The following is a 115,343-nucleotide window of genomic DNA, read 5'->3' as shown; positions in this document are numbered from 1 at the left end:
CACCATTATAGCAGTATTGAAAATCTATAACATTGATATTATCATTTTCGGTGATTGTATTTTGGAAAAGAATACTACTGTGCGAAGATGGTACAAGAGTGAATAGAGTATCTTTTGGCAATCGTTTTTTGCAACCAAAAAATAACAGAATTAATATGATATGGATTACATTTTTTTTCAAAAAGATAGTATTAGATTTTCAAGACCAAGCAAACCCAAAGTAAGGGTTTGCTTGGTTGACTAAAACAATAAACAACAATTAATCAGATAGGTTTAGTAACCATCATTTTGTTTCAAGTTAGGGTTGGCTTGTAATTCTGGTAATGGAATCCATAAACGTTCATCTTGTCCAGTAGTAAATACAGCTGCTGGCCCTGCAAGAGATTTAGGATGACGACCTGCAGATATAGTTGAACCAGGACCTAATATATCATCCGCTAGTTCCCAGCGTACTAAATCGAAAAAACGATGGCCTTCTCCTGTTAATTCCATAATTCGTTCATCTATAATGGCTTGTTCTACTTGTTCTTTAGATAAAGTATTAGGTAATAAAGAAATCTGTGCACGTTCTCTTACTTGATTAATAAACGGTATAGCATCTGATGCACCTCCATTTTCATTGAGAGCCTCTGCTAACATTAATAATACGTCAGCATAGCGTATGATTCTCCAGTTAGTTCCTAGTGTGTGTCCAAAACCAGGGATTTCTGCACTAGACATACCTTCATCCAAACCTGCATATTTCCTAGAAAATAATGCTGGAACTCCTAGATTCTCTGCAATTTCAATACTTGAAGCAAAATCATCTGTAAATGGTGCCCCTCCATATCCTGTGGCACCGGGATAATCAAAAGCAATTGTTTTGTTTCTTCTTACGGTGTCTCCATTATCGTCGAAAACTTGAAGAATATGTGGATTTATGACATGACCTTGATCTAAACTTACATGAGGGGGAGAATAATCAATATACCAATTGGATTGCGAGCCAGTAAGTGGCGAATCTGCTCCCCAAACAAAGTTGTCTTGTCCAACATACTGAAGTTCGTAGACAGATTCTGAATTATTTTCTACTGAAGAATTAGATGAAAAGTTATCACCGTAATTATTTGAAGGTAGTAAAGAATATCCTAGACTAGTTACTTCTGTAAAATCTGTAACAGCATTTGCCCAATTTTCCATATATAAATATGTTTTTCCTCTTAAGGCGAGTGCTGCTCCTCTTGTGGGACGGCCTAAATCATCTGCTCCCCAGGATTGGGGAAGTCTGTTTACCGCTTCAGTAAGGTCTGCGATAATAGCTTCATTAAACATTGAAGGTGTAGCATTAGCTGGGAAAAATTCTTCCGGATTTTGTGTGTCTGGTGTTTGCATAACAAGTGGAGGGGTTCCAAAGAGATTTAATAAATACCAATTACAGAATGCGCGCTGAAAATGTGCTTGTCCCAAAATTTCATTTTGAACGTCTCCAGATAACACATTATTTTCTGCATCTTCTTCAATAATTCTATTGGCCCTAGCAATAGATTGATACAATTGAGGATACAAGTCTACTGCCCATCTAGAAATACCTGGTTGCCCTTCTAATGTAGACATCGTTGTATTTTGTTGGAATGGGATTACATTATAAGCATCCGATCGTAGCATAGCACCTGTATGAATAACTCGTCCCCAAAATAATACAGCAGTTATTGGGTGATACATGCCGTTTACAGCAAGTCTGAAGTCATTTTCGGTCTGAAAAAACTCAGGTTCTGCTACATTATTCGGATTAGAAATATTAAGATCTTCTTCGTTACAACTATAATATATTACTACAAAAAGTAATAACATTATGAAAGGGAATAGTTTTTTAATGGTTTTCATATCGTATTCTTTTTTTTGTTTTTAAAATGACATTTGCACCCCAATGGTAAACGTACGAGGTCTTGGTTGTGCTCTTACATCTAATCCTCTATCGAAAACAGAATCGGCACTTGTAAGTGGTGTAAAACCAAAGAAACCACGATTGGTTCCTAAACCACTGTTGTTAGATCCAATTTCTGGGTCATATCCAGAATAATTTGTAATCGTGAAAACATTCTGAACGTTTGCAAATAATCTAGCATTAGAGATCCATTCTTTTCCAATAAAGTTGCTAAAATTGTATCCTATTTCTAACGTTTTAAGTCGGAAAAAAGAACCATCTTCTACGAAGAAATCGGATGGGAGCTGGTTTCCTGCGGTATCCTGTGTAGTTACTCGAGGAAGATTTGTATTTGGGTTAGCTGGAGTATAAGCATCTCTTACAATTCCCAGTTTATTGTCATCTAAGAAAAAATATCCAAAGAACTTGGTAACATTATAAATCTCGTTTCCTTGAACTCCATTAAAAAAGGCTCCAATATCCCAGTTTTTATAATTTACAGATAAGTTAATTCCATATGTAAAATCTGGAGTTGGATCACCTAAATATGTTTGATCCTCATCATTGATAATACCATCATTATTTATATCTACACGTCTAAAATCTCCAGGTCGTAACAATGCTCTGCGATCAGGATCATTAGCTAAAAAAGGATCGTTATCAATTTCTGCTTGGTCATTATAGATTCCGTCTGTTTCAAATCCAAAGAAGAATCCTAATGGTTGTCCAACTTCAAAACGATTTGCTCTTAATCCTTCTTCGTTATATGAAGGACCTACAATTGGATTTGGAGAATCCGTAAGTTCGTTTTGGATTGCGGATAAATTAACCCCTATGTTAAAGGTTAAGTCTCCACCCTTATCGTGGGTGTAGGCTGCTTCGAACTCAAAACCTTTGTTGTTAATAGATGAAGCATTTTGAAATACAGGGTTTACTGATCCATTAGAATCTGGTATAGCAACCGCCTGAATTACATCCTCATTATCTCGATTAAAATAATCTAAACTTAGTTTTAAACTATTGTTTAACAGGGAAGTGTCTAAACCAAAATTAATGGTTTTAGATGTTTCGAAACTTAATGTAGGATCTACTAAACTGGTAATTGCGAATCCGGGAATCTGTCCAGAAGAACCACCAACAGTAATTGGAGAATTGGGTTCTACTACGGATTGATTCGAAAAAGGGTCTACATTTTGAGAACCTAATTCGCCATATCCAGCTCTAAATTTGAGGGAATTGAAAAGACCATCTTGATTAAAGAAATTTTCATCACTAATAACCCATCCAACTGAGAAAGAAGGAAATGTACCTGTGTTAAATCCATCAGCAAAAAGAGAAGTTTTATCTCTACGAACAATAGCAGTGAACAAATATTTTTGATTATAATTATAATTTACACGCCCAAAATAGGAGAAAAGTTTATTATCAAAACGTCCTCCACCAGAGTTTATAATATTGTCAGTAAACTGTGCTATATTAGTAATGTTGTTGCTAGGCAAGCCTTCTGCGTAAATAGCAAGTGTGTTTCTGGTGATATCCTGACGAGCGCTTCCGACAAGAATATCTAGGTTATGTTCTCCAATGCTTTTTTTATAGTTAAGCGTGGGTTCTACGTTTGTAGCATAGCGTTCTCCTCTTACTTCAGTTAAATCATTAAGGGGGTTTGCATTAGTTTCACTATCTATATTACTTTGAAAAAATGTAGGTTGAAATGTGTTTCTATAAAAACTAGTATATTCGGTTCCTACATTAAGCTTAGCAGTAAGTCCTTCTATAATTTCATATGAAAAATTCATATTTCCTAGAAAATTACGCTCTGTATTTTGATCATTTACTAGTTGTGCATTGGCAAATTTATTGGTTCCTCCAATTCCAAAAATAGGATCACTAATAGCTTCAAATCCACCTTCGTTTTCTGGAGCAAAAGGACGAATTATTGGAACTGTTCCTCCTTGATTTCCAAAAGCGTTATTACGAGTAAATCTATTTTCAGAAAATCCAAAAGATTCCTGAATTTTAAGTTTACCTATTTTAAATTCACTATTAAGGCGGATATTTTTGCGATTAAATTCTTCACTAATTAATAATCCCTCCTCATCGTAATAATTAGCGCTAAAAAAGTATTTTGAATTTTCGCCACCACCAGATATATTAAATCCAAAATCTTGGATGGTACCAGAGTTTATGCTTAAATCTTGAAAATCTGTATTGATTCCTGGATCAGGAATATTACCATCAAGACCATCATTAATTCTACGTTGGTTAAGAAATGCTATATACTCAGGACCATTAAGTAAATCAAGTTTTCTAGATTGAGTATTAACTCCACTTCGGACATCAATATTTACTACGGGAGAAGAGTTTTGTTTACCCCTATTGGTGGTAACTATAATTACACCATTTGCGGCACGGGAACCATATATTGCAGCGGATGTCGCGTCTTTTAATACTTGAAGATTTACAATGTCTTTTGCGTTTAAAAAATTTATATTGTCAGAAATAGCACCATCAACAACATATAATGGAAAAGAGTTAGTTAAAGAACTTACACCACGTACAAAAACATTTGCAGGGCTACCAGGTGCACCACCAGCTGTTTCTACCTGAACTCCAGCAAGCTTACCTTGTAAAGCTGAGGTTGGGTTTGCTGTAACAACTTGGACAATATCTTCGGATTTAATTTGAGATATTGCTCCTGTAACATCTCTCTTGGATTGGGATCCATATCCTACAATAACTATCTCATCAAGAGCAGCAGAATCCTCTTCGAGCGTAATGTTAATAATAGTTTGTCCATTTACTGGTATTTCGGTAGTTAAAAAACCAACATAACTAAATATTAGAGTAGCATCGTTGGCAACGTTGCTTAGGGTATACTTACCATCAAAATCTGTAGTGGTACCATTATCAGTCCCTTTTACTAAGATGTTTACTCCTGGTAAAGGACCGTTAGGTTCATTGACTGTTCCGGAAACAGTTTGCTGGGCGCTAACAAAGGTGGTTGTTAGGCCGATGAGTAGTATCATAATACGATTAAATACTTTTCGCTCCATATGATTTGTGTTTGTTAATAGAATTTTTCTGAATTGAGTGATAGATGAGTATATCTCATTATGCTATGATACACTATGCTACTATGCAAATGTAAAATATTTATTTTTATATCAAAATATAAAATCATAATTTTTTGAATTATTTGTACTTAAATAGCTTAAAAAATACGAATATGTCACATTGGTTCTTTGGGTGGTATTAAAGAATCCATTATGAGGTAGGAACCAGAATGTATCAATTACAACGAATCGGGTTCATTGTAAGTTCCAGAAGAGTAGGAGTTCTATAGAGAGTTGCGTTGTCTCAGATATGTAGGAACAATTTCTTGAATGGTTTTTCCTTCTTTTACGAAGAGTGCTGCTTTTTTGGCAATTTCTGCAAAATCAGTAGAAATTGTTGTAATTCCTCCAAATGCAATTTCTTTTACAATATTATCATCGTGAGCAAGAATACCTATATCAGCTCCAATTCGATATTCCATTTTTCGCGCATCTTTTAATACCTTCCATAATTGAGTGTCACTTATAGAAAAATACGCAGTACTTTTTTTAAGAGTATTAGGTTCATAACCAGTTAAAACTTCCCCATTTATCTTAAAATCTTTTACATAACGGTTAAACGCAAATAGGATTTCTGGAGGGAAATCTGAATTTTTCTTAAAGAACAATACGAATTTATTGTACTTTTTAATTTGAGGAGTAAGCTCTACTAGTTTTTGATAGGTTACTTCTTCAAACTCTTGAGAAACATAAGAATAGTCTTTAGGCATTTTTAAATAACGATCCACAATTAATAGGCGATCAGAAGGTATTTGTTTCATCATCGATGGAACTTCTTTTTCTTGTATTGGAGCAATAACATACATACCATATTTACGAGAAATATTATCTAATATCGTCTTAAGTAGCGTTAGATTATTGTGGTGAAAGAAAATATCAATGTGATATTTTTTACCAAGCTCTTTTCTAAAGGTGTTATAAAAATCTTCTTGGAAACTATGAAACGCAAATAAAATTAGAGCTACTTTTAATTTTACATTCGTTTCTTCACTAATAATATAGTATCCTTTAAGGTTTTTAGATTCTACTAATCCTCGTTCTTTTAGTTCGGTATATGCTTTTACAAAGGTTTTTCTTGCATATCCAATTTCGGCTACCATTTCATTAATAGAGGGCAGTTTATCTCCTACTTTTAGTATTCCAGAATCAATGGCATCGGTTATTCCATTAACGATTTGTTCGTGCTTGGATAAGGTATTTATATCCTGAAGGTCGTGTATTTTTTGAAGTAACGATGACATATCAATTGAAAATTATAGCATCCCTAAATTTAAACTTAAATACTAGATTTCAAAATTATATCTTGATCGTTATGATCTCTTATCAAATATTTCGTAAAATTTAGACAAGGGAATGTAACCAAAGAAACTTGATTCTGTTGCGTAAAATTATTTTTTACAATACTCCTACTAAAGTATTTTAGCTACTTCTTGGTTTACAAATTCTAGAAATCTTTCATCCTCTTCTGTAAAAGGATCTGGAGTTTCCGAATCAATATCTATTTGTCCAATATTTTCTCCGTCTTTAAATAAAGGGATAACAATTTCGGATTTTACACTGAAACTACAAGCAATATAATTATCTTGAGCTTGCACATCGGGAACAATAAAGTTTTCATTAGATACAGCTACCTGACCACAAATCCCTTTTCCAAAAGGTATGATTTCGTGATCGGTCTCTTCACCAACATAAGTTCGAAGTTTTAATTCTTCTTTATCACCATTTTTAAAATAAAAACCTACCCAATCATAGTATTCAATAGTATCACTTAATAATTGACATATTTCGTGTAATCTATCTGTAACCGAGTTATCATTATTCTTGAGTATGTCAACAACCTTTGGTTTTAATTCTTTAAATAGCATTCCTTACAATTTTTCGGCAAAAGTATTTAAAATATTTAAAATTGTCTGATTTTTAGTGTGGTATTGTTTTGTTAAAAGTTTCTAAGGAAAATGCAAAAAAACGACTATTCTTTAAATATTATGTATTTTTGATGTTAGAATGAAAAAGAGTTTTCAGAAAATAGTATCAATTTCTTTAGCATGTTTAGTGTTACTGTCTACGTTGTCATTTACTGTAGAAAAGCACTATTGCGGTCGATTTTTAGTAGATGTTGCTGTGTTTTCGAAAGCTAAAGATTGCGGGATGGAAATGATGAGTCATTCCTTAGATCACAATATAGAAATAAAGAAAAAGTCTTGTTGTAAAAATGAAGTAATCGTTGTAGAAGGTCAAGACGAGCTTAAGATTTCCTTTGATCAGATTGATTTTCCTCAAAAAATGATTTTCATCTCATTTTTCAATTCTTATCAACACCTCTTAGTTCCAAAAAAAGAGAACAACCTGATTTTTAAAGAATATTCTCCACCCGAAAGGATTACAGATTTTTTTATTCTTTACGAGACATATCTCATTTGATTTAGAGTATTGTTATTGTTTGCTAGTCGTAATCATATGGAATTATTGTTAGCAAAAAAGTTGTTGAGTTCACTGTAGTGAAATCAATTGACGTTATTAATAATTACTAAATCTTATTAAGTATGCTGAATAAAAGCATCAAGTTTTTAATAGAAAACAAATTAATAGCAGTTTTATTACTATTGATTTTAATAGGTTGGGGTCTTATTCATTCGCCATTCCAATCGGATTTAGGTTTTTTACCTAATGATCCTGTAGCTGTGGATGCAATACCTGATATTGGAGAGAATCAACAGATTGTTTTTACTAAATGGGATGGAAAATCCCCTCAGGATATAGAAGATCAAATTACTTATCCATTAACGACTTCTTTACTCGGTCTGCCTGGGGTTAAAACAATTCGTAGCTCTTCTATGTTTGGTTTTTCTAGTATCTATATCATTTTTGAAGAAGATGTAGAATTTTATTGGAGTCGCAGTCGAATTCTAGAAAAGCTAAATTCTTTGCCGAATGATTTATTGCCTAACGAAGTGAATCCGTTATTAGGACCTGATGCTACCGGCCTTGGGCAAATTTTTTGGTATACCCTAGAAGGGCGAGATGAAAAAGGAAAGGTAACAGGAGGTTGGGATCTTCAAGAATTAAGAAGTATCCAAGATTACTATGTAAAGTATGCGTTATCATCGGCGGGTGGAGTTTCTGAAGTAGCATCGGTAGGAGGATATGTTCAGGAATATCAGGTGGATGTAGATCCAGAATTGATGAAGCAATATAATATTGGATTACATCAGGTGGTTAAAGCTGTAAAAGAAAGTAATCGAGATATTGGAGCACAAACATTAGAGATTAATCAAGCCGAATATCTGGTAAGAGGTTTGGGGTATGTTAAGTCTATCGCTGATATAGAAAATGCAGTGGTCGCTTCAGAAAGTTATACAGCGATCCGGATAAAAGATATAGCTAAAGTTTCTCTCGGACCATCTACCCGACGAGGAATTTTGGATAAAGAAGGAGCAGAAGTAGTGGGAGGAGTTGTAGTTGCAAGGTATGGCTCAAACCCTATGGAAGTTATTACTAATGTAAAAGATAAAATAAAAGAATTAAGTTCAGGATTACCGTCTAAAGTACTTAGTGATGGTCGTACTTCTAAATTAACTATTGTTCCTTTTTATGATAGGACTGAGTTGATTAAGGAAACTCTAGGCACGCTAAATGAAGCGCTAACATTAGAAATATTAATTACAGTCTTGGTAATCATTCTTATGGTCTTTAATATCAGAGCTTCTGTTTTAATTTCAGGATTATTACCCGTAGCAGTTTTAATGGTTTTTATTACGATGAAAATCTTTGATGTAGAGGCTAATATTGTTGCATTATCCGGCATAGCGATTGCTATTGGTACTATGGTTGATGTTGGAGTAATTCTTTCAGAAAATATCATAAGACATCTTGATGATAATAAAAATAACTTATCAATTAATACTGTAGTATATAATGCAACTAGTGAAGTTTCTGGAGCTATATTAACAGCTGTTTTAACTACTATTATAAGTTTTATTCCTGTTTTTACCATGGTAGGAGCAGAAGGAAAACTTTTTCGTCCATTAGCCTTTACAAAGACGATGGCACTTGTATCATCAATCATTATAGCACTTTTTTTGATACCACCTTTTGCCGCATTTTTATTTAAACAACGATCTACTAAAAAAGTTATAGGGTATGTTTTTAATGTGATATTAATTATCACAGGTATTGTAGCACTTTATTATGGAGTTTTATTAGGTCTTGTTCTTATGGCATTTGGTGTAACTAAATTGTTACAGTTTGTATTACAACTTTCTGTAGATAGAATAAATACAATTCAGATTATTATTTCTGGAATCACTATTGTTTTTCTTTTAGCGGTGTATTGGAGACCATTGGGAGTAGAAAAAAGTGTTGTTTGGAATGTAATCTTTGTTGGTTTTATCTGTTTTGGATTACTAGGTTTATTTGGTATGTTCAGAAAGTACTATGTAAAAATTTTAAATTGGGCATTGTGTAATAAGCTAGTATTTATGTTGTTGCCAATGACTTTAGTAGTAGTGGGTATTTTTATAATGAAAAATACCGGTAAAGAGTTTATGCCTTCTTTAAATGAAGGTTCATTTCTTTTAATGCCTACATCATTACCACACGCTGGAGTAGAAGAAAATAAAAGAGTATTACAACAGCTAGATATGGCGGTAGCCACAATTCCAGAGATAAAAACTGTTGTTGGTAAGGCAGGAAGAACAGAATCAGCATTAGATCCTGCTCCTTTATCCATGTATGAAAATATAATTCTGTATAAATCAGAATATGTATTAAATGATAATGGAGAACGACAGCGATTTAAAGTCAATGAAGATGGTTTATTCGAGCTTAGAGATGGTCGATTTGTAGGAAACGCCAAAGCTAAAAAACATCAATTAATTTCCGATGAGAACGGAGAATATTATAGAAACTGGAGACCACACATTAAATCTCCAGATGATATATGGAAAGAAGTTGTTAGTGTTACGAATCTTCCTGGAGTAACTTCAGCTCCAAAATTACAGCCTATAGAAACCAGATTGATAATGCTACAAACTGGAATGAGAGCCCCAATGGGAATTAAAGTGAAAGGGCAAAATCTCAAAGACATTGAAAATTTTGGTATTCAGTTAGAAGAAATTTTAAAACAAGTAGAAGGTGTTAAAAATGAAGCAGTTTTTGCTGATAGAATTATAGGAAAACCTTATTTGTTAATCGATATAGATCGTGATCGAATTGCTCGATATGGGGTTTCTATTGAAGGGGTTCAAAGAGTATTGCAAGTCGCTTTAGGTGGAATGATGCTTACCCAAACAGTGGATGGAAGAGAACGTTATGGGATTAGAGTCCGATATCCAAGAGATTTGCGATCCAATCCAGAAGATCTTAAAAAGATATATATACCAGTTTCAAAAGGTAATCCGATTCCATTAAGTGAGTTGGTAACTATTAGATATGAACAAGGACCACAAGTAATAAAAAGCGAGGATACGTTTCTTATTGGATACGTGTTATTTGATAGGTTGAAAGCGTATGCGGAAGTAGATGTAATACAAAATGCACAAGAATTAATTCAGAAAAAAATTAATAAGGGAGAACTTGTGGTTCCAAAAGGAATCAATTATCAATTTACTGGTACCTACGAAAATCAAATACGAGCTGAGAGAACATTATCTTTTGTTATTCCATTGGCGTTGGTAATTATTTTCTTGATTCTATACTTTCAGTTTAAATCTGTGACTACATCTCTTATGGTGTTTACAGGAATAGCAGTTGCTTTTGCTGGCGGTTTTTTAATGATTTGGTTATATGGGCAAGATTGGTTTTTTAATATTAATTTCTTTGGAGATAATTTAAGAGATTTGTTCCAGATGCAAACAATTCATTTAAGTGTAGCAGTTTGGATTGGGTTTATCGCTTTATTTGGTATTGCTACGGATGATGGAGTTATTATGGCAACTTATTTGACACAAACTTTTAAAAGAAATAAACCAAAGACATTACATGATATTAGATCTTCTGTAATAGAAGCAGGTGAGAAAAGGATACGGCCTTGCTTGATGACAACGGCCACTACCATCTTAGCATTATTGCCAATATTAACATCAACAGGAAGAGGAAGCGATATTATGATTCCGATGGCGATACCTAGTTTTGGAGGCATGTTGATAGCGTTAATCACATTATTTGTAGTGCCAGTTTTATTTAGTTGGAGAGCAGAGTTTTTATTAAAAAAAGAAAAAATAGAATAAAGGAAATGAATACAATAAATATTTTAAATAAAAGAAATAGCCATTTTTACTTTTTTACCTCGCTCTTTGAGGTGAAAAAGGGAGCAATATTGAGTTTTTTTATTTTCTTTTTAAATATTACCAGTGCTCAGACGTTGCAAGAATATATAAGAGAAGCAAAAGAAAATAATCCTGAACTTAAGGCAGCTCAGAATGTATTAGATGTAAGTTTAGAAAAGGTACATGAAGTTGGAGGGTTGCCGAATACAACAATTGGAACAGGATATTTCGTAAGTGAACCAGAAACACGAACTGGAGCCCAAAAAGCTAGATTCAATGTGCAGCAGAATATCCCTTGGTTTGGAACAATAAAAGCAAGAAAAGAAACTGCTTCTACTGAAAGTGAGGTAAATAAAAATGAATTAGAAATTGCAAAAAGGAAAATTACCTTGCTGGTAGAGCAAACTTATTATAGGCTATATGAATTAAAGGCAAGACAAAAAATATTAGTAGAACAAAATAAGCTATTAGATACTTATATTGAGATTGCACTTAAAGAAGTTGAGAATAATAGAGCATCTACCGTAGATGTCTTAAAATTTAATATCGCAAAAAATAATCTTCAGAACGAAGAAGAGATTTTAAAAGGAAAAATTCTTACGGCTGAAACAGCAATGAATCAATTGTTACATAGAGATGGTTTTGATCCATTAGTAGTTCCAGATAATTTATTTATTCCCGAAGAAGAACCTACAATGATATTAGATGATATCACGTACCATCCCGAATTGATGACTTATGATCATTTAGGTGATTTATTAGATAAAAAAGAGAGTGTTAATGCCAAAGAATCTTTGCCTTCAATAGGTATAGGTTTAGATTACGTAATTGTTGAAGAACGACCAAATATTAGTTTTTCTGATAATGGAAAAGACATTGTTATGCCAAAGATTTCACTTTCTGTTCCTCTTTTTTCTAAAAAACACAAGTCGCGTTCTAAACAGTATGAGTTACAAAAGGAGGAAGTATATCAAAAAAGAGAAGCTTCTCAGAATAACCTAGAAAATATGATGGAAGAAGCAATAAATAATAGGATTACCGCTCGAATTAATTACGACACACAACAAAAAAATATAATGCAGGCTAAACAAGCAGAAGAGATAATATTATCAGCATACCAAACAACTCAGCTTAATTTTGAAGATGTGTTAGATGTACAACAGATGTTGTTAGATTTCGAAAACAAGAAAATTGAAGCTATAGCAATGTATTTTATGCAAACGGCAGTGCTGAATTATTTAAGGTAGTATAATAGAAAAAAGTAGTAATAACAAAAAGATAAAATAATGAATAAAATATTTTTAAAAACCATTCTTGCAGGTATAATAGTTGTATCAATTTATTCCTGTGGGAAGGATCAGAAGGAATCAAAAAAAGAGATTCCAGTAAAAGAAGAAGTAGCTGTAGAAAGCAATGTGGATCTTAATCTTACAGATTCTAGAAGTGAAATTGTTTTTGATGATGATAATGTTACCAAAATTTATGATCAATATTTATTGATAAAAAGAGGGCTGGTAAATTCTAATTTTAAGGTTGTACAGCAAGAAGCGAAAAAGATGGATAATTTTATAAAGGATACAGATCAAACAAAACAATTAAAATCTACAACAAAATTAATCGCTCTTACTAAAGATATTAAAAAGCAAAGAGATTTTTTTGTAACACTTACGGTAGAAACCGAAAAATTAATTAATACTTCTGCCATTACTTCTGGAGAGGTATATAAGCAATTTTGTCCAATGGCTTTTGATGGAAATGGAGGATATTGGTTATCCGACTCTAAAGAAGTACGTAATCCTTACTATGGCAATAAAATGCTAAAATGTGGGAGCGTTAATGAAACAATAAAATGAAAATAAAATATCATATAGATGGGATGACCTGCGAAGGTTGCAGATCAGGATTAGAACAAGTTTTGACTAGTATTCCAGAAGTATCTGACGCTAACGTAAGTCTAGAGCGTAAAGAAGCTATTATTGTTTTTAATCAGAAGTTGACTATTGATGACTTAATGAAAACAATTCCAACTAAGTATACAATTACAGAAAAAGGAAATCAAAATTATAATGCAGTAGAAGATATTCTCGTATCAGATAAGAGTGAATTAAAACAATTATTGCCACTTTTTTTGATTTTTGGATATATCACTAGTGCATCTGTAATGATCAATTATCAATCGTGGAATACGGATGATTTTATGATGGATTTTATGGGGTTGTTTTATGTCGTTTTTAGTTTTTTTAAAATACTAGATTTAAAAGGTTTTTTCGGGTCGTTTGCAATGTATGACCCTTTGGCTAAAAAAATATCCTTTTATAGTTGGGTATATCCTTTTATAGAAGTTGGATTAGGGTTGATGTTTTTAATGCGATTTAAAATTGATATAGCATTAATAATTACCATATTAATTTTGGGTATCACAACCATTGGTGTTACTAAAGTATTAATAGACAAAAGAAGTATCCAGTGTGCTTGTTTAGGAACAGCTCTAAAATTGCCGATGACTAAAGCTACTTTTATTGAGAATTCGATTATGCTAGGAATGGCTTTTTGGATGCTCATAAAAATATATTCATAGAAGAAATATTGATAGAATGGTTAAAAGAAAAACAGCAATATTTATAAGAAAAGCACATCGTTATCTGGGCGTGTTTTTAGGAATACAATTTTTAATGTGGACAATTAGTGGATTATATTTCAGTTGGACGGATATTGATGAGATTCATGGTGATCAATTTAAAAATGAAATAACTCCAGTAGTACATTCTAATTTGTTAAAGTTAGATTCGACTTTTTTACTACCTGCAGTTTCTTCTTTAGAATTAAGAACAATAGCAGGTCACCCATTTTATTGGGTAAATGATAGTGTTTTAATAGATGCTAAGTCTGGAAAATTAAAATCAAGAATATCAAAAGAAGAAGCGTTAAAGATAGCTTCAGTACATATGCGATCTGATTTAGAGGTTACTTCAATTGATTTTATTGACGAAGTTGGAAAACATCACGAGTATAGAGGAAGATCATTACCTGCATTTGTAATTAATTATAATCATCCAGATAATGTAAAAGCATATATCTCTGCCTTAGATGGTTCTTTTCAGAGAGTAAGACATCGATCTTGGAGATGGTTCGATTTTTTGTGGATGACACATACGATGGATTATGAAGGAAGAGATGATTTTAATACTAAGGTGTTAAGAGTTTTTTCTCTATTAGGGTTGATAACGGTACTTAGCGGTTTTTTACTTTGGTATGTTTCCTCTCCAACACTTAGGAAATTTTTTAAAAGATAATTATGATGAAGAAAAATGTTGTTTATATAATCATTTCAATATTGATTGGGTTGCTTTTAGGGTATCTTATTTTTGATGGTAATTCGACTAGCGAATTTATTGAAGAACACAATCATTCGGCAGAAGTTTTAGATCAAATGTGGACATGTTCGATGCATCCGAAAATTATGAAATCCGAACCTGGAGATTGTCCAATATGTGGGATGGATTTGGTGCGTTCTGAAATCAAAGAAAATGGACTTTCGATGGATCAGTTTAGTATGACTGAAAATGCAATGGCTTTAGCTAATATTCGGACCTCTGTGGTAGGTATGACGACTTCAGAATCGCAAGAGGTGAAATTATCAGGTAAGATTAAAGAAAATGAAGAAACCAATACGGTTCAGGTAACCCATTTTTCGGGTAGAGTAGAAAAATTGTTGATTAATTCGGTAGGAGATAAAGTTTATAAAGGACAAACAATTGCAATTTTATATTCTCCGGAATTAGTGGCTGCTCAGCAAGAGTTGTTAACCGCTGTTAAATTAAAAAAAGAACAACCAGCTCTATATAAGGCGGTAAGGAATAAGTTGAAGCTAAGGAAAATTTCAGAAGATCAAATTGATTTAATCGAATCTTCTGGAAAAATCAAAGAAACATTTCCTATCCATGCGCATATGTCTGGTGTAGTTTCTGAAAAAATAATAGAAGAAGGAAATCATGTGGATAGAGGGCAAATATTATATAAAATATCAAATTTAAATTCGTTGTGGGCATCTTTTGATGCTTATGAGAATCAAATTTCTTTATTAAAAATTGGACAACATATTAAAATTAAAACGAAAGCATATCCCGAGATGAATTTTGATGCTAAAATTTCATTTATAGATCCAGTTTTAGATACAAATACAAGAACGATAACTGTGAGAGCTGTACTTGTAAATAAAGATAATGTTTTTAAACCTGGAATGTTTATAGAAGGAGTTATTGCGGTAGCAAACCAGGAATCTAATAAAACAATTGCAATACCTAGAAGTGCGGTCTTATGGACCGGAAAACGTTCAATTGTATATGTAAAGGTTAAATCTGATCAACCTGTTTTTGAGATGAGAGAAGTAACACTTGGCACTTCTTATGAGCACGAATATCAAATTTTAGAAGGCATAAAAGAAGGAGAGACAATTGTGACAAACGGAACTTTTACGGTAGACGCTGCGGCTCAATTGCAAGGCAAACGATCTATGATGAATCAGACAGAAACAACTGGTTCATCGGATAAAGAAGAAAGTGAGAAAATAAACCTAACAGGTGATTTTCAAAAAAGGTTTCTTCGGACATTGTCAGTGTATTTTAAGTTAAAAGATGCTTTGGTAAAGAGTGATGCTAAAGAAGCTTCCGTGTTTTCTGAAAAAATGATAGAAGGGCTAGAAGATATAGATACTAAGGAGTTACAAAACGATGTTGGCAAATATTTGAAGGAAGTTTTACTTGTTTTAGAATTAATCAAAGAAAAAGAAAGTCTAGAAGAACAAAGAGATTACTTTATTAGTCTAAATGAAAATTTAGAGAGTATGATTAAAAGAATAGATAGTTTTTCTGAACACATATATATTCAAAAGTGTCCAATGGCAGGCAACAATAAAGGGGCTATTTGGTTAAGTAAGGAAAAAGAAATTAGGAACCCTTATTTTGGAGAAGCAATGCTTACTTGTGGTAGTATAATTGATACCCTAGGAAGAAAATAACTTACTTAGAATAAATATTTTTAAACTCCTAAATGTTAAAATATTAACGTTTTTCTTTCATTGTAGGTGAAAACAACGTATCTTTAATTTAGGGAAATATTGGATTACGTTTTTTATTAGATTACAATCGTTAGTATTGTGGGGTGTTTTTTTAAAAACTCACCTACGATATGTTTTGCTATTGTTGTAAAATTAGATACTAATAAATATTGTGGTCAAAAACGAAAGGGATATGGTAAAAAAACTACTATTTATTACATTTTTAGCCTTACTTTTTTCTTGTAAGGAAACCTCTGTCACTACTATGACCAGTGCTAGTACATTAGCATTGTTAGAAAAATCAAAAGCCATTCAGTTAAGAGCGGAAAGGGTAGAAAAGAATATGCAGAAATGGCAAGATTCTTTAGATAGATTCGATAACAAGACAGTAGAGCAAAGTCCAATTGAGGATGGAGAGTTTGTAAATATTGAGGAATTATCTAATTATTTTGTGTTAGACATGAAATACGCCACCAGCGATAATTTTTTGAAAAAAGCAGTTTATTCTTGTGCTAAGTGTTATGTAAGAGGAGTTGTTGCCAAAGCACTAATTGCAGCTAATAAAGATTTTATGGCAAAAGGATATCGAATTAAGTTGTTTGATTGCTATAGACCGCATAGTGTACAGAAAAAGATGTGGAAAATATTTCCTAATCCTGGGTATGTTGCTGATCCTAAAGGAGGATCAATTCATAATAAGGGAGCTGCCGTAGATATAACCCTTACTGATTTGAAAGGGAATCAACTTGATATGGGTACTAAATTCGATCATTTTGGTAAAGAAGCACATCATTCTTATAAGTCGCTATCTGATGAGGTACTTGCTAATCGTAAACTACTTAAAGAAATTATGGAAAAACATGGTTTCTCTATTATTAGAACAGAATGGTGGCACTATAACTTTAAAAATAAAAAGTTTAAGATTTCTGATTTTAGATGGAAATGTGGTTAAAAATAGGAGTACTTTCTTATTTATAAAAACAATTAAAACCAAGTTTAAAATTATCGATTAAATGGATTTTCATTGATCCAATGAAACCCTCTATTAATCAATAAGAATTCTTCTCGTTCTTTCTTTTTAGCAATAATTTTAAGATTATCACATTTGTAAGTTCCTTCAAAAGTATAGATGCTATCCTTTTTCGTATAAGAAAAACTTCTTATATCTGTGCTATCACTATATGAAATTAGATTTAATGTTTGTGATGTCGAATCTGTTTTTTCTTTAAGTCGAATAAACATTTCATCCATAGTCTGAATATTACTATATCGTTTATCTACTATTAAGCGTTTCCAGCGGATAGTGTCTGTTGTTAATGGAGGTAAAGTGTCATCGTTTTTAATGAATTCTTTTACTTCGTAAATACCAAATAAAGCTGGTTTTGGCGCTTTTTTACCCCACTGTTTTTCTCCTTCAATAGAACCTTCGATATTGGTGTAAAATAGATATCCTATAACTATAATTTTTATTGAAATAGCAGCAATTTGTAGTTTCTTTTTACTAAAATATTGCGGAATATCTTTTTGATTCACCGTTTTGTTTAGAACAAAGAAATTTAGAATGTCTTTAATATCTGGTGCTAATAAAAATAATCCCATTATTGTTAGTAAAGCACTATACAACTTTACAGGAATATCATAACTCATGTTCATCATGAAAACATTGAACATTACACCTATGATCATAAATGAACCTAAAAGTGTAGTTTTTCTAAAAATCAATAATATCCCAGCAATGATTTCTGCATAACCTGAAAATTTCGTATAAGTATCACTATACTCCATAAAATTCCACATTAACCCCATAGGAGATTGATTACCAAAAGGTTTGATGAGGTCTATATTTCGTAACTCCGAAAATTGAAGGGTGAAAGCTTTAGAAAACCCATAAGAAAACATAGTAGCAATTAGGTAATACCTAACAAGGGTTCTTGTGTAAAGTAATAACTTGTTGTAGTTAGATCTTTTTAAATCAATAATGCTCCAGATGATAGTAGCGATAACTGCAATGTATAAGTATACGAATTGAAATACATAATCAGCCGTAGTATCTCCACTTCCCGAAGGTTGCATAGATATTTCATACGTGATATTTAGGATGTTTTTTCCACTCCAAAGACATAACTGCTCAAATCCGTCGTAATAGAAAGAGAAAATATTCCCTAGTCCTGGAATTAAACCTATATAATAGAATGGAAACGGAAAGATGTTTAGAAAGAGATAAACAAAAAAGAATCTAAAAATAATTTTTGTTGATAACTTCCAGTTATCTTGAGTATTGATATCTTGTGTGACTGGCATTTGATTGATGGTTTGTTATATTACTTTTATAAGACTACAAGTGTAGTTAGATGTTACAAAAAAACAGCATTCGTTTAAAACGAATGCTGTAAGAGCACAATTATAAAATCGGAAAAAATTAGAATTGTTTAATTTTAGTGTGGTAGCTTTAATAGCTTTTTAACTATATGATTTTAATCTATTATAAGTATTTATAAGCTTGTGTTGTTAAAAATTCTTCAAATCTATCAGTGGTAACTAAGTTGTGAAATATCTGGATTGCATTTTGATAATTTTCACTATCAAAAAGATCTTTTCCTGCTTGATCTTCTATGGTTTTCAATTCATCTTCAAAAAGAATATGAAACATATTAGAATTCAGTCTCAACCCATTATCAAGTTTTACTTCGTTTTTGAGCCATTGCCAGATTTGGGTTCTGCTAATTTCTGCGGTAGCGGCATCTTCCATAAGATCGTATAGAGCTACAGCACCATTTCCTCCTAACCAAGTTGCGATATAGTGTATGCCAACATTAATGTTTTCTCGGATTCCCTTTTCTGTTATAGTTCCTTGAGGGATTTCTAAAAGATCTTCTTCTGTTACAACTACATCTTCTCTTTTTACATCTAATTGATTTGCTTCTTGCATATGCATATCGAAAACACCCATAGCTAATGGTACCAGACCTGGATGTGCTACCCAAGTTCCATCATGACCATTCTTTACTTCACGTTCTTTATCAGCTTTTACTTTGGCAAATGCTTGCTTGTTTCTTTCTTCATCATTTTTGATCGGAATTTGAGCTGCCATACCTCCTATGGCTAATATATTCCTTTTATGACATCGTTGTATTACTCTTTTGCTATAAGCATCCATAAATGGACTTGTCATAGTTACTTGAGCACGATCGGGAACTACAAAACCTTTATGATTTCTTAGTTTTTTGATGTAACTAAATATATAATCCCACCTTCCACAGTTTAATCCAACAATATGTTCTTTTAATGCATAAATGATTTCATCTAATTGAAAACTAGCTGTAATAGTTTCTACTAGCACAGTAACTTTTATAGTTGCATGTTCTAAACCAAGATATTCTTCAGAAAAATCGATCACGTCATTCCACCAGATTGCCTCTGTAAAATGTTCTAGTTTAGGGATGTAATAATAAGGAGCGGTGCCATTTTCTTTTAGTTGTTCGTTGTTATGAAATACATACAATGCAAAATCAAAAAGAGAAGCACTAATTTCTTTGTTTTCTATTAAAAGATGTTTCTCATTAAGGTGTAATCCTCTGGGACGTACAATTAATGTAGCTACTTCTTCATTTAGCTGATACGTTTTATCTTTCTTAGGATTGTAGAACGAAATAGTTTTGTTGACGGCATCCATGAGATTTTTTTGTCCTTGTAAACAGTTTTCCCATAAAGGAGCATTACTGTCTTCAAAATCTGCCATGAATGTTTTTGCACCCGAGTTTAAGGCATTGATGACCATTTTTCTGTCAACAGGACCTGTGATCTCTACTCTTCTATCCAGAAGATCTGCAGGTATTGGAGCTGCGGACCATTCACTATTGCGAATTTCTTTAGTGTTTTCCGGAAATGCTGGAAAAGTTTCTAGATCAAACAGTTGTTGCTGTTGTTCTCTGTTGTTTAAAAGTGCTAATCGTCTTCCGTCAAAACGATTATGCAAAGCTTCAAGAAAAGCTAAAGCACCATCCGTAAGAATCTCTGGATGATAATTTTTCACCTCTTTTGTAAAGCTAATTTTCTGACTTAGGTTTGTTTGAGTTTCCATAACTATATCGTTTGAGTGAACAATATTAAAAAAAAGTTTTTTATAAAACAAGCGAACGTTCGCTAAATGTGAATTTTTTGTTTTTGAAAATATTCGCGAAAATCCCTACTTTTGGCTTTATGGCAATAGCAGAAGAATATATTAGATTGATTTTTGGTCTGAAAATCAAGCAAATACGGACAGATAAAGACTTGTCGCTTTTTGGTTTATCCAAGTTAAGTGGGTTGTCTAAGTCGTACCTTAATGAGATAGAAAAAGGAAAAAAATATCCAAAAACAGATAAGATAATTAAGCTTGCAGAAACCTTAGAGGTGCCTTATGATAGTTTAGTTTCCTTAAAATTAGATAAAAACCTTGCTCCAATTGGAGAAATTTTACAGTCAGGAATTCTTGATGAAATTCCACTAGAGTTATTTGGAATCCAGCAAAGTGACCTTATTGATATTATCGCGAATGCCCCTTCTAAGGTAAATGCATTTATAAGTACTATCATAGAAATTGCTCAGCATTATAATATGAGTAGAGAAGGTTTTTATTTAGCTTCTTTACGATCTTATCAAGAAGCGCATAACAATTTTTTCAAGGATTTAGAAGATACTGCCGTACGATTTGCCAATTCTTATCAATTAGACTTGTCGGGTAATATTGCTGCGTCAGAATTAGAAGAGATTTTGATCGAGGAGTATGGTTATACTATTAATACTGCAGGAATACCGCATCACGAAGAGTTGGATAATCTGAGATCTGTATTTGTACCATCAACAAAAACACTCCTTTTATCAGATAGAGTAGATGAGCCGCAGAAAACATTTATCTATGCAAAGGAGTTGGGGTATCAATATATGGAGATTAAACAGCGACCTTATACTTTTTCTTGGATACGTTATGATAATTTCGAAGAGGTATTGCATAATTTTTATGCTTCTTATTTTGCAGGGGCATTAATTATACCTAGGAATCATTTAAAAGGTCATCTAAAAGATCTTTTTACTGGAAAACGTTTTTCCGAAAAATCTTTTCATAAAATAATGAAGCTGTATAATGCTTCTCCAGAATCCTTTTACCAACGTCTAACTAATATTTTGCCTAAGGATTTTGGAATGCAGAATGTTTTCTTTTTAAGGTTTACTCATAGAAAAGGAATGGAGCGATTTAATTTAGTGAAGGAATTGCATATCACGCATCAACAACAACCTCATGCAAATGAGATTAATGAGCATTACTGTAGGAGATGGATGGCTATTAAAACATTACAACGTACTGCAAGTGATGATCTATCTTATTCTTTCGATATTCAGATTTCTGATTATGCAGATACGGATCAACAATATCTTGTGTTTACGTCTGCTACCAAAGATCCATTTAGAAAAGATTATTATCGTAGTATTGGTATTGGATTTTTAATATCATCTTCTTTGGAGAAAAAAATTGCATTTGTTAATGATTCTAAAATTCCAAAGGTGAAGGTTGGAGTTACTTGCGAATCTTGTTCTATTATGGATTGCGAGGTTAGAAAAGCACCACCAAAGCGATTATTAGCAAAAGAAAAATATAAAAGAACTTCAAGATTGGTAGCCGATATTGTTAAGGAGTATTCGTAATTACAATTAGTTCAATTATTAACGAAAAACGTTATTTAATTTATTTAAATATTGTGATGTAGTCTCTTTTAAATACATTCCCATTGCGATAGCTGTTTTATCTAATAAATTCATTTTGAAAAATGAATAATCAAAATGATATGATTTTCCGCTGGTTAAATCTATACGCTTTTGTGTTAAAATTTCGCATTCAGAACGAGAGATGTTATTTACTCCTCCAGCGTTGATATAATTGCGTAATCGATCTTCGGTATTTGCTAAAGCTTCTTCTAGAATTGATAAACTTGCTGCTGCATCTGCAAGAATTTTTCTTTGCATATTGATATGATCAATTGCTATTTCTTTATCTGATTGTACTTGCTTATCGGTCTTTTGGATGGAATAATAATCCTTATCAATATCACGATTAAATTGTTTAATTGTTTCTAGGTGTATGCTTCCTAGATCTCGCATTGAGGTAATGACAGCTTCAAATTTGTTTTGAAGTAAATTATAGTAATCACGTTCTTTTGCTAAAGTACCTTGATCGTATTTATCTTTTGCAACTAAGAAAAAATCAATGATTCCTTTTTCGATTTCATGATCGATTGCTCTGGTATTGGTAAGTAGCTTAGAAAATGGCTCTGCCTTTGTATTAAATTGTTTTGATAGTATTAATATCTCATCTAATGACTCTTTTCCTGTTTCTTGAAAACGATCATTGTCCAGGTCTATAGGCTGGGATTTAGAATCATTGGCTTTGCTCTTCTTTCCATCTTCTTCAAATAAGTCATCATATAGACTAGGCATACTACTAGTGAAGGTTAAAGTTGGTTTATTTTTTTATGAATCCAAAGATACTATTTTTAGAAAAAGGTTTTAATCATTGGGAATTCAATATTGATATTAAAAACAAACCCCGTTTCAAATTTTTGAAACGGGGTTAAGTATTTTAGCATAAACTAGCTAATTTTATATCTATAGCAATTTGCTATTACATCATTCCTGGCATTCCTCCACCCATTGGTGGCATTCCACCTCCAGCAGGAGCATCTTCTTTGATATCAATTAATGCACATTCCGTAGTAAGGATCATTCCTGAGACAGAAGCTGCATTTTCTAAAGCAATACGAGTCACTTTTTTAGGGTCAATGATACCAGCTTTTAGCATATCTACATATGCTTCGGATTTTGCATCATATCCAAAATCGTCTTTGCCTTCTAATACTTTAGAGATTACAACAGATCCTTCTCCACCTGCATTTTCTACAATCGTTCTTAATGGAGCTTCTATAGCACGGTTTACAATTTGTATTCCTGTAGCTTCATCAGCGTTTTCAGTTTTTACTTTTTCTAGAACAGATTTAGCTCTAACTAAAGCAACACCTCCACCAGCAACAATACCTTCTTCTACTGCAGCACGAGTAGCATGAAGTGCATCATCCACACGATCCTTCTTCTCTTTCATTTCTACTTCAGAAGCAGCACCAACATATAAAACAGCAACACCACCAGCTAATTTAGCTAAACGCTCTTGTAGCTTTTCTCTATCGTAATCAGAAGTAGTTGTTTCGATCTGAGATTTGATTTGATTTACTCTGTTTTTGATTAAATCTTCAGCACCAGCTCCGTTTACAACAGTTGTATTGTCTTTATCAATAGCTACTTTTTCTGCAGTACCTAAATGTTCAATAGTTGTGTTTTCTAAAGTAAATCCTCTTTCTTCAGAAATTACAGTACCTCCTGTTAGAATAGCAATATCTTCTAACATAGCTTTACGTCTGTCACCAAAACCGGGAGCTTTTACAGCTGCGATTTTTAATGCGCCACGAAGTTTATTTACAACTAGTGTTGCTAATGCTTCTCCGTCTACATCTTCTGCAATAATTAAAAGAGGCTTCCCTGTTTGAGCAACTGGCTCAAGAACAGGTAATAAATCTTTCATTGCTGATATTTTTTTGTCAAATAAAAGAATATAAGGATTTTCTAAATCTGCAGTCATTTTCTCGCTGTTAGTAACGAAATATGGAGAAAGGTATCCTCTGTCGAACTGCATTCCTTCTACAACATCTACGTGAGTATCTGTTCCTTTAGCTTCTTCTACTGTAATAACTCCTTCTTTTCCTACTTTTCCGAAAGCTTTGGCAATAAGATCTCCAATAGTTTCATCATTGTTAGCAGAAATAGCTGCTACTTGCTTGATTTTGTCCGAAGAGCTTCCCACTTCTTTAGTCTGCTTTTCTAAATCTGCTGTAATTGCTAAAACGGCTTTGTCTATTCCACGTTTTAGATCCATTGGATTAGCTCCAGCAGCTACGTTTTTAAGACCTTCTTTTACGATAGCTTGTGCTAAAACGGTAGCAGTAGTTGTACCGTCTCCAGCAAGATCATTTGTTTTAGAAGCTACTTCTTTTACCATTTGCGCTCCCATATTCTCTAGAGCATCTTCTAATTCTACTTCTTTAGCTACAGAAACACCATCTTTAGTTACCTGAGGAGCACCAAATGATTTACTAATGATTACATTACGACCTTTAGGCCCTAAGGTTACTTTTACTGCATTTGCTAATGCATCTACACCACGTTTGATTCCGTCACGTGCTTCTATATCAAATTTTATGTCTTTAGCCATAATATTTTTAATTTTTTAATCTTGAATTCCTGATTTACTTCAGGGTATCAAAAATTTAGATTTGTGTTTTGATTGAATGTTAAACGATTGCTAGGATATCATCCTCGCGCATTATTAAATAATCGTTACCGTCTAATTTTAATTCAGTACCAGAATATTTTCCATAAAGTACAGTATCACCAACTTTTACGGTCATTTCGTGATCTTTTTTACCGCTACCTACAGCAGCTACTTTACCTTTTTGTTGCTTTTCCTGTGCTGAATCAGGGATGTATAATCCTGATGCCGTTTGCGTTTCCGCTGGAAGTGGCTCAATAACCACACGATCCGAAAGAGGTTTAATATTTACTCCCATTATTATTGGTTTTATATTTTTAAATTAAAATGAATTATTTGATGCTATGCATTTCAGAAATTATGCCAGTGGCTTGATACTGACAAATTGAAACAAAAAATGCCGACTGTATGACAAGTCGGCATTGTATCTTGGTTTCATAAACTGAATTATTCTTCAGGTGTGTCATCCGTTGCAGGAGCAACAGGTGCATCCTGAATCAATTCTATATCATTCGTGTCTACTGTTGGATCTTGATTTGTAGCTCCATCCATTAAGTCTACATTAGATAAAAGAATAAGAACTAATAGCAGTGTTGCTAATGCCCAAGTACTTTTATCTAAGAAATCTGTGGTTTTTTTTACACCGCCTAATTGTTGTGTTCCTCCTCCACCGAAAGAAGACGATAAACCTCCTCCTTTAGGGTTCTGAACCATAATTACTACTACCAGTAAAAATGACACAACTACGATTAATATTAAAAAGATTGAAAACGTTGTCATTATATATTGTTATTTATTTTCTTGTAATTTTTTTACCGCTCGAATTTGGTCTGCAAAGAAACCACTTTTTTCGGGATTTTTCAAAATTAATATTTTATATGCCTGAATTGCCTTTTTGTATTTTTTTTGAGCTAAATAAACTCTAGCCAAAGTCTCTGTCATTAGCTCGTCTGGAGCTACCATATGTTCATTAGCTAAATTTCGAGATGGGGCATTTTTTTCTGCTGGTTTGATCTTTGGGTTGTTGGCAATAAATTCATCGATAAGGTTAAACTTGTGTTCTTGGTCAGAAGGTTTTTCAATTTCACCTTTTTTGTCTTCGGTTTGATTTTTTACTTCAGTTTCTCTGTCAATTGGTTGTATGGACGAAAGTTTTAACCATTCTGCAAAAGAATGCGCTTCTTTTTTATCAAAATCAAATGGTTTATCTATATCCAATTCTTTTTCGGCATCTTTTGCAATTATAGTGTTTTCAGGTTTATTATTTTTTTCTGATTGTTCTATGATTGTTTCTGCAATTGTAATATTATTAGGGGTATCTTCATCTTTATGAGAGAACAAAGATGGGTCAAGTACATCTTCAGCTTCTTCCATATTCATGGATACAGCATCGTCTATGGAGATTCTTTCGAGTACTTTAACTTCTTGCGCGTCTACAACATCGATATCACTATTGATCTTCTTTTCTGTATCAAGTGTTTTGATACTGTTATTAAAGAGCTCAGATGTTATAAAATCAAACAAAACTCCTCTGTCAGTAGTATAAGCTGCTGTAGTTTTTAATTCTTGATTGTATCTGAAGTTTTCATCTTCTTTAAGCCCTTTTAAGAGTAAAGATCTTACAGACTGAAAATAAGGAAACTCTTGAATGATTTTCACTAGATTTTCTGTTTGTTCCTTTTTTATAGATAAAGGGTTTTGAAATAGATATGTAAGTTCTTTGGTATTCAAAAAATAATAATTTAAGGTTTTACCACTTTGCTAATGTAGCATTTAGTATATCCTGAGTAATTCTGTCATAGATTATTTGGACAGCTTCATCTCTAACAGCTGTCTCAGCTTGTGTAGCTGGGTAGTCGAAAAAGAATGAAAAACGTTGTTCTAAATCTTCCTTAGGGTTCTTTATGTCATAAAAACGAACATTTACAGCAATGGTAAGTCTGTTTTGTGCAGCTGTATTTGCTGATGTTGCATTGGTTGGGGCTACATAATATTGAACAATTTCGCCTTCATAGGCAATATCTCCGTTAGAAGTTACCAGGTCTAGATTAGTTTGATTTAATATCAAATCTTGTAACTGATTGGTAAACGTTTGATCAATTCCAGGGATAATGATTGATGCTTGATTTTGGAAAAAACCTACTTGAAATGTAGTTGCTGTAGTGTTTATTCCACTAAAAGAGTATGCCCCACATCCTTGGATTATAATAATTCCGATGATTGCTACAATGGTATATTTAATTTTGTGTACCAATTTTATATGTTTTTAATGAGTGTTTATTTTTTGTGTTAAAGATCGTATTGTTTAATCTTTCTATATAAGGTGCGCTCACTTATTCCTAATTCTTCTGCCGCCGCTTTCCTTTTTCCGCGATGACGTTCCAGAGATTTTTTAATTAACTCTAATTCTTTATCATGTAAGGAAAGAGTTTCTTCTTCTTCAATTTCCTCTGCAAAATGATATTTGTCTTCGTCTTTTTTAATTGTGTCAGAAGGGGTTATTTGTAAAACTTCTGTTGTTTGCGTTACAGGTTCTTCAAAAGGTGTTTCTTCTTCTTTTTCTTCCCGATAAATCTTTCTAATTAACCCTTCATTTTCTTTCTGTACCTGTTGAGAATTTCCACTTTGCATTAATTCCATCGTCAGCTTTTTGAGATCATTAAGATCGTTTTTCATGTCAAAAAGCACTTTGTATAGTATCTCTCGTTCATTGCTAAAATCACTATCTTTTTTGTCCGAAGATATTATAGCGGGTAAATTACTTCCAATATCAGGTAAATATCCTCGTAATGTGCTAGCGGATATCGTTCTGTTTTGTTCAAGGACTGATATTTGTTCTGCAATGTTGCGTAATTGCCTGATATTACCGCTCCAATGATATTTCTCTAGTAATTGAGCAGCAGCATCTTCTAGTCGAATAGTTGGCATCTTATATTTTGTAGCAAAATCAGAAGCAAATTTTCTGAATAAGAGGTGTATGTCTTGCTCACGATCTCGCAAAGGAGGTAATAGGATCTCTACTGTACTTAGGCGATAATATAGATCTTCCCTAAACTTTTCTTTTTTGATAGCTTCGAACATATTTACATTTGTTGCTGCCACAATTCGTACATCAGTTTTTTGGACTTTAGACGATCCTACTTTAATAAACTCACCATTTTCTAGTACTCTTAATAGTCTTACTTGTGTTGTTAGTGGTAACTCTCCAACTTCATCAAGAAATATAGTTCCACCATCTGCTACTTCAAAATATCCACTTCTGGTTGAGGTAGCTCCGGTAAAGGCTCCTTTTTCATGGCCAAATAGTTCACTATCGATTGTTCCTTCTGGAATAGCACCGCAATTGACAGCGATATATTTACCGTGTTTTCGATGTGATAACGAATGAACAATTTTTGGGATACTTTCCTTACCAACACCGCTTTCTCCAGTAACCAGAACCGATATATCCGTAGGAGCTACCTGAATAGCTTTTTCTATGGATCGGTTTAGTTTAGGATTGTTTCCTATAATACCGAATCGCTGTTTTGTGGCTTGAACTGATTCCATGTGATAAACTATATTGGTTGTTTAAATTGTTTTTTTAATTATTGTCAGAGTATTCAACAGCCTCTCCAAGTAGTGTTGCACTGGTACACTCATCAATACGAACCATTACAAAATCTCCAATTTTGTAATCTCCTTTAGGGAAAACGGCGACTATATTCTGAGTATTTCTTCCACTCCAGTGTGCATCGGATTTTTTTGATTCTTTTTCGATTAATATTTCCATAGTTTTACCTAAGAATGCTTCATGTCTTTCAGTACTATGGCGGCGTTGAGCTGTAATAATTTCGTTAAGTCTTCTCTTTTTAGTAGCTTCAGGAACATCATCTTCTAATTTACGACCAGCTAAAGTTCCTGGGCGTTCAGAATAAGCAAACATAAACCCGTATTCGTATTTTACATATTCCATTAAGGATAATGTATCTTGGTGATCTTCCTCGGTTTCCGTAGGAAACCCTGTGATAATATCCTGAGAAATAGCACAATCAGGAATCAACCTTTTAATATTGTCGATTAATTCAAAATATTCTTGACGAGTATGTAAACGATTCATTTCTTTAAGAATGCGATCACTACCACTCTGTATAGGTAAGTGGATATATTTACAAATGTTTTTATGGTTTGCCATTACTTTTATAACATCTAATGTCATATCCTGAGGATTAGATGTAGTAAAACGTAATCTTATTTTAGGATGTTTTTCTGCAACCATATCCAATAACTTAGCAAAATTTACCGCAGTAGCTTTTTGAAAATCACTTGCTTTTTCAAAGTCTTTTTTCAATCCTCCACCGTACCATAGATAGCTATCTACATTTTGACCTAATAGGGTAATTTCTTTGAATTTTTTTGCAGCTAAGTCATCGATTTCTTCCATGATACTTTGTGGATCACGGCTACGTTCTCTACCCCTTGTGAAAGGAACTACACAAAATGTACACATATTATCACAGCCTCTGGTGATAGATACAAATGCAGAAACACCGTTGCTTTGTAAGCGAACAGGAGAAATATCTCCGTATGTTTCTTCTTTAGAGAGTATTACATTCACTGCGTTACGCCCTGCGTCTACTTCTTCAATGAGATTAGGAAGGTCTTTATATGCATCCGGACCAACTACAAGGTCTACAATTTTTTCTTCCTCTAGGAATTTACTTTTAAGACGTTCTGCCATGCATCCGAGAACACCTACTTTCATTTTTGGGTTAATTCTTTTTACAGCATTATATTTTTCCAGACGTTTTCTTACCGTAAGTTCTGCTTTTTCGCGAATAGAGCAAGTGTTTACAAGGACCAAATCAGCATCTTCAAGCTTTTGGGTAGTATTAAATCCTTCTTTTGCTAAAATTGAAGCAACAATTTCACTATCACTAAAATTCATTTGACACCCATAGCTTTCAATAAAAAGCTTCCTAGTGTTTCCTTCTTTATTATCTAAAGACAATGCCTGTCCTTGAATGTTCTCGTCAATAATCTTCTCCATGTATAATAATGTCCTTGCTGATTTAACTCAAATAGTGTGCAAAGATACTCTTTAAAACGATATATGACAAAGTGGCAGTGTTATATTTGTTTAAATATTTATATTTGAGATAACTAATTAACTAAATCCATACGCATTATGAATTCCAACCAGCTCTTTGAAAAAATAGAAAACAGTAATTCTGTCGATTTTGGAAATATTTTTAATAATAGTATAGAGCTTTTTAAGAAAGTCTGGTTGCAGGGCTTTGTTCATTTGTTAATTTCTTTGGTTATAATGATCCCTTTACTTATTGTGATTTATATACCTCTTTTTGCAATAATTGGAGTGGCTGGATTAGAAAATAGTTATGGAGATTATGGGTATGTTCAAGAAGACTTGTCTATAGGTATGGGAATTTTATTTGTAATATTAGTTATTATAGTATCTATGGTAGCCTCTGCGTTTCAATTAGCTATAACGGCTCATTTTTATAGGGTTTGTAAACAGGTGGATATGGGGCTTCCCCAGACCACCAGTTATTTTATGTTTTTTAAAGGTAAATATTTAGGTAAAATATTCACGTTAGCGATAGCAACTTTTGGGATTGCGTTATTAGCAGCATCTCTATGCTATCTTCCTCTTTTTTATGTTATAGTTCCTTTGCAATTGTTAGGGGTTATTTTTGCTTTTAATCCAGATGTCAGTGCTTCTGATTTAATCAAGGCAAGTTTTAAATTCGGGAATAAAATTTGGTTAATCGCTTTCGGATTGATTTTTATTTCATCAATGTTAGCACAAATAGTAGGAATGATATTGTGTTTTATAGGAATTTTCTTTACGGCTTCTTTTGTCTACTTGCCTATATATTATTTATATAAAGATGGTATAGGTTTTGAAAATGAAAATGAATCTGAAAGCTGGAACGTAATTGTAGAATAATAAATAAAACAAAACCTGCTAATCTGCAGGTTTTTTTATGATAATTTCTGAGAAAAAATTTTGATCTCGAAAAATTGATATACTTTTGTTCTCAGAAAAAAGCCCTCGTGGCTGGGTAACTACCAACTAAAAATGTTTATTAGAGATTCCATCTGTAAACTAATAGACATTAATTATCAACAGATGAAAAAAAAGGATTATGGCTAAGAATTTAGTGATTGTGGAGTCACCGGCTAAGGCAAAGACAATAGAAAAGTTTCTAGGAAAAGACTATAAAGTAGCTTCTAGTTTCGGACATATTGCTGATTTGCCGGCAAAAGAACTTGGAGTAGATGTAGAAGAAGGTTTTAAACCTAAGTATATTGTCTCCAAGGATAAGAAAGATGTGGTTAAGAAATTAAAAGATCTTTCTAAGAAGGCCGAGATGGTTTGGTTGGCGAGTGATGAAGATCGAGAAGGAGAAGCTATTGCTTGGCACTTAGCAGAGGAGTTGAAGTTGGATAAAGAGAGAACCCGTCGTATTGTTTTTCATGAGATTACTAAAAAAGCTATACTTAAAGCAATAGAGAATCCAAGGAGTATAGATTATAATCTGGTAAATGCACAGCAAGCCAGAAGAGTACTGGATAGGTTAGTAGGATATGAGTTATCTCCCGTATTATGGAGAAAAGTAAAGGGAGGGTTATCTGCTGGTAGAGTACAATCGGTATCAGTTCGTTTAATCGTAGAGAGAGAACGTGATATACTTGGTTTTACACCTATAGCTTCATATCGTATTGATGCTGAGTTTTCTAATGAAAAAGGAAAGTCTTTTAAAGCAAAATTACCTAAGAACTTTAAAACAAAAGCTGAAGCTGAAGCATTTTTACAAAAAAATCTTGGAGCAGGATTTCAAGTCGCAGATCTTACTACAAAACCGGCAAAAAAATCTCCAGCTCCCCCATTTACAACATCTACACTACAACAGGAGGCTTCGAGAAAACTATATTTTTCTGTTAGTAAGACAATGACCATGGCGCAACGTCTGTACGAAGCAGGATTGATTACATATATGAGAACGGATAGTGTTAACCTGTCTACCGAAGCCCAGAATAGTGCAAAAGCAGAAATAATTTCTGCATATGGAGATGAGTATAGTAATCCTAAGCAATATAAAGGTAAATCAAAAGGTGCTCAAGAAGCTCACGAAGCGATAAGACCTACAGATTTTGCCAGGCATACAGTTCCTGTTGATCATGATCAACAACGCTTGTATGAATTAATTTGGAAAAGAGCGATCGCTTCACAGATGAGTGATGCTAAATTAGAAAGAACCAATGTTAAAATTGGATCGACTTCACATAATGAGCAATTCGTTGCAAATGGAGAGGTGATAAAATTTGAAGGTTTTCTAAAAGTTTATTTAGAGGGCAATGATGATGAAGATGAAGAACAAAGTGGAATTCTTCCTGCAATGAAGGTGGGAGAGAGTTTGTTTAATAATTATGTAACCGCTACCGAAAGGTTTACAAGACCGCCAAGCAGGTATTCAGAAGCAGCTTTGGTTAAGAAGTTAGAAGAATTAGGTATTGGTCGTCCATCTACATATGCGCCAACAATTTCTACTATTCAAAATAGAAACTATATAGAGAAAGGTTCTAAAGAAGGAGAAGAACGAGGATATGTACAGATTACGCTTTCTGGAGATGCCATTAAAGAAAAAAATCTAAAGGAAAAAGTTGGTAGTGATAAAGGAAAATTAATTCCAACTGATGTAGGTATGGTAGTTAATGACTTTTTAGTAAATCATTTTTCCTCTATTTTAGATTATAATTTTACTGCAAAAGTAGAACAGGACTTTGATGAAATTGCTGAAGGTCAAGAGGACTGGACACATGTGATGAAGGAGTTTTATGATGAGTTTCATCCTAGAGTGGAGGATGTTGCTCAGAATGCGGAACGTGAAGTAGGAGAAAGAATTTTGGGAGAAGATCCAGAATCAGGAAAACCAGTAAGTGTTCGTTTAGGTAAATTTGGCCCTATGGTGCAGATTGGTACGGCAGAAGATGAGGATAAGCCTAGGTTTGCTAGTTTGGCTCCGGGACAAACATTAAGTAGTGTTACTTTTGAAGAGGCAATGGATTTGTTTCAATTACCAAAGGAACTTGGAGATTATAAGGGAGAAACAGTTACTGTTAATAATGGACGTTTTGGACCTTATGTGAAATTTGGAGCTAAATTTGTTTCTTTAGATAAAGGAGAAGATCCATTAAGTACTTCTCTAGAGAGAGCAATAGAGCTTATTGATGCAAAGGAGAAAGCAGATGCTCCTATATATACCTATGAAGATTTACCAGTACAGAAAGGTACAGGTAGATTTGGTCCATTTATTAAATGGAAAGGTATGTTTATTAATGTGAATAAAAAATATGACTTTGATAATCTTTCTGATGAAGATATAATTCAGCTTATTGAAGAAAAGAAACAAAAAGAGATAGATAAAGTAATTCACAATTGGGAAGAAGAAGGTATCAGGGTTGAGAAAGCAAGATGGGGCCGAAGTAATATAATAAAAGGTAAAACTAAAATTGAATTACCTAAAACCGTGGATGCTACTAAGCTTACTTTAGAGAAAGTGAAAGATCTTATTGAAAAGAATGCTCCAAAGAAAAAGACAGCAAAGAAAAAAACTACAAAAAAGACTACTAAAAAGAAATAAGCTTAAAATATGTCGTTAGAATTCCTTTCGCCGGTTAGCGAAATAGTAGCTGCGCATGTTGCTTTGCTTCCAGATCAAGCACTTGGAAAAGAAATTAAGATCCATACCTCCGAGTATGGAGTGCCAGAGTTAGATAAGGTGAACATTGCAATAATTGGTGTTAGAGAAAATAGGAATGATATTAATTTTTTAGGAGAGGATCTTTATTTTGATACCATTCGTAAATCTTTATATGATCTTTTCCCAGGCAACTGGGATACTTCGATTGTAGATCTTGGAGATATTATTCCTGGAGAAGAGGTTAGTGATACCTATTTTTTAATGAAAGATGTTCTTTCAATGCTACTTCAAAAAAATGTTACACCTCTAATTATTGGAGGAAGTCAAGATCTGGTGTATGGTCAATATCGTGCTTTCGATATTTTAGAAAGGATGGTTAACTTAGTAAATGTAGATAGTAGATTTGATTTAGGAAATACTTCTCAACCGATAAAAAATAATTCTTTCGTTGGTAAAATTATTGTAGAGCAACCATATAATCTTTTTAATTATAGTAACATTGGGTATCAAACTTATTTTAATTCTCAAGAAGAGATAGATCTTATTGAAAAGCTATATTTCGATGCCTATAGGCTAGGAGAGGTTACTCATGATGTTACTATTGTTGAGCCAATTATGAGAGATGCTGATATTGTAGCTATTGATCTTGGCGCGATGAGTTCTACCTGTCTTGACTATAAATACGCTTCTCCAAATGGATTTAATGGAAGAGAGATTTGTGCTATAGCAAGATATGCAGGTATTAGCGATAAAGTAAAAAGTTTTGGAGTGTATGAATTTAAAAATTTTAAACATGAAGAAACCACAGCTTTATTAATTGCTCAAATATTATGGTATTTTATTGAAGGAGTTAATTATAGGTCTAACGAACTGGATATTAAGAATCAAGCAGGAACGCTTCATTATAATGTACCAATAGAAGACGAGGTTCTTTCATTTTATAAGAGTCCTAAAACAGAAAGATGGTGGATAGAAATACCATTTATTTCATCTGGAAATAATAAATTGAAAAGACACACGTTATTACCTTGCACATACAACGATTATGAGCGTGCTTGTAATCAAGAAATACCTGAAAGATGGTATAAGGCAAAACGAAAAAACGAAGTTTAACATTTTTATTAGGGAGATTTAAGGTTTTTTTTAGAAAAAAATTGTTTTTCTGGAAATAAATAAATAGGTTTACGACCTTAAATCTCAAAGATCTTAACCTAAAACACGTTATGAAGAAATTTGTATCACTCTTTGCTATTGTAGCAATGCTCTATAGTTGTGGTGGAGGAAACCGCGGAGAACTAGTCGGAGTAAAGGGTAAAAAATGGCATCCAGAGAAACCTTATGGAATGGCCCTCATCCCCGGAGGATCGTTTATCATGGGTAAATCTGATGATGACAAAGCTGCATTGGCTAATGCACCTACGAAAACAGTTACTGTTCGTTCTTTCTACATGGACGAAACTGAAGTTACTAACAGTGAATATAGACAATTTGTTCGCTGGGTTCGTGATTCTACAATCAGAATGAAGTTAGCTATCATGGCTGATGATTTGGGTAAAACCCCAGGTGATGATGGTATCGGAGAATATGCTTTCCTTGATGCGAACACAGAAGATATGTCTGTTTATGAAAAATATGTATACGACAATTATAGTGGAACAGGTGAAACTGGTTACGAAGGTCGTAAACTTAATAAAGATATAGACATCGAATGGGATACGGAAGATTATCCTGATGAGTTTTATACAGAAGTTATGGATTCTTTATACATTCCTTTAGAAGAATCTTATAACGGTAGACGAACATTTGATGTGCAGAATTTTAAATTCAGGTTTACTTGGATGGATATTCAAGCTGCTGCTCGTGCTAAGAAGGGAAGAAGAAAAGATTTTGTTAAGGAAACAGTAATCGAAGTATACCCTGATACGACAGTATGGATTAAAGATTTTAATTATTCTTATAATGAACCAATGCATAATGATTATTTCTGGCATAGTTCGTATGATGATTATCCAGTAGTTGGAGTTTCTTGGGAACAAGCAAAAGCTTTTTGTACTTGGAGAACTATCGAAAAAAATTCTTATCAGAAAAAACGTAACAAGGAATTCGTAAATTATTTTAGATTACCTACAGAGGCTGAGTGGGAATACGCAGCTAGAGGTGGTCTAGAATCAGGAACATATCCTTGGGGAGGTCCATATGCGCTAAATGATAGAGGTTGTTTCTTAGCGAACTTTAAACCTTTACGTGGTAATTATGCTGCGGATAACTTCCTTTATACGGTAGAAGCTAAAACATTTGAGCCTAATGATTATAACCTATATAATATGGCTGGAAATGTTTCAGAATGGGTGCAGTCTTCTTATGATCCTGCAGCCTATGAATATGTATCATCAATGAACCCGAATGTTAATGATGATCAGAACAAACGAAAAGTTGTACGTGGTGGATCTTGGAAAGATGTTGCTTATTTCCTACAGGTAAGTACGAGAGATTACGAATACGCGGATTCAGCTAGAAGTTATATTGGATTCAGAACGGTACAGGATTATATGGGTACTGACGTTACTGGAGAAGATAATACCCAAAATCAGAATTAGAATAAGTCCCAAAATTTATCTATCAACCTTAATTACTAACCCTTTTTTAATTTAATATTTAAAAAATTTAAAAAACTAAACACATTTATTATGGCAAATTCAAAATCAAGCAAGAAGTTAATGAACATGGTATACGGTCTCGGAGCGGCTGTAGTAATCCTTGGAGCTTTATTTAAAATTATGCACTGGCCTTTTGGAAACGAGATGCTTATCATTGGTCTAATTACAGAAGCACTTGTATTTACAGTTTCTGCATTCGAACCAGTAGATGATGAGTTAGATTGGTCTCTAGTATATCCAGAGTTAGCTGGTGGAAGTAAAAGAGATAAGAAAGAAGCTCAAACTCCTGAAGGTTTATTATCTAAAAAATTAGATGATATGCTTAAAGAGGCTAGATTAGATACAAATTTAATGAATAGTCTTGGAGAAAGTATCCGTAACTTCGAAGGTGCTGCTAAAGGTATTGCACCTAGTGTGGATGCTATCCAAGGAACTAAAAAATATAGTGAAGAAATGGCCGCTGCTGCCACTCACTTAGAATCTTTGAACAGCTTGTACAAAGTACAATTAGAATCTTCTGCAAAACAAGCTGAAGCTAATGCTGCAATTGCTGATAACGCTAAAGCGCTTGAAGAGCAAATGAAGAGCTTGTCTAGTAACCTGTCTTCTCTTAATGGAGTATATGGTGGTATGTTAAGTGCTATGAACAGAAACTAGTATTTAACTTAATTTAAAAAATAACTACCAAAATATAGAAATATGGCAGGAGGAAAATTATCACCAAGGCAGAAGATGATCAATCTTATGTACTTGGTATTTATAGCGATGATGGCATTAAATATGTCAAAAGAAGTATTATCTGCATTCGGTTTAATGAATGAAAAACTTACAGCAGCTAATACTATTGCTACTGAACGTAATTCAGCATTTATGACTGGATTAGCGGACAAAGTTTCGGAACAACCGGAAAAATATACACCACTTAAGCAGAAGGCTGATGAAATCAGTACTTATTCTAACGAATTTAATGCATATGTGGAACAATTAAAGTCTGAGTTATTAGAAACAGCTGATGATCCAACAGATTACGAGACAATGGATAAGCCTGATGCTTTAGATACTAAATTCTTTGAAGGAGGTAAAACTTCAGCAGCGGCGTCGGAGTTCCTTGAAAAAATCAAGACATATAGAGAAGGAGTTGTTACAGCTATACGTTCTGTAAAAGAAGTTGATGGTCAAGTAGCAACTGATGTTGAGAAAGCTTTCTCTACAGAAGATGTAGAAAACAGAGATAAGGTAAAAGTAGACTGGTTGAAATATAACTTCGAAGGTTTTCCTTTAGTAGCTTCTCTTACTAAATTAACTCAAATGCAAGCTGATGTTAAAACTACAGAAAGTAAAGTGTTATCTGCTTTATTAGCTGGACAGCAAGCTTCTGAATTATCGTTTAGTAATTATGAAGCGATAGTTGTTCCGGATAAAACTGCTTTCTTTAGTGGAGAGAAATTTAAAGGACGTATTGTTCTTGGTCGTTTTGACGCTACATTAAAGCCAACGAAAGTAATGGTTAATGGTAAGGAGCAAACTGAAGTTCAGAACGGTCAGATTATGTTAGATTTCCCAGCTGGAAATGTTGGAGAAAGAAAAATAGACGGTGTACTTGAGTTTAAAGAAGGTGATTCTATCATACCAATTAAGATTCAAAGTACTTATGCTGTTATCCCAAAACCAAATTCTGCTGTAATTTCAGCTGATAAAATGAATGTGGTATATAGAGGAGTTCAGAATCCTATGACGATTTCTATTCCTGGAGTTCCTGCAGTTAGTGCAAGTGCACCTGGTCTAAAGAAAAGCGGTGGAGCTGGTAAATATGTAATGAATGTTACTACAGTTAAAGCAAGAGAAGTTGCTATCAAAGTAAGTGGTAAACTTCCAAATGGAACTACTGTTAGTGATAGTAAGAAATTTAGAATTAAAGATATCCCAAGACCTGTAGGTACTGCAAGAGGTGAAGATGGAAGTATTAAAATGTCCAAAAGTGGTTTAGAGAAAGCTTCTATTGGAGCAATACTACCGGATTTCGATTTTGATATTAAGTTAGACGTAACTAGCTTTAAGTTTAAAGTAAGTGGTCAGCCTACTATTAATGTAAGAGGACGTAGATTGGATTCAAGAGCAAAATCTGCACTTAAGAAAGCAAAGAGAGGATCTACAGTTCAGGTAATGGATATCAAAGCTCAGTTAAAAACGAATAAGGGATATAAATTGAAAAAAATATCTCCAGTTGTCATTGAGTTAACGAACTAAAATAAACTAATGATTATGAATTTGAAAAATTTGTTATTAACCGTTTTTGGCCTATTCGTGACGTTGTTTTCGTTTGGTCAAGCCAATATTTTGAATGCTGATAGTCCAGAAGATATTGGGAAAAAAACAATCGAACAGATTCAAGCGGATAATGACCTTCCGTTGGAATATGGTTATGTTGACAAACGTGATGTACTTTGGGCAAAAACTACTTGGGAGACAATCGATCTTGATGAGCGTATAAATTTCCCATTATATTATCCTATAGATACGGTTAATATTGGTGCTGATAGACGTGCATTATATGATGTACTGTTGTCAAATGTTAAGAATGGTAAAATCCAAAAAATTTACGCAGATTCATATTTTACAGAGACACGTACATTAAGTGATCTTGATGGTACTTTGTCTAAAATAGATACGTTAGATTTAGGGTATGAGCAGTTTAATGCTGGTGAGCCTGTAGATCCTCAATATATTGAGGTAACTACAATTAGTGCTGCTGACATTTCGGAATATAAGATCAGAGGATACTGGTATTTTGATAAGCGTCAGGGAGAATTAAGATATAGGCTACTTGGTATTGCTCCAGTTGCACCGGATGTAAACTTTATTAATGATGATGAGCCTGATATGGTTCCGTTATTTTGGGTTTGGTATCCTGATGTAAGAGAGATACTTCATAATGCGAAGGCTTTTAATAGGAAGAATACCTCAATGCCTTTTACTTATGATCACGTACTTAATGCAAGACGATTTAATTCGGTAATTTACAAGGAAGATAACATTCAAGGTGACCGAGAGGTAAATGATTATATCATTGACAATGCTTTGATGCAGTTATTGGAAAGTGAAAGAATTAAAGAAAGTATCAGAAATTTTGAAATGGATATGTGGAGTTACTAAACTCTATAGTTTCTAATATAATATATAAACGCCCAACTTTTGTTGGGCGTTTTGTTATTTTTATTCTATGGTAGATTATATAGTTGTTGGATTCGGACTAGCTGGGTTATCATTTGTTAATAAGTTAGAAGATAATAATAAGTCATATTTGGTTTATGAGAATAGCTCAGAACAATCTTCTAGGGTTGCTGGGGGATTGTTTAACCCAGTAATTCTTAAGCGATTTACTCCAGCTTGGTTGGCTTCGGAACAACTACAGTTGGCAATGAATGTTTATAAAAATATAGAGAGTAAATTAGATGTGCCTCTAATTTCTATGTTTCCAATTTTGAGACGATTTAATGATATTGAAGAACAAAATTTATGGTTTGAAGCTTGCGATAAACCATCATTAACAAGGTTTCTTTCTTCTGATTTAATTAAAAACCAAAATAAGGCTTTAGATATACCATTTCATTTTGGGGAAGTAAAACATGCTGGAAAAATTGATGTTAGTACGATGTTACGGTTGTATTTATCTTATATAGAAAGCAAGAATTCTTTGGTTACGGAGTCTTTTGAGTATGATAAACTAGTAGTCAAAGAGGATTTCATAGAGTATAAAGGAGTAAAGGCTAAAAACATTCTATTTTCTGAAGGGTATGGTCTTAGAAATAATCCGTTCTTTAATTATTTACCGTTACAAGGAAATAAAGGGGAGTATATTATAATTAAATCAGAAGAACTAAAACTTAATGAAGCAGTAAAATCATCTATATTTATTATTCCGTTAGGAGATAATTTGTATAAGGTTGGAGCTACCTATAACAATCAAGATAAGACTCCTGATATTACAGTTTCTGCTAAGAAAAGTTTAGAAAAAAAGTTAAGTCGTTTCTTAAAAGTAGCGTATAAAGTTGTTGATCAAGTAGCCGGTATAAGACCAACAACTAGAGATAGAAGGCCTTTTATAGGTACGCATCCAGTATATAAAAACCTTCACATAATAAATGGTTTAGGGAGTCGTGGTATATTGATTGGACCTTATGTGACAGAAAAGTTATATGCCAGTATAGAAAAAGGAGTTACTTTAGAGAAAGAAATTGATATTAATCGCTATTTTGAATTAAGATAAGTTTTTCTTTTTGCCATAATGCATAAAAAGATTAATCCAAATGTTTCTTGATAACCTAAGAATTATAGGAAAGAAGAATATTAGTGTTCCTACGATTACAAAGAAGCTATTTAACAAATTAAGTTCTAGAAATAAGTTGCCAATCACAAACGCCGCAACTGCAAATGCGATGCCAACACCATAGCTTACATACATAGCGCCATAAAAGAAAGATGGTTCTATCTTGTATTTTGTGTTACAGTGACTACAACGTTCGTGCATTTGAAAGATTTTTCCAAGTTTGTATGGATTATTATCCTTATACATACTTTCTTTTTGACATACTGGACATGTCCCTGTAAAAATGCTGTAGATTTTAGTTCCTTTTAAGAAGCTCATAGTACTTTTATTCTATTACAAAATTAATCATCTTTGCACAAAAGATTCAAAAGCTGATGTTAAACATACATAACCTTTCAATTTCGTTTGGAGGAGAATATCTTTTCGAAGAAATCGCCTTTAGATTAAATGCCGGAGATAGAGTTGGATTAGTAGGAAAAAATGGTGCAGGGAAATCCACAATGCTTAAAATTTTATCCAAAGAACAAGAACCAGATTCTGGTCAGATAGCGATGGATAAAGAAATAAAAATTGGTTTTCTAAAGCAGGATATTGATTTTGTTTTAGGGAGAACAGTACTGGAAGAGTCGTATGAAGCCTTCACAGAAATCAAGAAGATTGAAAGAGAAATAGATAAGATTAATACTCAACTAGCAGAACGTACGGATTATGAAAGTGAGAGTTATAATCAATTGATAACAGATCTAAGTGATTATACGCATCAATATGAAATTCTAGGTGGATATAATTATCAAGGAGAAACCGAACGCGTATTGCAAGGTTTAGGGTTTGTAAGGGAGGATTTTGGTAAACTAACAGATACTTTTTCTGGAGGTTGGCGTATGAGAATTGAACTGGCAAAGTTGTTATTGCAAAATAATGATGTACTCCTGTTGGATGAGCCTACTAACCATTTAGATATTGAGTCTATTATATGGTTAGAAGGTTTTCTGAAAAACTATGTAGGAGTAGTAGTTATAGTTTCTCATGATAAAATGTTTTTGGATAATGTTACTAATAGAACTATAGAAATATCATTAGGTCGAATTTATGACTATAATAAACCGTATTCTAAGTATTTAGTGCTTCGTAAGGAAATAAGAGATCAGCAATTAGCAACACAAAAAAATCAATCTAAACAGATTGAACAGACCGAAAAGCTTATCGAAAAATTTAGAGCGAAAGCCTCAAAAGCCTCTATGGCACAATCGCTTATTAAGAAATTGGATAAAGTAGAACGTATTGAAGTAGACGAAGATGATAATGCAGTAATGAACATCAGTTTTCCTATAAGTGTGCAGCCAGGTAAAGTAGTTATAGAGGCTGAGAAAGTTGGTAAAAACTATGGAGAAAAGGAGATTCTAAAAGATATTGATTTGTTAGTAGAACGCGGTTCTAAAACAGCTTTTGTGGGCCAGAATGGGCAAGGAAAATCTACATTAGCTAAAATTATAATAGATGAGATATCACATATAGGTAATCTGAAACTAGGTCATAATGTACAGATAGGATATTTTGCACAGAATCAATCAGAATATCTCGATGGTGAATTAACAATTCATGATACTATGATTAATGCTGCAAATGAGAAAACCCGAAGTAAAGTGAGGGATATGCTAGGAGCATTTTTATTTAGAGGAGATGAAGTGGAGAAAAAGGTAAAGGTGCTTTCTGGTGGTGAGCGTAATCGATTGGCTTTGTGTAAGATGCTTTTAGAACCTTTTAATGTATTGGTTATGGATGAGCCTACTAACCATTTAGATATTAAATCCAAAAACATATTAAAAGAAGCTTTAAAAAGTTTCGAAGGGACTTTGATTTTAGTGTCTCACGATAGAGATTTTCTTCAGGGATTAACCAATACCGTGTATGAATTTAGGAATAAGCAGATAAAAGAATATCTAGGAGATATTGATTATTATTTAGAACAAAGAAGGGTAGATGATCTACGCGATATAGAAAAGAAAGATAAACAAGCTAAATCTATTTCAGATACAAAAGAAACTGCTAAGCAATCTTATGAGAGTCAGAAAAAGTTAAAATCATTAAATAATAAGCTTAGTAATATAGAATCTAAGATCAACAAACTAGAAAAAGAAATAAAAGAAATAGACGTAGAGTTAGCGATTAATTATGATCAAACTATTGCACAACCAGATTTCTTTGACAAATATCAAGCAAAAAAAGAAAATTTAGCTTCATTGATGGAAAATTGGGAAACATTACAGGAAGAAATTGATAAATTATCTTAGCTCCTGTTTGGGGTGTTTAATTTACAGAATGTGTAAAAATAAAACCCTAAAATTATAATTCTGATAGTACAAGGTCACTTTTTTTAAACATACTTAAATTAACGTATGTTACCTAAATGTTAAGATAGAATGAACCTTATAATTGATGATAATTTTTGTCGTTTGTATCAGGTACAACTGAATATTTATAGATATTTTTGTACTCGTAAACTAAAGTATACAATGTATGAATGATACAAAAGCCATTGATTTAAATGCACATGCGTTATCTTGGGTAGGGAAAATCCATTATGATTTTGGGTTTCTGGTTCAGAAAGCGTTTGGTGAAAATGGATTGGATTTATCAAAAGAACAATGGAGTGTTTTGAAGCGTCTAAGAGTTAATGATGGGCAATCTCAAAATGATTTAGCATTTATTACGCATCGTGATAAGACCTCTATGACAAGATTGGTAAATACAATGGAGAGTAAGAATCTTGTGGTAAGAAAGAGCGATGAGAATGATAGAAGAGTAAATAGAATTTTCCTCACAGATTATGGAAAAGAAGTTATCGAAAAGGTAACTCCAATTATGTACGATTTGATACCAGCTGTTCAAGAAAGTTTGAGTAATGAAGAAATCGAAAATTTGATTGGCACACTTAAGAAAATAAAAGCTAAAATCGCTGAAATAGCAGATTAACATAAATAAATCTTAAATAAGATTAAAAAGACATTTAAAATTTTTAGATGTCTTTTTTGGTTTTTACAAGGTGGTTGTTTTTTATGAGTTCTTTAACTGCAACACACGTTTGTTGTTGATAGTTTTGTGCAGCTTTTCATGTTAGAAGTCTAAACAAATTATTGTGTATGAGAAACGTAATACTTTCTATCCTTGGATTATTACTAATTGCCGGAGCTTTATTTGGTGCTAAAAAACTTATTGATAGTAAGAAGAGAGTAAAGCCCAAATCTGCTAAGGTTATTAAAACTGTTTTTGTAGATACTATTAAGAATGGTACTGTTCCAATTAAGATTACTGCCAATGGTAATCTTATTGCTAAGAGACGATTAGAATTGTTTTCTGAAGTGCAAGGAGTTTTTAAAGGAGGCACCAAACTCTTTAAAACAGGTCAACAATATCAAAAAGGACAAACATTAATAAGTATAGATGCCTCAGAGTATTACGCATCTGTACAATCGGCTAAGAGTAATTTATATAACTTAATTACTTCAATAATGCCTGATTTACGTCTGGATTACCCTGATATATTTGATAAATGGCAAAATTACCTTACTAACTTTGATATAAATAAAGTAACTCCAGAGCTACCAGAAACTACTTCCGAAAAAGAAAAATATTTTATTACTGGTAGAAATATTTATACCACATATTATAATGTAAAAAATCTGGAACAGCGATTGTCTAAATATAGAATTTCGGCTCCGTTTTCTGGAGTACTTACAGAAGCTTTGGTTACAGAAGGAACTTTAATTCGTCAAGGCCAAAAACTGGGAGAGTTCATAGATACTAGCGCTTATGAAATTGAAGTAGCCATAGGGAAAGAATATTCAGATTTATTAAAAATAGGAGAATCAGTAGAACTTTCCGATCTTAATAAATCTAAATTCTATACAGGTATAGTCAGTAGGATAAACGGAAGTGTAGATCAGGCTACTCAAACGATAACCACTTTTATAGAGGTTAAAGATCCGTCTTTAAAAGAAGGAATGTATTTAGAAGCAAATCTTAATGCCAGAAAAGCAGAGAATGCAATAGAAATTGATCGAAATTTACTTCAACAAGGAGATAAGATTTTTGTGGTTAGAGATAGTATTTTAGATATTATCGATGTAAGACCAGTTTATTTTTCTGACAAAAAAGTGATCTTAACTGGAGTTCCTAATGGAGATGTAATCCTTAATAAACCTGTTCCTGGAGCGTATGCAGGAATGCTAGTGAAAATATATCAAGGCAAATCTAGAAATTCTTCAGCTGCGGATAATAACGTGATTAGTACCAATTCAAAATAGTAGTTATGCGTAAAATAATCTCTTATTTTATTAGGTACCACGTTGCCGTAGATGTAATTGTAATTGCTTTTATTGCATTCGGAATTTTTGGAGCAATATCGCTTAAGTCATCATTTTTTCCACTTACAGATTCTAAAAACATTAATATAAGTGTTGTTTATCCTGGTGCTTCTCCACTAGAGATAGAAGAAGGTATTATACTTAAAGTAGAAGATAATCTTAAGGGTTTGGAAGGGGTAGAACGAGTAACTTCGACTTCTAGAGAAAATAGCGGAAACATTAATGTTGAAATCGAAAAAGGAAAAGATATCGATTTTATGTTGCTCGAAGTTAAAAATGCGGTAGATAGAGTGCCTTCATTTCCAACAGGAATGGAGCCTATTGTAACCTCTAAACAAGAAGCAATTAGGCCTACTATAGATTTTGCAATAAGTGGTACAGATATACCTTTGGTTACTTTAAAACAGATTGCAAGACAAATCGAAAATGATCTTAGAGCAATAGATGGTATTTCGCAAATAAGTATAAGCGGTTATCCTGATGAAGAAATTGAAATTGCGGTAAATGAAAATAACCTACTAGCTTTTAGACTTAGTTTTAATGAAGTAGCACAGGCAGTAAGTCAGGCTAATATATTAACTACCGGAGGTACTATTAAGACGAATGCAGAAGAATATCTTATCCGTGCAAATAATCGATCCTATTATGCCAATGAACTCTCTAACTTAATTATACGTGCAGATGCATCGGGACGAACAATAAGGCTTAAGGATGTTGCAGAGATTAGGGATCGTTTTTCAGAATCACCAAATGCATCATATTTTAATGGAAATCTCTCTGTTAATGTACAGATAACAAGTACCAATACAGAAGATTTGATCTCATCGGCAGAGAAGACAAAAGCGTATATAGAAGAATTTAATCAGAAATATAACAACGTAACGCTTAATGTAATTAGTGATCGTTCTATTACGTTGGTACAGCGTACCAAATTGCTTACAGAAAATGCGATTATAGGAATGATCCTGGTACTTATATTTTTATCATTATTTCTTAATACTCGTTTAGCATTTTGGGTGGCATTTGGACTACCAATTGCTTTTTTAGGAATGTTCGTGTTAGCAGGATATTTTGATGTTACCATTAATGTTTTATCTCTTTTTGGGATGATCATTGTTATTGGTATTCTAGTAGATGATGGTATTGTAATTGCCGAAAATATTTATCAACATTACGAAAAAGGAAAAAGCCCTGTTCAGGCTGCGATTGATGGAACAATGGAGGTAATTCCTCCGATAGTATCTGCAATTTTAACTACGATAATAGCTTTTGGGATCTTTTTATTTTTAGATGGTCGTATTGGTGATTTCTTTGGAGAAGTATCAGTTATAGTTATTCTAACTCTAGGTGTTTCATTAATAGAGGCCTTAATTATTCTTCCGGCCCATTTGGCTCATTCGAAAGCTTTAAAAGCAGAAGACAAAAGACCTAAAAGTGGTATTGCTAATTTATTTTCAAAATTGAGATATATAAATACTTTTGGAGATAAAATTATGAGATGGCTGCGTGATAACATTTATAGCCCAGCTCTAAGTTTTACATTAAAAAATAAGTTTTTTACGTTTTCCATTTTTGTGGTAATACTCATATTTACAATTGGAAGCGTTGGAGGAGGAATTGTAAGAACAGCGTTTTTTCCTCGTATTGCTAGTGATGTAATATCTGTTGATTTAGGTATGCCAAATGGTACTAATGAAAAGATAACAGATTCTATTATTTCTATGATAGAAGAAAAAGCGTGGCTCGTAAATAAAGAACTGAGTGAAGAGTTTTTGGTAGGAGAAGATTATGGAGGGAAACAGTTATTCGAAAATATAATTAGAAGTGTAAATTCGTCTTCCAATGCATCTCTCCGTATCAATATGTTACCAGGAGAAGAACGACCTAACGCGGTTAATTCTGGTTTAGTGGCTAACAAAATTCGAGAAAAAGTAGGTCCCGTTTTCGGTACGGAACGCTTGATTTTTGGTTCAGGAGGAAATTTTGGAGGAAGTCCAGTTTCCGTTTCGTTATTAGGAAGCAACATAGGAGAATTAAAAGCAGCAAAAGAAGAATTTAAAACCATATTAGAAAATGATTCCAGACTTAAAGATGTTGCAGATAACGACCCTGCCGGAATCAAAGAGATTAAATTAGAGCTTAAAGAAAGTGCATATGCTTTAGGCCTTAATCTTAGAGATGTTATGGCGCAGGTAAGAGGAGGTTTTTTTGGAATACAAGCACAACGTTTTCAAAGAGGTCAAGATGAAATAAGAGTTTGGGTGCGCTATGATAGAGAAAATAGATCTTCGATTTTAGATCTTGATAATATGAGAATTTCTACGGCTGCAGGGGAGAGAATACCCTTAAATGAAATAGTTGATTACTCTATAGAGCGAGGAGACGTAGCGGTTAATCATCTAGATGGAAGGAGAGAGGTTCAGATTTCTGCGGATTTAAAAAATCCAGAAACTACGAGTTCTACAGATATTTTAGAAGAGATTCGTAACTCGATTATGCCAGAGATTATAGCAAAATACCCAACAGTAACACCTTCGTATGAAGGACAAAATAGAGAAGCTGGAAAATTTCTTGGTTCTTTAGGACCAGTTGGTCTTACTGCATTAGCATTAATATACATTACTATTGCGTTCACGTTTAGAAGTTATAGTCAACCATTGTTATTATTATTACTTATTCCATTGAGTCTTCCGGCTGTAGCTTTCGGTCATTGGATACATGGATTTCCTATTAATATATTATCGCTCTTAGGGATTATAGCTTTGATAGGTATTATGGTTAATGATGGATTAGTTCTTATAGGGAAATTTAATAGTAATCTTAGAGCAGGAATGACTTTTGATAGTGCAATTTATGAAGCCGGAAAATCTCGTTTTCGAGCGATTTTTTTAACTTCATTAACTACAATTGCAGGATTAGCACCATTAATTTTTGAAGAAAGTCGTCAGGCAAAATTTCTTATTCCTATGGCAATTTCAATCGCTTATGGAATCGGTTTTGCCACAGTACTTACGTTGTTAGTATTACCATTGTTTTTGTCATTTAGTAATACGTTAAAAGTAGGAACCAAGTGGTTAGTTACAGGGAATAAAATAACAAAAGAAGAAGTAGAACGTGCTATAAAAGAGCAAAAAGAGGAACATGAGGAGCAACATGAATTACAAGTATAAATATATAGTAAAATTAATCTTGTTTTTGTTTTTGGTTAGTGGTAGTGTTTTTGCCCAAAAATTAACAAAACAAGAAGCTATTAGATTAACATTAGAGAATAATTATGGTATTCTAATAGCAACTAATAATATAGATGTAGCAAAAAATAATAAAGGGCTACTAAATTCTGGTTATTTACCCACGTTAGCAGCCAATGCAGGAGCAAATTACCAAGAAACAACTTCTAAAACATCATTTCCTGGAGCTATTAATCCAGATACAGGATTACCCAGAGAAGATATTGAAATCGATGGGGCCGAAACTCAACGATACAACGCTTCACTTAATTTTAATTATACATTGTTTGATGGTTTAGGCAGGTATTATAATTATAAAAGGTTAAAGGAGCAGTATAATCTAACAGAATTACAGGCCAGAGAAACTATAGAGAATACTATGTTGCAATTGTTTTCTGTATATTATGAAATAGCACGACTTACAGAAAATGAACAAGTTCTAGAAGAAACCCTCAGAATTTCTAAAGAACGAGTAACTAGATCTACTTATCAGTTTGAGTATGGTCAAAATAATAAGTTAAATGTACTAAATGCAGAAGTTGATGTGGCAAATGATAGTATCAATTTACTAAATACAAAGCAACAACTAGCGAATACCAAACGAGACCTGAACGTGATTGTAGATAATGAATTGGAGAAACAATTTACGGTAGACACTATAGTAAAATTTATTTCAAGATTAGAAATTGATAGTTATTTAGAAAAATCAGTTGATAATAATGTAACCTTGTTACAGAATGAAAGTAATATTAGAATTAGTGATTATGATATAAAGGTTAGTAAATCTGGGTATTTACCAACGATTGGTCTCACTGGTTCTTATGGATGGAATGAAAACAGGAACCCTCCATCTGCTTTTTTTCCAGGTAATGTCGCCGATACGTATACTTTAGCAGGAGGACTTAGTTTGAGCTGGAATCTTTTTGACGGTGGTGGTACTATAACCAGAGTTAAAAACGCTAAAATTGCATTAGACTCACAGGAATTGGCAAAAATTCAAGTGGAGCAACAAGTCAAAAGAGATATTGCAAATGCCTTAGGGAATTATGATAATCGTCTTAAAGTATATGAAATACAACAGCAAAATGTAGTTACCAATCAAAACAATTTTGAACGTTCCAAAGAAAGGTTCAATTTGGGACAAATTACTTCTATAGAATTTAGACAAGCTCAAATTAACCTAATACAAGCTCAGACCAATAAGACATTGGCTAAGTATGATGCTAAATTAGCAGAATTACAGTTATTACAGCTTACAGGACAGCTGTTAAATATTGATTTTTAGAATAACTTTAATCTAGTTTGGTTTTTGAATGAACAAAAAATATGAGGTTTCAAAATTGAAATAAATAATCTTATGTTCGAACACTTTTTTCAATGCCCATATTGTTGGGAACAGGTATCAATGTTGCTAGACCCCTCTGTTTCTTATCAGGCGTATGTGGAAGATTGTGAGGTGTGCTGCAACCCAATAGAACTACACCCAAGATTTGAGGGTCAGAATTTGATTTCTTTTGAAGCTCTTGACATAGAGCAGTAATAATTCTATTTTCCATTCATCTACAGTAAACAACCACTCGTCGATAGTTTAAATGATTCCAACGAGGATCAAACGATTACCTCCCTAAAATTATTGATTTTTACGGTATAAGCAGTAAATCCTTATGTTTTAAATCAATATCTAAATGAAAAATTTAAAAATTTTATTAATTGAAGACGACGAGATAGAAAGAATGAAGTTTACCAGAGTTTTGCAAAAAAACAATTATGATTGTAAACTTCAAGAAGCGACAAACGGTGAGGAAGCCGTGGAAATTTTGAATGATGATACTAGAACTCCCGATCTTGTATTGCTAGATCTTAATATGCCAAAAATGAATGGTATTGAGTTTCTAAAAAGTTTAAAGTCTAATCAGAAATTAAAATATATTCCTGTTATAATTTTAAGTACTTCTAATAATCACCAAGATCTAAAAAGGTGCTATGAAGAAGGAATTGCGGGATATTTAGTAAAACCATTGAAGTATGAAGATTACGTAGAAAAAATAATATCTTTAATAGAATATTGGGGAAAAAATGAGTTAATTTCTGTCTGAACTACCAGAAAACTCGTAACTTAACTTACCAATTTAATATTATATTATGAAAGGAATTGTTTTTACAGAGTTTTTACAACTTGTAGAGGATAAATTTGGTCTAGAAATGGTAGATCGAATTATCGAAGAGTCCAATTTACCATCTAATGGAGTTTATACATCAATAGGAACGTATGAGTTTTCTGAAATGTTAAGCCTTATTACTAACCTAAGTAAAAATACTAACATTAAAACGGATGATTTGCTGCTAACATATGCGGAGCACTTTTTTAGTGTACTGGCTTCAAACTATCCACAGTTGATAGAACGTTATACGGATCCGCTGGATATGTTAGAGTCTATAGAAAATCATATCCACGTAGAAGTAAGAAAAATTTATCCCAATGCAGAACTTCCTACCTTTCAGGTATTAGAAAGAACATCAAATTCATTAGCTATGATATATAAATCAAGTAGGTCAATGTATAGTTTTGGACTAGGTTTGATGCACAAAACATTTGAACATTTTAACAAAAGGGCTGTTATATCATATGAGAAATTAAAAGATGATGGGACCGAAGTTAAATTTATGATTCAAATGAAAAATGGGTAAACTTAATGCTGATATATTGCAAAGAGCACTTGCTAGGGAAAAAGCAGCTCGTAAACAAGCAGAGGGCATTCTAGAAGATAAATCACGAGAACTATACGAGGTTGCTCAAGAATTAAAACAGGTAAATGAACAATTAAAAGGAGTTCTAGCCAAAAAAAGTTCTGAGCTACAGGGAATGTTTGACAATCTCGTAGATGCCTATGTTCTGATGAAAGTGAACGGTGATGTAATAGAGATGAATGACGCAGCAAAGGAGCTATTTGGTTATGATGTTAATAAAGAAAAAATTAATGTAACCTCTCTTATCTATAAAGATGATGTTCACTATGCTATGGAATCCTTTCAGAAATTAATTACAAAAGGATCTTTTACTGATTATGTGGCTAGAGCAGTAACCAAAAGTAATGGAGTTAGAACAGTCCATATTAATGGAAGTGTAATTCGAGATAAAGATAATAATGCAATAGCCGCACAAGGAATTGTGCGAGATATTACGGATCAGATAGAGGCAGAAAAACTAAAAGAAGAATTACTCAAAAATTTAGAGCAAAGTAATAAAGAGTTAAATGATTTTGCGCACGTGGTATCACACGATTTGAAATCACCTTTGCGTAGTATGAATGCGCTTATTAATTGGTTAAAAGAAGATTATGAAGATAAGTTAGATGAAAATGCAGTAACCTCTTTTAATGCTTTACTTAATAAAATTGAAAAAATGGATCATATGATTGATGGGATTCTAAGTTATTCGAGTATAGATAGAAATGAAAAGGTTGGTAAAGCAGTAAGTCTGGATAAAGTAGTATCTGATATATTAGAAATGATTTATGTTCCAGAAACATTTAGAATCAATATCCATGATACACTTCCTACAATGATAGGTGATCGATTTAGATTTCAACAATTATTTCAAAATATAATCAGTAATGCGATAAAATATAATGATAAAGAAAAAGGAATTTTGGACATTAAATGTAATGATATTGGAGATTTTTGGGAAATTACCCTTGCCGATAATGGCCCAGGAATTCCAGAAGCATACCACCGTAAAATCTTTGAGATTTTTCAAACAGCTCAGGATAAATCTAAATCCACCGGAATTGGACTGTCGATTGTAAAAAAGATAGTTAATATGTATGGTGGAGAGGTCGATGTATCCTCAGAAGAAAACAAAGGCACCACTTTTTTATTCACTCTTAAAAAACCTTCTAAATGAAAATTCAACAATACGAAAGAAAGAAAAATGGCAATTGGGAATCAACCACATCGTGTGATGAAAAGCTTAAAAACCCATTGGTATTAGTCTTTGGGAATCGGTTTATTCTAGAAAAAGAACCTATTTTGGAAGAGGTAAAGAAATTATTTGACGATAGTGAAATTATTATTGGTTCTTCTGCGGGAGAAATTTTGGGAGCAAATGTTACTGAAAACTCTATTTCTTTGACAGCCGTAGAGTTTGAAAATAGCACCTATAAATTAAGTCATCAAAACATTTTGGATACTCAAAAGGATGCTTTTGAAACCGGAAAAAGGTTAGCTGATCAATTACCTTCAGAAAACTTAAAACATATTTTTATTGTAAGTGAAGGTAGTTATGTTAATGGTTCGGCTTTAATAGATGGTGTAGAGGCAATACATAAGGATATACCGTGTACGGGAGGTTTATGTGGAGATGATGCTAGGTTCGAAAAAACATTAGTAGGATATAATGAAAATCCAAAAGAAGGAGAAATCGTAGCAGTTGGATTTTACGGAGATAGTTTGCAGATTACTAGTGCACAGTATGGTGGATGGACTCCTTTTGGTCCTGAACGGATAATTACAAAATCAGATAATAATGTATTATATGAGTTAGATAATCAGCCAGCGTTAGATTTATATAAAAAGTATCTAGGGGATAAAGCCTCAGAATTACCACAATCAGCACTTTTATATCCATTAAGTGTAAAAACAGAAGGACGTAAAGAAGCGATAGTAAGAACCATCCTTTCTATTGATGAAGAAAAAAATGCTATGATTTTAGCGGGAGATGTGCCAGAAGGATCCGTTGTACAATTAATGATGGCTAACATTGATAAGATAGCAGAGGGAGCTTCCAAAGCAGCAGAAATAGCTATGAAGTCTAGGGATAAAGATCCTCAATTAGCACTATTAGTAAGTTGTATTGGTAGAAAATTAGTAATGGATCAGAGAGTAGAAGAAGAAATTGAAGAAGTTATAGAAGAAGTAGGTGAAAACGCAGTTATAACTGGTTTTTATTCTTATGGAGAGTTAGCCCCTTTTAGTAATAGTACTAGGTGTGAGCTTCATAATCAAACTATGACTTTAACCTTATTGAGTGAGTAAAGAATGAATTCGTTATTGAAGAGGCAGATAAGGAAGAAACTATCTGATGATTTAAAAAATCATCCTGAAATTCAGGAGCTTTTAGCTGCGATTGATGGTTCGTATAATACCTATGAAGAGCAGTTTACTATGTTACAAAGAGCAATGTCAATAAGCTCGCAAGAATTATTTGATGCTAATAAGCAATTAACTGAAGAAGCAAAGCGACAAAGATTGGTTATTGAACGATTGAATGATGCTATAAAAACACTTCGATCAATCGACGAAAAAAAAGACAAAGAAACAGCAACAAATATAGAAGATCTTACAGGTATAGAATTGGCTACCTTGATTGAGAAACAAGCAGCTAAAATCTCTGATTTTGAAAAACAGAGAGCAAAAATGTTAAAGGACTTGGAGAAAAGTAATGAAGAATTAACTAGTTATGCGCAAGTCGTGTCTCATGATTTAAAATCCCCCTTACGAAACGTAAGTGCATTAATCGCTTGGATAAAAGAGGATGCTGATGAGTTGAGCGGTACTGTTTTGAGTCATTTTGGTCATATTGAACAAAATATTGAAAAAATGGATAGTATGATCGGAGGAATTTTGGAATATTCTCTGATCGATAAAAAAGATAAAATTGTAAATGAGGTAGATTTAAATGTATTGATATATCAAACAATAGAATCATTACATGCACCGGATTTTATAGAATTTAGTATAGATAATAAACTTCCGACAATAAGGAAAGATCCGCATAGGATTAAACAATTGTTTCAAAATTTGATTAGTAATGCCATCAAAGGGATGGATAAAGAAGAAGGGTATATCTATATTGGATCAAAAGAAGAAGAAGAGTATTGGGGATTTTATATAAAAGATAACGGGAAGGGAATACCGGATAAATATCACGAGAAGATTTTCAAAATCTTTCAAAGTATTGATTCTACAGAAGGATCAACCGGTATTGGACTATCTATAGTTAAAAAAATCATAGACTACTATGAAGGAAAAATTTGGTTGGAATCAGTCGTCGGGAAAGGGACTACCTTTTTCTTTACGATAAAAAAATGAAAAAAATATGTTTATAAGTTCTACAGACCCCCATAATGTAGCAGCTAAAATAAAGGAAAAAGCAGCTGGAAGAAAAGTAATTTTAACGGTACCAGAAAAAACAATACTGGATATACCTCAATTAATTGAAGAATTAAATAAACTGGATGTGCAGTTTATGGGAGGAATATTTCCTAAAATTATTTGTCAAAATGACCTTTATGATGAAGGTATTGTTGTCAATTTTGTTGATCGCGTTGCTACCCTTTTTGTTACTCAAAATTTAAGAGAAAAAGATTTTACAATTCCATCTACTGCTTTAGATAGAGAAAAAGACTATTGTGCTTTTACCATGATCGATGGTTTAACAGGTAATATTTCTAATTATTTATCAGAGTTATATAGGGTGTTCGGTACTAACTGTCTGTATTTAGGAGGCGGTGCAGGAAGTCTCACTCTAGAACAAAAACCTTGTGTATTTAGTAATGAAGGTTTTTTTATGAATGCAGCTATTACGATTATTTATGAAACATCAGGAAGTATTGGTGTACAACACGGATGGGAAAAAATAGAAGGGCCAATTATAGCTACTAAAACCGATAAAAATATAATACAAGAACTTAATTGGAGAAACGCTCTCGAGGTTTATAAAGAGATCGTTAAATCTGATTGTGGAAAAGAATTGAATGAAGATAATTTTTTCGATATAGCAAAATCGTATCCATTCGGAATTGTAAAGGATAATTCAGAATGTGTAGTTAGAGATCCAATTGCTACTAATGATAAGGGAGAATTGATCTGTGTAGGAGAAGTATTTAACAATACGATGTTGGATGTATTAAAAGGTAAAGAAGAAAATTTACTTGAATCTGCTAATAAGGCAGCTCAATTAGCCGTAGAAAGTTTCCCTAATCCAACATCGGCAGTTATAATTGATTGTATATCAAGAACATTGTTTTTAGAAGATCATTTTCAGAAAGAGTTAGATAACGTAGTGAGCCTTTTAAAAAAGGAAAATGATCAAATGTTTATTGGAGGAGCATTAACGTTAGGAGAAATATCTTCTTTCAATGGGTATTTAGAACTTTTTAACAAGACTATTGTAATAGGATTATTTGGTAGAAAATGAGTGTAAATATTAACAAACATATCGCAGATATTTTACAGCTTTACGAGTTTTCTATGTCTATAGGTAGGACCTTAGATTTTGATAAAAATTGTGATAATTTTTTAAAATTGTTGCTTGCTCGCAAAAACTTGAGTGGCTGCTGTGTAATTTCTAAAAAAGAAGATGAATATATAAGGTCTTATTCTTATCCTGCTGGATTGGTGGATGATAAAATGATGGAGCATAGTGATTTTTTAAATGATTGTTTTAAAGATGAAACGATAAAAACAGGTATGTTTATAGAAGATGAAGAAGAAATGACATCATCCTGTAGAACCGAAGGATCTTGGTTGTTCTTTAATCTTAAGAATGATAAGGGTTTAATGCTTATTAATCATAAAGGAACGGCTTTCAACCAAGTAGAAATTAATCAGTTGTCTCCTATAATGGATAAATTTTCGATTTCTCTAAAAGCTTGCGAATCTTTTAACAAACAGGATAATTTATTGAAAAGGCTAACGGCTCAAAACAAGGAGCTTAGAGAATTTACACAGGCAATTTCACATGATTTGAAATCACCTCTAAGAAATATTGTAACCTTAATCGCTTGGACTAAAGAAGATGGCCAAAACCTACAGGAGGATGTGGTTCAAAATTTAGAGAACATCGAGTATAATATAGAAAAAATGGATAACCTTATTAAAGGTTTACATACATACTCGACCATTGATAAGTTCGAAGAGAATGATAAAGAAATTGATTTAGAACCTTTCTTAGGAGAGATTATAGAATCATTAATAATACCAGACGAGGTACAATTTCATATAGAAAGTAATACGTCTAAATTATTTATGTATCCTACATTATTTCAAAATATTTTTTATCATTTGATCAGCAATGCTGTTAACAGTATGGATAAAGAAAAAGGAGAAATTTATATTAATATTAAGGAAGAAGAATCATATTTAAAGTGTAGTGTAAGGGATAATGGAAAGGGAATCCCTGAAAAATATCGAGAACGAATTTTTCAACTATTCGAAAGTATAGATTCTAAAAAAGAGTGTATTGGTATTGGATTACCGATTGTGAAGAAAATTGTAGATTATTATAAAGGTGATATACGGTTAGAATCAGAGGTTGGTAAAGGCACTACACTTTTCTTCACCTTACAAAAAGAGTAAAAACATGATAGAAACCCCAAACTTAGACTACATTAAAGACCTTGCGGCAGGTTCTGAAGAATTTGAACAAAAGGTAATTGGAATAATAAAGAAAGAATTTCCAGAAGAAAAAAAAGAATTTTTAAAAAATTATAATGCAAAAGCCTATATTGAAGCTGCAAAAGATGTTCACAAGTTAAAACATAAAATTGGAATGTTTGGATTCGAGGCTCAGTATAAAGTTACTGTTGCTTTTGAAGAAGATTTAAAAAAAGATGACACTTCGCTATATCCAAAATTTATGCTAATTTTAGAGAGTATTGAAGATTTTTTGAAGGTTATATAAAAACATTACGCTTATGAATTGTATTATTATTGATGATGAAGAAACTGCAAGATTAATTATTCAACAACTTTGTTCTCAAGTAGATCAATTGAATGTGGTTGAAGAATTTCCAAACGCAATTCAGGCTATCAAATTCTTAAATAGTAATTCGATTGATTTAATATTTTTAGATATTCATATGCCTGATTTTACAGGTTTTGATTTTATACAGACTTTAAAGAATCCTCCAAAAATAATATTGACCACTTCGGATGAGAAATTTGCTCTAGAAGCATTTGAATATGAATGTATTGTAGATTATTTGGTCAAGCCAATAACATTACCGCGTTTTGTTAAGGCAATCCAAAAAGCAGAAAGTACTCCAGATGTGAAATCTAGTCCCGCTGCTGTAAAAGATAATAAAGAACCTTCGGGTATTTCATCTGGAGAAAATGATCTTTATGTAAATATAGATAGAAGGTTGATAAAGATTGATATCCCAACGATTTTAATCATTGAAGCAAAGGGAGATTATATTCTTATCAAAACAGAAAGACAGAACTATACAGTACATTCTACGTTAAAAAAGATAGAGGAGAAATTACCGGATGACCTTTTCTTAAAAGTTCATAGGTCTTATATAATAAATATCAAAAGGATTATCGATATTGAAGATAACAGTGTTTTAATAGCTAAAGATGTTATTCCTGTTAGTAGATCTAATCGTCCGGAATTGATGAAACGCCTAAACTTATTATAATAAAATAGTCCAACATTAATAAAAGTATTTATTCAATAGGCCTAATTGTAGTATCCATTGAGTAAATTAATACACATACCGTATAAAAAATGCATTAATCTTTATAATATGATTAGTGCATTTTTCTTTTTTAAATCTTTTATGAGAAACCATTCGTCGATACACCCCTTAATTTAGTGCCGTCACAGCCTCATATAGCCCATCTATCGAAAATCGATGAAACGCCTGATCTTCAATAAAATACCAATTCATCGATAGATATCTACCACTCACCGAAAAATCTCGTTTAAACACCTATATCTAGGTAACTTTAAAGTAATGAAACGGAAAAGTATGCGCGCCTAAAATTAAGTTTCTGATTATTAATAAACCCCAATCTTCAGAAATTATGAAAAAATTATTACCTATTATACTGATCCTCTTAACTACCTATTCATGTTCAGTAGAAGATGATTCCGCTCCATTATTCATAGAACCAATATTTATGGATAATCCAACAGCAAAGTTGCTTGTTGATATAATATATGTAGTTCCTTCTGAAAGTCACGATAAGTCAATGTATCAACTGGATGAAGCTAAATATCTAGAATTTTTAAATGGTTGTTTTTTTAATAGAAATGATATCGGAATAGAAATGGGAGAATCAAGAGTCGTTATTAATAGCGAATTGTATGACCTTAAGGATAATAGAGGTAATGAATCAGCGGTATTTAGTAGAGAAACGCAGGATTCTTATAAACAAGATCGTTTAAATATATATGTAATCCCTAGAACTAATACCATTGCTATCGCAGGAATTGGTCTAAGACAAAGAGCTTTAATAACCGATGAATTTTTATTTAAATCTACTAGCCCACATGAAATAGGACATGCTCTTGGACTTTTTCATTGTGATGTAGAAGGGAATATTATGACTAGAGTAAGGCCCTATTTAAGAAAAGATTTTGACACAAATCAAGTGAATACGATGATGAGTAGTATTATGTCAATTAATTCTAATGATTAAAAATAATTGACTAATAGTTTTAAATAATACGTACTAGTAAACCTTTGGTAAAAACATGTTGAGATATTGAATTTACATCTAATAAACGATAGTTTGTTAACGATTTAAAAGAGTATGGTTTGTAGATTTAAGTTTGGTTTTGTTTTTGCCCCAGAGAGCGGAATAAATAATTATTTATTCCGCTCTCTTATGTAAAACCGTTACTAACTTCCTTTTATCTAGTAAAATAAACCATCCAACTGGTTATAGAGTTCACATAACGAGTAATTCATTAATTATCTACAAGTCTTAACTAATTTTGAGTAAACCAAATACCGAAAATCTATATTATTATGAAACGAATTTTTACTTTTTTAGCCGCTATAATAAGCTTATCTATTTCTGCGCAGCAGGAATTTGATTGTAATGATGGTACTTTTTACCAAGTAATTTCTGGATCTATGAAAGCATATGATCCAATAACTGGATCATATTCTGAAGCTTTACATTCTTACAGCTCATATAATGCTGGAGGATATAATGCTGTAGATAATTTTTTGTACGCAATTAAAAAGAGTGATAAACATTTATTACGAATTGCAAAAGACATGATTGTAGATTTAGGTGCGGTAGCACCAAACGGTACCACAGTATTTGGTGGAGGGTATGCAGCAGATGTAGATCCTGACGGGAATTTGTGGGTGTTTCAAAATAATAATAAAAGAACTTTTCACAAGATTATTAATTTAAAAGATTATGATGGGAGTTATTCTCCGCAATTCGAAATTGTAGAAGCAGATGTTACAGCGCCAAGTACTTGTGCTGATATTGTATATGTTAATGGTGCTTTTTATGGAGGAAGTAGAGGTAAACTGTTTAAATGGGATTTGTCTTCTGGAACTCCGGTGTTTTCTAGTAAATCTGTTGAAAATTTACCATTTAGCACATTTGGAGCGGCATATGCAGATACAGATAACAGATTATATTTTTCTGATAATAATGGTGGGTTATATTTAATTAATGACTATGAAGGTACAAATCCTTCCGCTACATTATTAAACTTAACAGAAACTACGAATTCTAATGATGGATTTAAATGTGCTAGTGGTATTTCTCCTTTAGATAAAGATGCTGATGGGATCTTAGATTCTATGGATGCGGATGTAGATGGAGATGGATTGTCGAACATAGTAGAATGTAATGGTGTAGATCCTTATGGGGATATAGATGATGACGGGATGTTTAATTATTTAGATAATGATATAAGTGGTAACGGAGATAATGTGGTACAAGATGCTTTTGATAGAGACGGAGATGGAAATCCTGATTTTTTAGATATTGATTCAGATAATGATGGAATTTATGATATTGTAGAAGCTGGAGCTGTAAGTAATGATACTAATAATGATGGAGTTTGTAACAATCAAGATACTGGATATCAAGATACAGATAATGACGGAATTGCTGATGCATTTGATACAGATCAATTAGGTACAGATTTTATTCCATTAGATACAGACAATGATCAAGTGTATGATTGTTATGACATTGATTCTGATAATGATGGGATTATTGATTTAATAGAAGGGCAAGATTCAACTACATTTTTAGGACTTTCTAATACAGATGAAGATAGAGATGGATTAGATGATAATTTTGATCCAGATTTCGGAGGATCAACGAATGGAGATGTTGATACAGATGGAGATAATGATTATAATCACTTAGATGTAGATTCTGATAACGATGGTATTTCTGATAACACTGAAGCATATGATAGTGATGGAGATGGGAACATAGAAACTTATCCTTCAGGAATTGATGCTGATAATGATGGTTTAGATGATCACTACGATCAAAGAAAAACTGGTTTTGATTCAGAAAATGGAGGTCAGACTCCAGCAAGTTTTCCAATACCAGCAATATGTGATAGATATAATTATTTAGGAGATTTCGACTCTAATGGAAAGCCATTATATTTAGATGGTCAGGATGTGGTAAGTCAGCAAACAGTTGATATGATTAATAATGCATTACCAGAAGGGTATCCTGTGCCAGATTTTAATCCGCACTATATTTCATCTGGATACGACACAGATGTGGTTTTGCAAGAAGATGCTGAAATCTGGATCACATTTGTGGGAGAAGGTGCTGGTTATAAAAATACTTTAGGGTTTTATACATATGATGCCGATAACCCTTACGAAACAATTCCTCAACCAGAAGACATCACTATTATTTTTCCTAATGTATCTGCAGTAGGAAGTGGTGGAGATTTAGAGGTAGGTGATAAAGTAAGTATAGGTAGTTTTCCTCCTAATACAGGAATCGGGTGGGTGTTATTAGCAAATGCATGGAAAGATGGATGTGTGGATACAGGTAACTGGCAATTATATTCTAATCCAGATTATAATCCAGAAAGTGATGAAACATTAAGATATCATAACGTACTACTTAATGATCCAGATTCTGATAGAATAATTCTAGGGTTCGAAGATATTAGAAGAGATTATGCTTCTTGTGATCAAGATTTTAATGATGCCTTATTCTATATCACTGCAAGTCCAATAACAGCAATTAAAACAGATAATTATGCCGATATAAATAGTGCTACTGATGTTACATCAGCTAATGATGGAGGATTAGAAAGTAATGGAGATCTTGCAAGTTTAATAGCGCAACGTAATTTTAACAGAACGAAGTCAAACTTGATTTTTAATACTAAGAAATCACAGAAAAGATTTCAACCAGGTGTTGTATCATATAAGTCCAGAAACAATGAAGATTTAAGCCTTTATTTCCCAACTACAGGAGTGGTAGGATCAGAATCTACGTATGTATCTAGTCCAGAAGATTTACTTGGAATAACGAATGCTAATTCAGTATTCTCTGTAGACTATTATCAAAATGAAGAAAGAGTAGCTGCAGGATTAGCAACTACAACAACAGGAAATATTTATGACCATTCTAAGACTATATGTGATCGTCTTAACGGATCTAAATTATTAGATTTAAGAACAGTAGTGATTAGAAATCATACGATTATTAGTACTCGTATAGAAAGAGCTACAGGAGAAATAGAATATGCTTTGACTTTTTCTATAAAAGAAGGAGAATCTGAAAATGAAATCTATAGTCTGTGGAACATTGATAGCTATCCAGAAGGAGATTATACAAACTTCCAAGTTTGGGGTGGTTCTGTAGCGCAAGTTGCTAATATTGCAAATCATATTTTAGACACTTTTATTGCCGATAAACCAATGAGAAGTCATGAAGTATCTAATAGAATACCAACCATTTTCGTAGAAAAAGGAAGATATGATAATGGAGAATTAGTATTAGATATTGTAAACAAATCTGGAGCATCTTCAATGAATTTTGATGGAAACATTAGACGAACTGAGTTGTCTTCTGAAGTAGCATTAAGACAAACAGTTTCTTTATCAGGAGCATATAGAGAGCAAATAAAAGTAGATACTGGATTCTTATTTGACATTGGATTTTCTATCAACGGACAAGAGTCTACTCAAATAGATGCTTTATACTTAGCAGATGGACCTTGGGGAGTTGATTATAGAGAAGAAGCAGTAGTTCTAGAAAGTTTTGAAATCTTAGAACAAACCGAAGCGACTTCTGATGAGAACTACACAATAGAAAGAGGTGTTGCTGTAAGAGGAGAGGTAAATGAAACGATGAACATTTTCAGAAATGTTTTAGCAGGTGATCTAACACTAAATGTAGAAAACTATGACGCATTACAGTTCGAGATGAATACTACCAGCAATATTGAAGTTATTTTGGTAACAAAAGACCTTACTGATTGGAATGATAGATTAAGATTTACAATAGAAGCGAATTCTGATAACACACTATATAATATAGCTTTTGCAGATTTTAAAAATGCAGCTGGCGTATCAGTTAATGTAACAGACGTAAGAAGCGTTGTGTTCTCTATCCAAGGAGACTATCAAAACTTTTCATCCTTTGATGTTGAGATTTCTGAATTGGTATTTACTAACAATAACATATTAAGCACAGAAGAGTATGAGATTCAGGAAAAAGTAGAGAACGTACTAAATTATCCGAATCCATTTCAGGCAACCACTTTTATAAGAGTGCCTGAGACCTTAAAAGGAACGATAACGATTACTGTTGTTGATATGTTAGGAAGAATCGTAAGAAATGAAGAATTACAAATGATATCTAGCAATGAAGCTAAGTTTGATGCTCAAGATTTACATACTGGAATATATAAATATGTAGTTTCAGATACGAATAAGAGAAAATATCAAGGTAGTTTCATGAAAGAATAATGAAAGAATAATGAAAGATTTAGGTTGAGTTTTGGGGTCTAATAGCGAGAATAAAATAATTTATTCTCGCTATTTTACTTGTGATTTATAAGCCTGAAGATTTAGTTTTTCGATCTTATTATTAAAAAGAGGTTTCTCTAAGAAATACCATTTTAGTTTAAAACCAATTTCTGTAAATTCGAAACCGGCTGCAGTAGCAGATGCTATATTACTGTATTTACCATAAATGTTAGCAATAAATCTCTTTGAAAAATTATGTCCAATTTTACCTTCTGCTCTAAAAGTAGTAGACGCTGGATCATCTTCTACATATTGGCGACCTACTGCGCTGCTAAAACGATAAAACCAATCATTATTCTGATCGTTTTGTATCTCAGCAAAAAATTCTACTAAATTAAATGACGAAGGACTGAAATAAATAGTAGGAACTTGATCATTAAAAGAAATATATTGATAGTTTAGACCAACTTTTAGCGTAGGTCGATTCAATACATTGTAGTATAAGGAAGTAAATAATAAGTTTCTACTATTGTCATCAGATTGCGAGGTATATATAGCTTGCGTATACCATCCTAAATTAATATTAGTTCCTAGGTTATAGTTAAGAGAATAATTATTCATAATTATTTCTCTATCGATAAGATCTGCGTTAAAATTTTGAAGTTCTCTTTTATAACCAATATCTAAACTCTGAAGTTTAAAGGGTTTTGTACTCAAAATAACTTCACCAATGATTCCGGTATAACTATTAGTTATAGCATTAGCACTATTAAATCCTAGATTAGTTTTAATGCCAATCTTACCAGTAAATTCATAATCTAGCCCTATAGCAGCTTCGTGAGATTCAGCTTTTACATTTGTTTCTGTATTTTCGGTAGATCTAAATGAATAACTACTTTTTACTTTTAACTTAGTAGATAAAGGAATTTCGGCGTTAAAATTGGTGTTGATTGCCTCATTATTACCATTGTCAAAAGTGTATGCCGTTTTGTTTTCAATAAATGGAGTATGAGAAATTTTTAAGTCAGAAATTAATTTTTCTGCATCTGGTTGTTTTGGGTAAAAAGAAAGTGTTTTAAAAGCGAATTCATAAGCTTTCATGTCTAATCCAGAAGCTCTGTATGCGTTAGCAATACCGAGATTACCATCAAACGAACTTTTGTCAGAATCTAGAATGGTATTATACTGATCGAGACTCATCTTAAAATCACTGGTATACATACCGTAAGTTGCTTGTAGGCTTGATAATTTAGAATTACCAGGGTATTTGTTTTTAAGTTCATCAATAGAGGTTTTAGCATCCTTAAATTTTCTATTCCAAAAAAGAGCCTGTATATACCGTTCATAAGAGCTTAATAGCAGTTCTTTATCTGAGGCTAGTTTTTTAGCTTTTGTTAAAGATTCTGTAGCTAAATCAAGCGCCTTTTTTTCTTTGTGCATTTTATGCGCTACTAATGATAAACCTTGTAAAGAGATGATACTGTCTTTTGGGCTTTTTGCTGTTTTATAGTACATTTCTTCTGCATCAGTATATTGATTAATTACCAGATGTATGTTAGCTTTATTTAATAAAGTGTCTTTGTCATCAGGGAAATCTTGTAGGTTTTGATCTAAGATAGTTAAAGCTTTTTCATATTGTTTGTCTTGGGATAAAGTAAAAGCATATCCCAAACGCACATATTTTCTAGAAATAAGGGCATTCCTATTATCAGGTTGTAGATCTAAAGCCTTATTTACTGTTTCTAAGGCAAGAGGATATTTTTTTAAATTAGAAAGTGTATTTGCATATCCAAGTACAGCAGCAAAACTATCTGGTTTTTCTTGTACAATCCCTTGATAATAAGTTTCAGCCTTTATAAAATCTTTATTCCATAACAGGGATTCGGCGTAATTCAGCTTTATTTCAAAATCATCAGGATATTTTGCTTTCAACTCCGTAAAAATAGCTACTGCTTTTTCGGATTCACCAAGAAGACCTATTGCTCGACCATAACATAATTTGGCTGTTCGGTTGTCTGGATACTCTTGAAGAACATTTTTAAAAAAAACTTTAGCTTCTTTGTAGTTACCATTCTCGAGATGGTTAAATCCTTCTTTCATATCCTGTCCTATAGAGATATGGCTAATACAAAGAAAGAACATTAAAAATAATACTTTGTTCATAGACAAGTTTTCATTGTTAACAAGGTAAGAATATCTTTTCAGAATGCTTTTTTTATTGGTAAAATCTTTACATAAAGTTTTAGGTAGATAAGGTATGTCTTTGTCTTAATATTGAAAAACTTATGAATACTTTTTTTGAGGGAATTTTCTACTTTTATTGCGGAATTTTCCCTTTTTAGATTGAGGATAACCTTTTTTAAATGTTAAAAAAGTGAGGGAATTGAGGTTTTTTCTTGCTAAAAAAGTTAATTAAAAGTTAAAATTATCGACAAAATACAAGAAGACACGTTGTAATACACGAATTTTAATTCGAACCTTCGTTTTGTTATGGTTTTACAGTAGTGTTTAACCGACTAATATATCTAAATTTACATAAGGCTGATTAATAGTTGTTTATATTCAGTTTGTTATTTTCACCATTCATCTATACTAACTTGTAACTCATCTAAAAACCTAGACTAAAATAAAAAGGAATAATCACCTTTATACTATAACCCAAAATAAAATAATATGGCCTTAAAAATTACTAATAACTATGGAATCTTCGAATTAGAAGGAAATGTTGAAGGAACAAATGCAATGTCACTAAAACATCATTTTGAACAATTAATGATTTCTTCCGAAAAGATGATTTTATCTCTAGAAAAAGTTAAGAGAATTGATGCCCACGGAATTCAGGTATTGACTAACTTATATAGAAGAGCAATCAAAAAAAATAAGATTTTCTATATGATCGGATCCGAAAACCATATGATTACTAAAGCCTTTGGTAAAGTTAATTATATGATTAGAAAAGATTTTGTTTAAAAAATAACCCCAAAATTAAAGATCATGGAATTAGAAATAAATAATGTCAATGGAAGAATAGAGGTAGTAGGAGATTTTACATCTCAAAATGTACATAAAGTGAAAGAACATTTTAATTACTTATTAGATCATTATGAAGAGGTAGTAATGTGTCTTAATAAAGTGAAAAAGATAGATAAAAAAGCTTTACCTGTTTTGAAAAAAATATATACTAAAGCTCAAAGAAGAAGTAAAGTATTATTTATCCTAGGGATAAGTAACAAAAAAGTTTTTAAATTTTTAAAAAGAAATAAACTTACACATATATATAGAAATGATTACTAGCACATTCATTCCAAAACTCACATCGGAACAAAAATTTATGCTTAGCGTTATTGTTGTTAATGCAGGGAATTATCTGTATAACTTATTGTTAGGGAGAATTTTAGGTCCAGAAATGTTTGCAGATGCCGCATTATTGATAACATTTTTGTTGGTGTTGTCTTTCGTAGCAATGACATTTCAATTAGCAACGGCCAAGTTTTCTGTTTTATTTGAGAATACTACTTTTAAGAGTTTTATTTCTTTAGCATATAAATATGCAGGTATTACCGGTATCGTAATAGGTGCAGCGATGATTGTTTTTGCTAAACAGTTGCAAGAACTTTTTAATACCAATTCTTCATTAATGTTTACCCTTTTTGGATTAGGAGTACCGATCTATTTTGTAATGAGCGTAAACAGAGGTTTTTTTCAAGGTACAAAGAGGTTCGAGAAATTAGCTTGGACATATCAAGGGGAAATGTTTAGTCGTTTGATTATTACATTGTTGTTGATTTTTACGATTTCTCAAGTAAGCTCTTCGATTTTAGTAGTAACAGGTATTGTAATTTCATTCTTTTTTGGTCTCTTACCTTTTAAAAAAGAGAACTTTTCTTTGCGGGTGCGAAATGTGTTAAGTAAAGAACAAACGAGTCAAATTAGTAAGTTTTTTGTCCTTACAGCTTTTTATGAGTTAACCCAAATTATAATTAATAATAGTGATATCCTATTAGTGAAACATTATTTTGCAGAATATGATGCTGGATTATATGCTTCTCTTGCGCTTATAGGAAGAGTGGTGTATTTTGTAACTTGGATGTTCGTAATGCTTCTATTACCAGCCGTAATAGAAAAGAAAAAATTAGGAGAAGCTACAGCTCCAATTCTAGTTAAATATGTCGGCTATGTTGTAGGGCTAGCTTCTGTAGTTGTTTTGGGTTGTTATCTTTTTCCAGAATTAGCAATCCATGTTTTATTTGGAGACGCATATTTATCAATGGCTCCGTTACTTTGGAAATATGCTGTCGCAACTGCATTGTTTGCAGTGTCTAACATATTCGCATATTACTTTTTATCTTTAGATCAATATATACCAGTAGTCGTTTCTGGATTACTGGGAATTTCTCAAATTTTATTAATCGTGTTTTTTCATAATTCGTTATTGGAAGTTGTTATAGTACAAATAGTCGCAATGGCTGTTTTATTAGTTGTTCAGCTAGCGTATTTCTTTTATAAATATGGGGAAAATTCAAACTAAATTAGTATATTTTACATTCGTCGACACAAAATTGTCTCTCAACGAAAACAAATGCGATCTTAAAGAGATATAATACATCTTTGTGATATCCCTTAGATCTCAATTTAATATAAATCTACAATCATGAAATTAGCAATTGTAACTGCTTATCCACCAAGTAAAGTAACATTAAATGAATATGCATTTCATTTAGTGAAGCATTTTAGACAACAACAAGAGGTTACTGAGTTAATCTTGTTGACTGATATTTCGGAATCGGAAGCTAATGTAGAGTTCGAAGAAGCAGGTTGTAAAGTGATTGTAAAGTCCTGTTGGAAATTTAATAGTTATAAAAATATAAGAACGGTTATGAAAGCCGTTAAGCAAACAAAACCGGAAGCGATTCTTTTTAATCTTCAATTTATGAAGTTTGGAGATAAGAAAATTGCAGCTGCTTTGGGTTTATTGTTGCCGTTTTTGTGCAAAATGAAAAAGATTCCAACGGTTGTTTTGTTACACAATATTATGGAGCAAGTAGATTTAGGTAAAGCTGGTTTTACAAATAATGTTGTATTAAAAACGGTGTTTAATTGGATTGGAACAGCATTAACAAGATTCGTATTAGCTTCTGATCGAGTAGCGGTAACTATTAGTAAATACGTCGATATTCTTGAAAAGAAATATAATGCCAAAAATGTAGTGCTTATTCCTCACGGTACTTTTGAGATTCCGGAAGAACCTTCTTATGATTTACCGGATGGGCCACTCAAGGTTATGACTTTTGGGAAGTTTGGAACTTATAAAAAAGTTGAAATTTTAATTGATGCAGTAAAAAAAGTAAGAGCTGCTACTGGTGCTAATCTAGAAGTAGTTATTGCAGGTACAGATAACCCAAATACACCTGGATATTTAGAAAATGTAAAAAAACAATACCAGGATGTACCACAATTAACATTTACAGGATATGTAGAAGAGGAGGATGTTCCTGTAATTTTTGGAGAAAGTGCCATGGTGGTATTTCCTTACACCTCTACTACTGGAAGTTCTGGTGTATTGCACCAGGCGGGAAGCTATGGCAAATCTGTAGTAATGCCTGATCTAGGTGATCTTAGTATATTAGTAAAAGAAGAAGGGTATAGAGGAGAGTTTTTTGATCCTAAAAGTACAGATAGCCTAGCTACGGCAATCGAAAAACTAGTAGTTGATACTACATATAGAAATCAATTAGCAAAGGCAAATTATAAAGCAGCAACAGCATTCCCGATGAGTAGAATAACCAAAATGTACTTAGATACTTTTAAGAATATTAAGAAAGGTAAAAGCAAAAAGAACGAGAAAGAATTACAAGGAGTATCTGTTTAAATAAACGGATGTTCTTTATGTATATTTAATAATTAAGTGTTTATATGTTTTATCCAAAGATGTTTTTCAATAACTTATAAATTGAAAAGCATCTTTTTTATTTCCTTCAGCATCAATAAAACCAAAATGTTTCTGAGCATTTTTGCGCCAAGGTAATCTACCAACTACTTCCGTAGGAATATTATCAAAATCATATAATGTCCAAGACATATAGTGGAGTTCATTCTGTTGTATAATTTCTTGCATTTTCTCGTGATAAGAAGCTTGATCTTTTTTCGAATTTCCAAACGGAGCCCATAATCCTCTATTAGATGATAGTCCAAACTCTTGTAGCACAAGAGGTTTATCTATTGAGGATATAGTACTAAAAGATTGAGAGAAGTTTTCTAATTCCAGATAGTAATGAAAAGAAATAATATCTAATTCATCACTTAATAAATTTGCTGATTCTATAGATGACCAACCAATTGTTATAGGATGTGTACTATCTAATGATCGTACCTGACGAATCATTTCCTTTAACCAAGCAAGCACGGTTTCTTTTCTTCGACTCTCAAAATCTAAGTTAGGCTCATTTTTAATATCCCAGACTAAGAGTGCATTATGATCTTTAACGGCATTTATGATTTGCTCTGCATGTCTATGTGTAAAAGTCCAATCATTAATGTCGTAATTTCCATAAAAATCAAAAAGTGTTAGCACTACTTTTAAGTTAGTGTCTTCTGCTAAGTCCAACACTTGTTTTAGTTTTTGCAGTTTTTCGGCTTTTACATACTCTTTGCCAAATTCTTTATAGGGAACAAAAATTCTAATAGTATTAAGTCCGGCATTTTTAATAATTTCAAAATCTTTTTTTATGGTGGAAATTTTAAAATTATCGCCGAACATATTCCACGGAGTTTTTTGAGGATAATAATTAATTCCTTTTATTTGATAGGTACTACTGTCAACTATAATTTTCTTTCCTTTTACATATGTGGATTTCTTTTGTTGTATGGTATCTGGTTTTGATAAAGGTTGTTTAACGATATGACGCACTCTCCAGAATCCATCTTCTAGGAGCATGGCTATTTTATAATCAGAAGTATCTGTTGCTTCAAACTGTAACTCATTCTCTTTAAAATACTGAGTATAGGATGTTACATTTTGATCTTCGAAAACTACTAATTGACCATCAGCACTATAAAAATCTAAAGCTAGATTGTGATTTATGGTAGTACTAACCACTTTTATATTTTTTTCTAAATTGAATTCGATACTTTTTATCAAATTTTCACGAGCACTTTCTGTATAAAAATCAAAAATCCCTAGTGAGTCATAAGTCTTATATCCTACGTTTCTAACATACCAAGAATTAATATAGTCTTTTTGAATATCCATCATGGTTTGTTTTTCAATAGATCTTGCGGGATTAATGGAGTCTTTCCAAGCGACTTTGGGTATATATGCCTGTTTGTTTTTTACACCAATATGCAGCATCATAGATCGATCTGCACCAGTATTGAGAAAAGATAATGTTTGACTTATACCAAAGAGGATAAGTCCATTTATGATTATAAATGAAATAATAATGAAAGATCTGTATATCATTTTATTTTGTTTCTTCATTCCAATACTATGTGATCGTATTTTTTAGTAATGCCCATTCCTGTAACTTCTAAAGTATATTCTCCCGCTGGAAAGAAATCATTTGATAAATAAAAGTCTACAAACCCTTTAGAAGAAAATTCAGTAAATGTATCTGTCAATGTATCATTATTATATACGTGTAAAGAAATCATGGCACCATCCGGTATAATTTGATTCATAAAGCTTAAGATAGCTCCTACTTTAATATTTCTTTTTCCTTTATCAAAAGTAATTGTATAGTCTGTTACTGCGGGTTTAAATTCTAAAGTAAGTTGGTCACTATCTGCCATTTCGGGTATAAAGGCCTGCGCAGTCCATGATGATGCTTTAGCTGGATGTATCATATATCCTGTTGCCACACCCTTAATAGTAGTTCCAGAAGCTCGTAATTGTTCATTATGGTTTGTTAGAATGCTAAACTCTACGATACGTCCATCACTTATAGTATTACCATATTCATCTTTAATTTCAGAAGTAAAAAATTTTACAATTTGATTTCCATCGGCATACTCGTGTTTTTTTGAAACCTTTAATTCAAAATCTTGAGCTTGAGCTGGAAAAACATTAAGTGTAAATTCTTTCGAAGCTAAATTATCGGTATTTGCGCTGACAAGTATTCTTCCTGATTTTTGATAAGAGTATATGTTTTTCCAAACAATAAAATCATTGATAAATAGATCAGCATCTTTTTCTAAATCTAAAAATTGATGTTTGATTGTTACCAAAGTGCTATCTCTTATCGGATTGTCATATGTGTCTGAGGGTATTACTGTGAACATTCCATAATCTTTTCCTCCTGCAGTAATGCTGGTCGGACCTAAATAAGATTCTAGAGGTTCTGTAATCATTTTAGAGGCTCTGATGTATAAACTTCCTGAGTAAATCTCTTGCAGATTATGAACTAATTTATAATTAATTATCCCTCTTTTTTGAGATAAAAAAGGAGGAATTTTAAAAACTAAATTGCCCTCTTTTTCTTGAGAATTAAGAACTGATATCCCATAAGAGCTTTTTACAATAAGAGAAATTTCACTAGATTCTTCTGTTTTAAATTTCAAAATAATTTCTTCACCAGCAGTATAAGTGTTTTTAGTTTGCAGCGTTGTAATATCTATTTCTTGAATATTCTGAATAATTGGATTGCTTGTAGTAAACCCTAAAATGAGAATCACTAAAAATAATAGATATGTATATGTTCTCAGTTTCATTAATTGGGGGCTCCTATATAATTGTTAACGTCTATTTTTATAAAACTATAACTAGCTCCGTCTACTGGTATAAAGGAATAATCCTTTTGATCTCTTCTTCTATTAGGGGTTACTTTATTACTAATATCTTTATTAGGCAATCCATTAATAAAAATATTCTCCATGTCCTGACTTATAGATTTTAAATTGCTTATTTCTTTTAATTCATAAGTAAATGGTCTTTTACGCTGAGGTCTGATCCCTTCTCTTATATAAGAATGATCCACCCAAATAAGTTCTTTTTGATCATTATAATACGATATAATCAATTGAGGGATAGTGATTTCTTGTAAACCAGAATTAAATAAGATACCCTGTACTTTATTTTTATCAATTTTAACTTCAGAAAGAGCAAGTCCTTTATATAAATCCGTTGTAGCTACATTACCCGCACATTGTAAGTTAAAAGTTATTGGAGAATCTGTTAGGCTTATCGCAGTAAATTCATCTGGATTAAAGGTTTTAGGTTTTTGTTCACCTTTATTCATCCAGGCAATTCCTTCAAAATTAATTCTAAAACTAGTAATTTCTTTAGGTACGAGCTTATGTTTCATTTGATCTTTAGCATTATAGACGGCCAATTCTTGATTTTCAGAATCATAAAGTGTAGCTTTTATCACAACATCTGCTGGTACATTATCAATATTTTGTATTTCTCCAACTACCGTATATATCGTATCATTTTTAACAAGATTTGCATAGAGAACTTCTAAAACGGGCTGTTTTAAAACATCTTCATGAAAGGTTTGTTCGGAGGATATTCTTCTTCTTCCGTGATTATAAAACTGAGTTTTATTTTGCGAAAATAATTGATCGGGAGGAATGTCAAGATCATAATTAGGTGGTTTTACGAACCATTTTCCTTGATGTTTGACTAATTCTAAGTAAAATACTTTATCTATTCTTTCCAATGGAGTAATCCAATACGTAGTAGCTCTGGCTTTTGCAGTGTTATCGGTTTGATCTAGAATTTCAACATTGATTTCATCCATCTTAGCATAAGAACTCAATAAACCATCTGTTACAGCGATTTCTAACATATATTGATCTTCTTCTTTATTACTTTCAGGGTCAATATAACTATATGCTCTTTTAAACTCTTTGAAGTCTAACGCATCATAATATGCTTTTACCACGTTTTGTGGACTTATTTGGGTAGCATTTTTGATGTAAAAAATATAACTACCATAACTTATGACTAATAAAAGTAATATGGCCCAGATATGCTGTAAACGAATCATATAATTTTTAAAGTCTTTGTATTTTATTCCGTACTTAAAAAAATCTGGATGTTTTTGATCTCTGGTTTTAAGAGCTTGGATCCAGATTACTTGAATATTGATAATAAAAGCAAGTAAAACTGTTATTACCGGGATTAGACCCCACATTAGTTTTAGAGGTAAAGCAACATCATCTTTTGGAATAATGTTAGGTATGGGCGGGATGTTTAATTTTTCCCAAACCATTATCCCGTTTTCTAATTGTCTTAGTCGCTGCCAACCACAGAAATAAAGAATTGGATCATAAAACTTATCATTAGAAAACACATATTTTAAATTGTATTTTTCAGGGACTGTTAGAAATTGTTGTAATGACCCAATACCTTCTACTCCTCTAAATTTGGAGTTTTCTAATCTTTCGACAGCTCTAGAAGTCAATTCTGGAAGTCTTCTTGCAGAATGATAATTACCATCTACTGTCATTGCATTGGTTTGAGCAGATAACCAAGCCATTTGATCTCCAAAACCTAGTGGTAGATACCGCCAATGATCATGCTGATCTTGTTTCAGAAAATTCAAAATCGGAAGCATTTTTATTTTTTGAGGCTGAGAAGGTCTAAAATATCCTAGACTCATGGTAAATATGCATACGAAAATATAGGCCCCGGCTAGAGAACCTCCCAATATTCGATGATAGACGCTACCAAATTTTCTTTGGAGGGCACTCTTAATATCTCCTTCTATAAAACGATAACAGAATTCTCCAAACATGGGCAACGACATAATAGAAGCCCACAATGTAAATCTATCTAGTGTTAGGATATTAAAAGCATTATCACCTAGTAAGACTTTAGGAATAGGAGTTGTTCCTCCTGTACCTAATATACTTAGTAAGGTCAAGGATAAACCAAAAAATAAGTATCTTTTACTATAATACCGATAAAATAAATAAGGAAAAATAAACAAAAGTACTCCCCATGGTATTAAGAAGAAAACGAGTCCAGATGAAGTAATTTCTAAAAAATTATCTCTAGAACCATGCGGGATAGGAACCTGAGTAATAGGGTTATTTTTGGTGTTAATCCAATAAGGTAAAATGCAAAAAATGATAAGCGTTAAAGACCCCATGCCAAAACCTACAATTCTCCAAAAAAGCTTAAAGAATGTATTTAAAAATGTTTTAAATCGAATAGCAGAATACGAACCGACTTGATCTTTAGCACTATCCATAATTACCATTCCGATAAGCGGAAATATAAAAAAGATCATTCCGAAAATTGGAGTAACATGATGAGAGGTTACTGTAACAGCTAACAGACTAAAAGCTCGAATTAAATATTTGTATTTTCCGGTTTTGATCCACAAATAAATTTCCGGTAATGCATGCATCAGAACTGAGATTCCAATAATACTTGGTAATTGACCAAAAATATGTAAGGTTTCTACAAAAGAAGACGAGAATACAGCAACCAATGCAGCATATCCAGCAATATTTCTCTTGCCAGTCATCAGTAACGAAAATCGATATACTCCTGTTATAAATAGAATGATAGCAATGATACCTACTGTAAAAAGCCCAAACTTAAGACCTCCTATAAGAGATAATAATCCTATGCTTTGGTGTACTAATGGAGGGTATCCCATAACCGTAAAACCAGTGTACCAACTATAGTTCCAAGGCTCAAACCAGCTGGATGCGTAATGGTCCGCAAAAAATAGATGAATCAATGCGTCATAAGTAGTTTCTAGTGTAAAGAAGATACTAGAACCATGGAATAAAACTCCAATAAGTAAAGCACTGATTAAATATTTGTTTGTAATTCTTTTCTCCATTCAATAACCCTAAGCGGAAACTTCCCTTTAAATATACACGAAACTTTCTTTGGATTAAATATACAATAAAGCTTTGGGTTTCGACGAGTGGTACGTCTTTCGATCAATACCATTCATCGATAGCTTTTTTATAATGGTCGAATTACCCGACTTTCGGCTACCTACCTATCATACTTTTGACCTGTAACCCAAAATAATGTTTATGAAAACCGGAATTATCATACCGTGCTATAACGAGGAAAAAAGATTAAACGTAACAGCTTTTAAAAAATTTATTAGTAAAGAAAATGACTATCATTTATGTTTTGTAAATGACGGAAGTAAAGATAATACACTAAAAGTTCTACAAGAAATCAAAGAAGTAAATCCTGCTAAAGTAAGTATAGTGGACATGAAAAAGAATGGAGGTAAAGCTGCAGCTGTAAGAGCTGGATCTCGATACTTATATAGTTTTGTGGAAATAGACTATATAGGGTTTATCGATGCAGATCTTTCTACGGATTTCGAGGATTTTGGTGACCTATTAAAGACTTTAAAAACAAACAATGAATTAAACTTTGTTTTTGGTTCTAGAGCGAAAAATGCCTCAGAAGCAATAGAAAAAGATAAAATAAGATCTTTATTGTCTAAGGTAATTAATATACTGATAGTTTTGATCGTAGGACTATCAATAGATGATACACAATGTGGAGCTAAAGTATATAAAGCGGAATTAGTTCCTATTGTTTTTGCAGAGAGTTTTATGAGTAAATGGCTTTTTGATGTAGAGATGTTTATAAGAATGAAGAAGTATTTTGGAAAAGAACAGACGGCAAGAAGTATTTTCGAACAGCCATTAAAAAAATGGGTACATATGGATGATTCTAAAATAGGATTAAAGGACTCTCTAGAAATCCCTTATAAATTGTTCTCGATATGGCTTAATTATAATGTTTTACCTACAATGTCAACTAACGAGGATGTTATGATTAGTGAACCCGTAGTTGAGATTTATAATAATTCAGCTCCAGCTATGGTGGCATAACTTTAAATCTACTCAAATCTTATAACCTAAGCCTGGAAATTATGATTAACTATCCCATTAAGTTCGAGCCCATACTTAAAGAAAAAATATAGGGTGGTAATAAATTAAAAAACGTTTTATGTAAGAAAACTACTAAAAGTAATATTGGAGAGAGTTGGGAAATTTCGGATGTAAATAAAGATATATCGGTTATTTCTAATGGTGTTGCTATAGGTACTACTTTAAGAGAATCGATCAATTATTGTGAACTATTAGAAGTTTTTATTTAGTATCAGATTTAGGTAAGAAAAGGATAGTAAATAAGTTTGTTTCACGATTAATTGTAGAAAAGGAAAATCCAACAGTTTGAGAAAACTGCAAAATTTTCCTTTTTTTATTTTAAAATTAAATGTTTTGAGTAAGCCAATCTCCAACTTCGCTAGTTTTATAAGCTTTTTGATCTCCAGCTAAATCTTCGGTTACTACACCTTCATTTAACGATTTGTCAACTACATTACGAATTACCTGAGCTTCTTCTTGAAGTCCAAAAGCTGTTTCAAACATCATAGCTGCAGATAATACTGTTGCCAGCGGATTGGCAATGTCTTTGCCTGCAGCTTGCGGATATGATCCGTGAATAGGCTCAAACAAAGCCGTTTTTTCTCCAAGAGATGCAGAAGGCATTAATCCCATAGATCCAGATATAACAGAAGCCTCATCTGTAAGAATATCTCCAAATAAATTTTCCGTGATTAATACATCATAAGAATTCGGCCACTGTACCAATCGCATGGCTACAGCATCCACAAATTCATAACTAACCTCTACTTCTGGATATTCTTTTTCCATAGCTTGTACTGTTTCTCTCCATAATCGAGAAGATTCTAATACATTTGCTTTGTCTACACAACATAATTTCTTTTCACGTGTCATAGCCATCTCAAATCCTTTTTTAGCTAAACGCTTAACTTCTTCTCTTGTATATGTACACGTATCATAAGCAGTATCTCCATTATCCTCTCTACCTCTTTTTCCAAAATAAATACCGCTAGTTAATTCGCGGAGAAAAACTAGATCGGTTCCCTCAATTCTTTCTTGTTTTAAAGGAGATTTATCAATTAGAGAAGGGAATGTAAAAGTTGGTCTTACATTAGCAAATAAACCTAATTTCTGGCGCATTTTCAGTAATCCTTGCTCCGGACGTACTTTTGCAGAAGGATCGTTGTCAAATCTAGGATGACCAATAGCTCCAAACAACACAGCATCTGCATTCATGCAAATTTCATGAGTTTCATCGGGATACGGTTCTCCAACCGCGTCAATAGCAGCGGCACCAGTTAATGCCGATGTCCAATTTATTTGATGGTTATATTTTTTCGCAACTGCATCGCAAACCTTTACAGCTTGATCGATAACTTCGGGACCAATCCCATCACCAGCTAGTAGTGCTATGTTTAATTCCATATGTTTATATTCTCAGTTCTATTTTATTATAATTCAATAATATTTAGCATTTTTTCTGTTGCTTTAATGGCAGAAACAGTTTGATCAGAATCTAGTCCCCTGGTCACAAATTCTTTTGTTTCAGTTTTCCAGGTGATCACAGTTTCACAAAGCGCATCAGAATTACTTCCTGGTGGGATCCGAACGGCATAGTCAATTAATTTTGGTAAACTCTTCTTTTTTTGAGTATATACTTTTTCTAAGGCATTTATAAATGCATCATACTGACCATCACCTTGAGCATGTTCTTCAAGAACCTCATCATCCATTTTAATAGCAAGTGTTGCAGAAGGTTTTAACCCTTTTGCATGGTTTAAGACATAAGATTTGATTTTTACTTTGTCTTGATAGAGTTTACTATCTAATACATCCGAAATGATATATGGTAGATCTTCTTGAGTTACCACTTCCTTTTTATCACCTAACTTAATGATCTTCTGAGTAACTTTTTTGATATCTTCGGCACTAAGCTTTAACCCTAATTCTTGAAGGTTTTTTTCAATGTTAGCTTTTCCTGAAGTTTTTCCCAATGCATATTTACGTTTTCGTCCAAAACGCTCAGGCATTAGGTCATTAAAGTATAGATTGTGCTTGTTATCTCCATCAGCATGGATTCCTGCTGTTTGTGTAAATACATTATCTCCAACTACAGGTTTATTAGCAGGGATTTTAAATCCAGAAAAGGTTTCTACCAGTTTACTTACTTTGTAGAGAGCGGATTCTTTTACGTTAATACGAATTTCTGGAAGGTAGTCATTAATTACAGCAACTACACTTGCTAAAGGAGCATTTCCTGCTCGCTCTCCCATACCATTCATAGTAAGATGTAAACCATTTACACCAGCCTTAACTCCTTCAATAGCGTTCGCAACTCCAAGATCATAATCATTATGAGCGTGAAAGTCAAAATGTATATGAGGATATCTATTTCTTAAAGAAGATAAATATGCATACGCCTCGGAGGGTATAAGGACTCCTAATGTATCAGGGAGTAAAATTCTTTTTACAGGCTGTGTAGATAGGAAATCCAGAAACTGGTATACATATTCAGAAGAGTTACGCATACCGTTACTCCAATCTTCTAAATATACATTTGTAGTAATTTCTTCTTGTGTTGCTTGTTCAAAAGCCTTTGTAATATCTCCAAAATGTTGTTCAGGAGTTTTTTTTAATTGGTATGTTAAGTGGTTTAGTGATCCTTTGGTAAGAAGATTCTGAACTTTAGCCCCAGTATCTTTCATCCATTGTATAGATTTACCACCATCTACAAAGGTTAATATTTCTATCTGGTTAATATACCCATTCTCATTTGCCCAATCAATAATATTCTTAACTGCTTCGAATTCACCTTCGGATACTCTAGCGGATGCTACTTCAATACGATCTACACCTAATTCTTCGATTAATAGCCGAGCTATTGTTAGTTTTTCTGAAGCAGAAAATGAGATCCCAGAGGTTTGTTCACCATCTCGGAGCGTAGTGTCCATGATTTCTATTGATCGTTTACTCATACGATTTGTTTTTGCGTTAGGGATAGTAATGAAAATCCCACAGCTTGAGGAACGAAGTGCGAGGAATTGAAATGATAGCCCGCTTGAACGCCCAAAAAATTATATAGTTAGAAAGGTCGGGCTGTTGCGAACTCTTGAATTTCTGACTTCATTTTGGTTAGATAATCAATATCATCGTACCCATTGAGCATATTCTCTTTTTTATAGCTATTAATATCAAAAGATTCTGATTCCCCAGTAGCTTTGATTGTAATGGTTTGTTGAGGTAGATTTACTTCAATCTCAGTATTAGGATTTGTTTCAATAGCTTTAAATATTTTTTCTAAAAATTCTGGACTTACCTGTACAGGTAAAACACCAATGTTAAGGCAATTACCTCTAAAAATATCTGCAAAAAAACTTGATACTACACACCTGAATCCATAATCATATACAGCCCAGGCGGCGTGTTCACGGGAAGATCCTGATCCAAAATTTTTACCTCCAACAAGTATTTTACCACTATATATAGGGTTATTTAGTATGAACTCTTCTTTTGGAGTATTATCATTGTTGTATCTCCAATCTCTAAATAGGTTATCTCCAAAACCTTTACGCTCTGTAGCTTTTAGAAAACGTGCCGGAATAATCTGATCCGTATCTACATTTTCTATTGGTAATGGTACAGCAGTAGAGGTTACTACATTAAATTTATCGTACGCCATTTTGTTTATTCTTTTTAATTATGCTAAAAGTGTTCTTGGATCTGTTACTACTCCAGTAACTGCTGTTGCAGCTGCAACCAGAGGGCTTGCGAGTAAAGTTCTCGAACCAGGTCCTTGTCTTCCTTCAAAATTTCTATTAGATGTACTAACTGCTAACTTTCCTGCTGGAATTTTATCTGCATTCATTGCTAAACATGCAGAGCATCCAGGCTCTCTCAATGTAAATCCTGCTTCGGTGATGATGTCTAACAATCCTTCTTCTTTAATAAGTCCTTCTACTTCGTGTGATCCTGGTACTAACCAAGCAGTAATGTTTTCTGCTTTCTTTTTTCCTTTAATAATGGAAGCAAAAGCTCTAAAATCTTCAATTCTACCATTGGTACAACTCCCTAAAAATACATAATCGACGGGTTTACCGATCATGGCATCACCTTCGTTAAAATCCATATATCCTAAAGATTTTTTATAGGTAGCAACACCACCTTCTATAGTTTTTGCATCTGGTATAGTATTGGTAATACCAATACCCATTCCTGGATTAGTACCATAGGTAATCATAGGCTCAATATCGGCTCCATTAAAAGTAAGTTCTTTGTCAAAAACAGCATCTTCATCTGTTTTTAGGGTTTGCCAATATTCCATAGCAGTATCCCAAGCTTCTCCTTTTGGAGTTAATGGCCTTCCTTTAATGTAGTCGAATGTTTTTTGATCTGGAGCAATCATTCCTCCTCGTGCTCCCATTTCTATACTCAGATTACATACAGTCATACGACCTTCCATTGTCATATTACTAAAAACATCGCCAGCATACTCTACAAAGTAACCGGTGGCACCAGAGGTTGTTAATTGAGAAATAATATATAATGCAACATCTTTTGGCGTTACCCCAAAACCAAGTTCTCCATTAACATTGATTCTCATTTTCTTTGGCTTAGGTTGCATAATACACTGTGTAGACAATACCATCTCTACTTCTGATGTTCCAATACCAAAAGCAATAGCACCAAAAGCACCATGCGTAGATGTATGAGAATCGCCACAAACAATAGTTGCTCCTGGTAATGTTATTCCATTTTCTGGTCCTACTACGTGAACGATACCATTTTTTTGATGCCCTAATCCCCAGTGAGAAATCCCCCAAGCTGCTGCATTTTCTTCTAAGGCTTTTAGTTGATTTGCAGATAAAGGATCTTCTACAGGCAAGTGTTGATTTATAGTTGGTGTATTATGATCTGCTGTTGCAAAAGTACGTTCTGGGTATAAAACAGTGTTCCCTCTACTTTTTAATCCCAAGAAAGCTACTGGACTAGTTACTTCATGAATGAAATGGCGATCAATAAAAAACACATCAGGTCCATTCTCAATGTTTCTTACTACGTGTGAATCCCACACTTTGTCAAATAACGTCTTACTCATTTTTATGATCTTTACTACTATATAGATGATGTATTTAGCATCTTCTTATTAAAATGTTAAAAAGGAGGTAAATTTACGAGTTACGATAGATTTCAGCTAATAAAACTATAAAGAGAGGAGTAGTTTTAAGTATATCTCAATTTTAGCTAGAATTTTAGATAATTTGACAAAAAAGATATTGATTTTAATGAATACTATTATTTTTAATTAGAGTATATGATTTAAAATCAAGCCTTAAGAAAATTTGGTGTAAAAAAAATGTTAGTTTTTGTTAATTATCCTTTGTAAAGCTAAAAAAGGTTGTATATTTGCCGTCCGCAAGGAAAGATAAAAACTTGTTGAGCTCATAACTCAAAGTTTTAAAGACAAGTAAGTTGTTATCTTATATCGCGGGATAGAGCAGTAGGCAGCTCGTCGGGCTCATAACCCGAAGGTCACAGGTTCGAGTCCTGTTCCCGCTACTAAAAAGCTAAAACGTTAAATATTAATGTTTTAGCTTTTTTTACTAAATTTAATTCGAAAACCCTTTTTTCAGGAATTCCATCCGTTGTGGTAATCAATTGTGTTTTTACTCCATAGAAATATTTTCGTTTAGAAGTGTTATATCCTTCATTCATATTGTTTCCCTTGTAATAGCTTAATCCTACTAATACGGATATTGTGACACATTTTAACAGGGGAAAGAACCAATGACATATTCCATCTCACGGCGCAGGTATTTAAAAAGTCTTACAATACTTGAAAATATAACAGCAATAACTCTTTGAGCTTATGCAAACGTTTGGTAAAACCACTCTTGTTGATCGTCTCTACAAAAAAAAAGGCTCTTAATGTAGAATAAAGTTAAGGTTTGATTACCTCGAAAATAAAGTGGAAAAACTATAGAGGTAGTTGGTACTTGACTATCTGAAAATTTACGACTATGTTCTGAAGTATTTGGAGTTCTTTTTGAAGTTTGATAATCAAAAATAATGAACTTATTTGTTCCTTCTTTTTTTAGGAAACTCGGGTTATTTGAATTTTAAATTAATGATTGATGGTAATTATTCAATACTATTTCAAATGAAATTAGAAGCTATTTTAATCGATTTTTTGGTGTTATTTAAGATGGCTTCATAATCAAAATTATCATTAATATCTTTAGTAATTAATTTAGAACCCATACCTACACAATAAGCGCCAGAAGAAAACCATTTTGTTAGGTTATCTTCTTCTGGAGTAACTCCACCACTAGGCATTATATGAGTCCAAGAACAAGGAGCTTTAATGGCTTTAATAAAATCGGGGCCACCAATTTGACCAGCAGGAAATATTTTTACAATCTCGGCTCCTAATTCTTCTGCATAATTAATTTCACTTAAGGTTCCGCATCCAGGTAACCAGGCAACTTTTCTTCTATTACATACTTTAGCCATATCAGGATTCAGAACAGGGGAAACAATAAAATTAGCGCCATTTTGGATAAAAATGGAAGCTGTGCCTGAATCTACTACTGATCCAATGCCTAGTATCATATCCGGTAATTCTAGGTTCACCCATTTTATTAATTTTGAAAAAATTTCATGAGCATGATCTCCTCTGTTAGTAAATTCAAACACACGAGCACCTCCATCATAACAAGCTTTCAAGACCTTTTTTGTTATAGTAATATCTTCGTGATAAAATAGAGGGACAATCTTTGTATTTCCCATTGTTTGCGCAACTTTTATTCTAGTATATTTTGCCATGTTTATCTTTTTATTCTTCCTGTTAGATTTCCATCTATTACCGATACTATTTCCTCTTCGTTTACCAAATTAGCATCTCCTTCGATAGTATGTTTTAATGCGCAGGATGCGTTAGCAAATTGTAATGCTTTCTGATCATCATAATGTAATAGTCCATGAATCAACCCAGAGGCAAAGGCATCTCCAGTTCCGATTCTATCGACAATATGAGTAATTTCTAATTCGCTAGTTTCATAAAAACCATTTCCATCACACATACGAGATTTTATCCTATGCCAATTGGCGTTTAAGGATACTCTGGTTTTGTCAAAAACCTTTTTTATGTAAGGAAACTTCTCCTGTAAATACTTACAACTTTTTATAAAATCATCTGTATCATTGGTAAATTCTGTGTTTAATAATTCATTGATTTCATTCGGGCCACCAATAAAAATAGTTGATAAACCTGATAATTCAGATAGTGCTTCTTTGGCATCAATGCCATAATTCCAAAGGTTTTTCCTGTATGCAGGATCTGCAGAAACAGGGATCTTTTTTTTCTTGGCTACTAAAAGCGCATTTTTTAATCCTTTATAAGCTTCTTCCGATAATGCAGGTGTGATTCCTGTCCAATGAAACCAGTTACAGTACTCTAAAATTTGCTCCCAGTCCAGATCAGACCAGTCGATTTTAGAAAATGCAGAATGTGATCTATGATAGCTAATAGTACTTGGTCGCATGACAGCACCGACTTCAAGAAAGTATAAACTTAAAGGATCTTCTGAGGTCTGCACAAAATTAGTGTTAACTCCATAAGTATTCAAATAACTTGTGGCTGCTTTTCCAAGAAAGTCATTAGAGACCGCAGAAACATGATTTACTCCATTTCCTAATTGTGAAAGAGATATCGCTACATTCACCTCTGTTCCACCAAAATAATATTCCAATTGATTCGATTGGATGAGTTTTTTATTGCCAGGAGGTGAAATCCTCATAATAATCTCACCAAAGGTTACAACTTTTTTCATCGAAAGGGTTTTGTTGTTCTCAAAGTAATTTATAGTAAACTAATTCGGTATTTTAGAACAAAATGTTGTACTTACTTTTTATGATTTCAAAATTACATTTTTAAATGTAGAAAATACATTTATTTCAAAATAAAAACCCGCTTCGATATTGTTATACAACTTTATAATCGAAACGGGATTGAGGCAAATTTTGAGTATATTAGAAGTTAATTAGTTTCTAATTAATCTTAGTGTTTTAGTCTCTTTTTTAGGGTGTTTTATAGATAGGAAATAGATTCCTTTCGATAAATTCTCAATATTAATGGTATGATTTTGATTCAAAGGTGTATTCATATGTGCTGTTCCTTTGATATCATAGATACGAATGTGATATTCTAGTTCAGCATCTAAACCATCTAGAAATACTTCTCCCGATGATGGGTTTGGATACATTTCAAGTTTATCCAATTCTTTGGTTAATTCTTCATCATTACTTCTATTAACATCTCTAGTAAGTATGATTTTGTCTAAATTCCATTGCCAAGGAGTATTACTCGACGCTAATATTCTTATAGTGTGTTGTCCTACTGTAAGATTAACAACACCTCCATTTAGTGATTCGTAGTTTTCCCAAGATCCATTGTTAGGGATGTTAGTGGTAGATGCCAGAACATTATCTGCTAATAACTGAATTTGTGCTCCGTTAGATGGTGTAGAAATAAGATATTCAACATTGTAGAATCCTGCAGTAGTAATATTAACTGTGTACTCCGCCCAATCACCATTATTAACATAATTAATGGTAGTAGCTCTTCTATTTACTCCTAATCCAGAACCGCCTATAGAAGTATCGTTAAAAGTTCCACCAGTACTAGTGAAATCTTCAGCTTCGATAATTAAATTACTAGTAATGCTACCAGTGGCTGTAAAATTCATGGATCCTAAATTAAAACTACCACGATCCATAAATACTCTCATTATTTGTTGACCAGCAGGAAGAGATACGTTTGGAATTGTTTTGTTTATAAAAGAACCCCAATTTCCGGTTGAATTTACAGATTGAAGTCCAGTAAGATCCGCACCATTAAATTCTATATGAAAAACTCCATTGTTATTTAAAGAAGCTACCTGAGCATCAATAGTGTAAGTTCCTGCTGTGGCTACATTAACAGTGTATTCTAGCCATTCTCCATTAGCAATCCATCCGATATTACCTGCAGGCGTTTTAAATTCAGTATCTACATCAGTATTTTGTCTTGGTCCCGTTCCATTATTGCCAGATCCCAAATCTTTATACGCTATTCCTTGGCCTCCATTGTCAAAATCAACAGAGTTGATAGTTCCTGGTATAGGATGAGGACTGCCACCAAAAGGAGCCTGTCCATCTCCTGTAGGACCTCCTGTTACAGTAATGATAGTAGTATCTGTAAAATTACCATCTGTTGTATTTACAGTTATGGTAGCCGTACCAGTAGAAACTGCTGTAACAACACCACTTTGGGTTACCGTTGCCACAGATGTATTATTAGAGGTAAATGTCATAGTTTTGGTAGATGCATTCGCAGGGGTTACCGCTCCTGTTAAATTGCCTGTTGTTCCAGCCACAAGAGTAAGATTTGCAGGTGTTACATTTACTCCCGTTACAGGTACATTTGTTCCTCCACCTACAGGTTTATAAACGCGTATCCAATCTACTTTCATCTTATTTTTAGCAGGATCACTTAAATCTGCATCAGTAGGCGTACGACCAGCTACTACATGCCAGTCTTGTGATTCTACATTGATAATAATATCCATTTCCTTGTAAAATCCATTTCCTCCTTGAAATTCAAATGGATCAATAATGCTTACTGAAGAAGTATTACTAGCTTGTTGTAAAGTTTGAAAAGAATAAGAGTTTCCTGTCGCAAATTCTGTCATTTGCTGAAAACCTGTAGCATCAAAATCTAGCTGGCCATTTGTCATAGTTGGGTATGTATATGTCCAAGTACCATTTCTATTAGTTGCAACGGCCTTATCATATAGTACTCTTACCAACTGACCATCTATATAGTACTCAAAATGAAATGGGCTAATCCAATTCACTCCGATGCGGACATATCTTCTATTTCCATTATTCCAGTGGTGCTCTCCCCAAACAGAAACATCTGATTGGCTCCACCAACTACTAAAATCTCTTGGTTGATAATCTGTAAATGGATTTCGAATAAAAGAATGATGACTTAAATGAATAAATTCAGAGAAGAATTCGTTTCCTTGCTCATCACCTCCATAGCATTCTATGATATCAATTTCTTGTGTGTCGTCAGGACTTAAAAGCCAAACGTCTGAGGCGAGTACGATATCGGCTACGCTTACACTAGCTTCTACAAAAACTGGAAACTTAACACGTGTATTACCAGTGATACATCCCGAATTTACCCCTGGGACACCAAGCTTTGCTGTGCTGGGATTTCTGGAAGCTCTAAGTACTAGATCACTTCCGTCTACCGAAACATGGTTGTACTGCCAATAGGTGGTACCTGGACCATCCCAGGCATTATGATAAAAGTTATACCATTTATTATTACCGAAGTTAGATAATTGATTGGTTTCGTTAAAGGTATAATTAAAATCATCTGATGGGGCTGGCTGAAGCTCCCAAACATTTCCTTGTCCTGCATTGGCAGGTACAGGTATTCCATTCCAATCTTGCGAAATGGAAGAAATAGTGCATAAAAAGAATAAAAATAATAGTTGAGTTTGATTTTTTACAAATGAGTTATTTGTAAAGTGTGTTAGAAAATTCATGGTTTACAATAAATTACTGTTTAATTAATAGGTTTTAAATAATATTTAGATTCGTAGAAATCTTTTTGAAATAAATTTTAGAGGATTTGGTTAAAGTGTACCACAATCCAGCTTGGAATTTGTCCAAAATTGAGATCTATTATTAATATCTATGATTTTACAATTACCTAAAAATGGGTGGGAAGTAGATAGGTAAAAAAATCAAGGACTTGCACGTATTTTGAACAAATAAAATTATTCGAAATGTTTTTACAAAATTAAAATTTTATGTTGTTGCAGTTGTTTTATAAACATAGACAAAAACTGAACAAAACTAATTATGATGAAAATAAAACTTGACTTGAAATGGTCATTTTTAAATTGATAGAATTATATAGTAATATACTTATGTACAATTTCACAAACATCATTAAAAACTACCGATTGAAATAATATTTATATTTCAATCGGTAGTTTGGATTTTACTTTTTGATCAGTTTTAGAGTTCTGTTTCCGTTTTTAGGATTTATTATGGTTAAGAAATAAATACCTTGAGTTAAACTTTGTATATCTATGATATGATTTTCGTTTAGTTTTTGATCTACATAAGCAGCCCCTTTAATATCATAAATTCTGATATTGTGTTGTTTTTCCTGAGATAATCCTTGAATAAATACACTACCAGTAGTAGGGTTAGGGAATAGGTATACCTCTGGTTCTATAAGTTTGGTTGTATTATCAGGATTCATACGATTAGCATTGTCAGTAGCTAGTATAATTTTATCCAGATTCCATTGCCATGTTGTATTACTTGATGCTTGTATTCTAATGGTATGCGTTCCGGTTGCTAAAGTTACCGTTCCATCTACAAGAGATGTGAAGTTATCCCATGCTCCATTCGAAGGTACATTTGATGTAGCAGCAAGAGTTCCATCGACTAATAATTGAATTTGTGCTCCACTGGAAGGCGTAGAGATCAAGTATTCGATATTATACGTTGCAGCTGTTGTTACATTTATGGTATATTCTGCCCAGTCACCGTTGTTGACATAATTAATATTAGAAGAGGTTCTGTTCACTCCTAAACCTGGTCCTCCAGCAAAAGCATCATCAAAAGTACCGCCAGTAGCTACAAAATCTTCAGCTTCTATGATCAAGGATGCGCTAGGAGGTGTTACTGAGTTTCTGATAACTTCTATACTATTAGAAAGGTCGAAGTTTCCAGAAAGTCCCGATAGATTGGCTCCGGAGTTTAACCCATTAATTCCGTTTTCATAGCTTAGGTGATAGATGAAACAAGATCCATCCCCAGCTTCATCAAAGTTTACAGCTTCAGGAGTAGGAGGTAGTCCTAATATATTTTCTTGGTCATCGGTTACCACCCATTGCGAATTAGTTCCTGAATTTCCGGTAAGGGTAATTCCAGATACATTATCAGCAATTCCGTCACCTACGGTAAATACAAAAGGACCACCAGTTATGGTTCCTCCATCTACTTGTGTGTTTCCTGTTATTCTGGTCAATGTAATTTTATCTAAGTTCCATTGCCAAGGATTAGATCCAGATGCTACTACGCGCACTGTGTGTACACCAGCAGTTAGATTAGAGATCGTACTAGATGATACTAAGGAGTTATAATCATCCCATTGTCCATTGTTAGGTACATTATCTGTAGCTACTACCGTTCCATCGATGAGTAGTTGTATTTGTGCATTATCGGAAGGTGTAGATATTTCATAATTGATCCTGTAAGCACCAGGATTACCAACATTTATAGTGTATTCTGCATAATCTCCACTATTTACATAATTGATATTATTGGCATTAGCATTCACTCCAAGTCCAGGTCCACCAGCAGATGCATCATTAAAGGTACCGCCAGTGGTGATAAAGTCTTCAGCTTCAATAATGATCTGATCTCCAGAAGTAGGAATAGAGGTGTCATTAACAGTGATATTGCTAATAGTAGTAAAGCTACCGTCTATAGTAGTTGCTGTTATCATTGCAGACCCCATTGTTAAGGCTGTTACCAAACCATTGTTAGAAACGGATGCAATAGAAGGATTACTAGAAGACCAAGTAATTGTTTTATCAGTAGCATTAGCAGGAGTTACTGTTGCGGTAAGTGTTGTAGTATTACCTTGATCTAAGGTTATAGATACTGGTGAAACAGAGACATCTGTTACTGCTATAGGATCCGGGCTTCCAGGTCCTTCATCAGATCTTCCTGGTTTTTTGGTAAATTCCCAAGTAACTAAGTTTACTACGCATACTTCTCCAACATGACGAAAATCTAATGTAATGGTATTGTTTTGTTGGATCAAATTGGCAGGAACTGGAATTTCAAGAGTTCCAAACCATCTACTTCTATTTTGATTTCCTCCTCTCCAGTCAATCGGAGTTTCGACTTCAACACCATTAAAAACGAATTTGTCAATACTTAAAAAGCTCGTTGGGTCATCATCATCATCATTAAAAAGATTTGCGGTCACTTTTAATATTGCTTCTGCTTGATCAGGATTTTGTGGAACAGAAACCCCATTTACAAAGAAATTATTATCACCTGGTTGTATCTGGATTCGTTCATTATTGCTAACCGCAACTCCATAAAATTTTCTTTCTATGGAGTCTTCATTTATATTGATGCTGTTCGAATAAGCATATTTTAAGATCATAGTCCCATCAGCAGCCAACTGTATCGTGTTGGGAGCAACATTATCAGAACTACTATCTAATCGTATATCTCTTACTCCAGATAAGTATAAATGTTTTGTGGTTACATTTTGAAGACTAGGTGTGTTTCCAAAGAAATTAAGATTTATACTCTTAGCTACAGGTTCTAGGTTATTCAGAATTAAGTAGACATCATCACCATCAATATATGCATCTACTTGAATGTCTGGATCAGTCGACTTTGTATCTACTCTAGTTCCTTTTACTTCAGACCAAAGTTCGAACCACTTGATATAATCACTCCATTCCCAATTTCCATCACGGTCATCATCTCTTAACATTTTATATTGATAGAAATATTCTGGAACACCATCTCCGTTTGAATCCGTATCGCCCCACTGCGCTTTGATTGGAGTGAACGGCATGGATAGTTCTACATAATCAGGTCTTTCTAAGAACTGCATCAACATGGAACTGAAAGGTTTCATAATTTCCCAGTCGTATCTTGTGTCATGAGGTTTAAAATCCCATGCATTATTTACACCTCCATACTCTGATATAACTACTGGTTTTCTATTATTAACCCCGTTTTTTGATACATCATACCATTCCAACATTTCTAATGTAGCTTCTACATGACCACCTCTTCGAGTGGTTCCACCAGTAGCATCATATGTTGGCCAATCATATAGGTGTACAGCATAAAAATCCATATTATCTCCTGCTGTGTCCATAAAACCTTTCCATAGCACATCCCACTGAAACCAAGGTTGATTTCTATCAATATAAAAAGAAGGTTTGTCTACCTGACTCCTAGCATAGGCTTTTGCTATCTCATCAGCCGGAGTATTACCATAAAAACCGTTTACATAGTCAACAGTTTGAAAACGTGAAAAACCATCACCATTAAACAGGTCATGAAGTCCCCATGTCATCCCACCTATTTTTGGAGCTCTGCTTCCTAGTTTCTCCTTTATACCTTTGGCAACCAGATTATGATACTCAAAGATGTCTTCCCAACTGGACATCATAAATTGTCCTGTATTTAGTACAAAATCAGGTTCATTAACGACTTCCCAATATTTAGGCATCGGCATTTCATTGCCTGCATTTTGAGTAAAGAACTCATCCATATACTGCACTACCCATTCGGCCGAAGTTTCAATATCCTGAGGAATCCAAATCGATCCGTTTTCTCTACCCCAAACAGAACCGCTAGGATGACCATAAGATAATGTAGGATAGGTGGGGTGAGGATTAGTTCCCATAATCATACTTTGGATTTTATCTTTAAATTGAACACGATTTTCATCTACCAATCGGTCTTCAAAGAAGCCTCTCCAAAATTCTAACATATTGGTTAAGCTATCTCTATCGTGTTTGTTAGGTCTCTCTGTATCGGCTGGTGAAAATCCAAATAGGAAGGATGAGGTTCCATTGTCTCTACCAAAATAGACATCCAGATCATCGATTAAGTATTTTGCTTTATCCAGTTCTCCATTCCAATCACCTTCATATAGATTTGAATGAATGGTGATGTGTCTTTCCCTGCCAAAATCGGAGACTCCGTTTACCGAATGTTTTATGTCGACATTGACATCTACTTCTACGTTTTGGGCCCTGTTTGCTATAGGAAACAGCATAAAAAGCCCCATTACAATAATGAAATTGATTTTTTTCATGATTAATAAAATTGAGTTTAAATTATTTGTGTTATGTGGTTCGAAGGTTTTTTATTCTAATTTGGTTTAAATTTTAGCAGTGGATTTCCTTATAAAAGTGTCAATACTTTTAAAAATTGGGAAAATTGAATCAATGAGCAACCGATTTTAAATTCGGTATTACATCCGCTTCTGCTAAGTTTTGTTACACATCGATGATTACATTAAATTGTAAATGTCTACGGTTTTTTCGTGGATATAATTGTGATGCCAATCTAATGCCAATTGCTTTTTCTAAAGCAACTAGAAGTGTACTTCTATCAAGTAAAGTTCGTATAAAATAGGTTTTAAGTATTGGTTTAAAGAGCGATACTGGTTGAGTTTATATTTTAGTTTACATATGATATTATTAATTGGTTAGACAAAAAATGATGCGAGTGGCATGATTATAAGAGTTAAAAGTTTCTTTAGTAGTAGCATATGTTAACATTCGTATATTCCATACATCAGATATTCAATAGAGTATTTTAGTTCAAAACATTCTTGAAAAATGTTCTGAAAGTTCAAGAATGGAGAACTAGAGTTTAAAAACCGGAAACATAAGTCTAGCTAACCAAAACTTCTCGATTTAATGGTTCGTAAAATCAATTATAAAATTATAAGTTGTTAGTGGTAAAAGACTTCAAAAAACGTAGACAAAAACTGTACAAAACGAATATATTCTTTGATTAAACTAGATTAATATTCAACAAAATGAAGAATTAATAAATATTTAAATATTAATACGATATTTTTTTAACTTTTTTAGTGAATAATTACTATTGAAATGCAGTAAAAAATATTTTTATTAAAATAGGATGTAAAAAGATTAGGAAGAATACTTTTTCGTTAATATCTAATAGTAGAGGCTATGCGATTTCGGATAAATGAGGTTTTATTTCTGATTTATTAATTGAAACATTTTGGACGAGTTGGGTATAAAGTAAATAAGCAAATTGTTTTTTAATATATCCAAAAGATATTGATTAAAGTTGAAAAATTGTCATAAGTAAGTTGAAGTTTATTAAAATCAAACTTATAGTCTCTTTATATATAGAAAAAAGTTTAGTAATGTATTTTATGTTAAGTTCTATATTCTGTAAATAACATTAAAAGCCAGGGATCATTCATTTTATTTGACTTCCAGTTTTTCCTTATTCTTTTTCAGAGATGAGATATTATATATCGATATCTTTTTATCACCTTCTCCTATCTCTATATTGTATTCACCTTTCTTTAAAACTTTTGGTTGATACGTGTTATTTTTTACTCTAATTGAAGAAATCAATTCTTTTGTATAACTATCTCTGATTGTAACTACTTGATTTATCTTATTGAGTAATAATGTAGGAAGTTCAAAACCTTTTTTAATCTTAAAATTATCCGATTGAGAGATGGTTATTGGCCATCCCAGATATTGCTTACTGGTTGGATCCGTAATATCTACATTTCTTTCCCAACATTCAAATGTGATTGTTCTATTTGGTTTATTGAATTTTACAATTCCAATACCTGCGGCCCTTGTAGATAAAAGTTTTCCTTTATTAATTTCATCTTCTGTAGGATTGGCAACTGCCATGACAGTCATTTTATTTCCGAAACCATCTAGAAATCTACCTGTATAACTTGGAGCATTATTGGTAACTTTATCAATTCTTGCTCGTTCCGATGGTTTCCACCAACGTAACCATAGATTTGCTATTGCTGGTGTTGCAAAAGAGAAGCCAGCATCTCCCCAATCATCAATACCATGTTGCACAAAAGAAGCTAGATGTTGGTCTCCTGCTATCATAGGAGAGAAGCTTTTACGAATAATAGATAAGGCTTTGTTTCTAGGTGATTGAGGCCAAGCATTACTGTCAAAATCCTGAGTAACTTCATTCGTAGATTTACCGGTATAGTTACTTACTTGAGCAAATATTGTTTGAGAAAGAACAGCTTTCATTTCGCTATCTTTCCAATCGGTAGTCCAATTTTCTAAAAATTCCAATTGTCTTTTTCCTAATAACGTGGCGTCATGGACATCTAATTTTTTAGCATTAATATCTTTTCTAAATAAGGTTTCAGCAGGACCATTTTTAAAAATATCAGGATTTCGATTCGTTACCTCTGTTAAACCAGATTTGAATTTACGATCTTCTAAAATAGCAAAGCTTATTCCTCCCCATTTTAAATCCGTATAATACACACCAATTCCTCTGTCTATAGGAGTAGGGTCGTATGGGTCTGGTAAATGACTTGTTTGCGCTCGTTCAACTTCTTTTATATACTCTATAGGCATATAGTAACCTCCATGAACACCTCTACGGGAATCAGATTTGATACCTCCTTGTCCCCAAATATTACCTTGGCCAATATCATGATCGTCTGTTATACAAATGGTTGGAGTATTTCGAATAATATCTCCAAAATCGCGGCCGAATTTCAACCAATGAACAAGATGTTCGCTATGTTCATATACTTGATCACCAGCAAAAAATAATAAATCTGGTTTAATTTTTTTAAAATTCTCCACAATATCATTTCGGGAAATATCACCTCCATGACTAGCAAATGATGAGTTGCATGAAAGTACTCCCATTACAAACTCTTCTTTATCAATAGGGTTTTTTCTTATAATACCTTCGTAAGTTGCTTTTTCATTGTATACAACACGATATGGAATCTCTCTAGAGTCATCCCAGTTTTCTATGCTAAATGGAGCTATATATCCTGGATAAATTATGTCTGTTTTGGCTATTTCTAACCATTTACCATCTTTTTTTATTTCTAAAGTAGCTTCAAAAGGCTCATAGTTTTTTATTGGATAAAACTGTGCGGTAAGTTTAAGCTTATTCTCATGAACGGTATACATGGCAAAACAAATTCGATCTTCCAATTTATTGTATGCCATGTAAGAATAAAGATCCTTCGATTGTGCTTGTATTGCAAAAAAGGGAATTAAAAATAGTACTAAAAATAAAGTTATTTGTAATTGAATATGGGTTCGATTCTTTATTTTCATTGGTTTTCGGGTATAGAGTTTTAATGAATTAGATGTTAATTACAAGTTTGCCTATTCAATTGACCATATGGTGTATAGACTCTGATCCAATCCACCATCATTTTAGTGTTGGGACCAGATTTTATGTCATTACTATTCCAAAAGGCATCAACACTTCCATATCGCCACGGTTGTGAAGCCTGACTTATCAACATATGCATCTCTCTAGTAAGACCGTCTCCGCAAGTAGTATACCCTCTTGGATCTATAGCATCTTCTTCTCTCAAATCATTTACAGTTTTTACTTTTTTTCCATCTATAAAGTAGACTAATTTGGTAGGACTTTCCCATTTAACTCCAAAAATATGAAACTGCTCACTCCAAACTACATCATTATCTCTAGAGCAATCGTTATTATCTTTTTTTCTAGACATCCAAGTATATTTTTGTGGTTGATAATCAAATCTTTCGGTCTCAGTTTGTCTAAATGTATGGTGACTAAGATGTATTCTATCCGCAAAGTATGGTCGATCACATTCTTGACCATCTATTCTTATTCGCGGTCCATATGCCTCTACATTATCGATCTCTTCTATTTGTGTTTCTTTACTGATCATCCAAACAGCATTAGCTAATTGAGAGTTGCTTGTTTTTACTTTTGCTTCTTGATAGAGTGGGTAGGTACTTGTTTCTTTTGATGAAATCATACCACAACGTAGTATTTTTTCATTTCCTGTCTCATCAATTATAGCTTGTAAAATTAGTATTCGATTTCCTGGATTTGCTGTGTCATCTTCAAATGATACTTGATCACCAGTCCATATGGTTGGTAAAGGTTGAAAATTGTTTACATATCCCAGACGCCATTTGTTCTGAAATTCTGGAGATTGTTTCCCTCCTAGATAATCAAATTCATCAGATAACATTTCTACCCTTTGCCAGTTTTCCATTCCATTATCAACTAAAGAAGTTTCTTCTATAGCATTATGTACTGGAGTGTCAAATAAATTGGTGTCTCCAAATAAGCAATCAGATAAAACAGCTATTGAACCTAATTCCTCTTCTTCTTCAACTTCCTCGTCAGGATCATCTGAATTGTTTTCTGGAACAATGTTATCATCGTTACTACAAGCAAGGATACAACAAAGAAAAAATATGATCAATCCCGAAAGGTTACATAAACTTATTTTTCTATTCATTTTCGATAAAACTTTAAATTAAATGGCACTATAGTAGAGAAAAGGAAAATGTTAAAAAAAGAGAAAGAGGCCTAAACTGTTTATGACTAAAAAACAATTGTTTAGAATAACCCTGCACTCTTTCTCTCTTATTTCAGATATTAGTTTGATAATAAATGAAAATAAAAATTGGCTAATATATTATGGTCTAAGTTCAACCTCACTTACAAATAAATCATCCATGTAAATTTTAATAGGCATATTATTAAACTCATTATCTCCTCTTATAAGTAATTCCTTTTCTTCAGAAGCATTTCCAGTTACTAAAATGGAGCTATATACCCATTCTCCTGTTGGGAATGAAGCATTAAATTCTGGATTTGGACCTGTTCCAAAATCAGGAGATGGTCTTAAGTAAATTCTAAGATCAGGATTGTTAGATCCAGCAGGAGTGTTCCCTATATTTTCCACATAAACCCAAACACCAATTTCATACGTTTTACCTGATTCTATAGGTAGTTTTCCAGCTGTATGCGCAATGATCATACCTCCGTTTGCCTGCATATCAACTACTCCGCTTCTGCTACCTGTTCGTGCTCTGGAAAAATCAACTGAAAAGTCATATAATTCCCATTTTCCACCCCAGAATTGGTAAGGCCAATTTGCATCATCAGCAGAATTTTCGAAACTGTAATCGATAGTTGTAGATTCTAAGATGTTTTCTCCTTGTTCAAAAGAATCTATTGGGATATCCATAAAACTATCCGCCTGAACTCCGTCTGTAGTGAATAATGATCCTGCAGTATAGGAAACAGATACTGTGTCATCAATGTAGATTTGGTCTCCACTTAAAGAAACTAATAAAATATTTCTTTCTGCAGGGTTCACTTGAACACTTTGTATGGTTACAGAGATAGGAGTTCCATTATTTTCTACATTGATAGAGAATTGATCACTTACAACAGTAGCTTCATCCATTTCTCTGCTAAATTCTAATGCCAAGGTTCCATCTCTTCTTCCTCGAACTCCATCTAAAGTAACAGGATCTGTAGAAGGGATAACTTTCACTAAGTTTGAAAAAGCAGCTATAGCTTGTCCCATAGGTCTATTGGTATTTGCATCTACGCTAATTCCATAAGTTCCCAAACGTTTATAGGTAACATCTACTTGATTAGTTCCGGTAGCTGTTTCAGGATCTCCTCCATCCAAAGTCCAATCGATATTTAATGGTTCTCCTACAAGGTCAAAAGTATAACGAACAGCCCTACTAGCAATCACCTCATTTTCGGCATTGTTGTTCATAGTTAGTGCAGCTCCCAGAGTACCATCAGGATTAATATAATTAGCCCTTAAATCTACGGCAATTGGTTCTATTACGGTTACAACAATAGTAGTATCTAATTCACGTCCTCTGAGTTCTCCATCTACGAAAGCATCTTCTTCAAAAACCTGACTTAAGGTTACGTTATGTTCACCGACTTGTGTAAAAATTGCTTTTACAACATCACTATTTGATTGGGTAACATTAGCGACACCTTCTGGGAATGCCCAAGTTCTTGAAACTACTCCTGTAGATACATCTCCGAAAGTAAGGCTAGTATTAACTCGAATTTGATTAGCCTGACTTTGCTCTGAAGTAAAAATTACTCGTTGACTTGGAACATCGGTATCAACATCATCATTTTGACAACTAATAATGGTAATAAAACCGATTATCAGTACTGTTATAAATTTTAATAACTTCTTCATATTTGTAATTTTTTTAATTACCAATTTCATCATTTGTTTGTAATTCGGCTGCTGGAATAGGGAAATAGTCATGAACTGCCGAGTTATAATTTTGGCTTGCTATACCAAAATCACGTCTTAATTTTTCTCTAATAAATAGTGGAGCTACACCAACACCACCAATATCCAGAGCATCAAAATTTGCTTCTCTCCACAATTCATCTTGTACTAATTCATTCAGGACATCTCCTGCAATTCCCCATCTTACTAAATCTTTCCATCGGTGCCCTTCAAAACATAACTCCAAAGGTCTTTCTACACGTCTTAAATGTTTCATTATAGTTTCTGCAGATGGAGTTACAAAAGGCTGAATACCATTTACTTGCTCACTTACATGAAATTGAGGAAATCCACCATTATCATCTATATACTGTCTTAATGTGATTACCCCAGCTCTTCTTCTTATTCTATCGATGAATTCTATTGCCGTATCAATGTCACCATTTGCTTCAAGAACAGCTTCAGCATACATTAAATACACATCTGCTAAGCGAATATGTCTAAAATTGATTTCGGAACGACTATTTCCATCTTCACTTTCCAAGTGATACCAGTTAGAATATTTTTTTGCGTAAGAACTTTGACCAAATACCCAACCAGGCTTATCATTAATAGGTAATCCATAATATAGACCATCTCCATCTACAGGAACAATACTAGCTCCCATTCTTTTGGATTGCATATTTCCATCATTAATTGGATTGTTAGGATCGATTTCATCTCTGACAAAAAGCTCATGAAGATAATAGGTAGGAAGCACAACATTAAATGCTCCAAACTGTAATTGTCCCATAGACTGAGCTACTCCACTTGCTTCAGCACCAGTTTCGAAGGTATTGTTATCTACAATATTACCATTGGCACCAGGATTGAATTCCACAGAGTAGGGAGTCTCAAGAATTGATTCCGTGTTGAATTCCGTTAAGTGAGAAAAGTTATCTAGATTATTTTGAGCTAAGCTATAAATATTTGAATCTATGACTTCTCTAAATTGATTAGCAGCCTGTTCCCATTGTTCTGAGTACAAATATGTTTTTCCTAATAATGCTGTAGCTGCTCCCCAAGTTATTCTACCTAAATCAGCAGAAGGCCACGCTTCTGGAAGATTTTCTTTAGCAAAAATAAGATCGGGGATGATAACCTGATTGGTAACTTCTTCTATGGAACTAAAAGGTGTTGCTATTTCTTCTGATGTTCTAGGAACTGAAGTTCTAATAACTGCACCACCATAAGAATGTGCTACTTGGAAATGATAAAATGCCCTTAGAAATCTAGCTTGAGCCTCGATAATTATTGCTTCTTCCGGATCATCAAATACATCAATATTTAGTGGAAGTTGCTCTAGTACTTGATTAGCTCGGAAGATACCAATATATAGTTCATTCCATTTATCAACTACTTGTTCACTGGCATCACCAAAATTTAAAGAAGCAAATTCAATTTGTCTGTAAAAGTTTTCAGTACCTGCTTCGTCTCCTAGAAGCATTTCAAATGCTAATCCAGATCCACTAATACCTTGAAATTGAAGAGCACCATATACAGTAGTAAGTGCTGCGTCGAAATCATTGGAAGTTCTCCAAAAAGTTTCTTCGGTTACTGCATTTGGATTGTCTACATCCAATTCACAGCCTGATAGGATAATGATCCCTAGGATTGCTGTGATATAAGTTTTTAAATTATTTTTAATTTTCATAATAAATTAATTATATAAGTATGTTTTAAAAACCAAGTTGAACACCAAATAAAATTCTTCGGGAAACCGGGTAGGTTAATTGATCTACCCCTCTTGTAAAGATTCCGTCTCCACCAATTTCAGGATCAAAACCTGTATATTCTGTAAATGTAAAAGGGTTTTGAGATGTTGCATAAATTCTAAACTTGGAAAAGAAATTTGGCAACGCATCTTTAGGAATTGAATATCCTAAGGTAATATTTCGTATTCTCCAGTACGATCCATCTTCCAGGAAAAAGTCGGATCTTGCTCTAGTACTAGCAGTAGATACATTTCCGGCTCTTCTGGCAGGAATATTGGAAGTTGGATTCTGTGGTGTCCATTGGTTAAATTGTTCTTCATGTCTACCATTGATATAAGCAGAAAGACGAGCACCGTTATAAACTTCGGCACCATACGAGAAGTAATTCTGTATAAAAAAATCAAAACCTTTATATTCAAGATTTAAATTTAAACCAGCTTCAAATTCTGCTTGTCCAGATCCTGCATACACTCTATCATCATCATTAATAGTGCCATCTGCAGTATCTGGAACTCCATCACCATCGGTATCAACAGTAGGTTGATCAATGTAAGCAATATCTCCAATTCTCGCATCAGGAACTATTTGTTGATAGGATAATAACTCTTCCTGAGTTTGAATCACTCCTTCGTTTTGAAGCAAGAAAAATGCACCTGCTTCAAATCCTTCTGCTAGAAATGTAGTATTATCCACATTACCTACTGTAAATACAGGAGTTCCTCCTGAAAAACCTCTACTTGTACCGTTAAGATCAGTAACTTCATTAACATTTTGAGTAAAAGTAGCACCAACATTCCATTTTAACCCGTAAGTTGTTTGGTCTTTATATGATAATGCAAGTTCGATCCCTTGATTAGTTAAATTTCCTGCATTTACAACGCGACTTCTAAAGCTGTTGTCTCTTGGAGCACTGGTTCCTGTAGATGGAGGAAGCCTTTCTTCTAATAGAAGATCTTTTCTGTCATTTAGGTAGTAGTCTGCGGTAAAACTAAGTTTGTTGCTAAACATGGACAGATCTATACCAACATTTCTTGATATTTTAGTTTCCCATTGAATATTGGGATCTACCAAACGTCTTCCTATTTGACCAAAAGCTAGATTTTCAGCTTCCCCAAAAATAAAATTCACACCCGATTCTATCGTTGGTATGAATGGTGTTGGATTAGTTCCTGCCACCGTTTGATTTCCAACTTCAGCAATACTTCCTCTTAGCTTAAAGTTATTTATAAAATCGAGATTTGCATTTTTAAAGAAAGGTTCTTCGCTAATATTCCAACCGGCAGAAACTCCGTAAAAAACCTTAAATCTATTGGATGTAGGGAAATTTGAAGAACCGTCTCTTCTTACACTGGCAGATAAAAGGTATCTATCATCGAAATTATATTGAACCCTACCTAGTAAACCGTTCAACTTATTAGTAATGTCAAATCCACTAGGATTTATTGGTTCTTGCCCTTGACCTAAAACAGGTGTATCATTACTCGCAAGGCCAATAACACCTGTACTTAAATTTTTGGAATCGAATTGTTCATAAGATGCCAGTGCAAGAAGCTTAATATTGTGATTGCCAAAATCTACATTATAGTTTAAGGAATTTTCTATAGTATTTCTTTGTGTAAAAATAAAGCTCTCTTGTAAGATTGCATCTTCTCTAGATGCACCAGGTACAAAATCTCCTTGTACATTGAAAAGAAGATACTGTGGTCGCAAAAAGTTTCTTCTAAAATTCCAATTGTTTCTACCTAAATTAACTTTATAAGTTAATCCTTGAAGGATTTCATAATCTAAACTAAAAGCGATATTCGAACTTCTAATACGTCTTTCATCTTCATCATTCAAGAGCCTTGTTAAAAAACTCAACAACTCTGGTTGTCCAGTTCCAACTCCTAATTGTACCACACCATTAACTGGTTGAATATTAGAAATTGGAGGCTGAAAAGGCCTTTGAGCAACTGCTTGCTCTAATAAAGCAAATGGTTCTTGAATTCTAAGTTCGTCTGTGATACCAATACTTGTAAAGATCTTTAATCGTTCCTTTGTGTATTGTCCGGTAATTCTCGTAGTCAATCTGTTAAAACCAGAATTAATAAGTACCCCTTCCTGATCAAAATAAGAACCATTGATATTTAAGGAAAGATTTCCAACTCCACCTGAAATATTTAAATTATGGTTTTGTATTAATGCATTATCATTTTGAACGTCGCCCACAAAATCACTATCAAAATCAAGAGCATTTGGATTTAGAAAGAATGTATTGTTTACAGTTCCATCGGCATCATTAACGGCTTGATCTGAAAAAAGTTGTTGACTGGTGTTCATCAGAGGCACACCAGAAGTAATATTTTGAACAGCTAGGTATGTTGAATAATCTACTTTTAATTGTCCTTGTTTACCTTTTTTTGTGGTAATAAGAATGACTCCATTAGCGGCTCTTACTCCATAAACTGCAGCAGAGGCACCATCTTTTAGAATATCTATAGACTCTATTTGTTCTGGTGCTATATTAGGATTTCCTTGAAAAGGTATTCCATCTACTACAAAAAGAGGGCCTAAAGAACCGGGACTCAACGAACCAATTCCTCGAATCTGTATGTTTGCCTCTTCACCTGGTCTACCATTACTGGCTTGTATGTTAACCCCAGCTATTTGTCCTTGTAAGGATTCAGCAACATCAGATACAGGTGCTTTAGCAATAACTTCAGCACTTACACTGTTTACCGCCCCTGTTACTTCAATTTTTCTTTGGGTTCCATAACCGATAACGACTACTTGTTCTAGTTCTTGACTGTCCTGAGCTAGAACAATGCTGATGGTTGTATTGTCTCCTATTGTTATAGACTGATTCATAAAACCTAAAGAGGAAAATACTAGCACTTCGCCTTTGGAAGCTTTTATTTCAAAATTTCCATCAAAATCAGAGACGGCACCTCTATTGGTTCCCTCTATTAAAACATTTACTCCTAATAAGGGCATACCGGTCTCATCTATAATTTGTCCGGCAATATTCATTTTATCTTGCGCTTTCGTACTGACGAAACATAACATCAGTATACAGATTAGTAACCAATGATATTTTTTGGTCGTAGTTGTTTTGTTATTTTTCATAAATGATAATAGAAACTTAGTAAAATTTAATACTTATTAATGATTTCTCATTTTTTTGAACTCAATTCACTGAAATGATCAAAACAAACATATAAATCTTAAGGTTTTATTAAAAAAAAAGCAACTAGACAAAAAATAGACGAGTGTTTTTTTGTGAAAAAAAGTGTTAAATATTTACTTAGATGAGATAAAGGTAGTATTAACAATTTGCAATTTAATAAAGACATATATTTATTGCTGCTAATTCTTCTTTTTAATAAGAAAAATTAATTCAAAAACCCAATTATCATTGGATTTCAAGGTTTTTTAACTCTTAACATATTAGAAACAATAATATAACAAATTGTTTAAAAAAAAGTATCACTTTTAGGATTGTATCTTTACAAAAGTTCACTTTTTTAAAAATTACTTAGAAAAATTGCTAAGTTCCTACTTGATAAAGTTTGAAAGATATCTTTTTATCATAATTTTTCTAAACCATACAGTTTCGTTCAGTTTTAGTCTAGTTGGATATTTATCTTATCATTTTATTAAATATTAATTTTAGATCTTTAAAAATTAAGATCATGAAAAAAGTTACGTTAATTTATTTCCTTTTTAGTATTTCTTTAGGTTTTTCTCAGAGTGTTACATGGAACAATCCAATTAGTGCAGTTGCTCCCGGCGAAACTATTAATATGGATGTTTCCTATGATGCAGGCTCAGAAGACTTTTTCTATGTTAGTATTATATTAAGAGAGGTAGATGCTTCCTTTAATATTGTAAATGATTACAATCAGGTATTTCCTATTGATGAAAATTCTGGTCAGCAGCCAAATTCACAAAATAATGTGACGTTCGATTATACTATTGATGCTAATGCTCCTAATACATCAAGTCTGCCATCTGGGAATCAATACCTATTAATCATATTTATGTCCTATAATAATGATGGTGGGTTTGTTAATGATAATACTTCTATAACAGTAGATTCAACACTATCTATTGATTCCTTTGATAATGAAAAAAGTATAATTGGTTTTTACCCAAACCCAGTAAAGGATGTTTTATACTTTAATAATGAATTGATTTCAGAGCAATATACTATTATAGATTTCACAGGAAGAACTGTGAAATCGGTAAAAGGAGCGACATCATTAAATGTAGAAGAATTAACTGCTGGGACCTATTTTATACAGACGGAAAAAGGAACAGGAAAGTTTGTAAAAATCTAATTTAGAGTTATTAGTTTTTATTGTTTAGTATGATTAGGTGTTTTTATGCCTAATCATACTTCTTTTAAATAACATTATTGCGTAACTAACTTTTGTTGTAAATGCAAGAGCATTTTTCCATTAGTAATATAATCTATAAATGAGATAAATGTGTAGATGAAACATTTTATAGAAGAGGATGCTATTATATCTGTTAATTGAAAATAAATCTATTGATGATATTAGGATATTACAAAAGTGATTTTAGAATAACATAGCTGTGTAATTATAGTGTAATGCTTTATAGAATATTTAAAGCAATAAATTGAATTGAGTCAGATTACCAAGTTGAATTAATTAAAAAGAAAAAGAAAATGTTTAAAAAATTGTGTTCGAATACTAACCTAAAAGTCTTATCCATAGTTGTGTTGGGTCTGGTAATGTCTAATTGCTCCAACGAAGACTCTAAACCAGATACGAGTTCTATGGATAGTGAGCCAGTTACTGTGAATGATGCCTTAACGGTTGAAGAAGATAGTAATTCGGGAGAAGCAAATAGAATAAACGTTGCTTCAAATGATATAATTGGCGAAAACGGCGGAGATGGAGATGATTATAGTATATCTACTGAACCATCCAATGGGGCTATTACAGAAATTAGTGATGGTATATTTGAATATATTCCCAATTACAATTATGACGGAACTGATCGATTTACATATGTTGTTACAGATGCAGATGGAGATGAGGCTACGGCTAATGTAAACATTGTAGTTAACCCTTTTATTCCAACAGTAGAGGACTTTAATAATATAGATCCTGATTTACCATCTTTTGTATCTATTGATGATACAACACCTCTTGACAAAAAGTGGGTGAAAATGGAAACAATGTCTGATGAATTTGATGCCTGGGATGCTAATAAGTGGTTTAAGTCTACTTGGAACTACGGAGTACCAGTTTTCATGTCTAATTCTAATGAAAATTCTGGTGTTACTAATGGTAATTTATGGATAAAAGCTACTCTCAATGAATCTAATCCAGAACAAAGATGGTTCCAAACGGCAAGAATACATTCTAGAGAGAAAACAAGCTATCCTATGTATACAGAAGCTAGGATAAAAACAGCTCATATATCTGCCTATAATACTTATTGGTTAAATAACGGTGATATTTCTGATAGAGATGAAATTGACATTATAGAGAACAATTCTAAACCTTCTTGTAATTGTCAGCCAGACTTTCCAACAACTATGAACTCTCAGTATTTTCATGCCGATTCAAATCTAACTCCGGTTACTATTAGAAATAAAGGAAATTATAGTAATAATAATTTGTCAGATACCAATCCTCTAAAAGGTATTAGATGGAATGAGGAATATCATATCGTTGGAGTATGGTGGAAGGATAATAAAAATGTTCAGTTTTATTTGGATGGAGAACCTGCAGGAAGTGTTGTAGTTGGTAACCATGAAACAGGAGATGATTTTCCGAATCGTGTTTTTACCAGAGATTTAGAGATAATTTTTGATTTGTGGACTAATGAAGCTAATTGGTTAGGAGGACTTCCTCCAAAGTCTGATTTAGGGGACGATGCCATAAACACCATGAGAATTGACTGGGTAAGAACCTGGAAATTAGAAGATAAGTAAGCTGAATAATACGTTTAAAATATTAAAAATACGCTTTTAAAACCCTACAAAATTTATAGAACTAAAAGCTTAATGTTATGAAGATGAAAATATCAATATTATTACTTTGTAGTGTATTTATATCATTAAAATCCTGTTCTAATGGAGATGATATTGGGAATCCTGTCACCATTACTAATCCTGATCCTGACATCGTTGTAACGGATCCTGATGATCAAGGTTTCGATTGGGAAGGTGTAGATATTCCACCAGAAGCGGGCGAGGGTAAGTTTTGGAAATTAAATCAGGAAGCTTCGGATGATTTTAATTACAATTTTACTGCCACGTCAAGCGTGGCGACATTTGGAGGAAAATGGACTAATTTTTATCACAATAATTGGGAAGGACCAGGTCCTACTAAGTGGGTTAGGGAAAATGTTTCTGTTGGAGATGGAGATCTTCAAATCAAGGCTACAAGAGTCACAGGAGAAACGAAATCTTTTGATGTAGATTGTGATGTAGATGGTGTGGCAGAAACTTGGACTCTACCTAGTACTAGAGCAGGTTGTATTACTTCTACCACAAGAGTAAAGTACCCTGTTTATGTAGAGGCAAGAGTAAGAGTTGCGGATGCAGTTACGGCTTCTGATGTTTGGTTATTAAGCCCTGATGATACTCAGGAAATAGATATTATTGAGGCCTATGGTGGAACTGGAGAAGATGATAGAAATTTATGGTTAGCAGAGCGTATACACCTTAGTCATCATACTTTTATTAGAAATCCTTTTCAGGATTACCAACCAAGAGACGCAGGAAGTTGGTGGAGAAAAAATGGAGTAAGTCAGTGGGGTGGTCAATGGGTACGAATTGGAGTGTACTGGAGAGATCCAAAGCATCTGGAATATTACATTGATGGTGAAAAAGTAAGAGTGCTTTCGGATAATGCATTTGCAAGTAGAGATGTCAACGGTAATTGGCTATACACCTATCCACAACCTGTTAGCAATGGTTCTTTGCCAACTGCGGCCAATGGATTTCAGGCAGTTAATCAAGCGAGTAGTTTGGAGCAAGCGCAAAGCAATTCTTCTACCAGTGTTATAGATCCTCTTAATTATCTTAATAATGGGATGAATTTGGATAAAGAAATGGATATTATCATTAATGTCGAGGATCAAAATTGGAACGCTTGTAATGGGAGAACTCCGTCAAACTCAGAGATCCAAAATGAAGATAATCATACCTTTAAGGTAGACTGGATACGTATATATGAACCTAAAGAAGTTAATTGATTTAGATTAGATTTTTGTTTAAAGTAAGTGAGAAAAGATGAAAGCTTAGTAAGACTCGTTACTTTTAGTTATAAACTAAGCTTTTCTTTTCAAGCTTACTGAAAATGATAGTATTAACTATAAATTTACAAAGTTATTGATGGTTACAAAATATAAAAGATGCTTACTTTTATTAATCGTTTTTTTTATTCGTACGATCATGAATTCTCAAGAACGTCCAAATATTATTTTGATTATTGCTGATGATGCGGGATATGCAGACTTTGGTTTTCAGGGGAGTAAGGTGATGAAAACTCCGAATTTGGACCAATTTGCCAAAGAAGGAATGCGGTTTAATCAAGCCTATGTGACTGCTGCGGTTTGTGGACCATCTAGAGCTGGAATATTAACAGGAAAGTATCAGCAAAAGTTTGGTTTCGAAGAGAACAATGTGTCAGGATATATGAGTAATTATTATATTGATGATGGCGAAATGGGGTTGCCTCTGGATCAAAAAACAATTGCTGAATATTTAAAAGATTTAGGATATCGAACAGGTCTTTTTGGGAAATGGCATCAAGGAAATGCAGATCATTTTCATCCTACCAAAAGAGGTTTTGACGAATTCTACGGTTTTAGAGGAGGAGCACGTAGTTATTTCGAATATGATGAGAATAATCCAACATCAAGAGTTGAAGATTTATTAGAAACAGGTTTTCGAAAATTTGGTGAGACAGAAGAATATTTAACATACTCTTTTGCAAAAGCTACAGTCAACTTTATAGAGTAAAATAAAGACATTCCATTTTTCGTCATGTTGGCCTTTAACTCTGTGCATACTCCTATGGAAGCAACTAAAGAAGATTTACAACAGTTTCCACGGTTAAAAGGTAAAAGAAAACAACTTGCAGCAATGACTTTGGCTATGGATAGGGCTTGTAAACTAGTTTTTGACAAAGTAAAAGAACTGGGTTTGGAAGAAAATACTTTAATTGTATTTACTAATGATAATGGAGGCCCTTCAGATACAAATGCTTCAGACAATAAACCTCTAAGTGGAACCAAAGCCAATCATCTGGAAGGAGGGATCAGAGTTCCATATATAATGAAATGGAAGGGGGTAATACCCAAAGGTAGAAATTACGATTTTCCGATTAGTACGTTTGATTTATTGCCAACCTTTTACTCTTTGGGAGGCGGTGATTTAGAGGATTTAGAAGATATTGACGGGGTGAATTTGTTTCCTTTTATTTTACAAAAAGATAAAAATCGACCGCACGAAACACTTTTTTGGAAGAAAGAAAATAGAGGTGTTGTTCGGCAAGGAGATTGGAAATTACTGAGATATCCTGATAGACCAGCAGAACTGTATTACCTTCCCGAAGATATTTCGGAAAATAATGATTTAGCCTTTAAATATCCCGAAAAAGTAAAAGAATTATACAAACTACTATTTCAATGGGAATTAACATTAGAAAGACCAAGATGGCAGTTAAAACGAATATATGAAGGTAAAGCTATGGAAAGAATGGATCAATACAGGATTAGAAAAAAGAACTAATAACTAGTTTTAAGAAATTACTTCTTAAAACCAATTACTTATCCTTTAAATATAAAACTTTGATCTGTTTCCATTTCATAGTCAAACTCATATAAATAAGCACCTTTCTTGGAACTGGATTTATCTTTAATTTCTGTTTTTTTCAAAAAGTTTAGCGATAATAATTTTTTTCTAAAGTTTCTAGAATCCAGTTTTTTCTGAAAGATCTGCTCGTATAAGGTTTGAATTTGAGGTAAAGTAAAGTGCTTCGGAAGTAACTCAAAACCAATTGGAGAAAATCTAGCCTTTTCACGTAGTCTATCCAGCGCATCTTTTACCATTTGATTATGGTCTAATACTAATTCTGGTAACTCATCTAGCGAAAACCAAAATGCACCATGTTTATTCACTAGTTCTTTATTATTCTCATCGATTCGGATTAGAGCATATTGGCCAATAGAAATACAGCGTGCTCCAGGATCTCTATCGACTGCTGAGTAGGTCTTTAGCTCTTCCATAAAAATGTTTTCCAGACCTGTAATATCTTTTAAGATTCTTAAACCAGCTTGATTAGCATTTTCATTTTGTCTGATAAAACTTCCAATCAAAGACCATGAACCTTTTAGAGGTTGTATTTCTCGCTTAAAAACAAGAAGTTTTAAAGTTTCATTGTCAAATCCAAAGATGATACAGTCTACAGCAACCAATACCTGCTCCTTATTTTCGTACCAACTATTTTGCTGATTTTTGGCAAACTCCATAAAATATTCTTTAAAAAATAATAAATGTAATAATTACATTTATTATTTTTGTTATAAATAAAGGTTTTAATAATGAACAAAGAAAATACATTTATCCCAGAGCTCATAGTATCTTCTCCAGGTAGAATAAATTTTATGGGTGGTCATACGGATTATAACAATGGTTTTGTACTTCCTACTGCTATTGATAAAAAAATACGTTTTGAGTTTAAAAAAAATGGAACAGCGGATACTTGTAATTTCTATAGTAGAAATTATGATAAATCCTTAAGAGTAGATCTAAATAATATTTCACCTAGCACAGAAAATTGGGAAAATTATATTTTAGGTGTACTACATCAGCTATCTAAAAGATCAGATAAGATTCGAGGTTTTGATTGTTTCTTTTCTAGCGAATTGGCAATTGGCTCTGGATTAAGTTCGTCTGCTGCTCTAGAGTGTGGTCTAGCTTACGGTGTAAATTCATTGTTCGAGTTAGGACTTTCTAAAAAAGACATTACTGTACTAAGTAGAGATGCTGAACATGAATATGTTGGTACTAAATGCGGCATAATGGATCAGTACGCTTCTGTTTTTAGTGAAACAAACAAAATTCTATTTCTTGATTGTCAATCTCTAGAACACAGTATAATTCCAATTGATTTGGTGGATTATAAAATACTAATTCTAAATACGAATGTAGAACATAACCTAGCTACTAGTGAGTATAACGTTAGAAGACAACAATGCGAAGAAGGAGTCGCTTTTATAAAAAAAATACATCCACATGTTTCGTCTCTTAGAGACGTTAATTTAGATATGTTAGAAGAGGTAAAAGACGAAGTAAGTAAAATTGTTTTCCAAAGATGCCAATATATTATCCAAGAAAATAAAAGAGTTTTAGCAGCTGCGGAGTTTCTAAAAAATAACGAGCTAAATGAGTTTGGAGATCTTTTATATCAATGTCATGATGGCATTAGATATAAGTACGAAGTTAGTTGTGATGAATTAGATTTTTTAGTGGATTTCTCCAAAGAAAAAGAATATGTAATAGGATCCAGAATGATGGGTGGAGGTTTTGGAGGATGTACGGTAAATATAGTACATAAAGATTACATCAATGCGTATACAGAAGAAGTGGGTTTAGCATATAAAGAACGATTTAATATCGATTTAGATGCTTTTCAGGTAATGCCAAGCAAAGGAACAAGTATCGAGTTTACAGAGTCTAAAGTATCATAGCAAGTTAAAAAAGATATCACATGATTAACGAAAATCCTCATAGAAGATATAACATACTAACAGGAGAATGGGTTTTAGTATCTCCTCATCGTACCAAAAGGCCATGGCAAGGAAAAGAAGAAAAACAATCCATAGCCAAGAGACCTTCTTACGATCCTAATTGCTATTTGTGTCCAGGAAATACCAGAGCAAGTGGAGCTACAAATCCGCAATATGATGGACCTTACAGTTTTGTAAATGACTTTTCTGCATTGTTGTCTGAAACTCCAAAAGAGGTTTTTTCTGAAGGGTTGCTGAAGGGAGTGTCTGAAAGAGGTATTTGTAAAGTAGTTTGCTTTTCTCCTGATCATTCTTTGACATTGCCTATAATGAAAGTAGAAGAGATTCAGAATGTTGTTAAGCTATGGAAAAGAGAATACGAGGAATTAAGTGAGGTGTCATATATTAATCATATTCAAATATTTGAGAATAAAGGGGATATAATGGGGTGCAGTAATCCGCATCCTCATGGGCAAATATGGGCTCAGGAGTCTATCCCGCTAGAAGTTTCTAAGAAAACAGAGCAAATGAAGAAGTATTGGCTTGATAAGAATCAAAGTTTACTAAAAGCCTACTTAAAACAAGAATTAGAGACTAGAGAAAGAATAATTTTAGAAAATGATCACTTCGTTTCTCTGGTACCGTATTGGGCGATTTGGCCTTATGAAGCTATGATATTACCAAAAGAACATAAACGAAGTATTAAAGAGCTAAATGAAGAGGAGATAGCCTCGTTTGCACAAATAATAAAGGATTTAACGATTAGATACGATAATCTATTCAATTGTAGTTTTCCATATTCTGCAGGAATTCATCAAGCACCAACAGATGGAGGCCTTCATGAAGAATGGCACTTTCATATGTCTTTTTATCCTCCATTATTAAGATCAGCAACTGTAAAAAAGTTTATGGTAGGTTATGAGATGTTTGCAGATCCACAACGCGATATTACGGCAGAGCAAGCAGCAGGAACTTTAAAATCCTTATCAACGTTGCATTATACCATTCAATAATTTTCTTTCAGTGGTCGATAAAAAGTGAGATATGAGTAATCAAATGATGACATTAAAAAAACTTGCAGAGCTGTCGAATTTTTCGGTTTCCACTGTGTCTAAAGTACTAGCTGATAATCCTGAGATTAGTATAAAGACCAAAAATAAAATCAAAAAGCTGGCAGAATTTTACAATTATAGACCAAACATAACTGCCAAAAACCTAAAAGAGAGAAAAACGAGAGTAATAGGAGTGATCATTCCTAATATTTTGGCACATTTTTTTGCCAAAGTATTATCCGGTATTGAAAAAGAAGCAACGGATAAAGGATACAATATTATTACCTGTATCTCTGATGAATCTTTTGAAAAGGAAGTGAAAAGTATAGAAATGCTTGCAAACGGTAGTGTTGATGGGTTTATCATATCGATATCTAAAGAGACTTTTGTAAAAGAAAATTATAAGCATTTACAAAGTGTTATTGATAAAGGATTACCTATATCAATGTTTGATAGAGTAACAGATAAAGTCTACTGCGATAAAGTTGTTATTAACGATTTTCAATCTTCTTATATCGCTACCGAAAAATTAATCAAATCTGGGTGCAAAAATATTGTTTTTGTTACTCCAATTCATCACACAAGTGTTGGATTAGATAGGGTTAATGGATATGAAAAAGCATTAAAAGACATATTAAAAAGAAAAGGAAAACCTAAGGTTTTGATTATTGAAAATTACCAAAAATTCACAGATAACTTCTCAGAGTTTCTTAATGAAAATAAAGTGGACGGTATCGTTGCAGCTGATGAACTTTCTGGAATTTACACAATGAATTTGTTAATTGGAGCGGGTCTTAGAGTTCCCGAAGATGTTTCTGTTATTGGTTTTACTGATGGAATTCTTGCGGGTAATAGTAATCCTCCATTGACAACTATAGATCAAAGAGCGGTAGAACTTGGAAAAGTAGCTGCTAGTAATATAATTAGTAGGTTAGAAGACAACCAGAAGGAAGCCATTACCTTTGAAACTACAGTACTGGAAACTTATCTAATAGAAAGAAGTTCTACAAAATTTAAGTAGCACATCAATCTATTCCATTTCTATGGCTATTGACCAGCCAATAAACTGTTTTGCTTATATCTCCATGTTGAGGACCGTACTTATAAGATTATTGTTTTTTTATTTTACAAGATGCTTAAACGAACTTGTCTCACTATATCTCAATATGAATAAAATAATAGGGCTTTTAACTTTAGAGTTCATAAATTAGTGTCTAAATTTCCAATAGAACAACTTGTTTTAAAGCTTTTAGTTCTATTAAAGAATAAGCTTTTTTCATTTTATCTATAATTAGCACTATTCAAAGCTTTTATATCTGCACAAGACGATTTTCCATAATTAGAAATACAAATCATAAAAGTTGAGGTTGTGTTATCTATTAAAAATTGAAAATTACAAAGTTCTCTAACCTGTTAAAAAAAATAGACTGAACAAAAACTATACAAAAAGAAAATGTGTAGAATCGCTAATAAATAATTAGTCACAATTTCTTCTTGGAAATAAAGGCCTTTCGTTTTGTTTTTCAATACTTCTCGGTAAAAGGCTTTCATCAAAAACTAGATTATATAGACGTCTTATTTTATTTAATTTTTCTTACAAATTGATGAGATTTTCACTGATTTCTACATGCCGGTTTAGTTTTAAAACAGTGATTGTATAGTTTTTGTTCAGTTGATGTATTCAATTTAAAATTGATAATATAGTAGTTTTGATTCAATAATGTTGTGGAATAATTAATAAAAAATGAAAAAAGGTTATTTTTTAATAATATTGGTTCTTTTGAATATCTATACCGGTTGTAAGCCCTCATTGCCAGAGAAAGTAGCGGATGCATATGAGAGACTTCCTAAGACTATAGATTATAACACCCATGTAAAGCCAATTTTGTCAGACAAATGTTTTGCATGTCATGGTCCGGATAAAGCAAAGATCTCTGCTGGTTTGCAATTGCATTCCGAGGAAGCTGCTTTTCTCGAATTACCAGAATCACCTAGCAAGTTTGCTATAGATCCTGGGAACTTAAAAAAATCAGAAGTTTTTCATAGAATTTTATCTGAAGACCCTACACTGGTCATGCCTACTCCAGAATCTTATTTGAAACTCTCTCCTGAAGAAAAAGCAATTTTGATTAGGTGGATAGAAGAAGGAGCAGAATATAAGGATCATTGGGCTTTTATCACTCCAAGCAAACCTGAGATAGAAAATAAAACCTCAGAAAAAAATCCGATAGATCATTTTGTCATCAAAAAACTATCGGAGAACAATTTAAATCTATCAAAAAAAGCTAGTAAAGAGTTGTTATTACGAAGAGTCTCTTTGGATCTTACTGGTCTACCACCAACCAAAGAGGAATTGTTTGATTTTTTGAATGATTCAAGTCCCAATGCCTACGAAAAACAAGTTGATAGACTTTTGGCTTCAGAACATTATGGAGAAAAGATGGCAATCGATTGGTTAGATTTGGCAAGATATGCAGATACACACGGATATTTTGTAGATCGTTATCGGGATATGAGCCCTTGGAGAGATTGGGTTATTAATTCGTTTAATGAAAATATACCTTATGATCAATTTATTACGTGGCAGTTAGCAGGTGATTTATTAGAAAACCCTACAAAAGACCAAATTTTAGCCACTGGTTTTAACAGGCTGCATCCACAGAATTTAGAAGGTGGTATTATAGATGAAGAATTTAGAATAGAGTATGTTTCGGATAGAACCAATGTGGTTGGACAAGGGATCATGGGATTAACCGTTACTTGTGCTAAATGCCATGATCATAAATATGATCCGATTTCCCAAAAAAACTACTTTGAATTATTCAGTTTTTTTAATCAGGTAAATGAATCTGGTCAAATCCCGTGGGATTGGTCAATGCCAGTTCCTACCATGTTACTTCCTACCCAAGAAGAAGAACAAATGATGGCATACATCAATGATCTTGTAAAAAACTCTCAAAATAAAATAAAAGAAGTTGTATACAGCGAAAAGGAAGAAGCAGATCAGTGGATTGCTAATGAAAAGTATCAAGGAGATTCATTTACAGATTCGAAACATCTGGTGGCATATTATGATTTTGAGAATTCTCCTTTACGTAACAATTTAAATTATCGAGATAAAACAGAAATGAAAACTCAGTTTGTTGGAAATCAAAAAATTGTTCTGAAAAAAGGATATAAAGGAAAAGGACTTCAGTTTGATGGTGATGCGTGGTTAGATTTAGATAAAGTGGGAGTGTTTCAGAGAAGTGAGAATTTCAGTATTGGGATACGAGTTTTTATTCCAAAGGACCTCAAAGAAGGAGTAATTTTTCATAAAGCACAAGGAACAAGATTGCATAGCTACCGTGGTTATCATCTGTCGATTACAAAAGATAATACTTTTGAGTTGTTATTAGCACATGTGTGGCCAGATAACGCTATCGTAGAAAAAACGATTAAAGAAGTACCAAGGGATCAGTGGATTCAATTAACAATTACTTATGATGGATCTAGTAAAGCTAGCGGATTAAAGTTGTATATGAATGGAGAGCATATGCAAACTAATATAGAAATAGACAACTTATATAAAGATATTATATTCCATGATTTAGAGGATTATATCTATCCTGAACCCATAGAACCTGGTTTACAAATCGGAGCCAGATGGCGCGGTAAAGGGATTGCAGGAGCAATCGTAGATGACTTAAAAGTATTTACCAAAGAGTTAACTCCTTTGGAAGTTTTAAAACTTTCTGATACTAAGCTTTTAAAGCCTTTAATTTCAAAAACATCCAAAGAACTCTCAGATACAGATAAAAAACTGCTTACCGACTACTATTTGTCCGCAAAATCCATTCCAACGCGAGAAGCAATTTCGTCGCTTCAAGAAGTTCGAACCATGCAGGCAGATAACGCAGATAATATTAAAGAGATCATGGTGATGAAAGATTCTCCAGGAATCAGAAAAACCTATCTATTAGAAAGAGGACAATACGATGCTCATGGAGAAGAAGTCTTTTCGAATACTCCAAATAGTTTACCAGCAATGTCAGAAGATTTACCGAAAAATAGATTAGGCTTAGCTAAGTGGCTAACAGACTCCAAACATCCATTAACTGCTAGAGTTGCTGTAAATAGATATTGGCAGAATTTTTTCGGAAAAGGAATTGTAGAAACCTCTGAAGATTTTGGTAATCAAGGAAGCCTACCAACACATCCTGAGTTACTGGATTGGCTAGCTACTAGTTTTATAGAGTCTGGATGGGACCTAAAAGCACTAAATAAACAGATTGTGATGTCTCAAACCTATCAGCAAGATTCTAATGTTTCTGAGGAATTAAGAGAGATGGACCCTGATAATTCATTATTGGCTCGAGGACCATCTAAACGGTTGTCTGGGGAAATGCTTCGTGACAATGCATTAGTAGCAAGTGGATTGTTGAATGCAAAAATAGGAGGCGAAAGTGTAAAACCATACCAACCAAAAGGACTTTGGAAAATGACACACTTACCTTACAAAAGAGATGCTGGAGATAAGTTATACAGAAGAAGTTTATACACTATCTGGAAAAGAACCGCTCCCAATCCTACCATTGCAACATTCGATGCTTCGACCAGAGAAATATGTATGACTCGCAGACAAGAAACTAATACTCCTTTGCAAGCTTTGGTATTGCTAAATGATCCTACATACATTGAAGCTTCCAAAGTAATGGGTAAAAATATGACGGCTTTTGATTCAATTGAAGAAGGTATTAAAGATATCTATATCCGATTAACAGGAAGACAGATATCTCAAAAGGAGTTACAGTTATTAGTTACTCTTCAACAGGAAGAATATGATAGGTTTAACAGTGATATTTTAAAAGCGAAAGGCTGGTTGGCATCAGGAGATTTTGCTTTTGATCGAGATGATAACCTATCGATGATCGCGGCAAATGCTGTAGTAGCAAGTACTATTATGAATTCTGATGCCACCATAACTAAAAGATAAGACGATTATGTGCAATCACCACGATACCTTACGATCTGATAATAAAGATCTACAGCAAGTAGAAAAAATGATGGATAGAAGAGCTTTTCTAACCAAAACATCTTTAGGTTTTGGTGCTTTGGCTTTAGGTTCTCTTCTAAATACCGATAAGGCTTGGAGCACTGTTAAAAATAACGTTCAGCCAGATTTAGGAATGTTTAACAGAAATGATTTAGGATTGCCGCATCATGTTCCAAAAGCAAAGAGAGCTATCTATTTGTTTCAGAGTGGTGGTCCTTCACAAATTGAACTTTTTGATTATAAACCAAAACTAAAAGATTTATTTGGTCAAGAATTACCAGATTCAGTAAGAAAAGGACAACGCCTTACGGGTA

Annotated in this window: 82 protein-coding genes, 1 tRNA gene and 1 pseudogene (2 of these 84 running past the window's edge); 49 read left to right on the top strand and 35 right to left on the bottom strand. The window is 33.1% G+C overall.

Features of this window, described 5'->3' with window-relative positions; translation table 11 throughout:
• The 5 genes from D1815_RS14160 to D1815_RS14140 form a co-directional block, all read right to left on the bottom strand.
• Positions 1-181, bottom strand: the beginning of a protein-coding gene (locus D1815_RS14160) for a VCBS repeat-containing protein (RefSeq protein WP_118387740.1). 3,182 nt of this gene lie to the left of the window's left edge; 181 of the gene's 3,363 nt are visible here — the first part of the coding sequence; it begins with the start codon at positions 179-181; its stop codon lies beyond the left edge, outside the window.
• A 92-nt stretch (positions 182-273) separates the two neighbouring features.
• Entirely contained in the window at positions 274-1,863 is a 1,590-nt protein-coding gene (locus D1815_RS14155) for a RagB/SusD family nutrient uptake outer membrane protein (RefSeq protein ID WP_118387738.1), read from the bottom strand.
• Between the two features lie 21 nt (positions 1,864-1,884).
• Complete coding sequence (locus D1815_RS14150; RefSeq protein WP_118387736.1) at positions 1,885-4,956, bottom strand: TonB-dependent receptor; 3,072 nt, start codon at positions 4,954-4,956, stop codon at positions 1,885-1,887.
• Between the two features lie 284 nt (positions 4,957-5,240).
• Complete coding sequence (locus D1815_RS14145; protein WP_027394986.1) at positions 5,241-6,257, bottom strand: GntR family transcriptional regulator; 1,017 nt, start codon at positions 6,255-6,257, stop codon at positions 5,241-5,243.
• A gap of 168 nt (positions 6,258-6,425) precedes the next feature.
• Positions 6,426-6,881 (bottom strand): GAF domain-containing protein, encoded by a 456-nt coding sequence (locus D1815_RS14140; RefSeq protein ID WP_118387734.1) that lies wholly within the window; start codon positions 6,879-6,881, stop codon positions 6,426-6,428.
• 139 nt (positions 6,882-7,020) lie between these two features.
• On the opposite strand from D1815_RS14140, the gene D1815_RS14135 reads away from it, so the two are divergent.
• The 8 genes from D1815_RS14135 (at position 7,021) to D1815_RS14100 (ending at position 17,290) form a co-directional block, all read left to right on the top strand.
• The gene (locus tag D1815_RS14135) at positions 7,021-7,437 is read left to right on the top strand and encodes a hypothetical protein (protein WP_118387732.1); all 417 of its coding nucleotides are present in this window, start codon (positions 7,021-7,023) and stop codon (positions 7,435-7,437) included.
• A gap of 122 nt (positions 7,438-7,559) precedes the next feature.
• On the top strand, positions 7,560-11,243 hold the full coding sequence (locus D1815_RS14130; RefSeq protein ID WP_118387730.1) for an efflux RND transporter permease subunit: 3,684 nt from the start codon (positions 7,560-7,562) through the stop codon (positions 11,241-11,243).
• Between the two features lie 5 nt (positions 11,244-11,248).
• A complete protein-coding gene (locus D1815_RS14125; protein ID WP_147404025.1) occupies positions 11,249-12,529 on the top strand; it encodes a TolC family protein in 1,281 nt (426 codons plus the stop codon).
• Positions 12,530-12,568: 39 nt separating this feature from the next.
• Positions 12,569-13,135, top strand: a complete 567-nt coding sequence (locus D1815_RS14120; protein WP_118387726.1) for a DUF3347 domain-containing protein — start codon at positions 12,569-12,571, stop codon at positions 13,133-13,135.
• Positions 13,132-13,860, top strand: coding sequence for a heavy-metal-associated domain-containing protein (locus tag D1815_RS14115; RefSeq protein WP_118387724.1), 729 nt, complete (start codon positions 13,132-13,134; stop codon positions 13,858-13,860). Before D1815_RS14120 ends, D1815_RS14115 begins: the two co-directional genes overlap by 4 nt.
• Positions 13,861-13,876: 16 nt before the next feature.
• A complete protein-coding gene (locus D1815_RS14110) occupies positions 13,877-14,575 on the top strand; it encodes a PepSY domain-containing protein (RefSeq protein ID WP_118387722.1) in 699 nt (232 codons plus the stop codon).
• Positions 14,576-14,577: 2 nt separating this feature from the next.
• The gene (locus D1815_RS14105) at positions 14,578-16,299 is read left to right on the top strand and encodes an efflux RND transporter periplasmic adaptor subunit (protein ID WP_369899297.1); all 1,722 of its coding nucleotides are present in this window, start codon (positions 14,578-14,580) and stop codon (positions 16,297-16,299) included.
• A gap of 232 nt (positions 16,300-16,531) precedes the next feature.
• Positions 16,532-17,290 (top strand): M15 family metallopeptidase, encoded by a 759-nt coding sequence (locus tag D1815_RS14100; protein ID WP_118387720.1) that lies wholly within the window; start codon positions 16,532-16,534, stop codon positions 17,288-17,290.
• A 50-nt stretch (positions 17,291-17,340) separates the two neighbouring features.
• Here the strand turns inward: D1815_RS14100 and D1815_RS14095 are convergent, their stop codons facing one another.
• Complete coding sequence (locus D1815_RS14095) at positions 17,341-18,639, bottom strand: hypothetical protein (protein WP_027394996.1); 1,299 nt, start codon at positions 18,637-18,639, stop codon at positions 17,341-17,343.
• Positions 18,640-18,820: 181 nt separating this feature from the next.
• Positions 18,821-20,419 (bottom strand): malate synthase A, encoded by a 1,599-nt coding sequence (gene aceB / locus D1815_RS14090; RefSeq protein WP_118387718.1) that lies wholly within the window; start codon positions 20,417-20,419, stop codon positions 18,821-18,823.
• A gap of 125 nt (positions 20,420-20,544) precedes the next feature.
• On the opposite strand from aceB, the gene D1815_RS14085 reads away from it, so the two are divergent.
• Entirely contained in the window at positions 20,545-22,020 is a 1,476-nt protein-coding gene (locus D1815_RS14085) for a helix-turn-helix domain-containing protein (RefSeq protein ID WP_118390007.1), read from the top strand.
• 18 nt (positions 22,021-22,038) lie between these two features.
• Here the strand turns inward: D1815_RS14085 and D1815_RS14080 are convergent, their stop codons facing one another.
• The 8 genes from D1815_RS14080 to miaB form a co-directional block, all read right to left on the bottom strand.
• Positions 22,039-22,809 carry a hypothetical protein gene (locus D1815_RS14080; RefSeq protein ID WP_027394999.1) on the bottom strand — a complete coding sequence of 257 codons (771 nt, stop codon included), beginning with the start codon at positions 22,807-22,809 and terminating at the stop codon, positions 22,039-22,041.
• Between the two features lie 184 nt (positions 22,810-22,993).
• Positions 22,994-24,631, bottom strand: a complete 1,638-nt coding sequence (gene groL / locus D1815_RS14075) for a chaperonin GroEL (RefSeq protein WP_027395000.1) — start codon at positions 24,629-24,631, stop codon at positions 22,994-22,996.
• A 79-nt stretch (positions 24,632-24,710) separates the two neighbouring features.
• Positions 24,711-24,986, bottom strand: coding sequence for a co-chaperone GroES (gene groES, locus D1815_RS14070; protein ID WP_027395001.1), 276 nt, complete (start codon positions 24,984-24,986; stop codon positions 24,711-24,713).
• A 149-nt stretch (positions 24,987-25,135) separates the two neighbouring features.
• Positions 25,136-25,468: a preprotein translocase subunit SecG gene (gene secG / locus D1815_RS14065; protein ID WP_118387716.1), complete on the bottom strand. Its 333-nt coding sequence runs from the start codon at positions 25,466-25,468 to the stop codon at positions 25,136-25,138.
• A 9-nt stretch (positions 25,469-25,477) separates the two neighbouring features.
• The gene (locus D1815_RS14060; RefSeq protein WP_118387714.1) at positions 25,478-26,419 is read right to left on the bottom strand and encodes a hypothetical protein; all 942 of its coding nucleotides are present in this window, start codon (positions 26,417-26,419) and stop codon (positions 25,478-25,480) included.
• 19 nt (positions 26,420-26,438) lie between these two features.
• Positions 26,439-26,942 (bottom strand): LptE family protein, encoded by a 504-nt coding sequence (locus tag D1815_RS14055; protein ID WP_233557497.1) that lies wholly within the window; start codon positions 26,940-26,942, stop codon positions 26,439-26,441.
• 35 nt (positions 26,943-26,977) lie between these two features.
• Positions 26,978-28,237 carry a sigma-54-dependent Fis family transcriptional regulator gene (locus tag D1815_RS14050; protein ID WP_118387712.1) on the bottom strand — a complete coding sequence of 420 codons (1,260 nt, stop codon included), beginning with the start codon at positions 28,235-28,237 and terminating at the stop codon, positions 26,978-26,980.
• A 34-nt stretch (positions 28,238-28,271) separates the two neighbouring features.
• The gene (miaB, locus tag D1815_RS14045; protein ID WP_118387710.1) at positions 28,272-29,717 is read right to left on the bottom strand and encodes a tRNA (N6-isopentenyl adenosine(37)-C2)-methylthiotransferase MiaB; all 1,446 of its coding nucleotides are present in this window, start codon (positions 29,715-29,717) and stop codon (positions 28,272-28,274) included.
• Between the two features lie 138 nt (positions 29,718-29,855).
• Between miaB and D1815_RS14040 the strand changes: the two genes are divergently transcribed.
• The 8 genes from D1815_RS14040 to D1815_RS14005 all read left to right on the top strand — a co-directional run bounded on the left by D1815_RS14040 (position 29,856) and on the right by D1815_RS14005 (position 40,320).
• Positions 29,856-30,638 carry a hypothetical protein gene (locus D1815_RS14040; RefSeq protein ID WP_118387708.1) on the top strand — a complete coding sequence of 261 codons (783 nt, stop codon included), beginning with the start codon at positions 29,856-29,858 and terminating at the stop codon, positions 30,636-30,638.
• 199 nt (positions 30,639-30,837) lie between these two features.
• Positions 30,838-33,336 (top strand): type I DNA topoisomerase, encoded by a 2,499-nt coding sequence (topA, locus tag D1815_RS14035; protein WP_027395008.1) that lies wholly within the window; start codon positions 30,838-30,840, stop codon positions 33,334-33,336.
• A 9-nt stretch (positions 33,337-33,345) separates the two neighbouring features.
• Entirely contained in the window at positions 33,346-34,509 is a 1,164-nt protein-coding gene (locus D1815_RS14030) for a formimidoylglutamase (RefSeq protein ID WP_027395009.1), read from the top strand.
• A 110-nt stretch (positions 34,510-34,619) separates the two neighbouring features.
• Positions 34,620-35,993, top strand: a complete 1,374-nt coding sequence (gldK, locus tag D1815_RS14025) for a gliding motility lipoprotein GldK (protein ID WP_027395010.1) — start codon at positions 34,620-34,622, stop codon at positions 35,991-35,993.
• Positions 35,994-36,083: 90 nt separating this feature from the next.
• Entirely contained in the window at positions 36,084-36,710 is a 627-nt protein-coding gene (gldL, locus tag D1815_RS14020; RefSeq protein WP_108805060.1) for a gliding motility protein GldL, read from the top strand.
• 42 nt (positions 36,711-36,752) lie between these two features.
• Positions 36,753-38,300: a gliding motility protein GldM gene (gene gldM, locus D1815_RS14015; protein WP_027395012.1), complete on the top strand. Its 1,548-nt coding sequence runs from the start codon at positions 36,753-36,755 to the stop codon at positions 38,298-38,300.
• Between the two features lie 15 nt (positions 38,301-38,315).
• On the top strand, positions 38,316-39,206 hold the full coding sequence (gene gldN / locus D1815_RS14010; RefSeq protein ID WP_027395013.1) for a gliding motility protein GldN: 891 nt from the start codon (positions 38,316-38,318) through the stop codon (positions 39,204-39,206).
• Between the two features lie 67 nt (positions 39,207-39,273).
• A complete protein-coding gene (locus D1815_RS14005; protein WP_118387706.1) occupies positions 39,274-40,320 on the top strand; it encodes an FAD-binding oxidoreductase in 1,047 nt (348 codons plus the stop codon).
• On the opposite strand, the gene D1815_RS14000 is transcribed toward D1815_RS14005, so the two are convergent.
• A complete protein-coding gene (locus D1815_RS14000; RefSeq protein ID WP_027395015.1) occupies positions 40,312-40,698 on the bottom strand; it encodes a DUF983 domain-containing protein in 387 nt (128 codons plus the stop codon). The two genes, D1815_RS14005 and D1815_RS14000, sit on opposite strands and share 9 nt — an antisense overlap.
• 56 nt (positions 40,699-40,754) lie before the next feature.
• Here D1815_RS14000 and D1815_RS13995 point away from each other — a divergent pair, with 56 nt between their 5' ends.
• The 17 genes from D1815_RS13995 (at position 40,755) to D1815_RS13915 (ending at position 62,691) form a co-directional block, all read left to right on the top strand.
• The gene (locus tag D1815_RS13995) at positions 40,755-42,671 is read left to right on the top strand and encodes an ABC-F family ATP-binding cassette domain-containing protein (protein ID WP_027395016.1); all 1,917 of its coding nucleotides are present in this window, start codon (positions 40,755-40,757) and stop codon (positions 42,669-42,671) included.
• A gap of 226 nt (positions 42,672-42,897) precedes the next feature.
• Positions 42,898-43,353, top strand: a complete 456-nt coding sequence (locus D1815_RS13990) for a MarR family winged helix-turn-helix transcriptional regulator (protein ID WP_035086231.1) — start codon at positions 42,898-42,900, stop codon at positions 43,351-43,353.
• A gap of 167 nt (positions 43,354-43,520) precedes the next feature.
• Positions 43,521-44,684, top strand: a complete 1,164-nt coding sequence (locus D1815_RS13985) for an efflux RND transporter periplasmic adaptor subunit (RefSeq protein WP_051336278.1) — start codon at positions 43,521-43,523, stop codon at positions 44,682-44,684.
• 5 nt (positions 44,685-44,689) lie between these two features.
• Positions 44,690-47,914, top strand: a complete 3,225-nt coding sequence (locus D1815_RS13980; RefSeq protein WP_035086235.1) for an efflux RND transporter permease subunit — start codon at positions 44,690-44,692, stop codon at positions 47,912-47,914.
• On the top strand, positions 47,886-49,256 hold the full coding sequence (locus D1815_RS13975; RefSeq protein WP_240337522.1) for a TolC family protein: 1,371 nt from the start codon (positions 47,886-47,888) through the stop codon (positions 49,254-49,256). Before D1815_RS13980 ends, D1815_RS13975 begins: the two co-directional genes overlap by 29 nt.
• A gap of 72 nt (positions 49,257-49,328) precedes the next feature.
• Positions 49,329-49,511, top strand: a complete 183-nt coding sequence (locus D1815_RS13970; RefSeq protein WP_081415673.1) for a CPXCG motif-containing cysteine-rich protein — start codon at positions 49,329-49,331, stop codon at positions 49,509-49,511.
• 145 nt (positions 49,512-49,656) lie between these two features.
• A complete protein-coding gene (locus tag D1815_RS13965; protein WP_118387704.1) occupies positions 49,657-50,067 on the top strand; it encodes a response regulator in 411 nt (136 codons plus the stop codon).
• 46 nt (positions 50,068-50,113) lie between these two features.
• Complete coding sequence (locus tag D1815_RS13960) at positions 50,114-50,659, top strand: heme NO-binding domain-containing protein (RefSeq protein WP_118387702.1); 546 nt, start codon at positions 50,114-50,116, stop codon at positions 50,657-50,659.
• Positions 50,652-51,875: an ATP-binding protein gene (locus D1815_RS13955; protein WP_118387700.1), complete on the top strand. Its 1,224-nt coding sequence runs from the start codon at positions 50,652-50,654 to the stop codon at positions 51,873-51,875. Before D1815_RS13960 ends, D1815_RS13955 begins: the two co-directional genes overlap by 8 nt.
• On the top strand, positions 51,872-53,005 hold the full coding sequence (locus D1815_RS13950; RefSeq protein WP_118387698.1) for an FIST signal transduction protein: 1,134 nt from the start codon (positions 51,872-51,874) through the stop codon (positions 53,003-53,005). The genes D1815_RS13955 and D1815_RS13950 overlap by 4 nt, the downstream gene beginning before the upstream one ends.
• A gap of 3 nt (positions 53,006-53,008) precedes the next feature.
• Positions 53,009-54,061 (top strand): ATP-binding protein, encoded by a 1,053-nt coding sequence (locus D1815_RS13945; RefSeq protein WP_118387696.1) that lies wholly within the window; start codon positions 53,009-53,011, stop codon positions 54,059-54,061.
• A gap of 7 nt (positions 54,062-54,068) precedes the next feature.
• Positions 54,069-55,169 carry an FIST signal transduction protein gene (locus tag D1815_RS13940; RefSeq protein ID WP_118387694.1) on the top strand — a complete coding sequence of 367 codons (1,101 nt, stop codon included), beginning with the start codon at positions 54,069-54,071 and terminating at the stop codon, positions 55,167-55,169.
• A complete protein-coding gene (locus D1815_RS13935) occupies positions 55,166-56,329 on the top strand; it encodes an ATP-binding protein (protein WP_118387692.1) in 1,164 nt (387 codons plus the stop codon). Before D1815_RS13940 ends, D1815_RS13935 begins: the two co-directional genes overlap by 4 nt.
• Before the next feature lie 4 nt (positions 56,330-56,333).
• Positions 56,334-56,654 carry an Hpt domain-containing protein gene (locus D1815_RS13930; protein WP_118387690.1) on the top strand — a complete coding sequence of 107 codons (321 nt, stop codon included), beginning with the start codon at positions 56,334-56,336 and terminating at the stop codon, positions 56,652-56,654.
• Positions 56,655-56,667: 13 nt separating this feature from the next.
• Positions 56,668-57,393 carry a LytTR family DNA-binding domain-containing protein gene (locus D1815_RS13925; protein ID WP_118387688.1) on the top strand — a complete coding sequence of 242 codons (726 nt, stop codon included), beginning with the start codon at positions 56,668-56,670 and terminating at the stop codon, positions 57,391-57,393.
• A gap of 388 nt (positions 57,394-57,781) precedes the next feature.
• The gene (locus D1815_RS13920; protein ID WP_118387686.1) at positions 57,782-58,399 is read left to right on the top strand and encodes a matrixin family metalloprotease; all 618 of its coding nucleotides are present in this window, start codon (positions 57,782-57,784) and stop codon (positions 58,397-58,399) included.
• Positions 58,400-58,731: 332 nt separating this feature from the next.
• Positions 58,732-62,691 carry a DUF4114 domain-containing protein gene (locus tag D1815_RS13915; protein WP_118387684.1) on the top strand — a complete coding sequence of 1,320 codons (3,960 nt, stop codon included), beginning with the start codon at positions 58,732-58,734 and terminating at the stop codon, positions 62,689-62,691.
• A 69-nt stretch (positions 62,692-62,760) separates the two neighbouring features.
• Here the strand turns inward: D1815_RS13915 and D1815_RS13910 are convergent, their stop codons facing one another.
• Entirely contained in the window at positions 62,761-64,854 is a 2,094-nt protein-coding gene (locus D1815_RS13910) for a lipopolysaccharide assembly protein LapB (RefSeq protein ID WP_233557640.1), read from the bottom strand.
• A 510-nt stretch (positions 64,855-65,364) separates the two neighbouring features.
• Between D1815_RS13910 and D1815_RS13905 the strand changes: the two genes are divergently transcribed.
• The 4 genes from D1815_RS13905 (at position 65,365) to D1815_RS13890 (ending at position 68,560) form a co-directional block, all read left to right on the top strand.
• Complete coding sequence (locus D1815_RS13905) at positions 65,365-65,661, top strand: STAS domain-containing protein (RefSeq protein ID WP_108805082.1); 297 nt, start codon at positions 65,365-65,367, stop codon at positions 65,659-65,661.
• 24 nt (positions 65,662-65,685) lie between these two features.
• Positions 65,686-65,985 carry an STAS domain-containing protein gene (locus D1815_RS13900; protein ID WP_118387682.1) on the top strand — a complete coding sequence of 100 codons (300 nt, stop codon included), beginning with the start codon at positions 65,686-65,688 and terminating at the stop codon, positions 65,983-65,985.
• 37 nt (positions 65,986-66,022) lie between these two features.
• Complete coding sequence (locus tag D1815_RS13895; protein ID WP_118390003.1) at positions 66,023-67,219, top strand: oligosaccharide flippase family protein; 1,197 nt, start codon at positions 66,023-66,025, stop codon at positions 67,217-67,219.
• Positions 67,220-67,342: 123 nt separating this feature from the next.
• Positions 67,343-68,560, top strand: coding sequence for a glycosyltransferase (locus D1815_RS13890; RefSeq protein WP_118387680.1), 1,218 nt, complete (start codon positions 67,343-67,345; stop codon positions 68,558-68,560).
• Positions 68,561-68,626: 66 nt separating this feature from the next.
• On the opposite strand, the gene D1815_RS13885 is transcribed toward D1815_RS13890, so the two are convergent.
• From D1815_RS13885 to D1815_RS13875, 3 genes are read right to left on the bottom strand one after another with little or no spacing between them, the layout of a single operon-like run.
• Positions 68,627-70,168 (bottom strand): glycoside hydrolase family 2 TIM barrel-domain containing protein, encoded by a 1,542-nt coding sequence (locus D1815_RS13885; RefSeq protein ID WP_118387678.1) that lies wholly within the window; start codon positions 70,166-70,168, stop codon positions 68,627-68,629.
• Positions 70,165-71,397 carry a hypothetical protein gene (locus D1815_RS13880; RefSeq protein WP_118387676.1) on the bottom strand — a complete coding sequence of 411 codons (1,233 nt, stop codon included), beginning with the start codon at positions 71,395-71,397 and terminating at the stop codon, positions 70,165-70,167. The genes D1815_RS13885 and D1815_RS13880 overlap by 4 nt, the downstream gene beginning before the upstream one ends.
• Positions 71,397-74,489, bottom strand: a complete 3,093-nt coding sequence (locus tag D1815_RS13875) for a hypothetical protein (protein ID WP_118387674.1) — start codon at positions 74,487-74,489, stop codon at positions 71,397-71,399. Before D1815_RS13875 ends, D1815_RS13880 begins: the two co-directional genes overlap by 1 nt.
• A 202-nt stretch (positions 74,490-74,691) precedes the next feature.
• On the opposite strand from D1815_RS13875, the gene D1815_RS13870 reads away from it, so the two are divergent.
• The gene (locus D1815_RS13870; RefSeq protein ID WP_027395036.1) at positions 74,692-75,513 is read left to right on the top strand and encodes a dolichyl-phosphate beta-glucosyltransferase; all 822 of its coding nucleotides are present in this window, start codon (positions 74,692-74,694) and stop codon (positions 75,511-75,513) included.
• A 384-nt stretch (positions 75,514-75,897) separates the two neighbouring features.
• Here the strand turns inward: D1815_RS13870 and leuB are convergent, their stop codons facing one another.
• The 4 genes from leuB to leuC all read right to left on the bottom strand — a co-directional run bounded on the left by leuB (position 75,898) and on the right by leuC (position 80,626).
• Positions 75,898-76,956 (bottom strand): 3-isopropylmalate dehydrogenase, encoded by a 1,059-nt coding sequence (gene leuB / locus D1815_RS13865; protein WP_027395037.1) that lies wholly within the window; start codon positions 76,954-76,956, stop codon positions 75,898-75,900.
• A 26-nt stretch (positions 76,957-76,982) separates the two neighbouring features.
• Positions 76,983-78,506 carry an alpha-isopropylmalate synthase regulatory domain-containing protein gene (locus tag D1815_RS13860; RefSeq protein WP_118387672.1) on the bottom strand — a complete coding sequence of 508 codons (1,524 nt, stop codon included), beginning with the start codon at positions 78,504-78,506 and terminating at the stop codon, positions 76,983-76,985.
• A 107-nt stretch (positions 78,507-78,613) separates the two neighbouring features.
• Positions 78,614-79,210 (bottom strand): 3-isopropylmalate dehydratase small subunit, encoded by a 597-nt coding sequence (leuD, locus tag D1815_RS13855; RefSeq protein ID WP_118387670.1) that lies wholly within the window; start codon positions 79,208-79,210, stop codon positions 78,614-78,616.
• An 18-nt stretch (positions 79,211-79,228) separates the two neighbouring features.
• Entirely contained in the window at positions 79,229-80,626 is a 1,398-nt protein-coding gene (gene leuC / locus D1815_RS13850; protein ID WP_118387668.1) for a 3-isopropylmalate dehydratase large subunit, read from the bottom strand.
• 388 nt (positions 80,627-81,014) lie between these two features.
• Between leuC and D1815_RS13845 the strand changes: the two genes are divergently transcribed.
• Positions 81,015-81,087: transfer RNA gene (locus D1815_RS13845), tRNA-Met, on the top strand.
• Here D1815_RS13845 and D1815_RS23700 read toward each other — a convergent pair.
• From D1815_RS23700 to D1815_RS13790, 10 genes are all read right to left on the bottom strand, one after another.
• A complete protein-coding gene (locus D1815_RS23700; protein ID WP_158594429.1) occupies positions 81,088-81,243 on the bottom strand; it encodes a hypothetical protein in 156 nt (51 codons plus the stop codon).
• 441 nt (positions 81,244-81,684) lie between these two features.
• Positions 81,685-82,353 (bottom strand): bifunctional 4-hydroxy-2-oxoglutarate aldolase/2-dehydro-3-deoxy-phosphogluconate aldolase, encoded by a 669-nt coding sequence (locus D1815_RS13840; protein ID WP_027395179.1) that lies wholly within the window; start codon positions 82,351-82,353, stop codon positions 81,685-81,687.
• A 2-nt stretch (positions 82,354-82,355) separates the two neighbouring features.
• On the bottom strand, positions 82,356-83,360 hold the full coding sequence (locus D1815_RS13835) for a sugar kinase (protein WP_027395180.1): 1,005 nt from the start codon (positions 83,358-83,360) through the stop codon (positions 82,356-82,358).
• A gap of 210 nt (positions 83,361-83,570) precedes the next feature.
• Entirely contained in the window at positions 83,571-86,129 is a 2,559-nt protein-coding gene (locus D1815_RS13830) for a carbohydrate-binding protein (protein ID WP_118387666.1), read from the bottom strand.
• Between the two features lie 461 nt (positions 86,130-86,590).
• Positions 86,591-90,463 (bottom strand): carbohydrate-binding protein, encoded by a 3,873-nt coding sequence (locus tag D1815_RS13815; RefSeq protein ID WP_205486643.1) that lies wholly within the window; start codon positions 90,461-90,463, stop codon positions 86,591-86,593.
• A gap of 1,150 nt (positions 90,464-91,613) precedes the next feature.
• Positions 91,614-93,485, bottom strand: a complete 1,872-nt coding sequence (locus D1815_RS13810) for an alkaline phosphatase D family protein (RefSeq protein WP_118387664.1) — start codon at positions 93,483-93,485, stop codon at positions 91,614-91,616.
• 35 nt (positions 93,486-93,520) lie between these two features.
• Positions 93,521-94,663, bottom strand: a complete 1,143-nt coding sequence (locus D1815_RS13805; RefSeq protein WP_118387662.1) for a family 16 glycosylhydrolase — start codon at positions 94,661-94,663, stop codon at positions 93,521-93,523.
• Between the two features lie 180 nt (positions 94,664-94,843).
• Complete coding sequence (locus D1815_RS13800; protein WP_118389999.1) at positions 94,844-96,391, bottom strand: hypothetical protein; 1,548 nt, start codon at positions 96,389-96,391, stop codon at positions 94,844-94,846.
• A 13-nt stretch (positions 96,392-96,404) separates the two neighbouring features.
• Complete coding sequence (locus D1815_RS13795; protein WP_118387660.1) at positions 96,405-98,123, bottom strand: RagB/SusD family nutrient uptake outer membrane protein; 1,719 nt, start codon at positions 98,121-98,123, stop codon at positions 96,405-96,407.
• 25 nt (positions 98,124-98,148) lie between these two features.
• Complete coding sequence (locus D1815_RS13790) at positions 98,149-101,289, bottom strand: TonB-dependent receptor (RefSeq protein WP_118387658.1); 3,141 nt, start codon at positions 101,287-101,289, stop codon at positions 98,149-98,151.
• A gap of 566 nt (positions 101,290-101,855) precedes the next feature.
• On the opposite strand from D1815_RS13790, the gene D1815_RS13785 reads away from it, so the two are divergent.
• From D1815_RS13785 to D1815_RS13770, 4 genes and pseudogenes are all read left to right on the top strand, one after another.
• Positions 101,856-102,503, top strand: coding sequence for a T9SS type A sorting domain-containing protein (locus D1815_RS13785; RefSeq protein WP_118387656.1), 648 nt, complete (start codon positions 101,856-101,858; stop codon positions 102,501-102,503).
• A gap of 353 nt (positions 102,504-102,856) precedes the next feature.
• Positions 102,857-104,134, top strand: coding sequence for an Ig-like domain-containing protein (locus D1815_RS13780; protein WP_147404045.1), 1,278 nt, complete (start codon positions 102,857-102,859; stop codon positions 104,132-104,134).
• 77 nt (positions 104,135-104,211) lie between these two features.
• Positions 104,212-105,402: a family 16 glycosylhydrolase gene (locus tag D1815_RS13775; RefSeq protein WP_205486642.1), complete on the top strand. Its 1,191-nt coding sequence runs from the start codon at positions 104,212-104,214 to the stop codon at positions 105,400-105,402.
• A 139-nt stretch (positions 105,403-105,541) separates the two neighbouring features.
• A pseudogene (locus tag D1815_RS13770) lies at positions 105,542-106,942 on the top strand (sulfatase-like hydrolase/transferase).
• Between the two features lie 38 nt (positions 106,943-106,980).
• Here D1815_RS13770 and D1815_RS13765 read toward each other — a convergent pair.
• The gene (locus D1815_RS13765; RefSeq protein WP_027395188.1) at positions 106,981-107,682 is read right to left on the bottom strand and encodes an NUDIX domain-containing protein; all 702 of its coding nucleotides are present in this window, start codon (positions 107,680-107,682) and stop codon (positions 106,981-106,983) included.
• 72 nt (positions 107,683-107,754) lie between these two features.
• On the opposite strand from D1815_RS13765, the gene galK reads away from it, so the two are divergent.
• The 5 genes from galK to D1815_RS13740 form a co-directional block, all read left to right on the top strand.
• Complete coding sequence (galK, locus tag D1815_RS13760; RefSeq protein ID WP_118387651.1) at positions 107,755-108,903, top strand: galactokinase; 1,149 nt, start codon at positions 107,755-107,757, stop codon at positions 108,901-108,903.
• Between the two features lie 20 nt (positions 108,904-108,923).
• A complete protein-coding gene (locus D1815_RS13755) occupies positions 108,924-109,955 on the top strand; it encodes a UDP-glucose--hexose-1-phosphate uridylyltransferase (protein ID WP_118387649.1) in 1,032 nt (343 codons plus the stop codon).
• Positions 109,956-109,986: 31 nt separating this feature from the next.
• Positions 109,987-111,015: a LacI family DNA-binding transcriptional regulator gene (locus D1815_RS13750; protein ID WP_233557474.1), complete on the top strand. Its 1,029-nt coding sequence runs from the start codon at positions 109,987-109,989 to the stop codon at positions 111,013-111,015.
• 723 nt (positions 111,016-111,738) lie between these two features.
• Positions 111,739-114,969, top strand: coding sequence for a DUF1553 domain-containing protein (locus tag D1815_RS13745; protein ID WP_118387648.1), 3,231 nt, complete (start codon positions 111,739-111,741; stop codon positions 114,967-114,969).
• Positions 114,970-114,976: 7 nt separating this feature from the next.
• Positions 114,977-115,343 carry the beginning of a DUF1501 domain-containing protein gene (locus tag D1815_RS13740; RefSeq protein ID WP_118387646.1) on the top strand. 1,139 nt of this gene lie beyond the right edge of the window, so only the first 367 of its 1,506 coding nucleotides appear in the window; its start codon is at positions 114,977-114,979; its stop codon lies off the right edge, out of view.

This window comes from Aquimarina sp. AD1 (assembly GCF_003443695.1).
Lineage (GTDB): Bacteria > Bacteroidota > Bacteroidia > Flavobacteriales > Flavobacteriaceae > Aquimarina > Aquimarina latercula.
Note: the sequence above shows the minus strand (reverse complement) of the source record. Positions and strands in the feature narration are given on the sequence as shown.

What these genes read in the sequence shown, in the direction of transcription:
- D1815_RS14155 (WP_118387738.1), bottom strand. Translation starts at nt 1,863, where the DNA reads ATGAAAACCATTAAAAAACTATTCCCTTTCATAATGTTATTACTTTTT.
- D1815_RS14150 (WP_118387736.1), bottom strand. Translation starts at nt 4,956, where the DNA reads ATGGAGCGAAAAGTATTTAATCGTATTATGATACTACTCATCGGCCTA.
- D1815_RS14145 (WP_027394986.1), bottom strand. Translation starts at nt 6,257, where the DNA reads ATGTCATCGTTACTTCAAAAAATACACGACCTTCAGGATATAAATACC.
- D1815_RS14140 (WP_118387734.1), bottom strand. Translation starts at nt 6,881, where the DNA reads ATGCTATTTAAAGAATTAAAACCAAAGGTTGTTGACATACTCAAGAAT.
- D1815_RS14135 (WP_118387732.1), top strand. Translation starts at nt 7,021, where the DNA reads ATGAAAAAGAGTTTTCAGAAAATAGTATCAATTTCTTTAGCATGTTTA.
- D1815_RS14130 (WP_118387730.1), top strand. Translation starts at nt 7,560, where the DNA reads ATGCTGAATAAAAGCATCAAGTTTTTAATAGAAAACAAATTAATAGCA.
- D1815_RS14125 (WP_147404025.1), top strand. Translation starts at nt 11,249, where the DNA reads ATGAATACAATAAATATTTTAAATAAAAGAAATAGCCATTTTTACTTT.
- D1815_RS14120 (WP_118387726.1), top strand. Translation starts at nt 12,569, where the DNA reads ATGAATAAAATATTTTTAAAAACCATTCTTGCAGGTATAATAGTTGTA.
- D1815_RS14115 (WP_118387724.1), top strand. Translation starts at nt 13,132, where the DNA reads ATGAAAATAAAATATCATATAGATGGGATGACCTGCGAAGGTTGCAGA.
- D1815_RS14110 (WP_118387722.1), top strand. Translation starts at nt 13,877, where the DNA reads ATGGTTAAAAGAAAAACAGCAATATTTATAAGAAAAGCACATCGTTAT.
- D1815_RS14105 (WP_369899297.1), top strand. Translation starts at nt 14,578, where the DNA reads ATGATGAAGAAAAATGTTGTTTATATAATCATTTCAATATTGATTGGG.
- D1815_RS14100 (WP_118387720.1), top strand. Translation starts at nt 16,532, where the DNA reads ATGGTAAAAAAACTACTATTTATTACATTTTTAGCCTTACTTTTTTCT.
- D1815_RS14095 (WP_027394996.1), bottom strand. Translation starts at nt 18,639, where the DNA reads ATGCCAGTCACACAAGATATCAATACTCAAGATAACTGGAAGTTATCA.
- aceB (WP_118387718.1), bottom strand. Translation starts at nt 20,419, where the DNA reads ATGGAAACTCAAACAAACCTAAGTCAGAAAATTAGCTTTACAAAAGAG.
- D1815_RS14080 (WP_027394999.1), bottom strand. Translation starts at nt 22,809, where the DNA reads ATGCCTAGTCTATATGATGACTTATTTGAAGAAGATGGAAAGAAGAGC.
- groL (WP_027395000.1), bottom strand. Translation starts at nt 24,631, where the DNA reads ATGGCTAAAGACATAAAATTTGATATAGAAGCACGTGACGGAATCAAA.
- groES (WP_027395001.1), bottom strand. Translation starts at nt 24,986, where the DNA reads ATGGGAGTAAATATTAAACCTCTTTCGGATCGTGTGGTTATTGAGCCA.
- secG (WP_118387716.1), bottom strand. Translation starts at nt 25,468, where the DNA reads ATGACAACGTTTTCAATCTTTTTAATATTAATCGTAGTTGTGTCATTT.
- D1815_RS14050 (WP_118387712.1), bottom strand. Translation starts at nt 28,237, where the DNA reads ATGGAATCAGTTCAAGCCACAAAACAGCGATTCGGTATTATAGGAAAC.
- miaB (WP_118387710.1), bottom strand. Translation starts at nt 29,717, where the DNA reads ATGGAGAAGATTATTGACGAGAACATTCAAGGACAGGCATTGTCTTTA.
- D1815_RS14040 (WP_118387708.1), top strand. Translation starts at nt 29,856, where the DNA reads ATGAATTCCAACCAGCTCTTTGAAAAAATAGAAAACAGTAATTCTGTC.
- topA (WP_027395008.1), top strand. Translation starts at nt 30,838, where the DNA reads ATGGCTAAGAATTTAGTGATTGTGGAGTCACCGGCTAAGGCAAAGACA.
- D1815_RS14030 (WP_027395009.1), top strand. Translation starts at nt 33,346, where the DNA reads ATGTCGTTAGAATTCCTTTCGCCGGTTAGCGAAATAGTAGCTGCGCAT.
- gldK (WP_027395010.1), top strand. Translation starts at nt 34,620, where the DNA reads ATGAAGAAATTTGTATCACTCTTTGCTATTGTAGCAATGCTCTATAGT.
- gldL (WP_108805060.1), top strand. Translation starts at nt 36,084, where the DNA reads ATGGCAAATTCAAAATCAAGCAAGAAGTTAATGAACATGGTATACGGT.
- gldM (WP_027395012.1), top strand. Translation starts at nt 36,753, where the DNA reads ATGGCAGGAGGAAAATTATCACCAAGGCAGAAGATGATCAATCTTATG.
- gldN (WP_027395013.1), top strand. Translation starts at nt 38,316, where the DNA reads ATGAATTTGAAAAATTTGTTATTAACCGTTTTTGGCCTATTCGTGACG.
- D1815_RS14005 (WP_118387706.1), top strand. Translation starts at nt 39,274, where the DNA reads ATGGTAGATTATATAGTTGTTGGATTCGGACTAGCTGGGTTATCATTT.
- D1815_RS14000 (WP_027395015.1), bottom strand. Translation starts at nt 40,698, where the DNA reads ATGAGCTTCTTAAAAGGAACTAAAATCTACAGCATTTTTACAGGGACA.
- D1815_RS13995 (WP_027395016.1), top strand. Translation starts at nt 40,755, where the DNA reads ATGTTAAACATACATAACCTTTCAATTTCGTTTGGAGGAGAATATCTT.
- D1815_RS13990 (WP_035086231.1), top strand. Translation starts at nt 42,898, where the DNA reads ATGAATGATACAAAAGCCATTGATTTAAATGCACATGCGTTATCTTGG.
- D1815_RS13985 (WP_051336278.1), top strand. Translation starts at nt 43,521, where the DNA reads ATGAGAAACGTAATACTTTCTATCCTTGGATTATTACTAATTGCCGGA.
- D1815_RS13980 (WP_035086235.1), top strand. Translation starts at nt 44,690, where the DNA reads ATGCGTAAAATAATCTCTTATTTTATTAGGTACCACGTTGCCGTAGAT.
- D1815_RS13975 (WP_240337522.1), top strand. Translation starts at nt 47,886, where the DNA reads ATGAGGAGCAACATGAATTACAAGTATAAATATATAGTAAAATTAATC.
- D1815_RS13970 (WP_081415673.1), top strand. Translation starts at nt 49,329, where the DNA reads ATGTTCGAACACTTTTTTCAATGCCCATATTGTTGGGAACAGGTATCA.
- D1815_RS13965 (WP_118387704.1), top strand. Translation starts at nt 49,657, where the DNA reads ATGAAAAATTTAAAAATTTTATTAATTGAAGACGACGAGATAGAAAGA.
- D1815_RS13960 (WP_118387702.1), top strand. Translation starts at nt 50,114, where the DNA reads ATGAAAGGAATTGTTTTTACAGAGTTTTTACAACTTGTAGAGGATAAA.
- D1815_RS13955 (WP_118387700.1), top strand. Translation starts at nt 50,652, where the DNA reads ATGGGTAAACTTAATGCTGATATATTGCAAAGAGCACTTGCTAGGGAA.
- D1815_RS13950 (WP_118387698.1), top strand. Translation starts at nt 51,872, where the DNA reads ATGAAAATTCAACAATACGAAAGAAAGAAAAATGGCAATTGGGAATCA.
- D1815_RS13945 (WP_118387696.1), top strand. Translation starts at nt 53,009, where the DNA reads ATGAATTCGTTATTGAAGAGGCAGATAAGGAAGAAACTATCTGATGAT.
- D1815_RS13940 (WP_118387694.1), top strand. Translation starts at nt 54,069, where the DNA reads ATGTTTATAAGTTCTACAGACCCCCATAATGTAGCAGCTAAAATAAAG.
- D1815_RS13935 (WP_118387692.1), top strand. Translation starts at nt 55,166, where the DNA reads ATGAGTGTAAATATTAACAAACATATCGCAGATATTTTACAGCTTTAC.
- D1815_RS13930 (WP_118387690.1), top strand. Translation starts at nt 56,334, where the DNA reads ATGATAGAAACCCCAAACTTAGACTACATTAAAGACCTTGCGGCAGGT.
- D1815_RS13925 (WP_118387688.1), top strand. Translation starts at nt 56,668, where the DNA reads ATGAATTGTATTATTATTGATGATGAAGAAACTGCAAGATTAATTATT.
- D1815_RS13920 (WP_118387686.1), top strand. Translation starts at nt 57,782, where the DNA reads ATGAAAAAATTATTACCTATTATACTGATCCTCTTAACTACCTATTCA.
- D1815_RS13915 (WP_118387684.1), top strand. Translation starts at nt 58,732, where the DNA reads ATGAAACGAATTTTTACTTTTTTAGCCGCTATAATAAGCTTATCTATT.
- D1815_RS13910 (WP_233557640.1), bottom strand. Translation starts at nt 64,854, where the DNA reads ATGAACAAAGTATTATTTTTAATGTTCTTTCTTTGTATTAGCCATATC.
- D1815_RS13905 (WP_108805082.1), top strand. Translation starts at nt 65,365, where the DNA reads ATGGCCTTAAAAATTACTAATAACTATGGAATCTTCGAATTAGAAGGA.
- D1815_RS13900 (WP_118387682.1), top strand. Translation starts at nt 65,686, where the DNA reads ATGGAATTAGAAATAAATAATGTCAATGGAAGAATAGAGGTAGTAGGA.
- D1815_RS13895 (WP_118390003.1), top strand. Translation starts at nt 66,023, where the DNA reads ATGCTTAGCGTTATTGTTGTTAATGCAGGGAATTATCTGTATAACTTA.
- D1815_RS13890 (WP_118387680.1), top strand. Translation starts at nt 67,343, where the DNA reads ATGAAATTAGCAATTGTAACTGCTTATCCACCAAGTAAAGTAACATTA.
- D1815_RS13885 (WP_118387678.1), bottom strand. Translation starts at nt 70,168, where the DNA reads ATGAAGAAACAAAATAAAATGATATACAGATCTTTCATTATTATTTCA.
- D1815_RS13880 (WP_118387676.1), bottom strand. Translation starts at nt 71,397, where the DNA reads ATGAAACTGAGAACATATACATATCTATTATTTTTAGTGATTCTCATT.
- D1815_RS13875 (WP_118387674.1), bottom strand. Translation starts at nt 74,489, where the DNA reads ATGGAGAAAAGAATTACAAACAAATATTTAATCAGTGCTTTACTTATT.
- D1815_RS13870 (WP_027395036.1), top strand. Translation starts at nt 74,692, where the DNA reads ATGAAAACCGGAATTATCATACCGTGCTATAACGAGGAAAAAAGATTA.
- leuB (WP_027395037.1), bottom strand. Translation starts at nt 76,956, where the DNA reads ATGGAATTAAACATAGCACTACTAGCTGGTGATGGGATTGGTCCCGAA.
- D1815_RS13860 (WP_118387672.1), bottom strand. Translation starts at nt 78,506, where the DNA reads ATGAGTAAACGATCAATAGAAATCATGGACACTACGCTCCGAGATGGT.
- leuD (WP_118387670.1), bottom strand. Translation starts at nt 79,210, where the DNA reads ATGGCGTACGATAAATTTAATGTAGTAACCTCTACTGCTGTACCATTA.
- leuC (WP_118387668.1), bottom strand. Translation starts at nt 80,626, where the DNA reads ATGAGTAAGACGTTATTTGACAAAGTGTGGGATTCACACGTAGTAAGA.
- D1815_RS23700 (WP_158594429.1), bottom strand. Translation starts at nt 81,243, where the DNA reads ATGAATGAAGGATATAACACTTCTAAACGAAAATATTTCTATGGAGTA.
- D1815_RS13840 (WP_027395179.1), bottom strand. Translation starts at nt 82,353, where the DNA reads ATGGCAAAATATACTAGAATAAAAGTTGCGCAAACAATGGGAAATACA.
- D1815_RS13835 (WP_027395180.1), bottom strand. Translation starts at nt 83,360, where the DNA reads ATGAAAAAAGTTGTAACCTTTGGTGAGATTATTATGAGGATTTCACCT.
- D1815_RS13830 (WP_118387666.1), bottom strand. Translation starts at nt 86,129, where the DNA reads ATGAATTTTCTAACACACTTTACAAATAACTCATTTGTAAAAAATCAA.
- D1815_RS13815 (WP_205486643.1), bottom strand. Translation starts at nt 90,463, where the DNA reads ATGAAAAAAATCAATTTCATTATTGTAATGGGGCTTTTTATGCTGTTT.
- D1815_RS13810 (WP_118387664.1), bottom strand. Translation starts at nt 93,485, where the DNA reads ATGAAAATAAAGAATCGAACCCATATTCAATTACAAATAACTTTATTT.
- D1815_RS13805 (WP_118387662.1), bottom strand. Translation starts at nt 94,663, where the DNA reads ATGAATAGAAAAATAAGTTTATGTAACCTTTCGGGATTGATCATATTT.
- D1815_RS13800 (WP_118389999.1), bottom strand. Translation starts at nt 96,391, where the DNA reads ATGAAGAAGTTATTAAAATTTATAACAGTACTGATAATCGGTTTTATT.
- D1815_RS13795 (WP_118387660.1), bottom strand. Translation starts at nt 98,123, where the DNA reads ATGAAAATTAAAAATAATTTAAAAACTTATATCACAGCAATCCTAGGG.
- D1815_RS13790 (WP_118387658.1), bottom strand. Translation starts at nt 101,289, where the DNA reads ATGAAAAATAACAAAACAACTACGACCAAAAAATATCATTGGTTACTA.
- D1815_RS13785 (WP_118387656.1), top strand. Translation starts at nt 101,856, where the DNA reads ATGAAAAAAGTTACGTTAATTTATTTCCTTTTTAGTATTTCTTTAGGT.
- D1815_RS13780 (WP_147404045.1), top strand. Translation starts at nt 102,857, where the DNA reads ATGTTTAAAAAATTGTGTTCGAATACTAACCTAAAAGTCTTATCCATA.
- D1815_RS13775 (WP_205486642.1), top strand. Translation starts at nt 104,212, where the DNA reads ATGAAGATGAAAATATCAATATTATTACTTTGTAGTGTATTTATATCA.
- D1815_RS13765 (WP_027395188.1), bottom strand. Translation starts at nt 107,682, where the DNA reads ATGGAGTTTGCCAAAAATCAGCAAAATAGTTGGTACGAAAATAAGGAG.
- galK (WP_118387651.1), top strand. Translation starts at nt 107,755, where the DNA reads ATGAACAAAGAAAATACATTTATCCCAGAGCTCATAGTATCTTCTCCA.
- D1815_RS13755 (WP_118387649.1), top strand. Translation starts at nt 108,924, where the DNA reads ATGATTAACGAAAATCCTCATAGAAGATATAACATACTAACAGGAGAA.
- D1815_RS13750 (WP_233557474.1), top strand. Translation starts at nt 109,987, where the DNA reads ATGAGTAATCAAATGATGACATTAAAAAAACTTGCAGAGCTGTCGAAT.
- D1815_RS13745 (WP_118387648.1), top strand. Translation starts at nt 111,739, where the DNA reads ATGAAAAAAGGTTATTTTTTAATAATATTGGTTCTTTTGAATATCTAT.